Annotated in this window: 70 protein-coding genes, 1 tRNA gene and 3 pseudogenes; 42 read left to right on the top strand and 32 right to left on the bottom strand. The window is 67.2% G+C overall.

Translation table 11 applies throughout. The features are described 5' to 3' along the window. Positions 1-612: MerR family transcriptional regulator (locus GV792_RS23850; RefSeq protein ID WP_163826554.1), on the bottom strand; the 612-nt coding region annotated here is incomplete at its 3' end. 96 nt (positions 613-708) lie between these two features. Between GV792_RS23850 and GV792_RS23845 the strand changes: the two genes are divergently transcribed. From GV792_RS23845 to GV792_RS23835, 3 genes are all read left to right on the top strand, one after another. Next, positions 709-1,140, top strand: a complete 432-nt coding sequence (locus tag GV792_RS23845; RefSeq protein WP_175584720.1) for a hypothetical protein — start codon at positions 709-711, stop codon at positions 1,138-1,140. Positions 1,141-1,394: 254 nt separating this feature from the next. Beyond that, complete coding sequence (locus tag GV792_RS23840) at positions 1,395-2,567, top strand: aminoglycoside phosphotransferase family protein (RefSeq protein WP_163826552.1); 1,173 nt, start codon at positions 1,395-1,397, stop codon at positions 2,565-2,567. A gap of 30 nt (positions 2,568-2,597) precedes the next feature. After that, positions 2,598-3,854, top strand: coding sequence for a cytochrome P450 (locus tag GV792_RS23835; protein ID WP_163826550.1), 1,257 nt, complete (start codon positions 2,598-2,600; stop codon positions 3,852-3,854). Positions 3,855-4,009: 155 nt separating this feature from the next. On the opposite strand, the gene GV792_RS23830 is transcribed toward GV792_RS23835, so the two are convergent. After that, positions 4,010-4,636 carry a LysE/ArgO family amino acid transporter gene (locus GV792_RS23830; RefSeq protein WP_163826548.1) on the bottom strand — a complete coding sequence of 209 codons (627 nt, stop codon included), beginning with the start codon at positions 4,634-4,636 and terminating at the stop codon, positions 4,010-4,012. Positions 4,637-4,706: 70 nt separating this feature from the next. On the opposite strand from GV792_RS23830, the gene GV792_RS23825 reads away from it, so the two are divergent. Continuing rightward, on the top strand, positions 4,707-5,612 hold the full coding sequence (locus GV792_RS23825) for a LysR family transcriptional regulator ArgP (protein ID WP_163826546.1): 906 nt from the start codon (positions 4,707-4,709) through the stop codon (positions 5,610-5,612). A gap of 35 nt (positions 5,613-5,647) precedes the next feature. On the opposite strand, the pseudogene GV792_RS30410 reads toward GV792_RS23825, so the two are convergent. Beyond that, positions 5,648-6,067 (bottom strand): annotated as a pseudogene (locus GV792_RS30410) (nitroreductase/quinone reductase family protein); the annotation flags it as partial. A 10-nt stretch (positions 6,068-6,077) separates the two neighbouring features. Then, a complete protein-coding gene (locus GV792_RS23815; protein ID WP_163826544.1) occupies positions 6,078-6,842 on the bottom strand; it encodes an SDR family oxidoreductase in 765 nt (254 codons plus the stop codon). A 113-nt stretch (positions 6,843-6,955) separates the two neighbouring features. Here GV792_RS23815 and GV792_RS23810 point away from each other — a divergent pair, with 113 nt between their 5' ends. Next, positions 6,956-10,171 (top strand): BTAD domain-containing putative transcriptional regulator, encoded by a 3,216-nt coding sequence (locus tag GV792_RS23810; RefSeq protein WP_163826542.1) that lies wholly within the window; start codon positions 6,956-6,958, stop codon positions 10,169-10,171. Between the two features lie 87 nt (positions 10,172-10,258). On the opposite strand, the gene GV792_RS23805 is transcribed toward GV792_RS23810, so the two are convergent. Continuing rightward, positions 10,259-11,221: a sigma-70 family RNA polymerase sigma factor gene (locus GV792_RS23805; RefSeq protein WP_163826540.1), complete on the bottom strand. Its 963-nt coding sequence runs from the start codon at positions 11,219-11,221 to the stop codon at positions 10,259-10,261. A 119-nt stretch (positions 11,222-11,340) separates the two neighbouring features. After that, positions 11,341-11,631 (bottom strand): hypothetical protein, encoded by a 291-nt coding sequence (locus GV792_RS23800; protein ID WP_163826538.1) that lies wholly within the window; start codon positions 11,629-11,631, stop codon positions 11,341-11,343. A 114-nt stretch (positions 11,632-11,745) separates the two neighbouring features. Here GV792_RS23800 and GV792_RS23795 point away from each other — a divergent pair, with 114 nt between their 5' ends. The 5 genes from GV792_RS23795 (at position 11,746) to GV792_RS23775 (ending at position 18,346) form a co-directional block, all read left to right on the top strand. Continuing rightward, positions 11,746-12,390: a TetR/AcrR family transcriptional regulator gene (locus GV792_RS23795; protein WP_163826536.1), complete on the top strand. Its 645-nt coding sequence runs from the start codon at positions 11,746-11,748 to the stop codon at positions 12,388-12,390. A 273-nt stretch (positions 12,391-12,663) separates the two neighbouring features. Further along, a complete protein-coding gene (locus GV792_RS23790) occupies positions 12,664-13,737 on the top strand; it encodes an alpha/beta hydrolase family protein (protein WP_163826534.1) in 1,074 nt (357 codons plus the stop codon). Positions 13,738-14,177: 440 nt separating this feature from the next. Continuing rightward, entirely contained in the window at positions 14,178-16,214 is a 2,037-nt protein-coding gene (locus tag GV792_RS23785; protein WP_375154336.1) for an MDR family MFS transporter, read from the top strand. Positions 16,215-16,308: 94 nt separating this feature from the next. After that, positions 16,309-16,956, top strand: a complete 648-nt coding sequence (locus GV792_RS23780) for a PadR family transcriptional regulator (protein ID WP_163826532.1) — start codon at positions 16,309-16,311, stop codon at positions 16,954-16,956. Positions 16,957-17,131: 175 nt separating this feature from the next. Then, positions 17,132-18,346, top strand: a complete 1,215-nt coding sequence (locus GV792_RS23775) for an FAD-dependent monooxygenase (protein WP_163826530.1) — start codon at positions 17,132-17,134, stop codon at positions 18,344-18,346. Positions 18,347-18,391: 45 nt separating this feature from the next. On the opposite strand, the gene GV792_RS23770 is transcribed toward GV792_RS23775, so the two are convergent. The 3 genes from GV792_RS23770 to GV792_RS23760 form a co-directional block, all read right to left on the bottom strand. After that, the gene (locus GV792_RS23770; protein WP_163826528.1) at positions 18,392-18,616 is read right to left on the bottom strand and encodes a hypothetical protein; all 225 of its coding nucleotides are present in this window, start codon (positions 18,614-18,616) and stop codon (positions 18,392-18,394) included. A gap of 35 nt (positions 18,617-18,651) precedes the next feature. Continuing rightward, on the bottom strand, positions 18,652-19,428 hold the full coding sequence (locus GV792_RS30255; RefSeq protein WP_163826526.1) for an HNH endonuclease family protein: 777 nt from the start codon (positions 19,426-19,428) through the stop codon (positions 18,652-18,654). Between the two features lie 580 nt (positions 19,429-20,008). Further along, positions 20,009-21,145, bottom strand: coding sequence for a TDT family transporter (locus GV792_RS23760; protein ID WP_163826524.1), 1,137 nt, complete (start codon positions 21,143-21,145; stop codon positions 20,009-20,011). 70 nt (positions 21,146-21,215) lie between these two features. Here GV792_RS23760 and GV792_RS23755 point away from each other — a divergent pair, with 70 nt between their 5' ends. Then, positions 21,216-22,139 carry a LysR family transcriptional regulator gene (locus GV792_RS23755; RefSeq protein ID WP_163826522.1) on the top strand — a complete coding sequence of 308 codons (924 nt, stop codon included), beginning with the start codon at positions 21,216-21,218 and terminating at the stop codon, positions 22,137-22,139. 45 nt (positions 22,140-22,184) lie between these two features. Here GV792_RS23755 and GV792_RS23750 read toward each other — a convergent pair whose 3' ends face one another. Further along, entirely contained in the window at positions 22,185-22,856 is a 672-nt protein-coding gene (locus tag GV792_RS23750) for a phosphate signaling complex PhoU family protein (RefSeq protein ID WP_163826520.1), read from the bottom strand. A 549-nt stretch (positions 22,857-23,405) separates the two neighbouring features. Between GV792_RS23750 and GV792_RS23745 the strand changes: the two genes are divergently transcribed. The 10 genes from GV792_RS23745 to GV792_RS23705 all read left to right on the top strand — a co-directional run bounded on the left by GV792_RS23745 (position 23,406) and on the right by GV792_RS23705 (position 32,767). Continuing rightward, the gene (locus tag GV792_RS23745) at positions 23,406-24,212 is read left to right on the top strand and encodes a hypothetical protein (protein ID WP_163826518.1); all 807 of its coding nucleotides are present in this window, start codon (positions 23,406-23,408) and stop codon (positions 24,210-24,212) included. A 597-nt stretch (positions 24,213-24,809) separates the two neighbouring features. After that, complete coding sequence (locus GV792_RS23740; protein WP_163826516.1) at positions 24,810-25,655, top strand: MlaE family ABC transporter permease; 846 nt, start codon at positions 24,810-24,812, stop codon at positions 25,653-25,655. Further along, positions 25,655-26,521: an MlaE family ABC transporter permease gene (locus tag GV792_RS23735; RefSeq protein ID WP_163826514.1), complete on the top strand. Its 867-nt coding sequence runs from the start codon at positions 25,655-25,657 to the stop codon at positions 26,519-26,521. The genes GV792_RS23740 and GV792_RS23735 overlap by 1 nt, the downstream gene beginning before the upstream one ends. Positions 26,522-26,526: 5 nt before the next feature. After that, positions 26,527-27,567 carry an MlaD family protein gene (locus tag GV792_RS23730; protein WP_256668377.1) on the top strand — a complete coding sequence of 347 codons (1,041 nt, stop codon included), beginning with the start codon at positions 26,527-26,529 and terminating at the stop codon, positions 27,565-27,567. After that, on the top strand, positions 27,564-28,568 hold the full coding sequence (locus GV792_RS23725) for an MlaD family protein (protein WP_163826512.1): 1,005 nt from the start codon (positions 27,564-27,566) through the stop codon (positions 28,566-28,568). Before GV792_RS23730 ends, GV792_RS23725 begins: the two co-directional genes overlap by 4 nt. A gap of 53 nt (positions 28,569-28,621) precedes the next feature. After that, on the top strand, positions 28,622-29,635 hold the full coding sequence (locus GV792_RS23720; RefSeq protein WP_256668378.1) for an MlaD family protein: 1,014 nt from the start codon (positions 28,622-28,624) through the stop codon (positions 29,633-29,635). Then, positions 29,635-29,991: an MlaD family protein gene (locus GV792_RS29860; protein ID WP_256673875.1), complete on the top strand. Its 357-nt coding sequence runs from the start codon at positions 29,635-29,637 to the stop codon at positions 29,989-29,991. Before GV792_RS23720 ends, GV792_RS29860 begins: the two co-directional genes overlap by 1 nt. Positions 29,992-30,180: 189 nt before the next feature. Next, on the top strand, positions 30,181-30,738 hold the full coding sequence (locus tag GV792_RS29855; protein WP_256673874.1) for a hypothetical protein: 558 nt from the start codon (positions 30,181-30,183) through the stop codon (positions 30,736-30,738). Then, the gene (locus GV792_RS23710) at positions 30,735-31,814 is read left to right on the top strand and encodes an MlaD family protein (protein ID WP_163826510.1); all 1,080 of its coding nucleotides are present in this window, start codon (positions 30,735-30,737) and stop codon (positions 31,812-31,814) included. Before GV792_RS29855 ends, GV792_RS23710 begins: the two co-directional genes overlap by 4 nt. Then, a complete protein-coding gene (locus GV792_RS23705; protein ID WP_163826508.1) occupies positions 31,811-32,767 on the top strand; it encodes an MlaD family protein in 957 nt (318 codons plus the stop codon). Before GV792_RS23710 ends, GV792_RS23705 begins: the two co-directional genes overlap by 4 nt. Positions 32,768-32,834: 67 nt before the next feature. Here the strand turns inward: GV792_RS23705 and GV792_RS23700 are convergent, their stop codons facing one another. Continuing rightward, positions 32,835-33,215: a DUF5313 family protein gene (locus tag GV792_RS23700; protein ID WP_163826506.1), complete on the bottom strand. Its 381-nt coding sequence runs from the start codon at positions 33,213-33,215 to the stop codon at positions 32,835-32,837. Continuing rightward, on the bottom strand, positions 33,212-33,736 hold the full coding sequence (locus GV792_RS23695) for a MarR family winged helix-turn-helix transcriptional regulator (protein ID WP_163826574.1): 525 nt from the start codon (positions 33,734-33,736) through the stop codon (positions 33,212-33,214). The genes GV792_RS23700 and GV792_RS23695 overlap by 4 nt, the downstream gene beginning before the upstream one ends. Positions 33,737-33,845: 109 nt before the next feature. Here GV792_RS23695 and GV792_RS23690 point away from each other — a divergent pair, with 109 nt between their 5' ends. Further along, positions 33,846-34,475, top strand: a complete 630-nt coding sequence (locus tag GV792_RS23690) for a TetR/AcrR family transcriptional regulator (RefSeq protein WP_163826504.1) — start codon at positions 33,846-33,848, stop codon at positions 34,473-34,475. Positions 34,476-34,579: 104 nt separating this feature from the next. Further along, on the top strand, positions 34,580-35,692 hold the full coding sequence (locus GV792_RS23685; RefSeq protein ID WP_256670731.1) for a DUF6670 family protein: 1,113 nt from the start codon (positions 34,580-34,582) through the stop codon (positions 35,690-35,692). Between the two features lie 30 nt (positions 35,693-35,722). Here the strand turns inward: GV792_RS23685 and GV792_RS23680 are convergent, their stop codons facing one another. The 3 genes from GV792_RS23680 to GV792_RS23670 are packed head-to-tail and all read right to left on the bottom strand — an operon-like array spanning position 35,723 to position 38,374. Then, the gene (locus tag GV792_RS23680) at positions 35,723-36,517 is read right to left on the bottom strand and encodes a hypothetical protein (protein ID WP_163826502.1); all 795 of its coding nucleotides are present in this window, start codon (positions 36,515-36,517) and stop codon (positions 35,723-35,725) included. A gap of 57 nt (positions 36,518-36,574) precedes the next feature. Further along, positions 36,575-37,318 carry a VIT1/CCC1 transporter family protein gene (locus tag GV792_RS23675; RefSeq protein WP_163826500.1) on the bottom strand — a complete coding sequence of 248 codons (744 nt, stop codon included), beginning with the start codon at positions 37,316-37,318 and terminating at the stop codon, positions 36,575-36,577. Positions 37,319-37,327: 9 nt separating this feature from the next. Beyond that, complete coding sequence (locus tag GV792_RS23670) at positions 37,328-38,374, bottom strand: AraC family transcriptional regulator (protein ID WP_163826498.1); 1,047 nt, start codon at positions 38,372-38,374, stop codon at positions 37,328-37,330. Positions 38,375-38,443: 69 nt separating this feature from the next. Here GV792_RS23670 and GV792_RS23665 point away from each other — a divergent pair, with 69 nt between their 5' ends. From GV792_RS23665 to GV792_RS23655, 3 genes are all read left to right on the top strand, one after another. Beyond that, positions 38,444-39,955 carry a flavin-containing monooxygenase gene (locus tag GV792_RS23665; protein WP_163826496.1) on the top strand — a complete coding sequence of 504 codons (1,512 nt, stop codon included), beginning with the start codon at positions 38,444-38,446 and terminating at the stop codon, positions 39,953-39,955. A 214-nt stretch (positions 39,956-40,169) separates the two neighbouring features. Then, positions 40,170-40,979 carry an SAM-dependent methyltransferase gene (locus GV792_RS23660; protein ID WP_163826494.1) on the top strand — a complete coding sequence of 270 codons (810 nt, stop codon included), beginning with the start codon at positions 40,170-40,172 and terminating at the stop codon, positions 40,977-40,979. Between the two features lie 30 nt (positions 40,980-41,009). Continuing rightward, positions 41,010-42,287, top strand: coding sequence for a sensor domain-containing diguanylate cyclase (locus tag GV792_RS23655; RefSeq protein ID WP_309139151.1), 1,278 nt, complete (start codon positions 41,010-41,012; stop codon positions 42,285-42,287). A gap of 16 nt (positions 42,288-42,303) precedes the next feature. On the opposite strand, the gene GV792_RS23650 is transcribed toward GV792_RS23655, so the two are convergent. Further along, entirely contained in the window at positions 42,304-43,005 is a 702-nt protein-coding gene (locus GV792_RS23650) for a metal-dependent hydrolase (protein WP_163826492.1), read from the bottom strand. 278 nt (positions 43,006-43,283) lie between these two features. On the opposite strand from GV792_RS23650, the gene GV792_RS29850 reads away from it, so the two are divergent. Both GV792_RS29850 and GV792_RS23640 read left to right on the top strand, forming a co-directional pair. Next, entirely contained in the window at positions 43,284-43,898 is a 615-nt protein-coding gene (locus GV792_RS29850; RefSeq protein ID WP_256670732.1) for an Rv3235 family protein, read from the top strand. A gap of 121 nt (positions 43,899-44,019) precedes the next feature. Further along, positions 44,020-44,823 (top strand): SDR family oxidoreductase, encoded by an 804-nt coding sequence (locus tag GV792_RS23640; protein WP_163826488.1) that lies wholly within the window; start codon positions 44,020-44,022, stop codon positions 44,821-44,823. Here GV792_RS23640 and GV792_RS23635 read toward each other — a convergent pair. Both GV792_RS23635 and GV792_RS23630 read right to left on the bottom strand, forming a co-directional pair. Then, positions 44,803-46,050: an MFS transporter gene (locus GV792_RS23635; RefSeq protein WP_163826487.1), complete on the bottom strand. Its 1,248-nt coding sequence runs from the start codon at positions 46,048-46,050 to the stop codon at positions 44,803-44,805. The two genes, GV792_RS23640 and GV792_RS23635, sit on opposite strands and share 21 nt — an antisense overlap. A 44-nt stretch (positions 46,051-46,094) precedes the next feature. Next, positions 46,095-46,574: an RrF2 family transcriptional regulator gene (locus tag GV792_RS23630; protein ID WP_163826486.1), complete on the bottom strand. Its 480-nt coding sequence runs from the start codon at positions 46,572-46,574 to the stop codon at positions 46,095-46,097. Positions 46,575-46,633: 59 nt separating this feature from the next. Here GV792_RS23630 and GV792_RS23625 point away from each other — a divergent pair, with 59 nt between their 5' ends. Further along, positions 46,634-47,473, top strand: coding sequence for a DUF72 domain-containing protein (locus GV792_RS23625; protein ID WP_163826485.1), 840 nt, complete (start codon positions 46,634-46,636; stop codon positions 47,471-47,473). Positions 47,474-47,475: 2 nt separating this feature from the next. On the opposite strand, the gene GV792_RS23620 is transcribed toward GV792_RS23625, so the two are convergent. Next, on the bottom strand, positions 47,476-48,987 hold the full coding sequence (locus GV792_RS23620; protein ID WP_163826484.1) for a hypothetical protein: 1,512 nt from the start codon (positions 48,985-48,987) through the stop codon (positions 47,476-47,478). Between the two features lie 261 nt (positions 48,988-49,248). Between GV792_RS23620 and GV792_RS29135 the strand changes: the two genes are divergently transcribed. Then, complete coding sequence (locus GV792_RS29135; RefSeq protein WP_175583101.1) at positions 49,249-49,590, top strand: hypothetical protein; 342 nt, start codon at positions 49,249-49,251, stop codon at positions 49,588-49,590. Between the two features lie 101 nt (positions 49,591-49,691). Then, positions 49,692-51,371 (top strand): dihydroxy-acid dehydratase, encoded by a 1,680-nt coding sequence (ilvD, locus tag GV792_RS23610; RefSeq protein WP_256673876.1) that lies wholly within the window; start codon positions 49,692-49,694, stop codon positions 51,369-51,371. Positions 51,372-51,427: 56 nt separating this feature from the next. Here the strand turns inward: ilvD and GV792_RS23605 are convergent, their stop codons facing one another. From GV792_RS23605 to GV792_RS23585, 5 genes are all read right to left on the bottom strand, one after another. Beyond that, positions 51,428-52,240, bottom strand: a complete 813-nt coding sequence (locus tag GV792_RS23605) for a VOC family protein (RefSeq protein WP_163826483.1) — start codon at positions 52,238-52,240, stop codon at positions 51,428-51,430. 106 nt (positions 52,241-52,346) lie between these two features. After that, positions 52,347-53,459 carry a PDR/VanB family oxidoreductase gene (locus tag GV792_RS23600; protein WP_309139150.1) on the bottom strand — a complete coding sequence of 371 codons (1,113 nt, stop codon included), beginning with the start codon at positions 53,457-53,459 and terminating at the stop codon, positions 52,347-52,349. Next, positions 53,456-54,358 carry a metal-dependent hydrolase gene (locus GV792_RS23595; RefSeq protein ID WP_163826482.1) on the bottom strand — a complete coding sequence of 301 codons (903 nt, stop codon included), beginning with the start codon at positions 54,356-54,358 and terminating at the stop codon, positions 53,456-53,458. The genes GV792_RS23600 and GV792_RS23595 overlap by 4 nt, the downstream gene beginning before the upstream one ends. A 21-nt stretch (positions 54,359-54,379) precedes the next feature. Beyond that, positions 54,380-56,167: an N-acyl-D-amino-acid deacylase family protein gene (locus GV792_RS23590; RefSeq protein WP_163826563.1), complete on the bottom strand. Its 1,788-nt coding sequence runs from the start codon at positions 56,165-56,167 to the stop codon at positions 54,380-54,382. Between the two features lie 17 nt (positions 56,168-56,184). Then, on the bottom strand, positions 56,185-57,108 hold the full coding sequence (locus GV792_RS23585) for an alpha/beta fold hydrolase (RefSeq protein ID WP_163826481.1): 924 nt from the start codon (positions 57,106-57,108) through the stop codon (positions 56,185-56,187). A gap of 229 nt (positions 57,109-57,337) precedes the next feature. Between GV792_RS23585 and GV792_RS23580 the strand changes: the two genes are divergently transcribed. From GV792_RS23580 to GV792_RS23570, 3 genes are all read left to right on the top strand, one after another. Further along, positions 57,338-58,705: an ABC1 kinase family protein gene (locus tag GV792_RS23580; RefSeq protein WP_163826561.1), complete on the top strand. Its 1,368-nt coding sequence runs from the start codon at positions 57,338-57,340 to the stop codon at positions 58,703-58,705. A 43-nt stretch (positions 58,706-58,748) separates the two neighbouring features. Further along, positions 58,749-59,456: a TetR/AcrR family transcriptional regulator gene (locus tag GV792_RS23575; RefSeq protein WP_163826480.1), complete on the top strand. Its 708-nt coding sequence runs from the start codon at positions 58,749-58,751 to the stop codon at positions 59,454-59,456. Positions 59,457-59,631: 175 nt separating this feature from the next. Then, positions 59,632-60,885 carry a PucR family transcriptional regulator gene (locus tag GV792_RS23570; RefSeq protein ID WP_309139149.1) on the top strand — a complete coding sequence of 418 codons (1,254 nt, stop codon included), beginning with the start codon at positions 59,632-59,634 and terminating at the stop codon, positions 60,883-60,885. Positions 60,886-61,158: 273 nt separating this feature from the next. On the opposite strand, the gene GV792_RS23565 is transcribed toward GV792_RS23570, so the two are convergent. Next, a tRNA-Leu gene (locus tag GV792_RS23565) sits at positions 61,159-61,240 on the bottom strand. A 382-nt stretch (positions 61,241-61,622) separates the two neighbouring features. Between GV792_RS23565 and GV792_RS23560 the strand changes: the two genes are divergently transcribed. Both GV792_RS23560 and acpS read left to right on the top strand, forming a co-directional pair. After that, positions 61,623-70,982, top strand: coding sequence for a type I polyketide synthase (locus GV792_RS23560; RefSeq protein ID WP_163826479.1), 9,360 nt, complete (start codon positions 61,623-61,625; stop codon positions 70,980-70,982). A gap of 11 nt (positions 70,983-70,993) precedes the next feature. Further along, on the top strand, positions 70,994-71,431 hold the full coding sequence (gene acpS / locus GV792_RS23555; RefSeq protein ID WP_163826478.1) for a holo-ACP synthase AcpS: 438 nt from the start codon (positions 70,994-70,996) through the stop codon (positions 71,429-71,431). A gap of 175 nt (positions 71,432-71,606) precedes the next feature. Here the strand turns inward: acpS and GV792_RS23550 are convergent, their stop codons facing one another. Further along, entirely contained in the window at positions 71,607-72,227 is a 621-nt protein-coding gene (locus GV792_RS23550) for a TetR/AcrR family transcriptional regulator (RefSeq protein WP_256668475.1), read from the bottom strand. A gap of 359 nt (positions 72,228-72,586) precedes the next feature. On the opposite strand from GV792_RS23550, the gene GV792_RS23545 reads away from it, so the two are divergent. Then, the gene (locus tag GV792_RS23545) at positions 72,587-73,843 is read left to right on the top strand and encodes a hypothetical protein (RefSeq protein WP_163826477.1); all 1,257 of its coding nucleotides are present in this window, start codon (positions 72,587-72,589) and stop codon (positions 73,841-73,843) included. A 19-nt stretch (positions 73,844-73,862) separates the two neighbouring features. Here the strand turns inward: GV792_RS23545 and GV792_RS23540 are convergent, their stop codons facing one another. After that, the gene (locus tag GV792_RS23540; RefSeq protein WP_163826476.1) at positions 73,863-74,651 is read right to left on the bottom strand and encodes an ABC transporter permease; all 789 of its coding nucleotides are present in this window, start codon (positions 74,649-74,651) and stop codon (positions 73,863-73,865) included. Between the two features lie 27 nt (positions 74,652-74,678). Then, positions 74,679-75,656, bottom strand: a complete 978-nt coding sequence (locus GV792_RS23535) for an ATP-binding cassette domain-containing protein (RefSeq protein ID WP_163826475.1) — start codon at positions 75,654-75,656, stop codon at positions 74,679-74,681. A 123-nt stretch (positions 75,657-75,779) separates the two neighbouring features. Between GV792_RS23535 and GV792_RS23530 the strand changes: the two genes are divergently transcribed. Next, a complete protein-coding gene (locus tag GV792_RS23530; protein ID WP_163826474.1) occupies positions 75,780-76,508 on the top strand; it encodes a TetR/AcrR family transcriptional regulator in 729 nt (242 codons plus the stop codon). On the opposite strand, the gene bcp is transcribed toward GV792_RS23530, so the two are convergent. Beyond that, a complete protein-coding gene (bcp, locus tag GV792_RS23525; protein WP_163826473.1) occupies positions 76,509-76,979 on the bottom strand; it encodes a thioredoxin-dependent thiol peroxidase in 471 nt (156 codons plus the stop codon). 179 nt (positions 76,980-77,158) lie between these two features. Here bcp and GV792_RS23520 point away from each other — a divergent pair, with 179 nt between their 5' ends. After that, positions 77,159-77,380 (top strand): DUF3618 domain-containing protein, encoded by a 222-nt coding sequence (locus tag GV792_RS23520; RefSeq protein WP_163826472.1) that lies wholly within the window; start codon positions 77,159-77,161, stop codon positions 77,378-77,380. Between the two features lie 72 nt (positions 77,381-77,452). On the opposite strand, the gene GV792_RS23515 is transcribed toward GV792_RS23520, so the two are convergent. Beyond that, positions 77,453-77,752, bottom strand: coding sequence for an excalibur calcium-binding domain-containing protein (locus GV792_RS23515; RefSeq protein WP_163826471.1), 300 nt, complete (start codon positions 77,750-77,752; stop codon positions 77,453-77,455). Positions 77,753-78,068: 316 nt separating this feature from the next. Between GV792_RS23515 and GV792_RS23510 the strand changes: the two genes are divergently transcribed. After that, on the top strand, positions 78,069-80,138 hold the full coding sequence (locus GV792_RS23510; protein ID WP_175583102.1) for an acyltransferase family protein: 2,070 nt from the start codon (positions 78,069-78,071) through the stop codon (positions 80,136-80,138). A 62-nt stretch (positions 80,139-80,200) separates the two neighbouring features. Continuing rightward, positions 80,201-80,704 (top strand): MarR family winged helix-turn-helix transcriptional regulator, encoded by a 504-nt coding sequence (locus tag GV792_RS23505; RefSeq protein WP_163826469.1) that lies wholly within the window; start codon positions 80,201-80,203, stop codon positions 80,702-80,704. A 6-nt stretch (positions 80,705-80,710) separates the two neighbouring features. Here GV792_RS23505 and GV792_RS23500 read toward each other — a convergent pair whose 3' ends face one another. Together GV792_RS23500 and GV792_RS23495 are read right to left on the bottom strand one after the other, a co-directional pair. Then, positions 80,711-81,025 (bottom strand): hypothetical protein, encoded by a 315-nt coding sequence (locus tag GV792_RS23500; RefSeq protein ID WP_163826468.1) that lies wholly within the window; start codon positions 81,023-81,025, stop codon positions 80,711-80,713. 38 nt (positions 81,026-81,063) lie between these two features. Then, positions 81,064-81,402 (bottom strand): annotated as a pseudogene (locus tag GV792_RS23495) (transglycosylase SLT domain-containing protein); the annotation flags it as partial. Here GV792_RS23495 and GV792_RS30465 point away from each other — a divergent pair. Then, positions 81,398-81,463 (top strand): annotated as a pseudogene (locus GV792_RS30465) (transglycosylase SLT domain-containing protein); the annotation flags it as partial. The pseudogenes GV792_RS23495 and GV792_RS30465 sit on opposite strands and share 5 nt — an antisense overlap.

The raw sequence follows: 81,463 nt of genomic DNA, 5'->3' as shown, positions 1-81,463 counted from the left end.
GGCTAGGTTGGCGAGGCGGGTTGCGGTGAGTTCGGCGTGGGTGATGCGGCGGAGGGCGGCGAGGATGGGTTCGTAGAGGACTGTGCCCAGGACTGCGTATTCGATGGCGGCGGCGGGGGATTCGAGGGGCATGCGGTCGATTTCGAACTCGGCGATGGCGGTGATATGGGGGGCGTAGGCGCGGAGGCGGTCTTCGGTCATGGGCAGGCCCGCGGCTTCGGCGTCGGTGAGAGCCTGCTCGAGTTGCGCGACGGCGGGCAGGCCCTCGGGGAGTGGGCGGCCGAGGGTGGCGAATGCGGCACGGGCGCGGGGCAATTCGGTGTCGGTCGTGGATTCGGGGGTTGGGGGGAGGGTGTAGGTGGCCGCGCCAAGGGCGTCGAGCAGGGATTCGTCGGGTGAATCGATCAGGCCGACAATCGTTTTGATCTTCGCCAGCGACAGCCCGTGCCCGGACAGCGCTTTGATCAGTGCGATTCGTTTGACATGTGGCTCGCCGTATTCGGCGCGGGTGGCGCTGGTGGGGCGGCCGGGCATCAGGACGCCCTCGCGCAGGTAGTACTTGATGGTCGGCACCGGCACTCCGGTGCGCGTCGCCAGTTCCGACATCAGCATCGCATCTGCTCCTTCTCCGACTCGCCCTTGACATTAGATAGTACCGCTATCCATTATTGGACAGTAACGCTATCTAATGGACTCCAGGGAGCGACCATGAACACCACGCTGATCACCCCGTTCATGAGCATTGCGCTCGGAGCGACAATCCTGTCCGTCGTCACCATCGCCTTCGGTGGCACCTTCCTCCTGCGTGTCTTCACCGGCGTCCAAGAGGTCAATGACCTGCAGAAATCCTTCTTCCGCGCGGGTCATGCGCATGCGGGCGTGCTGGTGATGCTCGGCGTGCTGCTCGGTGTGCTCGGCAACGCGGCCGGTGCGAGTCCGGGCTGGGCAAATGGTGGCGCGATCGCCGTACTTGTCGCCGCCATCCTGATGCCGCTCGGGTTCTTCCTGTCGGTGCTCGGACGCGATCCGCAGCGGCCGAATCGGATGATCGCCAGTGTTTGGTTGGGTGCGACGCTGCTGGTCGGCGGGCTGCTGGTGTCGGGGATCGCGACGCTCGTCGCGGGAATCGATCGATTCTGAGAAAGCTGCGCTGGATGGCTGCTGCCGCGATGGGATTCCCGGTCCTGGCCCGCGAGCCGGGCTCCCCGTGGGATCCACATGTGAGCTGAGGATGGACAGGGCGGTCGTCAACTGGCCCCACAAACAGGCCGGTCAGTCTTAATACGTTGTCAGGCAGGTTTTTTCGCTTGCATAGCGTACTGTCGTCCGGGCCCGTGCACTGGAGGTCGACCGCTCGGACCAGTTCGACATGATTCGGGAATCGAGGCAAGCGTATGAACCACAAGCTCTGGCTGCTCGGGCGATCGATGGCAGTCGGCGGACATATTCTGGGGGAGAAGCTCTTCCGGCCGAAGGCGCGAACCATCGACGACGTTCCGGTGTCGGGGGAAACGATGACGCCGGCGTGGCTGACCTCGGTACTGTGCCGCGAGGTTCCCGGTGCCGAGGTGGTGTCGTTCGAGACCTCCAACGGCAGTCGCGGCACCTCCACTCGCGTCGCGATCCGGGTCGAGTACAACGATGCTGGTGCGCAGGCCGGATTGCCCATCGAACTGTTCGCGAAGACGACTACGGCTTTCAGTCAGCGCATTCTGCTCGGTGGCGGCAAGATGATCACCGGCGAAACACGTTTTTTCCGTGACTTCCGGCCCGAGGTCGACATGGAGGCACCGATCGGATACTGGGGCGCCGCTGACGACTCGTCGTGGCGCTCCATCGTCCTGATGGAGGACATCGCCGCCACCCGTGACGCGACGTTCATCGAGCCGAATACGCCTGTGAAACGAGATCAGATCGAAGATCTGGTACGCAATCTCGCGCGCCTGCACGGCACGTTCTGGGAGCATCCGGCGGTCGAATCGCTCAACACCCCGAGCTACATGCTCCAGGCCTACCTGGCCGCGATCGATATGAAGAAGCGCTGCGCAATCGGGTTGGTGCGAGCCGAGGAAGTCGTTCCCGAATCGCTTCGGGGGCAGAGCGAACGGTTGTGGGCCGGTGTCGAGCGGGCGATCGATTTGGCCACCAACGACCTACCGCCGACCCTGCTGCACGGCGATCCGCATATCGGACAGACCTATGTGACCGGCGCCGGTCGGATGGGTTTCGTCGACTGGCAAGTGGTCATGCGGGGTGGTTGGGCGCACGACTTCGCCTACACCGTCAACTCCGGATGCGAACCAGAAGACCGGCGCGCGTGGGATCGAGAACTGCTCGAGGCCTATCTGGACGAGCTGGCCAAGGTCCGAGGTTCGGCGCCGTCGTTCGACGAGGCCTGGCTGGCCTACCGGCAGCAGTCCATGTTCGCCTACGCGGCATGGGCTTTCACCATCGGCCGCGCGGCCTATCAGCCCCAGATGCAGTCGGTCGAGACCTGCTTGACGCTGCTGAAACGCATCACCACCGCACTGGATGATCACGAGTCGTTGGATGCCCTCGGTGTCTGACCCACATTGCGAAAGGCCTGGACTTCTCACGTGAGTACCGCCAACCCCTGGGCGCAGGCCAGCGCGTGTCCGGTCCTCCACGGAGCGCCGACCGCTGCCGACGACGACCCACGAGTGCCGCTGTACACACCTGAATTCGCCAACGATCCGCACCATCATTACCGGGAGATGCGCAGGCGCTACGGTTCCTTGGCGCCGGTGGAACTGGCACCGGATGTGCCTGCGACGCTGGTGCTCGGCTACAGCACCGCGGTGCGCATACTCAACGATCCGGGACACTTTCCCGCCGATCCGCGTGCCTGGCAGCAGAACATCCCGGCCGACTGTCCGATCCTGCCGTTGCTGGAGTGGCGGCCGATGGCGAGCCGGAGCACGGGCGCCGATTTCGTGCGCTACCGGCAAGCGATCACCTCGAGCATCGACATCGTCGATCTGTACACGCTCAACAGCGTCGTCGAGAACATCGCCGTTCCGCTGATCAACGGGTTCTGTGCCGACGGCCAAGCGGATCTGATCCGCCAGTATGTCTTTCCGCTGGTCTTCGATGTGGTCAATTTCCTGCTCGGTTGCCCGGGCGAGATCGGTGAGCAGGTTGCGGCGGGTACGGCGGCGCTGCTCGAGGGCGTCGACGCCGAGAAAGGCAGTCAGCTGCTCGGCGAGGCGCTGATGCAGCTGGTGGTGCTCAAACGTGCCGAGCCGGACAACGACATCACTTCCGTGCTGTTGCAGCACGAAGCTGCGCTGGACGATGTGGAGGCATCGCACCACGTCTCGCAGGTCTACGGCGCCGGGATCGAATTCCAGTTGAATCTGATCTCGAACACCTTGCTGTTGATCCTGCGCGATGAACGCTTCGGCGGCAGCGTCCTCGGCGGGAACCTGTCGTCCCGTGATGCATTGGACGAGGTGTTGTTCAACGACCCGCCGCTGGCGAACCTGCTGATCACCTATCCGCGGCAGCCGATCCTGATCGACGAGGTCTGGCTGCCCGCGCATCAACCGGTCGTCATCAGTATGGCCGCATGCAACAACGACCCCGAGGTCCGCAGCGGTGAACTGCTCGGCAATCGCTCGCATCTGGCCTGGGGTGTGGGTCAGCATGCCTGCCCGGCACAATCTTTGGCCTACCTGATCGCGCAGGACGCGATCGATCAACTCCTCGACGCCCTCCCCGACCTACGCCTCGACTTCCCCGACGGCGAACCGGCCTGGCGTCCCGGCCCCTTCCACCGCGCCCTGGCAGAACTACCCGTCACCTTCCCACCCGCCGCTCCACTGAACATCTGAGCCAAGGACGAACCGCCCCCCCCTTATCGCCGGCCGGAGAACTCCAGGCGGTTGCCGGCCCCGTCTGTGGTGTGAAGTCCGCGCCGACCGGACAACTCACCTGAACGTCATGGATCATGGCGCACGCCGATGCGGGCCCCAGATGCGCGGCGGCGTCAGAAAGTTCGAATGAGCAGCGCGGCACCCATCCCGAGCATGGTGATGGCGACGAGCGTGTCGATTGTCCGCCAGGCGGCGGGCCGGGACAGGAGAGGGCCGAGCAGTCGGGCGCCATAGCCGAGGCTGAAGAACCAGGTCAGGCTGGCCAGCATGGCGCCGAGGCCGAAAATCCAGCGCAGCGAACCGCGTTCGGCGGCGACGCTACCGAGCAGGAGCACCGTGTCCAGGTAGGCGTGCGGGTTGAGCCAGGTCATGGCCAGGCAGGTGAGGACTGCGGCGCGGACCGTCACCGCTGTGGTGCTGGTGCTGTGGAGGGCATTGTCGAGCGCTGGTCGCCAGGCGCGCCGTGCGGCCATGGCGCCGTAGCAGAGCAGGAATGCGCCGCCGGCGAGGCCGATCATGGTGAGTGCGGAAGGCCATGCGGTGATCACGGCGCCGAGCCCGGCCACTCCAAGCGCGATGAGGATGGCATCGGAGACAGCGGCAATGACGACTACCGACAAGACGGCATGCCCACGCGCGCAGTGGCGCAGCACGAAGGCGTTCTGTGCGCCGATCGCCACGATGAGGGACAGGCCTGTACCGAATCCGGCAAGCGCCGCTGGGAGGAAATCGCTGTTCACGATGTCCGACGGTAGGAAGATTTACGGAATCAGTACAGCTAAAGTTTCTTAACTATCATTAGCTGTTGTGATGTCAGATCTTCCTGCTGACCAGGTGCGCACGCTGCTCGCCGTCGTCGACGAGGGCACCTTCGACGCGGCCGCGGCTGCGCTGCACGTGACGCCCTCCGCGGTGAGTCAGCGCATCAAGGCGCTCGAACAACGCACCGGGCGGGTACTGCTCATGCGCACGAAACCGGCGCAACCGACCGAATCCGGTCAGGTGATCGTCAGGTTCGCGCGCCAGCTGGCGGCATTGCAGCGAGATACCCAGCGGGAGTTGGGGATCGCGGACGAGTCGGGGCCAACGCAGCTGTCGATCGCCGTGAACGGCGACTCGCTGGCCACCTGGTTCCTGCCCGCGCTGACCCGTGTACCGCAGGACCCTCCGATCTGCTTCGACCTCTATCGCGAGGACGAATCGCACACCGCGACGCTGCTGCGCGAGGGACAGGTGATGGCGGCGGTGACCTCCTCTGCCGAGCCGATCGCCGGCTGCACCGTACGGCTGCTGGGCTCGGCGAGGTATCTGCCGGTCGCGAATCCGGAGTTCGTGGCACGGCACCTGGCGTCGGGGCCGCTACGGCAGTGCTTACCGAGTGCGCCGGTCATCGTGTACGACCGCCGTGACGAATTGCAGGACCGCTTCGTCCGGACACTGACCGGCGGCCGCGCGGACGCGGGCAGGCTCCGCCACTACATCCCGACCTCACAAGGTTTCTACGATGCGGTCACCGCCGGTCTCGGCTGGGGCCTGATCCCCGAGCAGCAAGCCGCGCCATTGGTGCGCTCGGGCACGTTGATCGAGCTCGGCCGCCGCAAGTGGGTGGATGTGCCGCTGTACTGGCAGCAGTGGAAACTCGACGTGCCTGCACTCGCGCTTGTTGCCGAGACCGTTGCTCGAGCGGCTGCCGAGTTCCTGCACGCGGGTCGCTGACGGGTTCCGACGCCCCGCACCCGCTCCAGCACGACGACGGGGATCGTTCGCCGACTCCGGGCCGCGTAGGTGTGGTACACAGGGGCCTGAGCGGTCATGAGGTCCCAGAGTCGTTGCCGTTCAGCGCCTTCAGCGGTGCGGGCATGGGCGATGAAGCGTTCGGCGAGAACCTGAACCTGCACTTCTGAATTGGCCAGCAGGTTCAGATACCACTGGGGGTGGGTGTGGGTGATGGACGAGCCAGAGGCGATGAGGATATAGCGGTCGTTGTCCTCGCCGAAGAACAGGCCGGTCCGATACAGCTTGCCGGTGGTGCGGCCGCGGTAGGCCAGGATCAGATTGGGTGACCCTCCCTCCAGGTAGCCGCTGGAGCCGTTGGTCGCCAGGTAACGGCGCACGTGTTCGGCCACCGAGAGATCAGGGCTGTCTTGTGCGGAATCGATGTCGTGTGGCATGGCGGACGCCTCAGTGCGCAACGGGCAGGCCCTGGGCGAATCCGCCGTCCACCGCCAGTTCCACATTGGTCGTGAACGTCGCGTCGGCGGCCAGGAACAGCGCCGCGGCCGCGACCTCCTCGACAGTGCCCGTCCGGCGCAGCGGAGTGGAGTCATAACCCTGCTGCACGAATTCCGCGCGTTCCCGCGCACTCAACCCCGGCACACCCATGGTCGGTGTCTCGATGAACCCCGGCGCGACGGAATTGACTCGGATCTTGCGCGGCACCAGTTCGGCGGCGAGGACGTGAGCAAAGGCGCGCACGGCCTCCTTGGACGCGGAGTAGGCGCTCAACCCGGGGAAGATCACGTCGTTGCCGACGGTAGTGAAGACGATCGACCCACCGTCGGCGAGCAGCGGCGCGAGGGCCTGGACAGTGAAGAAGGCGCCCTTCGTGTTGATCGTGAAGTGCCGGTCCCAGTCCTCTTCGGTCACCTCGGCGAGTTCGGCGAACGCGGCGACGCCGTGGTTGACGAACACATGGTCGATCCGGCCGAGCTTATGCCCGACGAACTCTGCCAGCGCCGCGATGTCGGCCATGCTGGCCGCATCGGAACGCACGACATGCGCCGCCTGCCCGGCGAGTTCGGTGCGTGCGTCCTCGAGGGTCTTCTCGTTGCGCCCGGTAACGACGACCTCGGCGCCCGCGGTCAGCAACGCCTTCACGATCGCCAAACCCATGCCGTGGGTTCCGCCGGTGACGACGGCCTTGGCGCCTGCGAGGTTCTTACTCATGGAGTTCTCCCTGGTCGTTCTGTCATCTGACAGGGACGACTGTGCGCGCCTGCGCTCTCGGTTCGCTGTCGGCCGGCATTCGGTTGGCATTCGGTCGGCATTACCCTGGTCGGATGCGTTTCGGTGTTCTCGGTCCGCTCACGGTGTGGGCCGAGGACGGTGCGGTGGTGGCGGTGCCGGAGAAGAAAGTCCGTGCGCTGCTCGCGATGCTGCTGCTGGACCGGGGACGGGTCGTCTCGGCGGACCGGCTCATCGACGGTATCTGGGGTGAATCCGCTCCGGTTCGCCCCGCGGGGGCGTTGCAGACCCTGGTCTCTCGGCTGCGGCGTGCGTTGAGCGAGGCCGGTTCGAACGCCGTGGTATATCGCGCGATGGGATATGTGCTCGACGTCCCCGCGGAATCCGTCGATGAAGCAACGTTCGCTGCCCTGGTCGAGCAGGCCCGACAGACCGGCGACCCGCGCAAGCGCGCGGCCTGGTTCACCGAGGCGCTCGGCCACTGGCGCGGCGACCCTTTCGCCGATTTCGCCGACGAACTCTTCGCCCAGCCGGCCGTGGCACGCCTGACCGAACAGCGCTTGCTGGTCGTCGAGGAGCTCGCGGAAACCAGACTGCTCATGGGCGAATACGGGCCCGTCGCCGCCGAGCTGACCGATCTGGCCGAGCGGCATCCGCTACGAGAACGGTTGCGCGGTGCTCAGATGAGGGCCCTGTACGGAGCCGGGCGCCTCGACGAGGCGTTGGCGGTATTTCACGATGTGCGGCGCCTCCTCGACGCCGAACTCGGCCTCGAACCGGGGGCGACACTCACAGAACTGCACCAGCAGATCCTGCGCGCGGACCCCGCCGCCTTGCCCGCCGAACCAGCGGTCGGCTCGGACAGCTCAGCGCGTCCGCCGTCGAATCTGCCTGCCCCGCTGACCGATCTGATCGGCCGGGAATCGTCGCTGCGTCAGGTACTCGAGCTGCTGGACCAGGAACGGCTGGTGACATTGACCGGGCCCGGCGGCGTCGGCAAGACCCGGCTCGCGGTGGCGGCGGCGAGCGAATCCGCTCAGTCGTATCCCCACGGTGTCTGGCTGGTGGAACTGGGCGGGATCGTCCTGCCGAGCGTGACTTCGGCAGCCGTGGACAGCCTTGCCGACATCGTCGCGGCAGCTCTTGGAATCCGCGACAACGCGCAGCCGGCCCGTCGCGGGTCACGATCCGCGCAGTACCGCCTGGCAGATGCGTTGCAGGACTGCACGACGTTGATCGTTCTCGACAATTGCGAGCACGTGATCGGGGCAGCGGCGCTGCTGGTGCGGCAGATCGTTCGTCGGGCTCCGTCGGTGCGCGTTCTGGCGACCAGCCGGGAACCACTCGACATCGAAGGTGAACGGCTGTGGCAGGTGCCGCCCCTCGATCTGCCGGGGCCCGCGGCGACCTTCGACGAGATCGTTGCCTCGGGGGCTGTCCGGCTGTTCGCGGCGAGAGCCGCCGCGGCGGCACCGGGATTCACCCTCGGCGCCGATAACGCCGCCGCGGTGGCCACGGTGTGCCGACGGATGGACGGTCTTCCGCTTGCTCTCGAACTGGCGTCCACTCGTGTCCGGGCGCTCGGCCCGGCCCGGCTCGCCGAACGGCTCGACGACCGCTTCGGTTTGCTGACCGGCGGGCGACGTGACGCGCCGCCTCGTCAGCAGACCTTGCGCGCCATGATCGATTGGAGCTGGGAGCTGCTGACCGCCGCCGAGCAGGTGGTACTGCGGCGGCTGTCGATCCACGCGGACGGCTGCACACTCGACGCGGCCGAAACGCTCTGCGCCGCAGCAGGCGTCAAGTCCGAAGAGGTTCTCGATCTGCTCGCCCGATTGGTGGATCGCTCGTTGCTGGTGGTGGTCCATGACGACGACGAACCGCGCTACCGGCTCCTCGAGTCGATCAGCGCGTACTGCGCCGAACGTCTGCGCGCATCCACCGGCCAGGTCCCGGCTGAATTCGAACAGCTCCGCCTCGCCCATGCCGGCTATTACGCGGACCTCGCCGAACGAGCGTATGCGCACCTGCGCGGCCCGCGGCAGCGCTACTGGATGTCTCGCCTCGATGCCGAGTCCGCGAACCTGCGCCGCGCCCTCGACACTGCGACCACGACCGGCGACGCGCTGCTGGCTCAGCGGATCGCGCTGGCACTGACTTGGTATTGGTTCCTGCGCGGACGCCTCGGCGAAGCGCGGCGTTCGATTGCCGATGTGCTCGCCGTGGTGGACGACGAGCACCGGACCGTCTCCGCGCGTGCACGGCTGTCGTCCTGGCGGGCCGCGATGACGCTGCTCGCTGGTGACGGAGCCGAATCCCTCCGGGAAGACGGTGCTTTCCTTCGGCTTGTCGAAGAGATTCGCGGGCCAGGCGAGCGCGCTGTCGTCGGATGGTTCCTCGGCTACGCCGTCACTATGTTCGGCGCGATGGAGGCCGGGGTGCAGATCATCGACCGTGCCCTCGACGAGCTTCGGGAATTGGATGACGGTTGGGGCATCGCCGCCGCGCTCACGGTCCGCGCGATCCAACGCCTGTCCCGCGGGGATCTCGACACGGCCTGGACGGCCGCCGAGCAGAGCCTCGCCTTGTTCGGTGAGATCGGCGAACAATGGGGCAGACTCCAGGCCACCGGAGTACTTGCCACCTTGCTCGAGATCCGCGGCGATTACCCCGAGGCCGAAGCGCGCCATCGCGACGGATTGCGCATCGCCGAGGACCTCGGTCTGTGGTCCGAGGCCGCGTCCCGCTGGGCCCAACTGGGTCGGATCGCATTGCTCCGCCACGATTACCCGCTGGCCGACGAACTGCACGACCGCGCACGGCAACTGGCCGTCGCCCATGCCGACCGCCCCGCTATGGAGATCGCCGAGGTGGGCCTGGCGATGAGCGCTCGCCGTCAAGGCAAGTTCGAGACAGCGCAAACGCTGCTGCGGCGGTGGCTGGACTGGAACCTCGGTTTCGACGCCGCGAACGGCGCCGCGCTCATCCTCGCTGAGCTGGGATTCGCCGCCGAGCAATGCGGCGACGTCGAGGGCGCTCTCGAACTGCACCGACAGGGCATGGCCGCAGCCGAGCGCACCGGCGACCCACGAGCGATCGCACTGGCCAATGAAGGGCTGGCCGGCGCCCATTCCCTCGCCGGGGCTCCCGTGCTCGCTGCCCGCCTCCTCGGCAGCGCCGCCCGCACCCGCGCCGCCATCGGAGCCACCCTGCCGCCGGCCGAGCTCGGCGACGTCGAACGCGTTGCGGAACGGGTTCGCTCGATGCTGGGTGAGATGCGGTTCGCGGCGGAATTCGCCAAGGAACCGTAAGTCGGCCGACGCCGTGTTCCTGCACCCAGCACACTAGCGGTCGCCCCGCGCCGACAGGTTGACGCCGTCGCGGGGTCGGTGTTCGGCCTATCCGAGCATCCCGGCCAGCGTCTTCGACCGCCCCGGCGTGCGGAGCTTCGAGAGCCCCTTCGCCTCGATCTGGCGGGCGCGCTCACGGGAAACTCCCAGGACGGTGCCGATTTCGGCGAGCGAACGGGGTTCGCTGTGGTCGAGGCCGTAGCGGAGGGTGAGGACCTCGGCCTCGCGGTCGGACAGGGCACCGAGCATCGCGCGCAGTTGGACGCCGATGGTGGCGGCGGTGGCGAGGTCGTCGGGGCCGGGCGCCGTGTCGGGGATGAGGGCGCCGAATTCGGTGGCCTCATCCCCGATCGGGGTGTGCAGGGAGATCGGGTCCCTAGCGTGCTGAAGTACCTCCGTCACTTGGGATTCCGGCATGTCCAATTCGGCGGCGATCTCGGCGGCGGTCGCGTCATGGCCGAGCTGCTGGGACAGGGTGCGCTGGGTGCGGGTCACCCGGTTGATCACGTCGACGACATGGACCGGGATGCGGATCGTGCGGCCCTGGTCGGCGAGGGCGCGGCCGATGGCCTGACGGATCCACCAGGTGGCGTAGGTGGACAGCTTCAGGCCGCGCCGGTGATCGAACTTCTCGATCGCGCGGATCAGGCCGAAGGTGCCCTCCTGCACCAGATCCAGTAGCGACATACCGGTCGGCGTCGGGTAGCGCTTGGCGATCGAAACGACCAGGCGCAGGTTCGCTTCGATCATCTGCGATGTGGCTCGCGCGCCGTCGGTTGCTGTGCGGTGCAAGGCGCGACGGTCGGTGGGGGACAGCTGGTCACTGGATTCGTCGAGCTGCCGTTGAGCGTGGGTGCCCGCCTCGATCCGCTCGGCCAGCTCGACTTCCTGCGCCGCGGTCGGTAGCGGGGTGCGGCCGATACCGCGCAGGTAGTCGCGCACCGGGTCGTCGCTGACGGTGCCGAGGGCGGGCGAAGCGGTGCCGCGGGAGGGGAGGCATCGGGTAGTCACAGGGTTCCTCTCGAGTCGGGGAGTGCGCGGGTCGGCGTGCGGGGCGACGCGTCAGGCGTGTTCGCCACACGGCGGGCCGGAGATGTGCAGGGCGCAGGCCATCGCGGCGCCTTGTCCGATTACCGGCCCGGGATGCGCAATGGGCGCTGCGGAACTGCCCGGAACCGCTGGCTCCTGTGCACGCTGCGCTGCTCACGCGTGTGGCGCCGGCGCCCGGTGATCGGGACGGCGGGTTCGATGCGACCGGCGCGGGGTGCGGTCGTGGGGGCCGGGAGCTGTGTGCTTTCGGTGAGCATTCGCTGGATCGCGGTGTCGAACGCGGACCGCGGGGTGGACTTGTCGGCCAAGGTGACTGCTCCGGTTCGGTGGATGGTGGCGGGACGGGTGGTGCTGTCGGGGCCGTGAGTCATGCGCGTTCTCCTTCGACTGTCGGCGCCGCCGTGGCGACGCGAGAACAAACTTATGACAGGCATAAAAATATGTCAAGCATAAATTTATGACGAGATCAGGTAGTGTGGGTTCGCATGACGAACGAGACGGCAGAGCCGCAGGGGCTCCGCGCCAAGAAAAAGCAGCAGACCAGGGAAAACATCTCCCATCAGGCCACCCTGCTCTTCCTCGAGCGCGGGTTCGACAAGGTGACGATCGCCGACGTCGCCGCGGCCGCGCAGGTCGCCAAGATGACTGTGACGAACTACTTCCCCCGCAAGGAGGACCTGGCACTGGACCTGGGGGAGGTATTCGTCGACCAGCTGGCCCGCACCGTCCGTGAACGTGAGCCTCGTGAATCCGCGCTGGCCGCATTGCGGCGCACGTATCTGGCGGCGGCCGCCGAACAAGACCCGGTCGTCGGGTTCTCTGGACCGGTCTTCGCCGAGATGATCACCGCCAGTCCCGCCCTGGTCGCGCGCCTGCGAGAGTTCCACGAGGAGCGCGAGGCCGCGCTGGCCCGCACCCTCGCCGAGGAAACCGGCGCCCCACCGGACGACATCACGCCGCGGATCGCCGCCGCGCAGTTCGGTGGAGTGCACCGGGTGCTGTTCGACGAAACCATGCGCCGCACCCTTGATGGACAATCCAACGACGAGATCGCCGCAGCGCTCACCGGTGACATCGCTACCGCATTCGATGCGCTCGAACCATCGCTCGGCTCCTACGCGGTGCGCTGAGCTGCGACATCGGCTGCTGTCGTGTACCGGATTCGCACCTGCGCATGCTCGCGGTGTTGCGGCGGACCCCGATCGCGTGGATCAGCAGCGGCCGTGTCCCTCCTGATGCTCTGTGCGGCAACACCTTTGCTGCTACTGTCCAATCCGGCGGTCGGTGTCGGTCGCCGATCGAACCCAGGGGGAGTGTTGTTGCGTCGGATCGCCGTCGTCGTCATGTCCGCAGTCGCAGTACTGGCAGCGAACACAGCTGTTACCGCCGCGGAACCACCCGGAGTGACCGTACTCCCGCGACCCGGTGGTGAATCCCCTGTCGGCACTACAGTTCTGCATCTGGTCGACGACAAACGCCCGGACCCGTTCGAGCCGGACCGCCCGCGCGAGCTGATGGTGTCGGTGTTCTATCCGGCAGCGCAGGTCGACGGTCATCCGCGGGCGCATTACATCTCGACGGAGCTGATTCCGTCGCTCGAGCAGCAGTTCGGTGTCGAGCTACCGGGCCTGCACACCAATTCGTACACCGGGGCACCCGTCGCCGAGGGTGTTCATCCGGTGATCCTGTACAGCCCAGGTGCCGGTGTCACGCGTTTGCTCGGCACCGGATTGGCCGAAGATCTGGCCAGCCGCGGGTATGTGGTGGTGACCATGGATCACACCTACGAGGCGCCGGTCGTGGAGTTTCCCGGCGGCCGCACCGCCGCATGGGAGCCCGCCGGGTCATTCGACACCGTGATTCGGCAGAAGTACGTCGACGCCCGGCTGCCCGACGTCCGCTTCGTGCTCGACTCGCTGGAGCGGTTGGCGCGCGGCACGAATCCCGACGCCGAACAGCGGAAGCTGCCCGCCGGACTCGACAAAGCCCTCGACATGGACCGCATCGGCATGGTCGGCCATTCGTCCGGTGGCTACGTCGCGGTCGAGTCGATGCACCTGGACCGCCGCCTCGACGCGGCCGTGAATCTCGACGGGCAGATCGGCGTCGATGCGGCGTTCGGAAAGTCCGTCACCGAAGGCGTCGACCGGCCCGTCCTGGTGATGACGAGCGAGCAAGCCGAAGAGGTCGGCGACGCCCATCCTTCGCTGGACGAGTTCTGGCGCAACTCCACCGGCTGGAAACGCCAGCTGACCATGCGGGATTCGGCGCACTACGACTACACCGACTTCCCCCTCATCGTGCCAGGTCTCGCCCGCGACGCAGCCAAGACCTACATCGGCCCCATCGCCGCCGACCGTGCTTCCATCCTGACCCGCAACTACGTTGCCGCCATGTTCGACAAGTTCCTGCGCGATCGCAAGGACACCCTTCTCGACAAGAAACCGACCGAACCCGAGATCACCACCGTGCGCTGACGAGCGACGCGTTCACCGACCTGGTCCTGCGACGAATGGCAGGGCTGGGTGTGCGCGACCGCGACATCTCAACCGACCCAAGGCGCGGATGGCGTCCGCGGCATGGCAATCGGAAGGGGATTCGGCTCGTGAATGACGAGCCGAATCCGCGGGGTTCACCAGCCGGAGCCCGAACCACCCGATCCGGTGTTGGCAAGGATGGTGCCGATGATCATCTGCAAGATCCCGGCGACAGAGCCTACATATTCCACGGTGTTCCTCCGACTTCTCATCGCCGACTGTTCGGCGTAGCACGGAATCTAGCCAGCAAAGATGCGAAATGTCGTTGTTTCAACATAATCGCAGGTCACTGCCGACGGCGCATCAGGCATGCGCCGGGCCGGTATTCGCTGCCGTGTCGCTGCGATCCTTCCCAGGGGGCCGCGGCCCATACTGAGCCGATGAGCGGTGCGGTCGCAGTCGCTGAACGGGCCCCCGAGCCGATGAGCCGGGCCAAGACCAATGTCGTGTTCGGCACCATCATGCTCGGGATGCTGATGGCCGCATTGGATCAGACCATCGTGTCCACGGCATTGCCGACGATCGTCGCCGATCTCGGTGGGGCCGGGCATATGGCGTGGGTGGTCACCTCGTACCTGTTGGCCGAAGCGGTGGCGACGGCGCTGGCGGGCAAGCTCGGCGATCTGTTCGGGCGCAAGCTGATCTTCCAGCTCAGTGCGCTGATCTTCATTGTTGGCTCGATGGTTGCGGGCCTGGCCAACGGAATGCTGCTGCTGATCATCGCCCGCGCCGTCCAGGGGGTCGGCGCGGGTGGGCTGATGGTTACCTCGATGGCATTGATCGCCGACATCATCCCGCTGCGCGAGCGCGGTAAGTATCAGGGTGCACTCGGTGCGGTATTCGGCGTCACCACCGTCATCGGACCGACACTCGGTGGGTTGTTCACCGACAACGCGAGCTGGCGCTGGTGTTTCTACGTCAATGTGCCGCTCGCGATCATCATGATCGCGTTGGCCGCGCGCACCATCCCGCACGTCAAGGCGATCGCCAAACCGATCATCGACTATGCGGGCATCGGGTTGGTCGCGCTCGGTGTGTCGAGTCTGATCCTCGGCCTGGAATGGGGTGGCACCGAATACCCGTGGGGTTCGGTGCAGATCATCGGGCTGTTCGTGGCGGCGGCAGTGCTGTTGTCGGCGTTCGTCTTCGTGGAGTTGCGGGCCGAAGAACCGATGCTGCCGATGGACTTGTTCCGCAGCCAGGTCTACACCGTGTGCTCGATCCTCAGCTTCATCGTCGGGTTCGCGATGCTCGGCTCGATGACCTATCTGCCCGCGTATCTGCAATACGTCGACGGTGTGTCGGCCACTGCCTCCGGCGTGCGCACACTGCCACTGGTGGTCGGGCTGTTCGCCACCTCGATCCTGTCCGGCCAGGTCGTCGGAAAAACCGGGCGATATCGATGGTTCCCGATCTCGGGTACGGCGGTGATGGCGCTCGGCCTGTTCCTGATGTCGACGATGGGTCGCGACACCAGCATCTGGCAGGAATCGCTGTACATGCTGATCCTCGGTCTCGGTATCGGCTTGGCCATGCAGGTGCTGACGATCGTCGTGCAGAACACCGTGCCCTACGCCCAGCTCGGCACCGCTACCTCCGGGGTCACCTTCTTCCGCACCCTCGGCAGCGCCTTCGGTACCGCCGTATTCGGCACGCTCTACACCAACAAACTCGATCCCGAGCTGGCCGGCGCGCTCGCACAGACGCCGGGGGTGCCGCCAGAAGTGGCCGCAAATCCGGAGGCGTTGCGGATGCTGCCGCCCGAACTGGCCGCACCGATCATCGATGCGTACACGGCGGCTATCGATCACGTGTTCCTGTGGGTTGTTCCCGTTGCCTTGGCCGGTGTCGTTGTCGCATTGTTCCTGAAGGAAGTGCCGCTGCGAGACAGTGCCCGCGCCGACGCGGGAGATGTCGGCGAGGGATTCTCGGTGCCGGATTCGGCCGACCGAGTCGTTTTGCTGGAACGCGCCATTGCCACGACCATGCGCTCGGCGCGCCGAGAAGGCCCGATCGGCCCGGTGATCCTCGCCGACGCGGGTACCGACCTGACGCGCGGTCAGGCGTGGGCGCTCGGACAGGTCTACCTGCACAATCGGATTCGCGGACACGCCACGATCGATGCGATCTCGCGGGTGCACCGGCTGCCCGACGAGGTCATCGCACCGGTCTTCGACGAGGTGCGCGACGCCGGGTATATCGCGCAAGACGGGCCGATGCTCACCGTCACCGCCGCAGGCCAGGCGCAGATCGACCGGGTGAAGGCAGCCTGGCGGCGCTGGCTGGATGTCCGGCTCGACGACTGGGACCGCACTGACCCCGCCGATCGGATGCTGCTCGACCAGGCCCTGGAGAGCATTGCCACCAAGCTGCTCGACCAAGGCGTGCACGAATCCGAGTTCGCGCCGGTCCGCTGAGCGTCGCTCGAAACCGCTGAGGCATCGACCATGGCCGGCCCTTGCCAGCACGATACTCGTGCACGTATATTCGTAGACGAGTAAGGAGGTGTGCATGGCAGCCAAACGCAAAGTCGGCAATCTGCTGGCCCTAGCGGTGCTCTCGGTGATCGTCCAACGGCCCATGCACCGCTACGAGATCGCCTCCACGCTGCGCGACCGCGGTAAAGACCGCGATATGGCCATCAAATGGGGCTCGCTCTACACCGTCGTCCAGAACATGGCCACAGCCGGATTTCTGGAGATCGTCGGCAGTGAGCGTGCAGGCGCCCGGCCCGAGCGGGTGATCTACCAGATCACCGACGCCGGCCGCGCCGAACTGATCGACTGGACCCGCGAACTGATCGCCGAACCGCAGCCCGAACAGCGTCAATATCTTGCGGGATTGTCGATTCTCGCGGCGTTGCCGCCGGACGAGGTCATCGAACTCCTCGGCCGCAGGCTGGCCGCGCTCGACGAACAGATCGCCACCGTGCGCGGCGAATTCGAGGCGACCTCCGGGGCGCTGCCACGACTGTTCATGGTCGAGACCGAATATGGGATGGCCATGCTGGAAGCCGAACGAACCTGGACCCGATCGTTCCGCGACGAGCTGGCGGCCGGGGACTTCCCCGGCCTCGACGGCTGGCGCAACTGGCACGCCGAAGGCATGAACCAGGCGGACGTCGACGATCTCATGGAGGGGGGCTCGCAACACCCATAGATACCGAGACCGAGTCCGGCGGAGGTGCGGCAACACCACCGCCGAACTCGGGGAACCGTCTCGGACCGTGCCCGCGTACGCACACCCGGCCAGAGTTTGGCAACCACAGGATAACCGGGTGGGTGATTCGCAGGGTGGTCCGCCGTATACACACGCGACCCATCAGGAGTTACTCATGTCCACCATTCGTTCCGCGCTCGTCATCGGCGGGGGTATCGCAGGTCCCGTGGCCGCCACCGCACTGCGCAAGGCGGGTATCGAAGCCCGCGTCTACGAGGCCTATTCCGGCCCGTCATTCAATATCGGCAGCGGGCTGGCGCTGGCACCCAATGGCCTCGCGGCCCTCGACGTGGTCGGTGCCGGTGATCGTGTCCGCGCGGTCGCGGTGCCCGTCCCGAAGATGAATCTGTCGGTCGGCGGCAAGCGGCTGCCGGTGCCGACGCTGTCGGATGTGGAGCCGTTGCAGGTGGTCGACCGCAGTGCACTGCACCGGGAGCTGCATGATCACGCGATCGAAGCGGGCGTGCCGTTCGAATACGACAAGCGGCTGGTCGCCGTCGACGAGCACGCCGACGGTGTCACCGCCCACTTCACCGACGGCAGCACCGCCACCGCCGAGGTGCTGATCGGCGCCGACGGGATTCGCTCCACCGTGCGTGAACTGATCGATCCCGATGCACCGGGACCGGAGTACACCGGCATGCTCGGCTTCGGCGCGCTCACCGAAGCCGCCATCGACACCCCGTCCGAGACCATGGTTTTCGCGTTCGGCAAGCGCGCCTACTACCTGTACTGGCCCGAGGGCGAGGGGCGGATCGCGTGGGGTGCGAACCTGCCGCACAAGCAGTACCTGTCGCTGACCGACGCCCGCGCGATCCCGGCCGAGCACTGGCTGTCGGTACTGCGTGACACCTACGCCGAGGACACTCCCGGTGGTCAGCTGGCCCGCGCCACCACCGCGGATCAGCTCCAGATCACCGGCGCCCTGCACATCATGCCCCCGGTCCCGCACTGGTATCGCGGACGGATGGTGCTGGTGGGCGATTCCGTGCACGCGCCGTCCAACAGCTCTGGTCAGGGTGCGTCGCTGGCGATCGAGAGCGCCGTGCAGTTGGCGCGGTGCCTGCGGGATCTGCCCACTGCCACCGACGCTTTCGCCATCTACGAAAGGCTGCGGCGCAGTCGGGTGGAAGGCGTCGCCGCGCGTGCCGCCAAGATCAACCACTCCAAAACCCCCGGCCCGATCGTCCGCAAGATCATGCGGATGCTCATGCCGATCATGGTGAAAACCGTGATGAACCCGGAGAAGACATCGGGGGCGGAGCAGCGCTACCGCATTGATTGGGACGCACCGGTTCAGGACGACGTGGCGGTTGGCGTGGCCTGCTGATCGTCGCTCAGGTGGACCGGCACACTGTCGGTCCACCTTTCGGCGTCAGGCCTCGAACGGGATCGTGTTGCCCGCGGCGTCGCGAGCGCCGATCCCCGCTTCGATCGCGGTCACGAGTTGGGTGACCGAGGACCAGACGCGGGTGGGTTCGGCGTCGAGGTTGCCGATGGTGTACCAGGTTTCGGTGTCGCGGTAGCGGACCAGGCCCTTACCGGATGCGTCGACGGTGACATCGAGGTCGCCGGATACCGTTCCTTCCTCTTCGGTCATGACGGCAGCCGCGGTGGTGAGCTCGATGATGTCGCTTATAGGAATTCTCCTCGCTTGACACAGTCGTCCACGGCGGTGCGGAGGGCCTTCTGCTCGTCGGGGTCGGCGGTGAGGCCGTATTTTACCTTGATCTTGATGTAGTGATCGATATAGCCACACCGGAAATTGCCCGGTGGGAGGTAGTGTGCGGCGTCCTGGTCCCCCTTGGAGCGGTTGGCCGATGGGTCGGAGGCGATGAGGTTGCCCGCATCGTTGGCGATGCGGCGGCGGGTGGGTTCGTCGAGTTTGTCCGCGCCCGAACGCCAGGCCTCGGCAAGGGGGACGATGTGCTCGGCATCGACCGAGGCGGGGTCGGTCATCCACTTATACGGCTTTAGTTGCCCGGTCTTACGGTCGGTGAAGCCGTACTGGTCGCGCCAGCCGCCGTCTGCACCCACCGTCAGGTCGCAGGTCTTCGCATCGAGAGTGACCTTGCCGGTGGCGTCACGCAGCATCATCACCTCGCGGGTGGTGCATTTGCTGTACTGAGCGAACTCGGGGCCGAAGCCGTGTTCGGGTTTGTTGGAATCCCAGTGCGGGAAGTTCTCCCGGCTGTAGCCGTTCATCGAACCTTCGGCGGCAACGCTGAGGCGGCCGAGCAGTTCGCTGACATCACGCCCGGAAGTCGTTGCCGCGCCAGCGGAACCGGCGCCACGCTTGGCGAACATATCGTCGACATAGCCGTAGCCAACGATGGCGAGCGCGATGAGGCAGACGGCGGCGGCGATGATCGTGCGGGTCCGGCCGGATGTGCGGGAGAGTAGTTCGTTCACCGCGTGACCTCGGCGCGGACGGAGGAACCGATCTGGAGTGCGGTGAAACTCAACTGACTTCCTTGTCCTGCGCCGAAAATTACCGGGCGTCAAGCTACCCGGTGCCGCGTGCTGTCGAAGGCACTGACAGGTATGAGATTACGCACATCGCAACCGGTGGTCACGTGAACCATCCCCGGACCGGCGTGCCGGCGCCGATCCGGGGATGGTTTGCCACGGGCGAATTCGGTGACCGCCCGCGCGACTGAGGGGCCGCCGGTTGTCCAGACCGGCCGCGCCACGACACCTCGAGGCTGATGAGGGGGTAGTCCCGGGGTGTCGTGTCGCACGAGCGCGAACTCGTCGTGACGCTGGCGGTCTGGGCTTCCGTCCAGACCAAGCTTTCATCTACGTAACTGAATAGTAGATGTCCGATTTCGCGTCTGCAAACACCGTACCTACTTCCCATGATTGGGAGTTTTGCCCAGCTCCGCAGGGGTGGATCTACTGTTCGGGTACGGAAATGGTGGTCAGGCTGGGGGTTCGCCCGTTCACTCACCAAGGGCGCACCAGGTGAGCTGCGGTTATCCGGTGGCGATGATCACGCCGGCGTCGGGGCGGCGGGTCGTAGCAGGGAATGGTCGCGCACTCCGAGCACCGTCCGCGGTGCGACCGTCCACCAGGCAGCGACCAGTAGTGCGTACAACGCCACTGCCGCGACGGCGAACACGTCGGCGCCGGTGTGGTGGAACAGGGCGGTGCTGCCGGTGACACAGGTGCCGAGGGGGAAAGTGAATCCCCACCAGGTCAGTGAGAAACCGAGCGCACCCGCGCGGATCGTTCGCACGGTGACGGCGAGAGCCAGCGCCAACCACAGCATGGCGAAACCCCACGTCGCGATGCCGAAGACGGTCGCGGCGACAACTAACCCGCCCGCCTCCTGTGCTGGAACGACCGCGGGCGCGGCATCGGCCATCGCGCCGGCCGCGGTCACCGACTGACCGAGCGGTCCGAGCACGATCCACAGCGTGGGCACCAGACCTGCGGCCGGTGCGCCGAAATGCATCAGCCGGGACCAGATCATGGTCGTGGTGACCAGAGCGGCGATCAGGCTCAGGCCGAACATGGCGCCACAGCAGGCAAGCAACGTCAGGCGCGCTTGGCCGGGCGGGGTGTGCGGGAGCAGCAATACTCCGGTGGCCGCCGAGACCATCGGTGGAACGACCGGCATCAACCATCCGCCGAATGCCGCGTCCCCGGTGCCCGCCGGGGTGCGGGTGATCATCCGATACGGCACCGCGAACGCCGTCGCCAAGCCAAGGGCGGTGCCCAGCGGCCACAGGATCCAGTCCAGCGTCACGGCCGCTGTCTCGCCGATGACATCCTTGCCGAGCAGCATTGCCCCCGCGCCGACGGTGAGCAGCGCCATCGGCGGCGCACCGGAGAAGTGGGCGAGGATCGGATGATCGCGTTCGGCCCGGACGTGCCCGCGGTGACGAACTCCCCGCACCGCCCACGCCACGCCGAGTGTGACCAACAGCAGAGCGGCCAGTATCCACATCGCCGTGGCCGCTGCACGCAGCCCGGGCACGTGGATCGGCAAGGTGGCCGCGGCATTGGCGACGATCCCGGTGCCCATGACGATCGCGAACCAGTTCAGGCCGATATGGGCCAGCGCGTCGGTGCGCGCGGGTGCGCTGCGTCCGACGTCGGAGACGCGGGTCGCGGTGAGGGTCATGAAACCAGGCTCGCGCGACACCGCTGTGCCGGGTAGTCGCCGCAGTCCTATGGGTACATAGAATGGTTCTATGCCTTTGTCGCCGCGGGTGCCGGATCTCGCCGCGCTCGACCTGCTGCTGTCGGTGGTCGAGCTCGGCAGCCTCGGCCGTGCTGCGCAGGCGCACGGGATCAGCCAGCCGTCGGCGTCCTCACGCATCCGCACCCTGGAGAAGCTGGTCGGTGTACCGGTACTGGAACGCACCACGCTCGGCTCCCGCCCCACCCGCGCGGGCGCGCTCATCGTGGAATGGGCGCGTGCCGTCATCGACGCGGCCGGCCAGTTGGACGCCGGTATCGACACCTTGCGCGCCGAACGTGACTCCCGACTGCGCGTCGCCGCAAGCCAGACCATCGCCGAATACCTGTTCCCCGGCTGGCTGACGACGCTGCGTGCCTCGACGGCCGACCTCACCATCGCACTCGAATCCGGCAACTCGGCGGAGGTCGCGCAAGCGGTACTCGATGGCCGGGCGGCGATCGGGTTCATCGAGAGCAGGCAGAGCTTCGCCGGGTTGGACAGCCGGGTGGTGGGCAAGGATCGCTTGGTGGTGGTGGTCTCGCCCGGGCATCGATGGGCCCGGCGGGGTTCGGTGGGGATCGATGAGCTGGTCGAAACGCCACTACTGCAACGGGAAGCCGGGTCCGGCACGCTCAACTGGTTCGAATACGCGCTGGCTCGGGCGCGGCCGGGCGCGCGTCCAGCTGTGGCTTTGGAGGCGTCGTCGGTGACCGCGATCAAATCGGCCGTTGCCGCAGGTGTCGGGCCCGCTGTGCTCAGTTCACTCGCGGTCGCGGCCGAGGTGGCGGCGGGGACTTTGGTGGCACCCACCGTGACCGGGCTCGAACTCGACCGCGTGCTGCGTGCGGTATGGCCCGCGGGTACCCGGCCGACGGGGCCGGCACGCGACCTCCTGGCGATCGCCCGCCGGTCTACCGCCGAGACAGGTCGGTGATTGCGCGCATTCGCCGCCGCGTCGGCTCGCCGAGTACCGGGGCGCTCAGTCCACCTCTTCCTCGCTGGGCTGTGCGGTCGGCGGAACACCGGTGTCGAGGAAGCGGATCAGGCGTTCGATGCGTGCGGTGTGGTCGACGCAGCGTTCCAGATGATGGCCGAGGAGGGCGAGTTCGATCGCGGTGTCGGTGCTTCCGGTCCACGCGGGGGCGCTGAGAGCGGAATGCAGCTGGTGGTTCAGCTCTTCCATGGTGTCGGCCTGCGGCTCGGGCGCCTCTTCGGGTGGCTGCTGGCCTGCGGCGACCGAGCGCAGGGCATGTGCGGTCGCGCGGGCGGCGCGTCGGCCCATCTCGGCGAGCAACGCCACGACCGGCTCGGGCGCGACGGGGTCCGGATTGCTCTTGTAGACCTGATCGGCCACCCGGCTGGTGAGCCAGCCGATCCGGGACAGCTCACCCGCGATCTGAATGGCGGTCACCACATGCCGCAGATCGCGGGCGACCGGCGCCTGTAGCGCGAGCAGCACCACCGTCCGCTCCTCACATGCCGCGTACATGGCCTGTAGCCGCTCATCGAGGGCGAAGACCTCGTAGGCCGCGGTGAGGTCGGCATCGACGAGCGCATCGGTGACGCGCTCGGCGGCGTCTTGGGTGAGCCGGCACATCTGCGTCAACTCATCGGTCAACGCGACGAGCTCATTGGTGAACTGGGTCCGCACGCGCCAAATTGTCGCCTATGTGTACCCCGCCGGTCGATTGATCGCGTGATCTTCGTTGCCGGACCGTCCGAGATGCACTGCCGCACGGCGCAAATCCGGTGTGCACGGTCCGATGCTCGGCGTAAGGGCCCGACCGCTGCCGCGTAGGTATTCCCACTGGTGCGGGCACCTTAAACTGCGGTAATGGCGGGCTCAACCCCCTGGCAGGACAAGGCTGCCCGAGACACCGGAGCCGACGAGGCGAGTTCTGACGCACTCGCAGCGGCGCGTTCGGCTGAATCCGCAGCTGTAGGTCCGCATGAGCCCGCAACGAGCGCTTCTGCTGAATCGGCGGCTGCCACCGCGGCCGAATCGACGGCGGTCGGTCTTGGGGAGCTTGCAAGCGCGAGTGCAACTGGTGCCAGGGCGGCGGGTTCGGCTGGGAGCTCGGTCGCGAGGTCGACCGATTCAGCGGCTGCGGACCCACCCGAAAAGGACGCGGGGTCGGGTGGGTCCCGGGTCGCACGGCAGGTGGGCGCGGTTCGCGGGCAACTGGCGGCGGCGCGTGGCGTGGGAGCTCCGCTGCAGGGGCATTGGGGCTACCTGCTGGCGGCCGTCGGGGCGTTCATCACTTTGATCCTGATGACCCGGCCGTGGTTGATGGCCAAGGGGGCGAACGGATCCGTGGAATCCACCGCGTTCGGCCGCGTCGATGTGTCCACCAAATACATGACCGTCTGGTCGAAGTCACCGCCGAAGACCCCGCAGGTCAGCGGTCTGTGGGCATTCGTAACCGCGGCGGTGATCGTGCTGACCATCTGTTTCGTCGTGCTCTACTTCCGCATGCGTACGGAGTACTACGCCCGATTGGTGGCGGGATCATCGGTGGCCGTGGCGATTCTGGTGCTGTTCACCATGCTCTATCTCGACAGCAAAGGCGCGGAACTCAAGGCGATGACATCGCGGCGGTTCGACCTGGGAGGTCAGGTCGGCCAGTTCCTGAGCTGGGTGAACGGGCAGGGCAAGTTCGTTCTGCCCGGGGCGAGTCAGGGACAGTACGTCGCCAGTTCGCAGTTCACGCCCTCGGCTGTGGCCGGCGCCGTGATCGCGGTCGCCTCCGCGCTCGCAGCCGTGAGCCAATGGCTGGTCGGCCGTGCGGCCGAACCACGCAGCCTGGTGGCACGCATGTCGGCCATGCGTGAAAGGTGGGACGCCGCTGGCCGCGTGGTCGCCGCGGCGAAGAGCGCCGGCCGTGACACATCCGCCGGTTCGGCTGGTCCGGGCGTGGCCGCCGGTTCCGCTGAGGCTGCCGCCGGTTCCGTTGGCGACGCCGCTGGTTCCGCGAGCCAGGCTCGTACCGATGGCGGCGACCGCTAGATCGCCGATCGCGGGCATCCCTGTCGGGGTGACCGACCCGCCGGTCGCGACCGTCGGCCATTGTGCCCGTTGGGTGCCCTCGTTTCCTGATGGGCAGTCGCCGGATCGATGCGCATTCCAGGTTCGCTGGGCGGTCGCCGGGTTCATCAGATATGACCGATGGCTTCACGGGAGATGATCGCTCCGTCGGTGTCGCTCGTGGTTCGCTCGCTCACGCGGACATACCCACATCTCGAGCAGTAATCGGGCAGGCGTGCTTGTTGTGGGCCACGACCGGCGGTGGTTTCGCCCGAAAAGCCCGTGTGAACTGTGCAAACAGATGTTGAGCCGAGGGTGCGCGGGCCCTTGCTCGCAGGGCCCGGAGAACATCCCCAGGGGATCGTGATCTCTAACACGAACCTTCTCGCGCGATGTCGAATCGAGCCTCTTTGTGTTGATGGTCACCCCGTGGTCAATTTGTATGTCACCTCTCGTAACGATTAGCTTCCTGAGGGTTGGCATCGACGCCGAGAGCAGAGAGTGCGCCATGAAACCCGAAACACGCTGCCGCCCGCGCTGGTGCGCAAGCGCCGCGATCGCGGCGCGAGGACTTCGCTGATGACGCTGGATACCCGGACGCCGCGGAGCGATTCGGCGGTCGCGATCGTCCGCAAGAATTTCTCCGGCACGATCGTGTCGTCGCTGCGGACCTTCGGCCGGGCGGTCGGTGTCGCGCAGGAGTCGGTGACGGGCGCGGCGAGCGATATCGCCCGCGGCAAATTCCAGTGGCAGGAAACGCTGATCCAGGCGTGGCGGCTGATCACCGTCACCGCGATTCCGGCGATCCTGATGGCCATCCCCTTCGGCGTCATCGTGTCGGTGCAGGTGGGCAACCTGATCCATACTCTCGGCGCGGATTCGCTGCTCGGTGCCACCGGTGGTCTCGGGGTGATCAAGCAGGGCGCGCCCATGGCGACCGGGTTCCTCTTGGGCGGTGCCGGCGCCGCGGCGATCGCGGCCGATCTGGGCGCGCGCACGATCCGGGAAGAGATCGACGCGCTCAACACCATGGGCATCAGCCCGATCCACCGACTGGTCATTCCGCGCATGGTCGCGATGCTGATCGTCGCACCGCTGCTGAACGTGCTGATCATCTTCGTCGGCGTGCTGGCCGGATACCTGGTGGCCATCGGTGGCCAGGGCGTTACGCCCGGTTCGTATTGGGCGACCTTCGGTTCGTTCACGACGGTCGCCGATGTCTGGGTGTCGTTGCTGAAGGCGTTGATCTTCGGGTTCCTCGTGGTCGTGATCGCCTGCCAGCGAGGGCTCGAAGCCAAGGGCGGTCCGCGCGGTGTGGCCGATGCGGTGAACGCGGCGGTGGTGCTGTCCGTGGTCTCGATCGTGATCGTGAACCTCGCGATGTCGCAGATCAGCGCGATGTTCATGCCGACAAGGCTGGTCTGATGTCGACCTCGTCCTACGCCCCGAAAGGGCTCGGCTGGGCCGTGCGCTATGTCCGTCGCGGCAGCAGGCTGCTGCGCGGTGTCGAATCATTTGGATTCGTCGCGGTCTTCGTGTGGCAGGTCCTGTCGTCGGTCCCGCTGACGGTGCGCCGGTACCGGCAGGAGACGATGCGCGCGATCACCGATATGACCTGGGGCCGTGGCTCGGTCATCGTCGGTGGCGGCACCGTGCCGATGATGATCGTGCTCGGTCTGGTGATGGGTGCCTCGGTCGGTGTCGAATCGTTCGCGATTCTGGACATGCTCGGTATGGGTCCGGTGACCGGCATCGTGTCGGCGTTCGCCACCACCCGTGAGCTGGCGCCGATCGCGGCCGCGATCGGGTTCGCCGCGCAGGCCGGATGCCGGATGACCGCCGAAATCGGGTCGATGCGTATCTCCGAGGAGATCGACGCCATCGAGGCGCTCGGTCTGCGGTCGGTGCCGTTCGTCGTCACCACCCGCGTCATCGCGGGCGCCATCGCCATCGTGCCGACCTTCCTGATCGCGCTGATCCTGAGCTACCTGGCCTGCCGTGGCCTGCTCACGCTGGTGCACAGCCAGTCCGCGGGCGTCTACGACCACTACTTCTTCCAGTTCGTGTCCGGGTTCGATGTGATCGCCGCGGTGATCAAGGTGGCGATCTTCGGCACGGTGGTGATCTTGGTGCACAGCTATTACGGGTTCTTCGCCACCGGCGGCCCGGAGGGCGTGGGAATCGCGTCCGGCCGTGCGGTGCGGGCCAGCTTCGTGGCGATCATCGCGATCGACATGGTGCTGTCCATCGCGCTGTGGGGCTTCAACTCGGCGATCAGTTTCACGGGGTAGGACAGATGCCGAAATACGGAATGCCAGGGGTCGCGGCCGACCGGGCCCGCGCGATGACGGTCGGCGCGGTGATCGTGGCTGTGATCGTCGCGGTGCTGCTGGCCACGGTCTGCTACCGCGCGCTGCGTTCGGAGGACGGACTTCGCATCGCGTTGCACACCGAACAGATCGGTGACGGCGTGGTCGCGGGCACCCAGGTGCGCGTCGACGGTGTTCTGGTCGGTGAGGTCGCCGAGATCGTGCCCGATGTGCTCGGAACCCAGCGCATCACACTGGAACTCGACGACTCCAAGCTGTCCGGGCTGGACGACAGCTTGAAGGTCGATTACGCACCGGCCAACCTGTTCGGCGTCAGCGAACTCGAATTGCTGCCCGGTGCCGGCGGTGCGCCGCTGCGTGCCGACATGGTGATCGACCTGACCGGCGATCGGGCCGCCGACGTCTACGACGCCACCATGGGCAGCCTGCTGCGCGGTATGTCGCAGGTCGGTGCGACGGTGTTCACGCCGCAGATGGCGACCGTCATCGCGCAGGCCGCCGCGGACGTCAAGGCGTTCACGCCGCTGGCGGAGGCATTGATCGCGGCCGCGCGCACCATCGCCGACAACCAGTCCATGCCGTCCTCGGAACTGTTCGGCCGCCTTGGCGGAGCCTTCGACGGCGGCGGTAAGTTCGCCGGCGCCACCATCGAGGTCATCGATCAGTTCGTCGAGATCGACGTGCTGAGTACCGACCGCGCACATCTCGATGCCGGTGTGAGCGCGCTGACCGGGCAGATCCTGCCCGCGCTTGCCACCACGCTGTCCGAGGCCGGTCAGCTGTCGGGCTACACCGACATGCTTGCGCCGCTGCTCACGGTGCTGGCGCGCACGGTGCCACGCCCGCAGCAGTCCGCCGCCGAACTGCGCGACCTGCTGGCCCGGCTCGGTGCTGCCATGAAGGACACCCCGGACGGTCCGGTCCTCGATCTCGAACTCGAACTGCGTGGTGTCCCCGGTATCGCGGTGCCGCTGCTCGGGCTGCCCGCACAGGGAGGTGCGCGATGACGGTACGTGGCGCGGCCTGGCGGCTGGTGCTGTTCGCGGCGGTGATGGTGGCGATCCTGCTGGTGGTCGTTACGGCCATCAAGCGACCGGTCGGCGGTGACACCGAGGCGCACAGCGCGCTGTTCACCGACGCCACCGGTCTCAAAGTCGGCGACGACGTGCGCATGTACGGCGTACAGGTCGGCAAGGTCGAGGGTATCGAGCTCAGCGGATACCAGGCCGAGGTGCGGTTGACGGTCACGACCTCGACCCCGATCTACGACAACAGCGTGCTGGCCATCCGCTACCAGAACCTCACCGGCCAGCGCTATATCGACCTACAGCAGCAGCCGAACCCGGGCACCCGGCTGCCGGCGGACGCGGCCATCGGCACCGAGATGACGTTGCCGTCCTTCGATGTGACCAGCCTGTTCAACGGTCTGAAGCCGGTGCTGGCCACCATGTCTCCGGAGGCGATCAACCAGTTCACCGAGAGCATGCTCGCGGTGATCGAGGGTGACGGCGCCGGTCTCGGCCCGGCCCTTGATGCCATCGGCAAGCTCAGCGAACACGTCGGCAACCGGCAGGAAGTGATCGCCACGCTGGTCGGCAACATGTCCGATCTCGCCGACCGGGTCGGTGGCCGGGTGCATCATCTGGTCCCGCTGCTCGCGCGACTGTCCGACATCTTCGAGGCGCTGCGCGTCAATGTCGGTGGCCTGGCCGAATTTGCCATGACCGCGCCCTCGGTGCTCGCGCCCATCGACCGTCTGCTCGACGCGCTCGGCCTGACCGCCGACGGCAGCACCGACGTGGACGCGATGATCCGCGGACTGTTCCCCGACCCGCAGCAGGCGGTCGAAGTGTTCGGCAGGCTGCCCGGTCTGCTCGCCGCGGTCGACAACGCCTTGCCGCGCACCATCGCGGGTTGGAAGCCCGAGTGCAGTAAAGGACAAGCCGAACTGCCCGAGCCGGTGCAGGTGCTGATCGGCGGACAGAAGGTCGCGATATGCAACGCGTGAAACTCCCCGGTGCTGCCCGGATTCGCCGCGTGTTCAGCGGTGATATACCGATCATGGATGAATCGACCCGGCTGCGTAAGGAGCTGCGCCTCGGCATCATCGGCGCCGCTGCGCTGCTGATCGCCGCCGTCGCCGCCGCGGTCGTGTACGTGGTGCCGTTCGGCAAGACCACCTATACCGCCGAACTCACCGAAGCGCAGTCGGTGAAGGTGGGCGACGATGTGCGACTGGCCGGTATTTCGGTCGGCACGGTGGAATCGCTCGAGTTGAAACCGGACCGGGTCGTCATGGAGTTCACCGTCGACTCGGAGGTGTTCGTCGGTGATCAGACCTCGCTCGACATCCGCATGCTCACCATCGTCGGTGGCCATTACGTCGCACTGTTCCCGGCCGGTGACGAGCCGCTGGGGGAGAAGACCATCCCGGCCGACCGGGTTCGCCTGCCCTACAGCCTGATCGAAACCTTCCAGGACGCCACGACGCCGCTCCAGGCCACCGACGGTGACACCCTGCGCCGCAATCTGGCCTCGATCCAGACCTCGATCGACGGCGCCCCCGACACCCTGCGCACCACGCTGGATACGCTCGGCCAGTACCTCGATGCCATCGAACGTCAGCGCACCCAGGTGTCGAACGCGATCGCCGTCGCCGACGAGTACGTCACCATGTACGACGGCGCCAAGTCCGACCTCGGCCGTTTGATGGACAACGTCAACCTGATGGAAACCCTGCTGCAGGACAAGCGCGCCGAGCTGAAAGAAGCGGTCGGGCTGCTGTCGTCGGTGGTGCAGCGGCTGGCCACCCTTGTCCCCGCCTGGGATGACACGCTGAAGCCGAAGGCGCAACAGCTCGCCGATGCGCTGCCGCGGCTCCAGGAATTCGACACCCAGCTCGAGCCGCTCATCACCGCGGTCAAGGGGCTCGGCGACCGGCTGAGCGGACTGGTGATCCCGGACGGTCCCGTGACGATAGACCGCTCCGGTGAAACGGTCACCGCGCCACCGGGTCTGGATCCGGGGGCCGCGCTCGGCCCGGTGTGTGTTCCGGTGCCGGGGAAGGTGTGCTGATGCTGAAGCGGATTCTCGGCTCGCAGGCATTCATGTCGATCGCGGGTGCGGTCGTCATCGCGCTGCTCGCGGTCGCGGGGTACGTGATCGTATTCGACCCGATCAAAGAGACGCGGTCCTACTGCGCGATCATGCCAGACAGCGTGGGCCTGTACGAGGGCAACCAGGTCTCGATGCGCGGCATCAATGTCGGCACGGTGACCGGTATCCGGCCCGAAGGTGCGGCCGTGCGCGTCGATTTCGACGTCGATGCGCAGTATCCGGTCTACGTCGACGCCTCGGCCACAACGCTGTCCGACAGTGTCGTCGCCGATCGCGAACTGGCCGTGCTGGCCAGCGGTAGGACCGCCGACTAGTGGGATGCCGGACAGTGCATCACCAAAACCCTGACACCCAAGAGCCTCACCGAAACCATCACCGCGCTGGCCGCTCTGTCCGACCAGATCGGCGGCACACCGCAGACCCAGCCGGATGCGCTGGCCGGTGGCCTCGCCGCGCTGGACTCGGCGACCGCTGGCACCGGTGCGCAGATCAACGAGCTGGTCATGAAGCTCGGCTCGACGTTGAAATCCCCGGACGCCGATATTGGCCATCTCGCGGGCATCTTCGACGCGTTCTCCTCGGTATCGCAGAAGGTCAGCGCGCACTGGGGCGACCTGAAGTCCATGCTCACCCGGCTGGCGCCGGTGCTGAACCAGGCCAGCAATGATCTGCTGGTGCCGGGAGCGGCGTTGTTCGACGGGCTGCGCGAGGTGCTGCCGATGCTCAACGATCTGACCACCATCCTGGCCGACCCGCTGATGGGCACCCTGGATGGCTTGGTTCCGCTGGTGAAGATGTTGCGCGCCAACGTCGGTTCGCTGCGTGACATCGTCCTCATGGCACCGGCGTTGACCTCTGCGTTCCGCTCGGTCACCGATCCGGCGACCGGCTCGCCCGGCGTGGTCTACGCCCCGCCGCGGGTGGCGATCGCGCACCGCGATGCCGAACAGGTCTGCGCCGCCATCAATGCCGTGGCGCCCGGTCGCTGCGCCGGCGCCGACAACGGCATGGTCGATGTCCAACTCGTTCAGCTGGTGCTGGGATTGGCAGGTGCGCGATGACCGCGCTGCTCGGCAAGCGGATGCGCTACGCCGCGATCGCGCTGGTATCGGCGGCCGCGCTGACCGTCGGGGGTTGTGGGTTCGATCCCTCCCAGGTCCCGGTGCCCGGTACCTCGGTGTCGGGGTCGACCTACAAGGTTCGCATCGAGTTCGCGAACGTGCTGAATCTGCCTGCGCGGGCCAAGGTCATCGCCAACGGCGCGCAGGTCGGGTCGGTGGAATCGGTGCGCGTCGTGCCTGCCGCCGAGGCGCCGCAGGGCCGTGGCGGGTACGTCGTGGTCGACATCGAGGTCTCCGATGACGTGCGCCTGCCCGACACCACGATCGCCGAACTGCGCCAGAACACCGTGCTCGGCGATATCCACATCGCCCTGACGACCCCGCCCGACGGGTTCGATTCGTTGCTGCCGCGTGGTGGCACCATCACCCTCGAACACACCAAACCGCCGGTGCAGCTGGAGGACACGATGGCCGCCATGGCGGTGTTCGTGCAGGGCGGCGCGGTCGGCCAGTTGCAGGACATCATCAATCGGTTCAACTCGGTGCTGCCACAGGACCCGATGGAAACCCAGCGCATCACCCAGGTGATGGCCGGTGATGCCGTCGACCTGGCCGCCGATCTCGATCAGGTGGACCGGTTGCTGTACGGCCTCGAGATGAATTCGAGTGTGCTGCACGAGATCCAGCCCCAGCTGGACAATATTCTGCACCCGGAATCGGTGGAGCAGATGACTGCCGCTACCACCTCCATCTCCGGCGTCACCGAAATCTTCGGTGCGCTGGGGCCGGTCGGTCATTCGATGGCATGGCTGGCGCCGCTGGTCCGGTCCGGTGACGCGGCCGCGATGGCCTTCGCCCCGATGATCACGGGTGCGCCGCTGAATACCGCCTCGCCATCGAATCTCGCGCTGCTGACCGCGCTGTTGCGGGACAAGATCATTCCGTTCGTCGAGCGGGGCGCGAAGGTGAACGTTTCCGGAGTCAGCGTGACACCGGCCGGCGGGGCACCGATCTCCGCCGACGACCAGATCGACCGGATCCTGCAGACCCTGCGCATGATCGGAGCCATCCGATGAAAATCGGCCCGCTGGCATCCCTCGGCGGTATCGCAGCCATCACCGTGCTCGGCGCGAGTTACCTGACCTTCGGTGTGGTGCAGGTCGATCCGTTCGCCGACTACACCGAGGCCTCGATGGTGCTGACGAATTCCGGTGGGCTCGGCGTGGGTTCGCCGATCCTGCTGGCGGGGATCGAGGTCGGCCGGGTGACCTCGGTGGACCGCACCGCCTCCGGCGTTGAGGTCGGGCTGCGGGTGGACAGCGACCACAAGGTGCCCACCGACAGCATCGTCACCATCGAGCATCTGTCCGCACTGGGCGAGCCGTATGTGCAGTTCCGGCCGAAAACCGGTGCTGGACCGTACCTGGAGGACGGGCAGCAGCTGCACTCGCAGGATGTGCGCACCCCGCTGTCGATCCCCGAGGCTGCCCGGATGGTCACCAATACGATGAACCAGCTCGATCCCGCGGTGGTCGGATCGCTGGCCGAAACCATGAGCGTCGCATTGCACGGCACCGATGCCGTCATGCCGGAACTCACCCGCGCCGCCGATCTGCTCGCCTCGACCATCGTCTCGCGCGAACCGCAGATCGCCCAGCTGCTCAACGATTTCGAGACCGTCTCCCAGGATATCGATTGGGCCGGGCCTGCCACCGCGGCCGCCGCACCCGCCTTCACCCAGTTCGCCCAGCGGCTCGATGAGCTGGTCGAATCGGTGGGCCGGTTGATCCAGACGGGCAATGCCCCCGAGATGTACCTCGAGGGCAACGGCCTGGTGCCGTTCCTGCAGCGACTCACCGAATGGGTGCATCAGGTCGGCCCCGAACTCGCCTCCCTGCTCCCCGGCCTGCAACCACTGGCAGACGCCGTCACCACCGCGGGGCCACGCCTGGACATCTCGGCCCTCATCTCCCAGGCGCTCGCGGCCACCGACGACGACGCCGTCAAGGTCCGCGTCACCGTCAACTAGTTCACCGAGTGGTACCGGGCTGCGGGGTCTACTCGCAGCAACGACGCGGCCAGGTACCGCTCGTGCCTCAGTGCGGGTGCTTGGCGGCGTAGCGGGCGCGTTCGCGGGCGCGGCGGTCGGCTCGCTCGGGGTTCTCGAGGTCTTGGGGGAAACCGTGCTTGGCCAGGCGGTGCCCGCGGTTCATCGGCATGAAGGCAACGGTGTAGAAGAGGGCAAGTAGCAGGGCCAGCAGCACCATCGAGCCGCGCAACCACAGCTCGCCCGGGAACAGCAGGAACACCACGAACAGCGGGACGAACGGCACCAGGCCGCGCACGACGTGGCGAGGGAAGGCGTACTTGCCGGTGAGGTCGTTGCGGACCCAATCGCGCATGGAATCCGGAAGCCGACGCCCGCAGGCGTAGCCGAGCCACTGGATCGGATTCGGGCGTCGTCGTTCGCCGCTCATGAGCGCGCTCCTTCAGTATGGGCCAGGTCCGTTTCGGTGGGGGCTCGGTCCGCTTCAGACGGGGTCGACTCCGCGAGCACGGATCGGCGCGCGGCGTCGTTCACGCGGGTCAGCACGGTATGCAATTCCTCGAGGTCGGCCAGGCTGACGCCGAGCCGCTGCACCACGGCAGGTGGGATGGCCTCGGCCTGCCGGCGCAGGGCGCGGCCCTGTTCGGTCAGATCGATCACCAGGTTGCGTTCGTCGCGCGGGTCTCGCTCGCGGGTGATCAGTCCGGCGCTGTGCAGCCGCTTGAGCAGGGGCGACAACGTGGGGGAGTCGAGCTGGATGGCTTCGGCGATCTCCTTGACCGACATCGGCGCCGAACCCCACAGCGCCAGCATCACCAGATACTGCGGATGGGTCAGCCCCATCGGCTCCAGTAGCGGCCGGTAGACCGCGAGCACCGCGCGGTTGGCCACAGCGAGCGCGAAACACACCTGGCGGTCCAGGCGCAGCGGATCGTCGATCTCGGTGTCCATCACCTCTCCGTTCACCTCCACCACGTTAGCGCATTAATAGTTAGTGCATGAAGTAATTGTGACCGGCGTCCTGTTCGCTCTGCGGTCTACCGGGTGGTCTGATAGATGGATGGGTACGGCAGGTACGAAGGGTGTTCCGCGGGCGGAGCGGGAGCGGCAGATCCTGGACGCCGCGACCGAGGAGTTCGGCCGGTTCGGTTATGCGGGAACCTCCCTGGCTGCCGTGGCGGCCCGGTCCGGGGTTTCCAAGCCGATGGTGCTGGCCTACTTCTCGTCCAAGGACGGGCTGTACACGGCGTGCGTGCGGCGTGCCGGTGACAACCTGTCCGCCCATATCGAGGGCGCGATGACCGACGGCGTCACCGGACTACGCCTGCCCGCCATGGTGCTCACCGCCATCTTCGCCGCCCTGGAGCCCCGGCCCAACGACTGGAACGTCCTGTGGGATCGCAGCCTGCCCGACGAGGGGAATGCGCCGGCCGAGGCCGCCAGGGTGCGCGCCCGGCTGATCGAGCAGGCCTCGCGCGGTGTGGCGGTGGTTGGGATGGCCGACGGGCGTGCGGTCGATGCCGATGACCTCGCGGTACTGACCGAGGTGTGGACCGGGATGGTGAGCTCGGTGGTGCGGTGGTGGCTGCGTCATCCGGAACATTCGGCGGCCGATATGGCGGCGAGGTCGATGCGCATTCTCGATCTGGTGGCCGAGGCCGGCGCGCGGGATCGGAGCGCATGGTCTTGACCCCTTTATGACCGATCGGTAAATTAACCGATCGTCGCGCAACGTGGCGCGGACCGGAGGCCCGTGATCGGGCGTACCGGAGCTGGTCGAGAGGGTGTTTTCCTATGTCGGCAACCAGTATCACCGACCGAAACGAACAGCGCAGTCTGCCGGTGCGAATGGCCGCCCGGGCACTGTTGTCCGGGCTCGCGCCCCGAGTGGATCGGCGGGTCATCGAATCCAGCAGGCCGTTCGATCGTCCGGATATGATGCGTCCCCATCAGGATTCGTCACTCTGGGCATGGACGCACTACGGCATCTTCATCCCGCGGCTGCCGGGCAGGCACCGCTACCTGAACACGATGACGCTGATCGGCGCCACCGGCTCGGTGTGCTTCGACAACGACTATCTCGCGGTCGCCGACGCCAGGCACACCAGCACGGTGTTCTCCTCGACCGCCCATGCCGCACAACGCCACTACCGCGCCTACGACACCCGCACCGAATGCGAATTCGCCGCGGATGGGTCGGTGCTGCGCTGGGGCGAAGACCTCGAAATCGCCGGAACCTACCCGAATTTCACCTTGGCCGGGCGCTATTCGGGCTTCCGCGTGGATGCCGAGATCACCGCCACCGCCCAGGCCTCCTGGTTCGTCCGCACCCCGGTCTATGACCACGTCAGCCTGCTGGCGACCTGCCGCGGCACCCTCACCGACGCCGACGGCAGCGTCGAGTTCGAGACGCTGTGCACGGTCGAATACGCCCGCTGCGTGTCACCCCAGGCCTTGACCGCCCGGCCCGTGCCCGAATGCCTGAAACTGCCCGTCGACTTCTTCACCTACCAGATCATCAACCTCGACCACCGAACCCAGCTGCTGCTCACCGACGTCCGGGCGGCTGGCACCACTGCCTGCCGCATGGCCCACCTGCGCTCGCTGGACGGTGACGCCCGCGCCTACACCGACGTCCACATGGAAGTGCTGGACGACCGCCCCGCCATCGACGAACTCGGCCGGGTCATGCGGGTACCTCGCGAACTGCGCTGGTCGGTCCGCGATGGCAGCCGCGAGATCTTCACCCTGCACGCGTCCGTCGACTCACCTCTGCGTTACGGGCACGGACGCGGATACGCGGGCGCCTTCACGTATACGGGCAGCTGGCGTGGGCGGGCGATCGATGGGAGCGGGTATCTGGAATGGGTGGATTGCGAGCCCAGCGCGGCGCACCAGTTCTGCTGAGCCGGAAGGTCATTCGCGCCCGTGCCTCGGCTATTCGAGATCGGGGATATCGATATCGAGGACCGATTGGGTGAGGGCATCCAGTTCGGCCATGGCTGCGCCGACGTCGAGGGTCTCGAGCTCGGCCGCCTCGGCGCGCAGCTCATGGAGTTCGGCTCGTAGCGCCGCGACCTCGTCGACGGCAGGTGCGTGATCGGCTGCGGTCGGCGGTTCGCAGGGCTGCCACGCGATCGCCTGACGCCACCAGGGATCCCTCCGTGCCCAGGACCAGACCGCCTTTCGGGCCAAGGGGGCGTCGTCGGTGAGGAGGCGGACATGGTCGCTGCCGGTATGGCAGGTCAGCTCGTAGATCCCGTCGGGCAATTGTCTGGTACGGATTGAGCTCGCGCTGCTGTGAGCGACTGTGAGTGCAGGGTTATCGAGATCCCCGTCCTCGGGGATAAGGATCTCCACCAGCGATTCGGTTAGTGCGGGAAAAGTGTGCGCCCCCGCTGTCACGGACAGTCGTACGCCGGTGCGTGGATCGTGCAACCGGCCGTCGGCGACATCGAACACCGCGAGGTCGCGGGTGGCGGTCAGTCGCAACACGGCGCACAGGCACGCGAGGTGATCATCGGACTCGCCGCGTAATAGGACCCCGCGTGCATCGGCCGGTCGCGCAACCGACAGGGGCGTCCCCTGCCGTCCGAGCTGGGCTGCCACGATCCCGACCACCGGTAGCGGCACGGTGGATTCCCTGCCTGCCAGGATCGCCTCGTACTGCTCGAAAGCCCGTTCCGGCGAACCCGTTGCGGCGGCAGGTAATACGGCGAACACTGAACTCACCCGCCAAGTAGAGCACTAACGAGCCGAGCGGCACCCGCCACTCGGGGCAAATCGGCCTCAGACTCCGGAGACATCCGCGATCTGGCCGATACCGTAGGTGATCGCCATGGCCAGTGCGCCACCGATCACGACCCGCACCACCGCCCGGCCCCGTCGGCTGCCGCCGAGGCGGGCACTGATCGATCCGGTCAGGGCGAGCGCGATGAGCACCGCCGCGAAGGTCACCGGAATCCGGAGCTGGGTGGGCGGCAACAGAATCGCCAACAGCGGTAGCGACGCGCCGATGGTGAAGGCAACCGCGGAGGACAGGGCCGCATGCCATGGATTGGTGAGCTCATCCGGGTTGAGGCCCAATTCGGCCTCAGCGTGCGCGGTGAAGGCATCGTGGGCAGTGAGTTCCTCGGCCACCTTGCGCGCGGTCTCCGGCGACAGGCCCTTGGCCCGATAGATGCCGGTCAGCTCCGCGAGTTCGGACTCCGGTTCATCGCGCAGTTCCCGGCGCTCCTTGGCCAGCAGCGCTCGCTCGGAATCGCGCTGGGTGCTCACCGAGACGTATTCGCCGACCGCCATCGAGATCGCGCCCGCACTCAATCCTGCGATGCCCGCGGTGAAGATGGTGCTGGTGGCAGTGTTGGCTGCCGCGACACCGACCACGAGACCCGCGGTCGACACGATGCCATCGTTCGCGCCGAGGACGCCCGCGCGCAGCCAGTTCAGCCGCGTCGCCAGCTGCTCGGTATGCGGCTCGTGCGGATGCGGCCGCGTGGTCTCGATCTCGCTCGACCCGCTCGATGAGTCCATAGCCGCAGCCTATGCCAGTGCGGCTGTCTGTGCCGATGACTGTTCGCGAGCCAGGGCCGGATCTTTGCGGATCGCGGTGGGCGGGCTACCCCACCAACGGCGGCAGCAGCGGGTCAGCGTGGCCTGTTCGGTGAGCCCGACGAGGGAGGCGATCTGGCTCATCGAGATATCGGTGGTGGTGAGGTAGCGGCGGGTTTCGGCGCGGCGCACGTCATCGAGAACGGTGGCGAAGGTGGTGCCCTCGGCGCTGAGCCTGCGCTGCAATGTGCGTGGATGCAGTGTCAAAAGTCTGGCCACCACGCCGATTTCGGGCGGGGTCGTACCGAGTAGCTGCTGGACCGCCGCGCACACGGTCGGCACCATGGAGCTGCCGTAATCGGCGGTCTGTTGCGCAAGGAACTCCATGGCCAGCCGGTGCAGATTCTCGTCACCGCCACTGAGCTGGCGTGCCGCGAGGGCGCCGGGTACCCGCAGTAGAGCATCGCGCCGGCCGGCCCGTACCGGCGCACCGAAGAACTCCTCGTACACCGACAGCGGGGCGGGTGGCCGATACGGCAGCTCTACCGAACGCAGGCCGTACCGGTCGCCGGTCAACCGCTGGATCGCACGGTGTACGAAGGCCAAGCCGAGGTCGGTGCCCTGGATCGGTACCGCCGTCGCGGCCCGCACGCCGTAGCGCAACGCCACCACACCGCGGTCGCCGTACGGATCGGGTTCGAGCACCAGGCTCAGCGATCGGGCGTGCACGAACAGATACCGGGAACTGCATTCGAGCACGTCGGCCAGCGTGGGTGAGCTACGAATGGCCAGCGCCAGCGGACCGAGCATGGCCAGGTCCTGGCGCACGGAGATGCGCAGGCCCAGGTCGGGGCAGTCGAGCCGGTGCGCGGCCAGTTCGAGGACAGCGGCCACCGCCTGATCGGAAACCAGCATGTCGTCGGTGTCGAGGGCCGCGACCGGCAGCCCGCAGGCGGTAGCGAACTCCTCGGCATCACCGCCCAGCTCGGCGACCGTCGCCCGGAATCCGCGCAGTCCAGCGGAACGAATCACCGACATGTCGCCTAGAATCAAATACTTGTCGTGCGAAGTCAAGTAGCTGGGGCTGCCACCTCGCACACTGGAGGTATGACCGAGATCGTTGTTGCTCCGGAACACCTCGATGTGGTGATCGTCGGCGCCGGCCTATCCGGCATCGGCGCCGCCTACCGGTTGCAGACCGAATGCCCCGGCAAGTCCTACGCCGTGCTCGAGGCGCGGGAGGCCATGGGCGGCACCTGGGATCTGTTCCGGTATCCGGGCATCCGTTCCGATTCGGACATGTTCACTCTCGGCTACCCGTTCAAGCCGTGGCGTGACGCCAAGTCGATCGCCGACGGGCCGTCCATCCTGCGCTACATCACCGAAACCGCCGCCGAGAACGGGATCGATCGCAAGATCCGGTACCGGACCAAGGTCATCGGCGCCGAATGGTCCACCGCGACCGCGCGCTGGAGACTCACCCTCGATCAGCGCGATGAGCACGGCAGCATCGAACCGCGCACCCTCACCTGCGATTTCCTCTACGCCTGTGCCGGCTATTACAACTACGACCACGGGCACGCGCCCGAGTTCCCCGGGATCGACTCCTTCGCGGGCACCGTGGTGCATCCGCAGTTCTGGCCGAAGGAACTGGACTACGCGGGCAAGCGTGTCGTCATCGTCGGCAGTGGCGCCACCGCCGTCACGTTGGTGCCGAATCTGGCCGACGACGCCGAGATGGTCACCATGCTGCAGCGGTCGCCGACCTGGATCAGCCCGGTGCCGGGCAGAGACAAGATCGCCGACCGGATCAGGGCGACACTTCCGCCGAATCTCGCCCATCGGCTGATCCGCACCAAGAACATTCTGTTCAGCGTCGGTTTCTATCAGTACTGCCGACGACGTCCCGAGGCTGCGCGCAAGCTGCTGACCGGATTGGCTGCCCGGATCCTGAAGGACGAGCAGGCGGTGGCAGAGCATTTCACGCCCACTTACGACCCCTGGGATCAGCGACTGTGCGCGGCGCCGGACGCCGACTTCTTCAAGGCCATCCGCAAGGGCAAGGCCGAGGTCGTCACCGATCGCATCGACACCTTCGTGCCCGAGGGTATTCGGCTGGCCTCGGGCCGGGTGCTACCCGCGGATATGGTGATCACGGCGACCGGCCTGCAGCTGCTTGCCTTCGGCGGCATCAACCCGGTCGTCGACGGGCAGCAGGTGGAGCTGTCCGACCAGTTCGTCTGGCAGGGCGCGATGCTCACCGGCGTGCCGAACTTCGCCGTCTGCATCGGTTACACGAATGCGTCCTGGACGCTGCGCGCCGACCTGACTTCGCGACTGGTCTGCAAGGTCATCAACCATATGGACCGCAACGGGTACGCGGCCGTCGTACCGCGGCCCGACGGCAAGCTCGACGAGCGTCCGCTGCTGGATCTGGCGTCGGGCTACATCCAGCGCTCCATCGGTGACTTCCCGCGCCAGGGCGATAGGCATCCCTGGAAGGTGCGCCAGAACTATCTGCTCGACTCCGCCACCACGATGCGCACCGATCTCGGCAAAACCCTTGCCCCGACGCCACGGTCGGCGGTACGCACGCCGGCCGAGCCGGCGGTGCGCTGACAGCGGTGGTCGGCGTGTGCGAATGAAAACCGAACCAGCGCAAAGTAATTGAATGCGCAACGGTTCGCCGGTGTGTCGGACCGTTGATGCGTTGTTGTCGGTGGGCCGGGCTATCATGCGCTGAGTCCGTTCGGGTGAACGAGGACACAGGCCGCGACCTGTGCGATCGTCGGCAGGCGGGCCGATCGCGATCGTCGAGCGCAGAGGGGTATCGATGGACAGGCCGGCGTGGGCGCCCGAGGGCGTAAATATGCAGCAAGCGAGCCCGGCACGGATGTACGACGCACTACTCGGCGGATCGCACAACTTCGAGGTCGACCGGCGGGCCGCCGAGATGGGTGCCGAGCTGGTGCCCGACCTACCGCGACTCGCGCTGAGTAACAGGGCCTTCCTCCGGCGGGCGATCCGGTATCTGGCCGGCGCCGGTATCACCCAGTTCCTCGACATCGGCTCCGGGATTCCGACCGCGGGCAACGTGCACGAGATCGCGCGGGAGCTGAACCCGAGCAGCCGGGTGGTCTACGTCGATATCGATCCGGTCGCGGTGGCGCACTCGCGGGCCATCCTCGGAGATGAGGAGCGGGCCACGGCCATCGAAGGAGATCTTCGCAAGCCCGATGAGCTGCTGGCCCGGGTTCGAGAGACCGGTCTCATCGACTTCGATCGCCCGGTCGGCGTTCTGCTGGTGGCGGTGCTGCACCTGGTCGCCGATACCGACGATCCGGCAGGCAAGGTTGCCGCATTCCGTGCCGCGGTGCCGGCGGGCAGCTACGTCGCGATCTCTCATCTGACCTCGGCGCTGCGGCCCGAGGACGCCGCGCAGCTCGGCGCGTCGGCGGCCAATGACAGCCGCGTCGGCATCCACTTCCGCTCCCGCGAAGCCATCGAGGCTATGTTCGATGGATGGGACCTGGTCGAGCCGGGTGTGGTGGAGCTGCCTGCCTGGCGGCCCGAATCCGAGCGCGATCACCACGAGGCTCCTGGTCGCTCGCTCGGCCTGGCCGGGCTCGCGCGGAAGGTCTGACTCGGGGCGGCAGGGGATACGGCAGGGGGTGTGACCGTGTGCGCGGGTGAGCTTGCGGTGGTGTGGGCCGACGCGCTCGACGGTGCGGTGGCGCCGCCACTGAACCGTGACCGTATCGAAGAACTGTTGGCCGGGCTGGCCGGCCAACTCGTCGCGGCGCTGCGGGGAAGCGCGGAACTGCAGTCGGTCCGGGCGACGGCAGCCGCCCTGGTCACCGCGAACTATCGCGATCCGCAGACGGTCGGCCGCACCATCCCGCTGATCTTCGGCGCCATGGCCGACCATGCCGGACGCGCCGAGGGGACCGATCCCGCGACGGTCCGAGAACGGGCGATCCTGGTCGCGGCGGAATTCGCCACCGGGTTCACCGCCGCCCTGCGGTTGGCGGCATTGACCGAACAGGAAACCACGCTAGCCGCGGCGCTTGGCGCCGCGCGTTCGGCCGAATCCCGGCGCGAGCTGTCGGAAGCCCGTTTCGCCGCGGTCTTCGCCGGCGCGTCGGTCGGCATCGGCACCGTCGACGTCAACGGGCGGGTGCTGGACGTGAACGCCGCACTCGCCGAGATGCTCGGCCTGTCGGCGGAGACCATGCCGGGGCGTCCGGTCGCCGAGGTGGTGGGCGAGGCCAATATCGGGCTGGCCTACGCTCAGATGAAGGAACTCCTCGCGGGTACCGTCGACCGGTTCCGGTTGGAAACCGATCATCTGCGCGCCGACGGCACCGTGGCCTGCATCGACCTGTCCATGTCCGCGGTCCGCGACCACACCGGGCGGGTACGTTTCCTGATCGGCGTCGCCGTTGACGTCACCGACAGGAAGATGCTGGCCGACCAGCTGTGGCACGACGCCAATCACGACGGCCTCACCGGCCTACCCAACCGCGGCCTGTTCTTCGACCGGCTCGCGTGCGCCACGCCACCCGTCGGGGTCTGCTATCTGGACCTCGACGGTTTCAAGGAGGTCAACGACGAATGGGGGCACACAGTCGGCGACCAGGTGCTGCGAGTGGTGGGTGAACGTTTGCAGGAGGGGGTCGCCGCGGTCGGCGGGCTCGCCGCGCGCATCGGTGGCGACGAATTCATCGTCATGGTGGAGGAATGCACGGGCGAGGACCAGCTCACCGCATTGCGGGTGGATCTGCTGACCGAGCTGACCCGCCCGATGGTGATCGGTGAACGACCCATCACCATTGGCGCCAGCATCGGCACCGTATATCTGGAGGAGCCGCCCGCGGCCGTCGACGAGACCATGCACGCAGCCGATACCGCCATGTACCGCAACAAGCCGTCGCGTTCGCGCGCCCCGTGACCGCCACGGCGTTCGGCTACGGGACGGTGTGCACGTAGAGCAGGCCGATGGTGGCCACCGTCATCGCGGGCGTGAGCAGCCAGGTCTCGATCTTGTTGCCGGTACGCGAGATCAGCGGAATACCGATGCGCTTGTTCAGTGGCCACAGCAGTGGGCAACCCTTGTCGGTGAGGCAGTCACCGATCAGATGGATCAGCGCGCCCAAGCCGATCGCGAACGGTAGCCACGGTGGCACGTCCGGTAGCCAGCGTGCCATCAGCAACGTCCCACCACCGGCCAACATGATGCACGGACCATAGGCTTTGAGCGAATCACCCGAGGGGCACAGGTGCAGCGCCCGCGCGCCGAGCGCCAACATGAAGAAGATCAGCCCGAACGTGAAGTACTTGCCCCACACATGCTGTCCCGCCCAGGTGGCCCAGCCCGCGAGCAGCACGAACGCGAAACTGTGGGTGGCGTGCCGGTGCCCGCCGGACACCGCGGAAACGCCCTTGGACAGTAGATGACTCACCGGCCCGAGCGAATGCGAGATGGTGCCCTTCGGATGATCGATATCGGGAACCAGTGCCGCGCCCGCGGTGATGATCGTGCCGAGTACCAACTCCATAGCACTCACCCGCACCGGGCCATGGACCAACTCCAAGGCCGCGACCGGCGCCATGGTCGCCGTGGCCGCGAAGGCCAGCGCCCCGCTGGTGGCATGCGAGTGCCCGAGCATTCTTCTCTGTTCCCCCCAACCGGTGGACCGTCATGTGCCCGAACAACTTAGCAACACTCACAGACAGGTTCGGTTCGCCGCGTCGACCTGCTGATTCGTTGCCGCGGCGCGAGTGAACGGCCGGTTGCCGCATCGAAACGCCCGGCGGGAACGGACTCGCCGCTGCGACGGCGGAGCGGAATCCGATACCGCCCGAAGCTGATACCGGGCCGAGCACCTCTGTCACGCTGGTGTCGTTCGATCGCGCCACCGCGAGTCGAGTGCAAGGGGGTTGGGGGATGAAGGAACAGCGTCCGTGGCTCACGCCGATTCCACGGTATGAGCCGCCGGCATCGGCCTATGTGCCCGAGAGGGAACGCCGCAGGGTGCGGGCGGGCGTTCGAACACATACCGCGGCACCGATCGACGGCCCCGCGTCGGCCGAAGCGACAGTCGCGCCCGCGGCATACAGTGCGAGCAAGTGGTGTCACGCGCGTCCGGTACCGCGACAATCCGATACGGCCCGCGCGGCGCCCGCCGGCGTGCGCCGTGCCATGCGTGGCGCGTGCGCAGCCGGTGCGACACCGGCCTGCGCGGTGGAAGCGCGCGAATTCACCATGCGGACAATGCGAATAGTGCTCGAAGTCGTCGACGGCAGACGGCCGTTCGCGCAGCTGACCACCCTCGCAGATCCCCTCGTCGCCGCGGCCATGCGCACCGTAATCGCCGGCGAATCCGCACCAGGCCTCGGCCTCGGCATCGCGGTGCCCGCCCGGGTGCGGGTCATGATGGTCGATGAACGGACCGCCGAAATATGCGGTACCTACACCCGCGGCGAGCGGACCTTCGCGATGGCGGGCCGGATCGCCCGCAGGCGCGGCGATTGGCAGGTGACGACGCTGCGGCTGCTCTGAGCCGGCACGAGCCGCTTTCCCGCCGCGAACGCATCCGATACATTTCTGTATCGAACAGCGCGTAGTGACGCGACGGCGCCGAGTCCGCCGCGACTTCCGGCGAGCGAGGATCGAGGCAGCAATGACGAAAACCGCAGTGGTGACCGGGGCATCGTCGGGTATCGGCCGGGCGACCGCACACCTGCTGGCCGAACGCGGGTATCGGGTGATCGGTACCAGCCGCAACCCCGGCACCATCGCGGAGCAGGAGCGGATCCCCGGCGTGGAGTACCGCGCGCTCGACCTCGCCGATCCCGCATCGATCGAAGCGTTCGGTGTGGATCTCGGCCCGGTCGACGTGCTGGTGAACAATGCGGGGGAGAGCCAATCCGGGCCGATCGAGGAGCTGCCGCAGGAAGCGATCCAGCGGCTGTTCCAGGTCAACGTGTTCGGCCAGGTCCGGCTGGCGCAGTTGGTGCTGCCCGGTATGCGGGCCCGTGGTCACGGTCGCATCGTGATGGTCGGGTCGATGCTGGCGAGTTTCCCGCTGGCCTACCGCTCCTCGTATGTGGCGGCGAAGGCCGCGCTCAAGGGCTTCGCCGATGCTTCCCGCTTGGAGACCTCACCGTTCGGGGTGTGGATCACCACTGTCGAGCCGGGCTCGATCAGCACCGGCATCGGCGAACGACGCACCAAATACATCGCCGACGATTCGCCCTACCTGGCCGATTTCCACACCATGATCGACCGGCTCGACCGCAATGAGCAGGCAGGCATCCCGCCGGAGCAGGTGGCGGCGCTCATCCTGCGCGCCGTGGAAGCCGATAAGCCGAAGCCATTGTACGCGACCGGAAGTCGCGCACCGCTGGTCTTCACCCTGCGGCGTCTGCTGCCCGCGACGGTGATCGAGAAGGTCGTGGCCCGCTCACACGGCCTGCGTCGCTGACTCGGCGTCGAGCGTGCGTCGGGGCGCATACACGCTGCTGACCACGACAAAAATCAACGCCACCACGGCGATCGAGGCGCCGAGGCCGAAGATCGTGCCCTCGTGGGCGCCCACCGCAGCGCCACCGACGACGGTGCCGAACCCGATTCCGGCGTAGATGGCAGAGGCGTTCAACGACACCACCAGCGGAGCTTCGCCGGGTGCCGCGGCGATGAGCCGATGCTGCTGTGCTGGTGTCTGGCACCAGGTGCCCGCACCCCACAGCAGCACCAACAGTCCGACGAGCAGGGGCAATCGCACGTCTGTCGCGGCGATCCGGGCGAGCGATGCCAGCGCGACGGCCATCGTGGTGTAGCCGATCGCGAGCACCCGGGTCGGGCCCCAACGATCGGTGGCATAGCCGGACAGCAGGTTGCCCATGACCGCACCGGCGCCGTACAGGAACAGCATCACCGTCACCGAATGCTCCGCCACCCCGACGCTCGCCAGCGCGGGAACCGTGTACGCGTAGGCCACATAGCCTGCTGCCATACCGATCGCGGTCAGCGGCAAGATCGCTGTGACCGCCGGTTTCGTCAGCACCGCCAGCCGCGTTCGCAACGGCACCCGCGGATTCCCCGGCAGCGCCGGAATCAGCCGGAACAGCCAGGCCGCCACCACAAGACACAGCATCGCGACGATCCCCAGCGCGGCACGCCAGTTCAGCCAGTGCACCGCAACATTGCCCAGTGGCACGCCGAGCGCGGTCGCCACCGTCAACCCGCCGACGACGATCGCCAAGGCCCGCGCCCGCATGTCCGGCCGCACCAGCGCCGCACTCACCGCACCCGCGTTCGGCGTGTAGACGGCCGCGCCGATGGCCGCGAGCACCCGGGTGGCCAGCAGGAATCCGAAGCCCGGAGCGAGTGCGGAGCCGAGGTTCGCCACACCGAGCACGATCAGCGCCGCCACCAGCAAGGCGCGCCGTGGAATCCGTGCCGTCAGTGTCGCAAGGACCGGCGCGGTCAGCGCGTAGGCAACGGCGAAGACCGTGATGGATTGCCCTGCCTTCGCCGTCGACACCGAGAGGGACTCGGCCATATCTGGCAGGAATCCCGCGACGACGAATGCGTCGGTACCGACGGCGAATGTGCCGAGCCCGAGCATCCACACCGCGCCGAGCCCACCTGTACCCGTTCGGGTCGGGTCGGTGTCGGGAGCGGCGGCCGTAATCGGGATATTGGACATCCCTATTCTCCTCATGTGTGCACCACCGGGCGGTGGTGGATAAGTCAGACGGTCAGCTGCGCATAGGTCCGCCGGGTCCATTCGACGGTCGAGTCGGGCGTCTGCGCCATCAGGTCGGCGATGGTCTGCGCGGCGAGTTCACGCCGCCAGGCCAGGTCAGCCTTGCGCATCGCGGTGGAGACGCCGCACGGTTTGGCGAAACGGGTGGACGGTGCGGTGGTGCCGACGCCGTCGCGGCGGATCTCGGTGCAGCGAAATGCCTCGTCGGGCCCTTCGATCGCGGTCACCACATCCATCAGGGTGATTCGCGCCGGCCGTCGCGCCAGTTCGAATCCTCCGCGCGCACCGGGTATCGAGGTCAGGATCTCGGCGCGCACAAGGGCTTGAAGCCGCTTCTTCAGATACTGCTGTGGCAGATCGAACCACTGCGCCAGCCTGGCTGTGGAGATCGGTCCTCGATCCTCGAGCCAAGCGATGGTGAGGCAACAGTGGATGCCCCATTCGACGCCTTCGCCCATGCGCATGAAAGGGATATTACATGTACCGATTACACCCTGTCGGGCGGGTGCGCTAGCGTCGGAGCATGCGGCTTCATGTGGGATGTGCGATGTGGACGCATCCGCAGTGGCAGCAGCGTCATCTGCCTGCGACGGAGCGGTTGCGGTCATATGCCACCTGGTGCAATGCGGTCGAGGGCAACACCACCTTCTACGCGACCCCGTCCAGGTCCACCGTCACGGCCTGGGCCGCGCAGACCGACCCCGATTTCCGGTTCGTGGTCAAACTGCCGCGCACCATCACCCATGACCGCCGTCTGCACGGCGCCGACGCCGAGTTGGGTGCCTTCCTCGACGCGATCGAACCGCTCGGCCCGCGCAACCATGCACTGTGGATCCAACTACCCGGATCGTTCGGACCCAACGATCTGGGTATGCTCGCCGGCTTCCTGCGCGGTGTGCCGCAGGGGTATCGGGTGGCGGTCGAGGTGCGCCACGGCGGGTTCTTCACTGACGGAACTCCTGCGCGCCAGCTGGAGCGGGTGCTCGCGCGCGTCGACGCCGAATGGGTACCGTTCGACACCACAACGCTTTTCGATGCCGCCCCGACCAGCGACGGTGAGCGTGAGGCGTGGGGAAAGAAGCCGCGGCTCCCGCGCCGCATGCTGGCCCTCACCGAATACCCGATCATGCGCTATCACGGCCGCGATGCCACCGAGCTGACAGTGGCTGGCTGGCAGCCGTGGGTCCATACCGTCGCCGAGTGGCTGCGGGAGGGCAGGTCGCCCACGGTGTTCCTGCACACCCCCGACAATGCTGCCGCGCCCGAATTGGCGCGCCGATTCCACGACGACGTGCGCGCGCTGATCCCGGAGCTCGACCGGTTGCCGGAACCGATCTCGGCCGAGCCGATGACCCTGTTCTGACGCTACGACTTCCGTCCCGCTCCACCACGGAACGAGAGCGCGTGATCGCCGTAATCGGTGAGCGGACGCGACTCGACGGCCTGACGGATGCCGCTGGCAGGCAGCTGGGTCAGCTTCGCGAACATGGGTGTATTGCCGAACGCCGCGCGGACCTGCGTCTCCGAAGCGTAATCGGCGCCGTAATCGGCCAGCACGCCGAAGTTCAACGGCGCCAGTGGAGTATCCAGCGGAGTCGGTTCGGCGGGGCGGCCGAGCGCGGCGTACTGGGTCGGCGCACCCTGGTCGTACCAGCACAATTCATACGACAGCCGCTCGACCGTCGTCACGCTGACCACCGGCCAGCGTGCGGACAGCCGTAGCGCCAGCGGATGCCTGCCGACCGGCGCGATCTCCCAGTTCAGGCTCTGTACCGCGACCCAGCTGCCCGACAGTCGTTCGATCAGCACCAGATCGTCGCCGAGCTCGGCCGCGGTGTTCAGTTCGGGATCCGGTGTGCTCCAGTGGGTGCGGTCCACGCCGTGGAAGGCGGAGATATCGACGGGGTGCGCATCATCGGTCGCGTAGGCGGCGATGACCGCGGCGCGGATCTGCGCGAGGGCATCCGCCGACGAACAGCGCACCGCCAGCGCGCCGAACGACGTCGCGATATCCACCGGTTTGGACGGCGGATCGGGCAGTGCGCCGGCCGCGAGTGGCTTCAGGCCGACCAATGCCAGATTCCAGTTGATCTCCTCGATCGTGGAGAGATCGCCCGCGCTCTGATAGAGGATCTGCTGCTGGGTGAGCCGACCGGCGCGCTCCAGGGTCGGGCAATCCAGCTTGGTCAGCGCGCCGAGTGTTTTGCTGGTGAAACCGATCTCGCCGATCTTGGTCTCGCGCATGGTCGCGGTCATCGCGGGGGAGGTGAGCGCGGCGTACCGTTCGCGATACATCGCGACGGCCTGTTTGCGCTGCCTGCCGACCATCAGCGTGCGCAGCAGGGTGTTCAAGCTGGCCAGGTACTTGCTGGCTTGATCGGGATCGGCCGCGAAGAGTCCGGCTCGGATCCGCACCGCCTCTTCGGTGGCCGCGACTGCCGCGCCAGGGTCGAGACGGCACAGCCACACACCGCATTTGGACAGTCCGTCGGCGCAAACGCCCGCAGCGTTGGGGTGGGTGGACGCCACCTGGCGGTAGGCGTTGCACGCATCGCGAATGGTGGCGGTGGCCAGTTCCCGGTGCCCGATGCCGCGTGCGGCCTGTTCCAGGATGCGCAGCGCGTCTTGAACCTTGGCGGCGAACTGCGCGGAGACATGGCCATTGGTGAGCCAGCGCAGGCGGATCAGTACCGCCTCTTGCGCGGGCTCGAGGGCTGCGGCGGAACGGTCGCGTGCGGAGGGCTCGCCTTTGGTCGCGGCGAGGGCCGTGGCCAGCTCGCACAGCGATGTCGCCAACTGCAATTCGGATTCGGCCGAACGATCCATGGCCGCACGACGATCCGTGGCCACCCGGCGCTCGACGGCGCTCAGATCCATCGCGATCCCAACTCCCGCATCACCTTCCGTCTCCGGTCGCCGATCGGCCGGTCCGGGTGATCGGGCCGAGTCTGCCACAGATACGAGGTGCGCAGCACCCGGATGCGAGGGCTGCTGGGAGTAGTGTGAAACCTATTGAACGTGCCGTTGTTTAACGGTACATTAAACGTCGATCAGCAACGCGAGTCCGAGACTCCAGACGGACCGCGGCCAGGGCATCGTCGAACGAATGCGGCGGTGCAATCTGAACAAGGAGTTCCGATGAACCGAACCACCGTCCTCGCACGCACCCGCCGTGGCGTCGCCCGCGCGGCCGCCATCGCCGCGATCGCCCTTGCCCCCGCCGCGGCTGTCGTCGCCCCCGCCGTCGCCGAGCCGCTCGTGCTCGAGCCCATCGAAATCGTCGAGCAGGCGGCGCCGGATGCCTCGGCCGACGCCGTGTACGGCTATGGCTACGGGTACGGCGGCTACGGCTATGGCGGTTACGGCGGTTACGGCTACGGATACCCGAGCTACGGTTACGGCGGTTACGGCTACCCGAGCTACGGCGGGTACTACATGTGGCCCGTCATCATGTTCCCGTCGACCGGAAGCGCCTCCTGAGTCGCCGGAGCCGACATCGTGACATCGGCGTGGATGGCTGCGGGAACCGGCGCGAGGCGAGCATGATGAGGATCGTGGCCGACCTTCCTGAGAACCCGGATATGAAACCCCGCAGCCGTGATGTCACCGATGGCCTGGAGAAGACCGCCGCGCGCGGGATGCTGCGCGCGGTCGGTATGGGCGACGACGATTTCGAGAAGGCGCAGATCGGAGTGGCCTCGTCGTGGAACGAGATCACCCCGTGCAATCTCTCGCTGGATCGGCTCGCCCAGGGATGTAAGGACGGCGTCTTCGCCGCCGGCGGGTACCCGATGCAGTTCGGCACCATCTCGGTTTCGGACGGCATCTCCATGGGACACGAAGGGATGCATTTCTCCCTGGTCTCGCGGGAGGTGATCGCCGACAGCGTCGAGACGGTCATGCAGGCAGAGCGTCTCGACGGCTCGGTCCTGCTCGCGGGCTGCGATAAATCGCTGCCCGGCATGATGATGGCGGCGGCCAGACTGAACCTGGCGAGCGTCTTCCTCTACGCGGGCTCGATCCTGCCCGGAATCGCGAAGTTGTCGGACGGCAGCGAACGCGAAGTGACGATCATCGATGCGTTCGAGGCGGTCGGCGCCTGTTCGCGCGGGTTGATGAGCCGGGAAGATGTCGACGCCATCGAGCGGGCGATCTGCCCCGGTGAGGGTGCATGCGGCGGCATGTACACCGCGAACACCATGGCCAGCGCCGCCGAAGCGCTCGGGATGTCGCTGCCGGGCAGTGCGGCACCACCCGCGGCCGACCGCCGCCGGGACGGTTATGCCCGCCGTAGCGGCCAGGCTGTCGTCGAGTTGATCCGGCGCGGAATCACCACCTCCGACATCCTCACCAAAGAAGCCTTCGAGAACGCGATCGCTGTCGTGATGGCGTTCGGCGGCTCGACCAATGCGGTACTGCACCTGCTGGCGATCGCGCACGAGGCGAATGTCGATCTCACCCTCGACGACTTCGCCCGGGTCGGCCGCCGAGTTCCGCATCTGGCCGACGTCAAACCATTCGGCAAGCACGTGATGACCGATGTGGACCGCATCGGTGGAGTGCCGGTGATGATGAAAGCGCTGCTCGACGCCGGTCTGCTGCACGGTGAGTGCCTGACCGTGACCGGCCGCACGGTCGCCGAGAATCTGGCCGAGATCGCACCGCCCGACCCGGACGGCAAGGTGGTCCGCGCGATGTCGGAGCCGATTCATCCGACCGGTGGGATCACGATCCTCGCCGGATCGCTGGCCCCCGGCGGTGCCGTGGTCAAGTCGGCGGGCTTCGATTCGGATGTCTTCCTCGGTACCGCGCGAGTTTTCGATCGGGAGCGGGCGGCGATGGATGCGCTCGAAGACGGCACGATCACCGCGGGCGATGTCGTCGTCATCCGCTACGAGGGTCCGAAGGGCGGGCCGGGCATGCGGGAAATGCTGGCGATCACCGCGGCGATCAAAGGCGCCGGCCTTGGCAAGGACGTGCTGCTGCTGACCGATGGCCGATTCTCCGGTGGCACCACCGGGCTGTGTGTCGGTCACGTCGCGCCCGAGGCGGTGGACGGCGGCCCGATCGCGTTCGTCCGCGACGGGGACAGGATTCAGCTCGATGTCGCGGCCGGCACGCTCGACCTGCTCATCGAGCCCGAAGAACTGGAACGCCGGGCCGCGGGATGGGCTCCGTTGCCGCCCCGCTATACCCGTGGCGTGCTGGCGAAGTATTCGAAGCTGGTCGGTTCGGCCTCGTTCGGTGCGGTCTGCGACTGACCGGCGACCACCGGGGGGCGCTCGAATCGATGCGCCTCGAGCGCCTGCCGCTGTGGTCAGCCCGACTGCCCGGTCGGTGGTTCGCCGACGGTGCTGGTCGGATCGATGATGGCGAACGTCTCGCCCTGCGGCCCGCGCACCACACCCTGACGGCCGAACGGACTGTCGCCCGGACCGCTGATCACGGTCGCGCCGAGCTCGGTCGCTCGGGTGAGTGCGGTATCGGCGTTGTCCACCTGGAACCACGCCAACCAGTACGAGCTGTTATCGCCGGGCATCTTCGTCACGTCGTTGATGCCGCCGAGCGGGCGGTCGTTTCCGTCGGAGGCGAAGGTCGAGTAGACGAAGTTCTCGCCGTCACCGATTTCGGTGTAGTTCCAGTCGAAGACCGAGGCGTAGAACTCCTGTGCGCGACGGTAGTCGCCGGTGTGCAGTTCGTTCCAGCAGTAGGCGCCGTGCTCGTTGTACACGCCCGCACCGCGGTGGGCCTTGGCCTGCCACACCCCGAAGACGCCGCCGGTCGGGTCGGAGGCAATGAACATGCGGCCCACGTCGAGCACATCGAACGGCGGCATCACGACCGTACCCCCGGCAGCGCCGACGCGCGCGGCCACGGCATCCGCGTCGTCGGCGGCGATATAGGTGGTCCACACCGATGGCATCGGCATCCCGGCGGGTTTGGGGCCGATACCCGCCGCCGGACGGCCATTGCGCAGCGCGATGAGATACCCGCCCGCCTCCTGCGGCATATCGGTGATCTCCCAGCCGAACAGATCGGCATAGAACCGGCGAGCACGAGCCATATCGTCGACCTGGCTGTCCACCCAGCACGGCGTTCCTTCCGGCCAGGCATCGTCACGAGTAGGCATCAGCAGATCCTCCCTGGCAGTCGAGTCGGAAAACCGACCGTCCGAACCTGGTCGGCGTCTACCAAGTGAACCACTCGGGCGCACGCCTGGACAGGGTTCGCTCGATTCAGAGGTCGAGAACCAGGCGGCCACCGTCGCAGCGGGAGATGCACAGCAGCATGGCGCCCGCGGCACGTTCGGCCTCGGTGAGAGCGGTGTCGCGGTGGTCGGGGGCGCCGCCGAGTACCCGGACCACGCAGGTGCGGCAGAAGCCCTGACGACAGGAGTACGGGGTGGCGGGCCGGGTGTCGAGGACGGTCTCGAGGGCGGTGCGGTCGGCGGGGACGTCGATGATCGTGCCGGTGCGGGCCAGCTCGATCTGGAAGGGCTTGCCGTCGACGATCGGGGGAGTGGAGAACCGTTCGGAGTGCAGCGCGACATCGGGCAGCTCACGGACCGCGGCCGCGACGGTGTCGGTCATGGCGACCGGGCCGCAGCAGAAGATCGCGGTACCGGGACCCACGCCGGGAAGCAGATCCGCACCGGTGGGCAGGCCGTGCTCATCGTCGGTGCGCACGGTGACGCGGTCGCCGAATTCCGTGAGCTCGGCGAGGAACGGGAGGGTGTCACGATTACGCCCGGCGTACACCATCGTCCATTCCACGCCCAGTCGCTGCGCCATCCGCACCATCGGAAGGATCGGCGTGATCCCGATGCCTCCGGCCACGAAATGCGCTCGTACCGATCGTGATCCGCTGTGGCCCGGCACGACGAACGGAAACGCGTTGCGCGGTCCACGTATCCACACCGTGTCACCGACGCACAAATCCTGGTGAACCTCGACCGAACCACCACCGCCGCCGGGAATCCGGCGCACCGCGATGCGGTAGCTGGAGGTATCACCGGGGTCGCCGCACAGCGAGTACTGCCGGACCCGACCGGAGGGCAGTTCGAGGTCGAGGTGCGCACCGGGGAACCACCGTGGTAGATCGCCGCCCTCCGCTGCTCGCAGCGACAGGCTGACCACGTCGGTGTCGTGGGCGACCGAGTGCCGTTCGGTGATCGTCAGTGGGGTGCGCAGATCGTCGGCGGCGAGCGCTCGTTCGCGGCGATGTACCAGGCCGGCCCAGCCCAATCGGAGTGTCGCCAGTCGCGCCATCGTCCGCATCAGGATGTCGCGATCACGTGTGCCGTAGAGCGCGGGCGGTACCTCGGTCGGTGCGGGGTACAGCGCGTTCACGACGCGATTGCCCTGGCCGCGGGTGAAGTGGCCAGATAGGCCACCGCCTGACTGGTCGAACCCACAGATTCCGGCGAATAGCGCGGGTTGAACGTCGACAGGGCGCTCCACAGCAACGACGGCACACCCGGTAGCGCACCGCGCCACATCGCACCGAACAGCTTCATCGTCAGCCGCCAGTAGCCCATGTTCGGCAGGCTCGGATCGGCCGTGACGAGAAACTTGGTGCCGCGCGCTACCAGCACGATGAACAGCGGAAACACCAGCAGCATCGGAATCGCTCGCCGCAGATATCCGGCGCCGAAATACACCGCGACATCGTGGGCGACATGGCGGTGTTCGACCTCTTCGGCCCCATGCCACCGGTACAGGTCCGCCATCCGGGGATCGGCGTCCTTACCTTCCAGATCGGCATTGAGTACCCAGTCGCCGAGGAAGGCGAAGAAATGCTCGAGACACGCAATAATCGCCAGGCGCTCTATCAGATGCTGGCGCCGCGCGTGTTCGGTCCGTGCAGGTCGCGGACCGGCTGCCTTGCGGAACAGGAATTCCGCCTGCCGCACATAGGGTTCGACATCGATACCCTGGCCCGCAAGTACCGTGTTGAGCACCTCGTTGTGGGTTTCGGCGTGCATCGACTCCTGGCCGATGAACCCGATCATGTCCTCGCGCACTTTCTCGTCGCGCACCATCGATAGCGCCTCGTTGAATGTCTGGCAGAACATCCGCTCACCCTCGGGCAGCAGCAGATTCAGCGAGTTCATCACGTGTGAGGCGATCGGCTCGTCCGGCATCCAGTTCAGCGGGGTATCGATCCAGTCGAAACGAACATTGCGTGCCTGCAAGGACACGGCGCCGGGATCGACGCTCGACTGCTCGGTCTTCCTGCGAAGTTTCATTCCCTGTCGTCCCATCCGGTCTCAGGCGCGCGCGGCGGCGGATTCTGGTGTGCGTCGGGACTGTTGCCCGGCGCGCAGGAACTGCCCGGTGCCCCAGTTCTTTCCGAGCCCTTCGGCGAAGACACCGTCCCGGAAGACGGGTACGCCGTTGACGACGGTGGCCAGCACGGCCCGGTCATTGCGGTTGACCATCCGATCGAGCCCGAACTCCGGCATCGGGTGTTCATGGAGCTCGTGCACCGACTCGTCGAGCCCGGCGGGATCGACGATCACCAGGTCGGCCCGGTCGCCGCGACGCAGGAAGCCCGCATCGATGCCGTACCACTGCGCGAGTTCGCCGGTCAGCCTGTGCACCGCGTGCTCGATCGAAAGGAACGGCCGCTCGGTCGTCTGGGCTCGTGCGACCCGTTCCAGCAACCGCAGGTGGTAGTTGTAGAAGGCCATATTGCGCAGGTGCGCACCTGCGTCGCCGAAGCCCATCTGCACGCCCGGATTGGCGGCCAGTTTGTCGGCGTACTTCGGGCGGTGATTGGCCACCGTCGTGCGCCAGCGCAGCTCGGTTCCGTATTCGACGACCAGGTCCAGATAGGCGTCCACGGGATGGATTCCGCGATCCACACCGACCTGCCCGATGGACTTGCCGACCACCCTTTCGTCCGGGCAGGCCAGGATTTCGGCGTCGAAGAAGTTGCGATGCCAGATCCGCGGCGAGAATTTGTCGTCGTAGTTCTTGCGGAACCAGCGCCGGTAATCCTCGTCGCGCAGCAGTTCGTTGCGCTCGACCTCGTCCTCGAGATGCAGTGCCGCAGCACCAGCGCCGAATTCCTCGAACACCACCAGATCGATGCCGTCGGCGTAGACGGTGAACGGTACCGGCAGATGCTGCCAGCGGAATTCGGTGCGCGCGAACCGGTTCAACAGCGGTGCGGTGTACATCATGAAGTAGACCAGTGGCGGATAGGCCTTCGAATCGGCCGCCGACAACAGCGAGGTCTTGAGCTTCTTGCGCCCGGCCAACCCCGAGCTGGCGAGGAAGAACTTCCAGATATTGGGCCGGAAGTTCACTGTCGGCGCGCTCTGCAGAATGCGCTCACGTCTGCGCAATACCTTGTTCAATGCCCGGATCTCTGCACGGCGCGCATAGGTCGACGGCAGCGAACGTGAACGGTAGATATCGCCGTCGATCTTGTCGAGTGTGTTCGACATCGACGACATCCCGAGGAATCCCGCGTCCACGGCCTGGTCGAGATAGGCCTGCATCCGGTCGAGTTCGGCGCGCGAGGGCTTGGTGTCCCTGGTAACGGCGCGGTCCAGCCCGAGCACATGCGTGCGCAGGTCCGAATGACCCAGGAAAGCAGCGACATTCGGTCCGAGCGGCAAGGCGTCGAGCGCCTTCGCGTACTCGGCCGGATCACTCCAGGTGCGTTCGCGCTCGAGCACACCGTGCACGGCATCCCGCGGCACCGCCTCGACCCGGCTGAAGATATCTGCGCAGTCGGAGTTGGAGGCCAGGATCGTCGACAGCGAGCAATTACCGACGACGACGGTGGTGACGCCGTGCCGCACCGACTCCGAGAGCTCGGGTTTGATCAGCACTTCGGCGTCGTAGTGGGTGTGCACGTCGATGAATCCGGGCATCACCCACTTGCCGCCGGCGTCGATCACTTCGGTATTCGCGCCGACCGGTAGTGGGTCGGCCGACACCTGCTCGACGATGCCGTCGCGAATGCCAAGATCGCGGCGCAGCGGCGCGGCGCCGGTGCCATCGAACCAGGTGCCGTCGGTGATGACGAGGTCGAAGTCGGACAGCGGATGCTCCTTGCTGGTCATCGGGTGCGGTGGTCGTCGATGAACGCCGCGCCGAGCTCGACCACGAGTTCGGGATTCTTGAACGGCAGCCAATGCCCGAACGGCACATCGTGGCGCACGACATCCGCAGCCCAGCGACCGGTGTCGTCGTAGCCCACCGGCCGTACCGCGACATCGCGGGTATTGACCACCAGCTGAACCGGCACCTTCGTGTAGCGCTCGCGCGGCCGGGTCATCCGCGCGATGATGTTGGCGCGGTAGAACTTCAAGCCCGAGACCATATCGCGGTTCAGCGAATCGGCCACGTGCACCCGCTCGCCGGGGATGCCCTCGACCACCCGGAGGAACAGCCGCCACGACCGGGCCCGGCCGAAGGCGCGCCACACCAGATCCGACAGCACCGGCACCATGAAGAACCCGGTGTAGGCCGAGGAGACCAGCTGGGTGAGCGGGCCCCACATGTTGCGCGGCGTCGGGTTCGACAGCCGGGTACGCACCCAGTGCGCGAGATGATCCAGGTTGGGTCCGGAGATCGAGGTGAACGACGCGATCCGTCGATCGGCGTCCGGCTCGCACACCGCTTCCCAGACCTGCACCGATCCCCAGTCGTGGGCGATCACGTGCACCGGCCGATCCGGGCTGACGGCATCGACGACGGCGAAGAAATCGGTGGCGAGCTCCTCTAGCCGGTACCGCGCCACCTGCTTCGGCGCACTGGATTCCCCGTAGCCCCTGGTGTCGTAGGCGATGACGTGGAACCGCTGCGCCAGCAGCGGGATCACCCCGTCCCACAGGTGGTGGGTATCCGGCCAACCGTGCACCAGCACCACCGGCTCCGCCTCCGGGTTTCCGTACTCGAAGACGGCGATGTCGATATCACCGTTTCCGACGACGCGGCGCCGCTGCGGTGCCCGGTCGTCGGTCTTCAGTTCGCCCGTCATCAGGCCCCTTCCCTCGGGCTTCGTTGCCCGTCGCCACCCGGTACATATGCAGTACCGCCAGTACTGGGTAACGAGTGTTGCTACATGAGTGAAGGATGTCAACCTCGGGCGTGATGCGGCGCAGTGATCGAGCACAGATTCGCGCCGGATGGTCGACAAGGATCGGGGCGACGCGCGAGAGTGGCGTGACGCGCGTCATACGGCGCGCGGCCGAGGGAGGTGGGAGAAGGTGGCCGGTCGCGTGCCGAAGGGGCGTTTCGCGCGGGGGAGCAGGCTCGGCCGGTTGGCGGCGGGACAAGCGGTGCGCGGTGTCGGTACTCGCTTGTCGATGGTCGGCCGAACCGAGCAGGCGCGGCAGGTGCTCGCCGAACGGTCGGCCCTGCAAACCGCACAGCAGATCGTCACCGTTCTCGGCAGTATGAAGGGCGCGGCGATGAAGCTTGGCCAGATGCTGTCGGTGCTCGATATCGAGATGGTGCCGGAATCGCACCGCGAGCTGTTCCGGCTCAAACTCGCCGAACTCCGCGATCACGCACCCGCGGTTTCCTTCGCGCAGATGCGCAAGGTCATCGAAGACGACCTCGGCCCGTTGGCCAGAGCCTTCGCCGACTTCGACGAGACGCCGGTGGCTGCGGCGTCCATCGGTCAGGTCTATCGGGCGAGATTGCACGACGGCCGCGCGGTCGCGGTCAAAGCGCAGTACCCCGGCGTGGACGAGGCCATTGCCGCTGACATGCGCAACCTCGAGTTCTTCAGCACAATGTGGAAGTCCATCCTGCCGAGCGCGGCCGATGCTGCCGTCCTCGACGAGATCACCCGCAATCTCGAACGTGAACTGGACTATCCGCGCGAGGCGCGGACCCAGCATCGGGTGGCCGCGCGCTACCGTGATCATCCGTTCATCACGGTCCCCGACAGCGTCGAAGAACTCTGTACGCGCCACGTTCTGGTGACCGAACTGGTGGAAGGCAGGCAGTTCCAGCAGATCCGGGAGCTGCCGGAGGCCGAACGGGATCGGATCGGCGAGCTCATCTACCGCTTCTACGTCAGTTCGCTGTTCGCCGACCACGAATTCTGTGGTGATCCGCATCCGGGCAATATCCTGCTCGCCGACGACGGGCGCGTGGGTTTCGTGGACTTCGGTCTCTACAACCGGATGGATCCGGTCCACGTCGACTTCGAGCGCATGTGTATGCGCTTCGCCGGTGAGCAGCGGGCCGAGGACCTGTACGACGCCTGGGTCGGGCGCGGCATCATCGCCCCGGACGCAGGCGTCAGCCCGCGGGAATGCCTCGAATACGTCTGGGCTGCCGCGGGTTGGCATCTGCTCGACGAACCGATCACCATCACCCCCGAACTCGCCACCGGGGCGGTGGTGCTCGCTGTCGACCCGCGGGCATCCGAGTTCAAGGGGATGCGTCATCAGCTCCTTCCGCCGGAGCATGTGTTCTCCCGCCGCGCCGACCTGTTCACCTATGCCGCACTCGGCCAGCTCGGGTCGACCAACAATTGGCATCGCATCGCTCGCGAATGGCTCTACGACGAACCGCCCGTCACCGAGATCGGACTCGCCACGGCGCAGTGGTTGAGCCGCTAAGGTGAGCGGTGCTCATTTTCGGCGAGAACGGCAGGGGAGTGCGATGCCCGCGAAGATAGTTGGTCAGCGTCGACGTCCTAGCCAGGAGCGTGCCAAGGCGACGCGGGAACACATCCTGGACACCGCTGCGCGCTTGTTCGGCGAACGCGGCATCGCCAACACCTCGACCAATAGGATCGCCACCGAAGCCGGCCTGAGCATCGGCACGGTCTACCGTTATTTCTCCGACCGAACCGTCATCGTGGAGGAACTGCTCGGGAGGCTGCTCGAAGACATCGAAAGACGCTTCACCCAGCGGGTATTCGATCTGTCGGAGAATTCGATCGAGAATGTGACCGTCGGCGTGCTCGAGGTGATCACCGAGGAACTCGTCGCCAATGCGGAACTGGTGCGCGCCCTCGTTGCCGGAGTTCAGTTCTACAACAGCGGAATTCCCGAATTCGAGCCGCGGCTGCGACTACTGGTCAAGGTGTTGTTGATCCAAGTCCTCGGCCCTGGCGATGATCACGAATACGACCTGATGACCTTCGTCGTGCTCAACACCGGTTTCGCTGCCGTGCTGCGGGCATCGGCCCTCGAAGTGACCATCGAGGAGCGCCAGGAGGCGATCGCGATGACCGCGCGCATGATCGGCGCCTGGTTCGAGGTCGAAGCGGCAGCCCGCGGACTCGGCGAGACGCGGTTCAACGGGCTGGCCGGTGTCGGTATCCGGCAGGTTGGTCCGGCGGCTCGGGTGGATAGCAAAAAGTGAGCGGTCGCCTAGGTATCTCTGTTCAGGCTTGTCGTTTTCTCTGGCCATACCGCTTGTATTGCAAGGTAGAGGCCATGTTCAGGGGCAATCAGTAGGAGATGTAAAGAGGAGTGGAAGGTGAGCGCGTGCTCGCATTAGTGTTCGTTGCGTAGTACAGGTGACAGGGAGGTCACTCGTGACGATCGAGAATGCGATTCGCCCCGGCCGCCGGACTCCTGGTGGGCCGATCTCGCCGCCCGTGCGTGATGCCCGCCGGTTGTCCCGCAGGCTGGTCGATCACCTGGCCAGCTCGGTTCCGCCGTTCACCACGTTCAGGGCGGAGGTGATGGCAGGGGAGGTGGCGGCATTGGTCCGGGCCTGTGTTGAGTGGTCGATTCAGCGCATGAACGGCGACAACGAGCCGGCCCCCGCCGACCGGCTCAATGACGCGGCGGCCACATGGGCCAGGGACGGCATCCCCATCGACGCGGTATTGCACGCCGTCCATGCGGGTTTCAAGGCGGGCCTCGACCTGTTGTTCGCGCGGACCGATGCGAACGGGAGCGACGACATCGTCGAGGGCACCACCGCCGCACTGGAATTGCTGAATCTGATCACTTCGACGGTCAGCAAGGCCTACGTCCGCGAGCACCGCGCCGGCGCCGCCGAACATCACACCGCCGTGCACACGCTCACCTCCGCACTGCTCGGCGGCCATGCGACCTCGAAGATGGCGCGCGAGTGCGGTATTCAGATCGCCGCCGAATATTTCGTGCTCGCGGTCTCGCTGCCGTCGCATCCCGACGAGGGCCATCCACGACTGGATCCGCACGTCGTCGCGCGCCGCAAGCTGCGCCGGGTCCAGGCCGCGCTGGCCGACCAGTTCGGTGATACCGCGTTATCGCTGCTGTCGGTCGACGGCGGCACCATCTTGGTCCCCTCCACTACCTGCGCCGAATCCGAGCTCGACGATATGGTGCGCACGCTGGCGGAGGCGGCGCTCGTGCCGATTCGCGCCACCATCCTCGCCGCGGCCGCGGATGACGTGGCCGCCGCCGCGGACCGTGCCCACGACCTGCTCGACACCGTGCACCAACTCGGCCGCGGCCCCGGTCTGTACCGCTTCGCCGAGCTGGCATTGCACTACCAGCTCACCCGCCCCGGCATCGGCCGCGACATCCTGCACGCCCGCCTGGCGCCGCTCGATGATCACCCCGAGCTGATGGAAACCCTGCGCGTGTTCTTCAGCATGGACCTCAACCGCCAGCGCACGGCCCGCATCCTGCACGTGCACCCCAACACCGTCGACTATCGCCTGCGCCGTATCGGCCGGCTCACCGGCCTGGACCTGTCACCGACCGAAGGCCTGTGGTACCTGCGCTCGGCCTTGGTCGCCCGGGTCAGCGGCGATCGCCAGAACACCGCGCTGGGCGATCGCCAACCCGCCTGAGCCCTCGGATCGGTGCCCCCGTGCCGGACGTCGTCGTAGCGATCGAGTTCCTCGGTGGCCTGGACCGAGTGCGGTCTACACCGAATTCGATAGCTGCGCCGCCGATATCGCAAGGCTTGTGGCGGGAATCTGCGCGATAGCCACGCGTGTACCGGCAGTCGGATGAAGGCCTGGTTCCCAGCGCTGAGAATGCGTAACCGCTGGTCGGTGTGATGGGCTGCGTAGCCTCGGAAACCTGCGGACCGCCCTGCGGGACGGTCCGGTCTCGGGTTGTGCGCGAGGGGGGACTTGAACCCCCACGTCCGTGGACACCAGAACCTAAATCTGGCGCGTCTGCCAATTTCGCCACTCGCGCTGATGGTACGACCGTGCAAACTCTACCGGTCTCGGAGCGGATCGCGAAGCTATGGGCTGGCGTGGCGTACTCACGAGTAACCCCACCAGCAATTATAACGATTGCATAACGGCCAATATGAGGGGGACTCATGTTTCACTCGGGCAAACAGCGGGGGGACCTGCGGGTTCAAACATGAGGACGAGTCATGTTTCTCGTCCTTCTGGTACGTCCGTGCAGAAATACTGGACGGTAGCGGGAGGGTGGCGAGGCAAACGTGAGGATTCCCTCATGATTTTGTGCGATCCTCGCCATATCAGGGCCAGTTGGGTGAGGAGTGCCCGCACGAGGACGTGCGGCATCCCCGGACGGCATGTCGCCACGAGAAGGAAGTCGAAGCGTCTTGACGATCAACGAGAGCACCACGGCCGGGACCGGATTTCGCGCACATGCGGGTAGGGGCGCATCCGACGGAACGCGATCGCCCTTGCTGGATCGTCTGCTGAACGGAGCGCCCTATGCGCTGGCGTTCGGCGGTCAGGGTGCCCAGTGGCTGGGTGAGCTCGAGGAGATCGGCCGCGACGCCGCGCTGGAGCCGGAGCTCACCGCGCTGGTGAACGAGTCCGCCGCGCTGCTCGAGCCCGTTGCCGCGCAGTTGCTGGTGGTGCGTCCGGTGGGATTCGATCCGATCGGCTGGATGCTGGAAGACGAGCTGGTCGACGCCGATCAAGGGGAGACCTCGGCGGCGCCCTCGGATCAGGTGCTGCGTTCGGCGACGGTGTCGATGCCCGGTGTCATGCTGACCCAGCTGGCGGCGCTGCGCGCGCTGCGGTTGCAGGGCCTCGACCCGGCCGAGCATGCCCCCGCCGCGATCATCGGGCATTCGCAGGGCCGGCTGGCCGCCTCGGCGGTGGAGGCCGGCGGCACCCGTGATGCCGAACTGCTCGCCATCGCCCAGTTGATCGGTGCCGCAGCGGGATTGGTGGCCCGGCGACGCGGGCTGATGCCGGTGGGTGACCGCTCGCCTATGGTCGCCGTGTCCAATGTCGATCCCGACGAGCTGCGCGCGGTGGTCGCCGAGGTGTCCGAGGGCGTCGATCCCGCGGTTGCCGCGGTGGTCTCGATTCGCAACGGTCGCAGGCGTGCGGTGCTGTCGGGCACCCCGGCCCAGCTGGAGCGGGTGCGCCTGCGGTGCGAGCAGATCCACGCCGAACAGACCAGGGAACGTGACGCGAAGACGCGCGGCGGTTCGGTGTTCGCGCCGATCTTCGAGGACATCGATGTCGATGTCGCCTTCCACCACCCGGCGCTGGCCGACACCGTCGACCTCGTCTCGGGCTGGGCGGGCCAGTGCGGGCTGGACACCGAGCTGGCGGGCTCGCTGGCCGAGCAGATCCTGGTCGATCCGATCGACTGGGTCGCCACGGTGGATGCGGTGGTGTCCGAAGGCGCGGAATGGATTCTCGATCTCGGTCCCGGCGATCTGCTGTCCCGCGTCACGGGCGGCTCGCTGAAGGGCACCGGTGTCGGCATCGTCGCCGCGGCCACCCGTGCGGGTCAGCGCAGCTTGCTGACCCCGGGTGCGGCACCCGAGGTGGCTCAGCCGTGGTCGGCGTTCGCGCCGCGTCCGGTGCGGCTGCCCAACGGCCGGATCGTGGTCGAGACCGCGTTCACCCGGCTGACCGGTCGCTCGCCGGTCCTGCTCGCGGGCATGACACCGACGACGGTGGACGCGAAGATCGTCGCCGCCGCCGCCAATGCGGGCCACTGGGCCGAGCTGGCCGGTGGTGGCCAGGTCACCGAGCAGATCTTCGCCGACCGCGTCGCCGAACTGAAGACGCTGCTGCATCCGGGTCGCTCGGTGCAGTTCAACTCGCTGTTCCTTGATCCGTACCTGTGGAAGCTGCAGCTCGGCGGTAAGCGGTTGGTGCAGAAGGCTCGCGCGGCGGGCGCTCCGTTCGACGGTGTCGTGGTCACCGCCGGTATCCCGGAGCTCGAGGAAGCCGTCGCGCTGGTCGAGGAACTGACCGAGGCCGGGATCACCCACGTGGCGTTCAAGCCGGGCACCGTCGCCCAGATCCGCGCGGTGCTGCGGATCGCCGACGAGGTCCCCGGCTACCCGGTGATCATGCATATCGAAGGCGGCCGGGCCGGCGGGCACCACTCCTGGGAAGACTTGGACGACCTGCTGCTCGAGACCTACGCCGAGCTGCGCTCTCGCGACAACGTGGTGGTCTGCGTCGGCGGCGGCATCGGTACCCCGGAACGGGCCACCGAATACCTCACCGGCGCATGGTCGGCACAGCACGGCTACCCGGTGATGCCGCTGGACGGCGTGCTGATCGGCACCGCCGCCATGGCGACCCTCGAGGCCACCACGGCCCCCGAGGTCAAGCAGATGCTGGTCGACACCCCCGGTACCCCGGACTGGGTCGGTGCGGGCACGGCCACCGGCGGTATGGCCTCGGGCCGTAGCCAGCTCGGTGCCGATATCCATGAGATCGACAACGCCGCCTCGCGGACCGGCCGTCTGCTCGACGAGGTCGCCGGTGACGCGGATGCGGTGGCCGACCGTCGTGCGGAGATCATTGCCGCCCTCGACGCCACCGCCAAGCCGTACTTCGGCGACCTCGGCACCATGACCTACGTCGAATGGCTCGAGCGCTACGTCGAACTCGCGGTCGGCCTTGACCGCCGCAAGGATTTCGACTGCGGCAGCGACCTCGGCGAGGCCATCCTCGACGCCACCCGCTCGGTGTGGCTGGACATCACCTGGCGTGACCGTTTCGCGGAAATGCTGCGCCGCACCGAATCCCGGCTCAACCCCGCCGACCGCGGCGAGATCCCGACACTGTTCTCCGACGACGATCTCGAACACCCGGTCGCGGCACTGTGCACGCTGCGCAAGCAGTACCCGGCGGCCGTCGACACCCTGCTGCATCCGGCGGACGTGCCGTTCTTCGTCGCGCTCTGCAAGACCCCAGGCAAGCCGGTGAACTTCGTGCCGGTCGTCGACGCCGATGTACGTCGCTGGTGGCGTTCGGATTCGCTGTGGCAGGCCCACGATCCGCGTTACTCGGCCGATCAGGTGTGCATCATCCCCGGCACGGTGGCCGTCGCCGGTATCACCCGGGTCGACGAGCCGGTCGGCGAGCTGCTCGACCGGTTCGAACAGGACACCGCCTACTCGCTGGTCCGCGCGGGCGTCGTGCCTGCCGCGGTGGACGCGCGCCGCACCGCCTCGGTGACGGCGGGCGCGATCGACGTGGTGCTGGCAGCACCCGACGTCGAATGGTCGGGTCGTACCACCATCAACCCGGTGCACCGTCTGGGCGATCTTGCCGACTGGACCGTCGACGGTCAGGGTGCCGTGCATCCGCCCACCGGCGCCACGCTGGTCGAAACCTCCGGACCGGTGGCCGAGAACAGCTACCTCGAACTCACCGTTCCGCTGTACGCGGGCAACGTGGTTCGCATCCGGATCTCTGTCCCGGTCTCGGTGTACAACGGCGGTGCGCCGGTCGTCACCGCCGAGGACGCCGACGCCGCCATGTCCGCGCTGCTCGCGGTGGCCGCCGGTCAATCGCTGCCCGAGGTGAAGGGCCGTGTCGCGCACGTCAACCTGGCCTGGACCCCCGACCTCATCGCCGACCACGCCGGCGTCACCGGCTCCGGTCTGCCGCGCAACCTCAGCACGATCGGGCGCACCGTCCCCGACGTCCTGGTCGGCGCCTGCTGGCCCGCCGTGTTCGCGGTGCTCGGAGCCACCCGCACCGAGGCCGCCGAGTCGGTCATCGAGGGCATGCTCGATCTGGTGCATCTCGATCACCGGATCGAGCTGGTGCGCGAATTGCCTACCACCACAAGTATTCTGGTGGTACGCGCCGAATCGACGTCGGTGCTCGACACCGATATGGGCCGGGTCGTCGAGGTCGAGGTCGTTGTCGGTGAGATGCGTGACAAGGGACTCGATGTGGTCCCGCTGGCCCGGCTGAACGAGCGTTTCGCCATCCGCGGCCGCAACGGCTCCGGTGAACTGGCCGATCCGCCGCGCGCGGGTGGTTCGCTGTCGGAGGGCGCCGCCGACACCCCGCGACGTCGTCGTCGCGACGTCACCATCGTCGCGCCGCGCACCATGGCCGCCTTCGCTGCGGTCTCCGGCGATCACAACCCGATCCACACCAGCGATGCCGCGGCCAAGCTGGCCGGCCTCGGCAGCCCGATCGTGCACGGCATGTGGCTGTCGGCCGCGGCCCAGCACGCAGTGTCGGCGCTGGATCCGCAGAGTTCGGTGCCCGCGCGCACGCTGACCGCGTGGACCACACGGTTCCTCGGCATGGTGCGTCCCGGCGCCGAGATCGATGTGCGGGTCGAGCGCGTCGCGGTCGATCATGGCAGCGAGATCGTCGAGGTGTCCTGCCGTACCGGTGGCGATCTGGTGATGACCGCGACCGGACGGACCGCGGCCCCCAAGACCGTCTACGCCTTCCCGGGCCAGGGCATCCAGCGCAAGGGCATGGGTCTGGACGCGCGATCGCGGTCCAAGGCCGCCAAGGAGATCTGGGACCGCGCCGACAAGCACACCCGCGCGGCACTCGGCTTCTCCATCCTCGCCGTTGTTCGCGACAATCCCACCTATCTCAAGGCACGTGGCGTCGAGCACCGGCACCCGGATGGCGTGCTGCACCTGACCCAGTTCACCCAGGTCGCGATGGCTACCCTCGGCGTGGCGCAGGTGGCAGAACTGCGTGAGGCGGGCGCCTTCGTCGAAGGTGCGCTGCTGGCGGGACATTCGGTCGGTGAGTACAACGCGCTCGCCGCGGTCGCCGGGGTGTTGCCGCTGGAGGCGGTGCTCGAGGTGGTGTTCCAGCGTGGTTCGGCCATGCACGAGCTGGTGCCGCGTGATGCCAAGGGCCGCAGCGACTACCGGATGGCCGCGATCCGGCCCTCGCAGTTCGGGCTGCCCGACGACGAGGTGGTCGGCTTCGTCTCCGGCCTGTCCGAGCAGATCGGCGAATTCCTCGAGGTCGTCAACCTCAACCTGCGCGGCTCGCAGTACGCGATCGCGGGCACGGTGGCGGGTCTCGAGCATCTGGAAGCCGAGATCGATCGCCGCCGCACCGAATTCGGCGGTAAGCGCGCGTTCATCCTGGTGCCGGGCATCGATGTGCCCTTCCACTCGACGGTGCTGCGCGAGGGCGTGCCCGAGTTCCGGCACAAGCTCGAACAGCTGTTGCCGCAGGATCTGCACCCGGAGGTCCTGGTCGGGCGCTACATCCCGAACCTGGTGCCGCGGCCGTTCTCGCTGGAGCGCGAGTTCGTCACCGAGATCGCCGAGCTGGTGCCGTCCGAGCCGCTGGCCGCGGTGCTCGCCGACTTCGACTCCTGGGCGCAGCGGCCCGCCGAGCTGTGCCGTGTTGTGCTGATCGAGCTGCTTGCCTGGCAGTTCGCCAGCCCGGTGCGCTGGATCGAGACTCAGGATCTGCTGTTCACCGATACCGCCAACGGCGGGCTCGGCGTGGAGCGCTTCGTCGAGATCGGTCTCGGTGCGACACCGACGGTGGCGAACCTGGCGAGCCAGACCCTGAAGCTGCCCACCTTCGGCACCACCACGGTCGAGGTGCTCAACATCGAGCGCGAGTCCGGCGTCGTGTACTCCACCGACACCGATCCGGCACCGGTCGACGAGCCCGAAGAGGCGCCCGTCGAGACTGCCGCCGCCGCACCGGCCGCCGCCGCGCCTGCGCCGGTCGCCGCACCGGCCGCCTCGGGCGGTCCGCGTCCGGACGACATCGTCTTCACCGCCGCCGACGCCACCCGCGTGCTCATCGCGCTGTGGACCAAACTGCGCATCGACCAGATCGGTCCGGTCGACACTATCGAAGGCCTGTGTGACGGCGTCTCCTCCCGCCGTAACCAGCTGCTGGTCGACCTCGGCGCGGAGCTGTCGCTCGGCGCCATCGACGGTGCCGCGGATGCCGACATGGGCGCTCTCGCGGCGACCGTCGAGCGCCTCGCCCGCACCTACAAGCCGTTCGGTTCGGTGCTCTCGGACTCCATCGGCGATCACCTGCGCAAGGTGTTCGGCCCGTCCGGTAAGCGGCCCGCCGCGATTGCCGAGCGGGTCAAGAAGGTGTGGGAACTCGGTGACGGCTGGGCCAGCCATGTCACTGCCGAGGTGTCGCTCGGCACCCGCGAGGGCGCCAGTGTGCGCGGTGGTGATCTGGGCGGCCTCGTCTCCGGTGCCCTTGGTGACGCCGCTTCGGTCGACGCAGCCATCGACGCCGCCGTGCAGTCGGTGGCCGCTCGTCGCGGCATCTCCGTCGCACTGCCCGCCGCCGGCGGTGGCGGTGGCGCGACGGTGGACGCCGCCGCGCTCGGCGAGTTCACCGAGCAGATCACCGGCCGCGACGGCGTGCTCGCCTCGGCCGCGCGCCTGGTCCTCGAGCAGCTCGGCCTCAGCGAGGAGGTCTCCGCCCCGGAGGCCACCGACGACGGCCTGGTCGATCTGGTGTCGGCCGAATTGGGTTCGGATTGGCCGCGACTGGTCGCCCCCGCGTTCGATGCCCGCAAGGCGGTGCTGATCGACGACCGCTGGGCCACCGCACGAGAGGACCTGGCCCGGCTGTGGCTGGCCGACGACGCCGACACCGCTCAGCAGTCCGTCACGGGCTTCACCGGCGCAGGCGAAGCCGTTGCCGCGCAGGCAGGCTGGTGGCGGCAGCGTGCCATGCACGAAGCGCGTTCGGTGCTGGCGGGCCACTACGGCCGGATTGCCGAGGCCGCCCTGAGCACCGAGGAGCCCGGCGTATGGTCCGCGGATGTCGCCGTGGTCACCGGCGCCAGCAAGGGATCCATCGCCGCGGCTGTCACCGGACGGCTGCTCGGCGGCGGCGCCACGGTCGTGGTCACGACCTCGTCCCTCGACGACAGGCGCCTGGCCTTCTACCGCGAGCTCTACCGCGATAACGCCCGCAACGGCGCCGCGCTCTGGGTCGTTCCGGCGAATATGGCCTCCTACACCGATCTCGACGCGCTGATCGAGTGGGTCGGCACCGAACAGGTCGACAATGCCGGTGGCGCCAAGATCAAGATCAAGGACGCGCTGACCCCGACCCTGCTGTTCCCGTTCGCGGCGCCGCGGGTGGCGGGCGATCTGTCCGACGCCGGTGCCCGCTCCGAAATGGAGATGCGGGTACTGCTGTGGTCGGTTGAGCGACTGATCGGCGGACTGTCGAAGCTCGGCGTCGATCACGATGTCGACGCCACGCTGCACGTGGTTCTGCCGGGGTCGCCCAACCGCGGCCTGTTCGGTGGCGACGGCGCTTACGGCGAGGCGAAAGCCGCGCTCGACGCCGTGGTCGCCAAGTGGCGGGCCGAGAAGTCGTGGTCGACTCGGGTCACATTGGTGCACGCGCTGATCGGCTGGGTGCGTGGCACCGGGCTGATGGGTCATAACGACCCGATGGTCGACGCCGTCGAACAGGCGGGTGTGCAGACCTGGTCTACCGATGAGATGGCCGATGAGCTGCTCAAGTGGGCCACCGGACGGGCCCGCGCAGTCACCGCGGACGGCCCGCAGCAGATCGACCTGACCGGCGGACTGGCCGGCGCCAAGCTCGATCTGCCCGCGCTGGCCAAGCAGGCGCAGGAGGCCGAGGAAGCCGCCGCTGCCGCGTCCGATGCCACCGCGGACGAGGCTCGGCTCATCCCCGCGCTGCCCGCCCCGCCGACGCTTACCTCGGCGCTTCCGGTGCCCGAATGGGGCCGGGTCACCGCCGATCTCGCCGATATGGTCGTGATCGTCGGCGCCGGTGAGCTCGGACCGTACGGTTCCTCGCGCACTCGCTTCGAGATGGAGGTCTCCGACGAGCTGTCGGCCGCAGGCGTGCTGGAACTCGCGTGGACGACCGGCATGGTGGCCTGGGAGAACGACCCCAAGCCCGGGTGGTACGACGCCGAATCCGGTGACTACGTCCCCGAATCGGAGCTGGCCGAGCGGTACCACGACGCCGTGGTAGCGCGCTGCGGTATCCGCCGCTACGAAGACGACGGCGCCATGGTCGACAACGCGGGCCCGCTGATGACCTCGGTGTTCCTCGATCAGGACCTGTCGTTCACCGTCGGCAGCGAGGCCGAGGCCCGTGCCTTCCACGCCGCCGATCCCGAGCACACCGTGGTCACCCCGGTCGCCGAATCGGGCGACTGGACCGTGACCCGCAAGGCGGGCACCGAGATCCGGGTGCCGCGCAAGGCGAAGCTGTCGCGCACCGTCGGCGGCCAGATCCCCACCGGCTGGGATCCCACCGTCTGGGGCATCTCGGCGGATATGGCGTCCTCGGTGGACCGGGTGGCGCTGTGGAATATCGCCTGCACGGTCGACGCGTTCGTCGGCTCCGGGTTCAGCCCGGCCGAGCTGATGAGCTGGGTGCATCCGAGCCTGGTGGCCAACACCCAGGGCACCGGTATGGGCGGCATGTCCTCCATGCGCTCGCTCTACGTCGACAACCTGCTCGGCGAGCCGCGCCCGAATGACATCCTGCAGGAAGCGCTGCCGAACGTGGCGCTGGCGCATGTGGTGCAGTCCTACGTCGGTAGCTACGGCGCGATGGTGCATCCGGTGGCGGCGTGCGCGACCGCCGCGGTGTCGGTGGAGGAAGGCGTCGACAAGATCAAGCTCGGTAAGGCCGAAGTGGTCGTTGCCGGCGGATTCGACGATCTCGGTATCGAGGGCATCGTCGGCTTCGGTGACATGTCGGCCACCGCCGACTCGGCGGCCATGAGCGCCAAGGGCATCAGCGACCGGTACTTCTCCCGTGCCAACGATCGCCGCCGCGGCGGGTTCGTCGAATCGCAGGGTGGTGGCACGGTACTGCTGGCCCGCGGTGATGTCGCCGTGGAGCTCGGCCTGCCGGTGCTCGGTGTGGTGGCCTACGCACAGTCGTTCGCCGACGGTGTGCACACCTCCATCCCGGCACCCGGACTCGGCGCGCTTGGTGCGGGACGTGGCGGTCGGGAATCCCGGTTCGCCGCCGAACTGCGCAAGCTCGGCGTCGGCGCCGACGACATCGCGGTGATCTCCAAGCACGACACCTCTACAGCGGCCAACGATCCGAACGAGTCCGAACTGCACGAACGCCTCGCTGCGGCCATCGGACGCTCCGAAGGCGCTCCGCTGTTCGTCGTCTCGCAGAAGAGCCTGACCGGGCATGCCAAGGGCGGTGCCGCCGCATTCCAGCTGATCGGCCTGTGCCAGGTGCTGGAAAACGGTGTGGTGCCGCCGAACCGGAGCCTGGACTGCGTCGACGAGAAGATGCGCGAGTACCCGCACCTGGTGTGGGCGCGTGAGGCGTTGCGCTTCGGCGACCGGTTCCCGCTCAAGGCGGGCCTGGTGACCTCGCTCGGCTTCGGGCATGTGTCCGGGCTGCTCGCGGTCGTGCATCCGGAGGCGTTCGTTCAGGCGATCGACCCGGACAAGCGCGAGGACTACCAGCGCCGGGCCGAGCAGCGTCAGCTGGCAGGCCGTCAGCGGATCGTCGAGGCCATGTGCGGTGGTGCCCCGCTCTACGAGCGGCCCGCCGACCGGCGCCTCGGCGGCGACGGCACACCCGCGGCGCAGGTGCGCGGACTCGAGGCGGGGATGTTGCTCTCGGGTGAGGCCAGGCTGGGTGCCGACGGTGTGTACCGGATCGGTGGACGTGGTTGCGAGACCGGGCAACTCGTTACCGACGGTTCCGACACCGCCGGGCAGGCCACACCGTAGGCTGCGCGACTGTGACAATCCTCGGAATCGGCTTGGACCTGGTAACCATCTCCGAGTTCGCCGAACAGCTGCAAAAGTCCGGGACGACCATGCTCAGGGAGAGCTTCACCGCGGGTGAGCGTCGATACTGCCAGAGCAAGGGCACCGACCCGGCGCGCAGCTACGCGGCGCGATGGGCGGCGAAGGAGGCGGTGCTCAAGGCATGGGCATCGTCTCGCTTCGCGCGTCGCCCGCAGATCGGGGACAACCCGTATCCGCTGATCGAGGTCGTCAACGACGCCTGGGGCAGGCCGAGCATCAAGTTGCACGGCCTGGCCGCGGAGTTCCTGCCGCGTGCGCGGGTGCATCTGTCGCTGACCCACGACGGCGATACCGCCGCGGCGATGGTGGTGTTGGAAGATCCGGGTGAAATTGCCGATCTGATCGCGGGCCGGGTGCCCGAAAGCTGATCTCTACGCATGGCGCGCATTCGGGTGTCGGTCCGCACGGGCTGTCACCGAATGCGCGCCTTTCGCATTTTCGGAAGTGGTGCGAGATCTCGCGCTGCCGACCCAGGGCGAGGGTGTTCGGCATCGGCTGGTTTCGGCGCCGCGGCCGATCTCCTGCGGCGGCTTCGACGCCGGTTCAGGTCTTGCTGGCCGTGCGCGATTCCTTCTCGGCGACGAGCAGATAGGCGACCATCAGGCGCTTGAGTTCGGCGACGGCGTCGGCATGGCTCTGCTCGTCCTGGACCGAGAAGTTGAGCATCGAATAGACGACATGCACCAGAACCTCGGCCATCATCGTGCGCCGTGCCCGCGGCGTGCGCGGGGTCAACGGACGCAGCATCTGCGAGACGACCTCGGCGAACTCCTTCTCGTGGATCGCTCCGGTGGCTCGCGTGGACGGGGTGGACTGCATCGCCAGCCACACCTCGCGGCGCGACGGGTCGGTCATCCACAGGCCGGCCATATGGTCCACGAACTGGTTCATATGGCGCAGCCAATCCAGCGAGGGGACCTCGCCGTGGAAGTCGGCCAGTTCTCGAGAAACCGCGACCAGGTCTTGTCGATTCAGCTCGCAGACGATGACGTACTTGTTGGCGAAGAACTGATACAGGGTGCCGATCGGCACCTCGGCTCGCGCCGCCACCTCTTCACAGGTGAACGATTCGAACCCGACCTCGACGAGCAGTTCGCGCGAGGCCTGCAACAGGGCGTCGAACTTGCGTTTGCTGCGCTCCTGGGTCGGGCGCTTGCGCGGCATGAGCTCCTGCGGGTCGTCCTGCAGATCCAACGCAGGGTCCAGGCGTCGTTTCGACCTGGTCTCCGTGCGCACGTCCACGTATCCAGGCTAGCGGTACCCGCTCCTCCTCGGCACACGACCGCTGTTCCTGGTGATTGAAACTGGTATTCGTCACCTCCCATCCGTACCTCCTGTGGTATCGAACACATACCAAGGGCACGTGCCTTCGGCGGGTGTTCAGGGCAGGGATCCAGGGGAAATGCAGGGAAATCTCTCCAGGCTCACGGGTTTCGGCGAGTCCGTGAGCCGGTGGCGGCACAGGGAAGGCGTGAACTGTGGTAGCTCGATCCGAATCAGCTCGATCTGTCATTACTCTCGGCGTGTCCACAGAGCGTGGTGCAGTACACGCGGTTGCCCTCGGCGAGGAAGGCGCGAAGTTATCCGACCGGGTGCTGCTGCACCGGGTCGCCGCGGCAGAGGGCGACGGGAAGGCCGAGTTGGCCGAGACCGTGTCACGGGCATTGGATCGGATCGCTGCCGAAATCGGCTCGTCCGGTGAGATCGCGGGCATCGCGGTGGCCTACCGCGACGCCGCCGAACGCCGCGCGATCGTCACGCGGCTCGCGTCGGGGCCGTGGCGCAGCGCCTCGATGGTGTCAACCAAGTCCGCGCATCTGAGTGTGGCCGGGGCGATGACCTGGCTCAACGAGTTCGACAATCTGCTGATCTGTGAGGTCGTGCCCGGGTATCAAGCCTTCACCCTTGTGGATCCCGGCCGCAGGCGAGTGCTCGCGGCGACGGGCCATTCCGGCGCCGCGGTCACGATGGACACCATGCGCGCGGCGGTCACGGTGGCGCGCGATCAGCTCGACGCCGCCGAAGTCCGCCCCGATGCCGTGGTGCTGATCGGCTCGGGTGCCGACCAGCCCGCGGTCACCGGGGCGGTCGCCGGGTTCGGTGCGCCGGTGATTCCGTGCATGATCGCCGGATCCGCACCAGCCATCGGTGCCGCGCTGTTCGCCATGGAGGATCTGGTCGATGTCGTGGTCCCGATCGAGCAGGCCCGTCGCCAGCGTGGTGGCGGCGTCGCACTGGTCGCCGTCGCGGGTGTGCTGGCCAGTGGCCTGGCCGGGGGAGGGGTCTATCTGCTGAGCCAGCAGAATCGGCACTCCGGCCCAGCTGCCACCGACGCGATGTCGGCCGCGAACTCACATACCGTCGACGCCGAGGGCACCGATGTCGCCCGCCCGAGTGTCCCGGCCCATCCACCGCATGCCCCGGTACGTGCGCCCGAACCCATCGCCTTCCAGCCGAGTTCGGCGACGATGGTCCCGGAGACCGGGAGCCTGCACACCACCCCCCGCCCCCAGTTCGCGGCCCCGCAGTGGAATTCGTGGCCGGAGGAAGGCCGTGTGCCCCTGGTTCCGGCGGAACCAGAAACCGCACCCGCCGCGTGGGATCCGAGCCGCAATTCGATCGTCCCGGAACCGCAGGTGAAGGTCGGCGAACCGCACGGATTCCTGTTCCCCGGCGAGTCTCCACCGCCGCCGCCCTTCACCGCCGAGTCCTACGCCTGGTGGAGCGAGCATGTGCGCATGCTCGCCCAATGGGCCGCCGAGCAGGTGCTGCCGAGCTGACCGGCGGCCGTCGAGCGGCTCAGTTCATCGTGCGCCGACGGAACAGCACGCGCGCCGAGAGGTAGCCGGCCAGGGCGATCACCGCACACCAGACGATCGCGAGTACCGCACTGTTGCCGATCGGCGTGCCCATGAGTAGTCCGCGCATCGTCTCGATCACCGGTGTCACCGGCTGATGCTCGGCGAAGGCATGCAGCCAGGTGGGCATCGATTCGGTTGGGACGAACGCGCTGCTCACGTACGGCAAGAACATGAACGCGAAGGTGAATCCGTTCGCGGCCTCCGGGTTGCGGGCCAGCAGGCCCAGCGCCGCCGCGACCCAGGACAAGGCCAGGACGAACATCGCGATCACCGCGATGGCAGCCGACCAGCGCAGCGGATCCCCGGTGGGCCGGAAGCCCAACGCCACCGCGACACCGATGACGATGCCGGTCGTGATCAAATTGCGGATCACGCTCTCGGCAACATGTCCGGTGAGTACTGCGGATCGGGCGATATCCATCGTCCGGAAGCGGTCGATGATGCCGTTCTGCAAGTCTGTGGCGAGGGCCGGTGCGGTCATCGCCGCTCCGAATCCCGCGCACAGCAGAATGATTCCCGGCACGACGTAGTCGATATAGGCGCCGGGACCCACCTCCATCGCGCCACCGAACACGTAGACGAACATCAGCAGGATCACCACCGGCAGCGCGATCGTCATGATCATGGTGTCCGGACTGCGCAGGGTGTGGCGGATATTGCGATCCAGCATGGTGCCGGAATCGACGGCGGCGCGCACGGTGCGCGCGGCGGGGGACAGGGTTGTCATCGTCATCTCGTTTCGGTGCGGGCGCTGTCAGGCAGCGGATTCGGCATGGGTGGGGTGGCCGGTCAGCGCGAAGAAGACATCGTCGAGATCCGGCAGGTGCACGGTCAGCTGATCGACGGCGATATCGAGATCGTCGAACCGGTTCAGCAGGCGCTTCACATCGCCCGCATTGCCGTCCGAGGGCACCTGCAAGGTCAACTGGTCGATATCGACGAGGGCGTGATCACCCGCGGCCACGACACGGTCGTCGATGGCGCGGGCGGCGGCGGCCAGTAGGTCGCGGTCGGCGAAACGAAGCCGGATATGGCCGCCGGGGGCCAGCTGTTTGAGTTCGTCTGGCGTGCCGTCGGCGACGAGCTTGCCGCCGTCGAGTACCGCGACCCGATCCGCGAGCTGATTGGCCTCTTCCAGGTACTGCGTGGTCAGGAAGATGGTGGTGCCGTCGGCGGCCAGCCGTTGGATCACCTGCCACAGATCGCGTCGGCTGCGCGGATCGAGGCCGGTGGTCGGTTCGTCGAGGAACACGATGCGCGGGTCGCCCATCAGGCTCATAGCCAGATCGAGACGGCGGCGCATGCCGCCGGAATAGGTGCCTGCGCGGCGGCCCCCCGCATCGGTCAGGTCGAATCGCTCCAGCAGTTCGGCGGTGCGGCGCCGGATTTCGGCGCGGTCCAGGTGCAGCAGCTTGCCGGTGAGGTGGAGGTTTTCGACGCCCGTCAGAACGTCATCGACCGCCGAATACTGGCCGGTGACGCCGATGAGCCGGCGCACGACCTCCGGTTCGACGGCCACATCGTGTCCGAAGACGTGAGCCGCGCCCTGATCCGGAACGCTGAGGGTGGCCAGGATGCGCACGAGCGTGGTCTTGCCGGCGCCGTTGGGGCCGAGCAGCGAAAAGACTGTTCCCGCGGCGATGTTCAGGTCGATGCCGTCGAGCACCACATGATCGCCGAACGACTTGCCGAGGTGCTGGAGCGAGAGCGCGGGTGGGAGGTGGGGAGTCATCGAATCTCCGATCGAAACTGTTTATGATCTAAACTTAGTTTATAGAATAAACAGTTGCTCAGCGCAAGGGAAGGGCTGGCGACCGCACGGATAGAGTCGACGCGAGCAAAGGAGGGTGAACGGATGACGTCCGGGGAACGCGCGCTGCCGAGGTCGGTGGAACTGATGTGGGGGCTCGAGCAGCCGGGTGGCCGCGGCCCGAAACGCGGGCTGAGCCTGGATCAAATCCTGGAGGCGGCGATCACCGTCGGCGATGCCGAGGGATATGCGGCCCTGTCGATGAACCGGGTCGCCCGCGAGCTCGGCTTCACGGCCATGTCGCTGTACCGCTACGTCGACAGCAAGGCCACGCTGGTGGAGATGGTGCTCGACCGCGTCGTCGGGTTGCCGCCGGAGATCGAGCCCGGTGGGTCCTGGCGCGCCGGCCTCACGGTGTGGGCACGCACCGAATACGAGGTCCTCGGCCGCCACCCATGGACGTTGGATATCCCGCTCGGGTCACCGCCCTTGGGACCGAACAATATGGCGTGGCTGGAGGCCGGCCTCGGCACCATGCGGGATCTGCCGGTACCGGAGGGAGTCAAGCTTCAGCTGGTGATGAATATGTCGCTCTATGTGATGGGTCGGCGCCGGATGGCTCGCGACATCGCCGCCGATGTCGATTCCGATGCCGATTTCACCGAGCCGCTGCGGCAGTTGCTCGACCCGCAGCGGTTCCCGGCATTGCTGTCAGCGCTCGCCAACCGCGCCTTCGATGAAGAGGACATCGACTGGGATGCGGCGGATTTCGAGTTCGGGCTGGAGCGGCTGCTCGACGGCTTCGAGAGCTTCCTGCGCGGTTTCGAACGCTGACTAGACCGACAGATCCCGCCGCAACTTCGCGACATGGCCGGTGGCGCGGACGTTGTACTGGGCCACCTCGATCTTGCCCGCCTCATCGACCACGAAGGTCGAGCGGATGACGCCGGTCACCTTCTTGCCGTACATCATCTTCTCGCCGAACGCGCCCCACGCCGTCAGCACGCTGCGTTCGGGGTCCGACAGCAGGGGGAAGTTCAGGCCCTCGTTATCGCGGAACTTGGCCAGCTTGGCCGCCTTGTCCGGGGAGATGCCGATGACGTCGAGGCCCGCACCGGACAGCTCGCCCAGGTTGTCGCGGAAATCGCAGGCCTGCTTGGTGCAGCCGGGGGTGCTCGCGGCCGGGTAGAAGTACACGATCACCTTGCGGCCGCGGTAGTCGGCGAGCGAGACGTCGTTGCCGTCGGCATCGGGCAGGGTGAAATCGGGAGCGGTATCGCCGGGGGAGAGACGGTTGTCGGTCACCACCGAACCGTAACCGAAGGCCATGCCCGCGACCGCGGATACACTCGTCGGCGAGCCCTGGACCGGCCCGCGTACGACGGCCGGGCGGGGGTCCGCGAACTTGCCGCGCACCGCGCGGCGACGCACGACACAGCACCGGACCGCGCGCAGGCGCGGCGATCGTCTACAGGAGGCGCCAAGTGGCAAGGGATACCGAGCGGATCGAGCAGGAGATCGAGGCCGCGCGGACGCGACTGGCCAGCACGCTGGACGAGATCGCGGTGCGGGCCGATCCGCAGCGGATCGCCGACGACACCAAGCAACTGGTTGTAGCCAAGGTCAACGAGCCCAAGGTGAAGTACACCCTGATCGGTGCCGGTGTGCTGCTGGCCGGGCTGGTGCTGATCAAGATCTTCCGCTGATCGCGGCCGGACCCGAAAAGACGAACACCCGGTCGGCCGAAGCCGCACCGGGTGTTCGTCTTTTCGAGCGTGTCAGACCGTCGGGCACGCGAATCCGTCGCCGTCGGGATCCAGATGCGGGCCGAAACCGGGTTCGCCACGGAAGATCGGCGCCCGGCCCGCTGCCTTGACGTCCTCGCAGTTGGCGAAGGCGCCACCGGCCGAGCCGGTCTGCGCGGTCCCGGCGGAGCCGGTGGCGGCCGAGCCGGTGTCGGCGGCGGACGAACCTGTGCCTGCGGAACCGGAAGGGGCGGGGACGGCCAGCGCGGCGGGCGCCGCGAGGAGGGTCAGTCCCGCGACGGCGACGCTGACGGTGAGCCGGCGAACGTTCATGTATTCCTCTATGTCTGCTGCAGTGGAGTTGGCGCTCTCGAGTCCGAACGCCGCATCCACTGTTGTGACGACCCACGCACTTGTCAACCGGGTGGCACCGAAATGCCAGCCGCGACCGGCGGTTCTGCGTCGACGACCAGGGGCGACACGGTGCTGGGACGAAGTTCGGTGAATTCCGGTGAAACGGCCGGTTGTGGTAGGGATCTTGCAACGAGCGTCGCGCGCCCGGTACACGGGCGAGCGAGCTGGAATCGGGAGAGGGCAGTTGGTACGGATCAGCGAGGGCACGGCGGTCGCCACGGCGGCCGCCGCTTCGATGCCACGGGACGCGAAAACTGCCGACTACCGTGTGGATCTGGATGGTCTGCGCGGTGTAGCGATCGCGTTGGTGGTGGCGTTCCACGTTTGGTTCGGCAAGGTGTCCGGCGGTGTGGACGTGTTCCTGGTGCTGTCCGGGTTCTTCTTCACCGGTATGTTGCTGCGCCGCGCCGAGGGGGACGGCGGGATCGGCCTGTGGCAGACCTTCCGCCGCACCGCCCGGCGGCTGCTGCCCGCGTTGTTCGTGGTGCTCGCGCTGGTCGTGGTGATGACCGTCGCCGAACATCCCTACACCCAGTGGGCGGATATGTCGGGCCAGACCGTGGCCTCGGCGCTGTACTACCAGAACTGGTATCTGGCCAACGCCGCCGCCGACTATCTCGCGGCCGATCCCTCGGTGAGCCCGTTGCAGCATCTGTGGTCGATGGCGGTGCAGGGGCAGTTCTACGTGGCGATCACACTGCTGCTGGCCGCGGTGGCCTGGATCTGTCGCCGCTCCGGGCGCCGGTGGGCGGTGCGTCCGGTGGTGGGGGCGCTGGCGGTGGTGCTCGGTATCGCTTCCTTCGTCTATGCGGCGCTGGGCTCCGGCTCGTATCAGGAGTGGATCTACTACGACAGCGGTGCGCGGGCGTGGGAGCTGCTGGTCGGCGCCTTGCTCGCGGTGGTCGTACCCTTCCTGCGGGTTCCTGACCGGCTGTGGGCGAAGGTGACCATGTCGCTGCTCGCGGCCGCAGGCCTACTGGCCGTGCTGACCTGCGGAATCCTGTTCGACGGCGCCCGTCAGTTCCCGGGGCCCGCGGCGCTGTTCCCGGTGGGTGCGGCCGTCGCGTTGATCCTCGCGGGTCGCAGCACCGAATCGGGCTGGAAGCCCGCGGTCTCCAAGCTGCTGGCCACCAGGCCGATGGTCGAGCTGGGCGCCGTCGCCTACGCGCTGTATCTGTGGCATTGGCCGCTGCTCATCTACTACCTGATCCAGACCGACACCACCGAGGTCACACTGCGGGGCGGGCTGCTGATCATCGGACTGTCGCTGGTGCTGGCGGTGGTGACCAACCGGCTGATCGAGGAACCGCTACGGCTGCGGTCGGGCGGATCGGTCACCTCACCGGTCTGGTTGCGTCGCGGTGCCGCGGTCGCGGTGACTGTCGTCGGTGTGCTGGTGCTCGGTGTGTCCGGGTTCTGGCAGGGAGTACTGATCAACAACCCCGCCCGTCCCATCGGGGCGCTCGATCCGGTGGTGTATCCCGGTGCCGAAGCGCTGCTGGCCGGCGCAACGGTCCCGCCCGCCCGGGTGCGTCCCTCGGTGCTCGAGGCGCCGGGCGACCTGCCCCCGTCCACTATCGACGGTTGCATCTCCGACTGGTTCACCACCGAGATCACGACCTGCGTCTACGGTGATCCCGGCGGCGCGCGGACCATGGCCGTGGTCGGCAATTCGCACGCCGAGCACTGGCTGCCCGCGCTGGACGCGCTCGGTCGCGCGCATGGGGTGAAGGTCGTCGTCCTGCTGAAGATGGGCTGTCCGCTCAATCTCCGTGAGGACGCCAAGTATCGCGGACTCGATATTCCGGACTGCCGCGATTGGTCGCGGGCGGTGGTCGATCGGCTCGGCGTCGAACAGCCGGACTGGGTGTTCACCACGGCGACGGAACCGGAGTGGCCGATCGGCGGCGACAAGACGCCCGACGAGTTCGTCGAGGTGTGGTCGGCAATGGCCGAGCGCAATCTCGAGGTCATGGCCATCCGTGACACGCCGTGGCTGCGCAACGACAAAGGCACCAGGTACCGCGCGGTCGACTGCCTTGCCGCCGGCGGCGACGCCGAGAACTGCGGCATCGCCCGCCGTGAGGCGCTGTCTGCGGTCAACCCGGCCATCGAGCCTGCCGCGTCCTTCCCCAATGTGCACCTGCTCGACCTCAGTGATGCGGTGTGCGGCCCGGAGGTCTGCCGGGTCGTGGTGGGCAATGTGCTCGTCTATCACGACGAGCATCACCTCACCGCCAGCTACGTCCGCACCATCACCCCGGAGCTGGAACGCCAGATCGGCGCGACAACCGGCTGGTGGTGAGCGAGGCCGCACCAGCCGCGCAATTGGTGTCTATGTCAACCAATTGTCGATAGCATCGGGTGGTGGTCCGATGGCTGAACGACGAGGAACAAACCACGTGGCAGGCCTACATCCTGTTGCGGCAGCGCATGGATGCGGCGATCACGGCGGGATTGGCGGCCGACGGGCTGTCGATGGCCGATTATGAGCTGCTGGTCCCGCTCTCGGACGCTCCGGACGGTTGTCTGCGGGCCAAAGAGCTCGGGGCGAAGGTGTGCTGGGAGAAGAGCAGGCTGTCCAAGCACCTCGCGCGCATGACCACGCGCGGACTCGTCGAGCGGCGGCCGGTGGCCGATGACGCCCGCGGCGTCCTGGTGCGGTTGACACCGCAGGGGCGTGCGCTGCTCGCTCGTGCGGCGCCGCATCATGTGGCGCTCGTCCGGGAGATGTTCGTCGATCACATCACCGACGAGGAGTCACGGGCGCTGCGGGCGCTGTCGGCCCGCGTCGCCGAGCGCTCGCAGCGCGAGGGGGTGGGACCTGGCGCGGAGTTCGCATCGCCTTCGAGCGACGCCGAAGCGGTGTGACCGGCGTCAGGACCATGGCGTGATCGGTGGCTTCACCCACAACAATTTCTCGTCACGGTGCGCACGCAGGGCCGCGGGATGATCGGGATGCCGATCGGCCCAGGCGTCCTTCTCATCGAGTAACGCCGCCACCGACTGCCAGGTCTCATCGGTGCTCGGCGGATTGGTCTGTGCGGCTCGGGCCAGTTTGCGCCGCAGTGCCGTGGACATCGCCAGCAGCTCTGCGCCGGAGATACCGCGCTCCCAGATGAAACCGGCCAGGCGCCGCGCCTTCTCGGCGCGGCTCCTGGCCGCAGCGTCGGAGTGGGCGTAATCGGCCATGGCGCAGTGTACGTCGGGCCGGTGACGCCGGGTCCGGGTCAGTACGCGCTGTTGACGTTGTCCATCGAGCCGTAGCGGTGCGCCGCGTAGTTGCAGGCGGCCACGATGTTGGACACCGGGTTCCAGATGTCGAACGGGGTGCCGTCCACGTGGTAGGCGGCGAAGGTGGGGTCGATCACCTGCAGCAGGCCCTTGGACGGGATGCCCGCGGCGGCGTTGGAGTCCCACAGGTTGATCGCCTGCGGGTTACCGGTGGACTCACGCATGATGTTGCGCATGATGCCGTCGTAGGAGCCGGGGATGCCTCTGGCGGCCATGATGTCGAGCGACTGGCGGATCCAGCCGTCGAGGTTGTCCGGGTAGACCGGCGGCGCGGGCATCCCGTCCAAGGGCCTGCTGCAGGTGATCGACCCCACCTTCGCCGCCTACCACGTGGAC

Origin of the sequence: Nocardia cyriacigeorgica, assembly GCF_010868145.1 — a bacterium.
Classification (GTDB): domain Bacteria; phylum Actinomycetota; class Actinomycetes; order Mycobacteriales; family Mycobacteriaceae; genus Nocardia; species Nocardia cyriacigeorgica_D.
This window is presented reverse-complemented; position numbering and strand designations above follow the sequence as displayed.

Excerpts from the sequence above, each read along its gene's own strand:
- GV792_RS23845 (WP_175584720.1), top strand. The coding sequence starts at position 709 with ATGAACACCACGCTGATCACCCCGTTCATGAGCATTGCGCTCGGAGCG.
- GV792_RS23840 (WP_163826552.1), top strand. The coding sequence starts at position 1,395 with ATGAACCACAAGCTCTGGCTGCTCGGGCGATCGATGGCAGTCGGCGGA.
- GV792_RS23825 (WP_163826546.1), top strand. The coding sequence starts at position 4,707 with ATGTCAGATCTTCCTGCTGACCAGGTGCGCACGCTGCTCGCCGTCGTC.
- GV792_RS23815 (WP_163826544.1), bottom strand. The coding sequence starts at position 6,842 with ATGAGTAAGAACCTCGCAGGCGCCAAGGCCGTCGTCACCGGCGGAACC.
- GV792_RS23810 (WP_163826542.1), top strand. The coding sequence starts at position 6,956 with ATGCGTTTCGGTGTTCTCGGTCCGCTCACGGTGTGGGCCGAGGACGGT.
- GV792_RS23800 (WP_163826538.1), bottom strand. The coding sequence starts at position 11,631 with ATGACTCACGGCCCCGACAGCACCACCCGTCCCGCCACCATCCACCGA.
- GV792_RS23795 (WP_163826536.1), top strand. The coding sequence starts at position 11,746 with ATGACGAACGAGACGGCAGAGCCGCAGGGGCTCCGCGCCAAGAAAAAG.
- GV792_RS23785 (WP_375154336.1), top strand. The coding sequence starts at position 14,178 with ATGAGCGGTGCGGTCGCAGTCGCTGAACGGGCCCCCGAGCCGATGAGC.
- GV792_RS23780 (WP_163826532.1), top strand. The coding sequence starts at position 16,309 with ATGGCAGCCAAACGCAAAGTCGGCAATCTGCTGGCCCTAGCGGTGCTC.
- GV792_RS23775 (WP_163826530.1), top strand. The coding sequence starts at position 17,132 with ATGTCCACCATTCGTTCCGCGCTCGTCATCGGCGGGGGTATCGCAGGT.
- GV792_RS23770 (WP_163826528.1), bottom strand. The coding sequence starts at position 18,616 with ATGACCGAAGAGGAAGGAACGGTATCCGGCGACCTCGATGTCACCGTC.
- GV792_RS23760 (WP_163826524.1), bottom strand. The coding sequence starts at position 21,145 with ATGACCCTCACCGCGACCCGCGTCTCCGACGTCGGACGCAGCGCACCC.
- GV792_RS23755 (WP_163826522.1), top strand. The coding sequence starts at position 21,216 with ATGCCTTTGTCGCCGCGGGTGCCGGATCTCGCCGCGCTCGACCTGCTG.
- GV792_RS23740 (WP_163826516.1), top strand. The coding sequence starts at position 24,810 with ATGACGCTGGATACCCGGACGCCGCGGAGCGATTCGGCGGTCGCGATC.
- GV792_RS23735 (WP_163826514.1), top strand. The coding sequence starts at position 25,655 with ATGTCGACCTCGTCCTACGCCCCGAAAGGGCTCGGCTGGGCCGTGCGC.
- GV792_RS23730 (WP_256668377.1), top strand. The coding sequence starts at position 26,527 with ATGCCGAAATACGGAATGCCAGGGGTCGCGGCCGACCGGGCCCGCGCG.
- GV792_RS23725 (WP_163826512.1), top strand. The coding sequence starts at position 27,564 with ATGACGGTACGTGGCGCGGCCTGGCGGCTGGTGCTGTTCGCGGCGGTG.
- GV792_RS23720 (WP_256668378.1), top strand. The coding sequence starts at position 28,622 with ATGGATGAATCGACCCGGCTGCGTAAGGAGCTGCGCCTCGGCATCATC.
- GV792_RS29860 (WP_256673875.1), top strand. The coding sequence starts at position 29,635 with ATGCTGAAGCGGATTCTCGGCTCGCAGGCATTCATGTCGATCGCGGGT.
- GV792_RS29855 (WP_256673874.1), top strand. The coding sequence starts at position 30,181 with ATGAAGCTCGGCTCGACGTTGAAATCCCCGGACGCCGATATTGGCCAT.
- GV792_RS23710 (WP_163826510.1), top strand. The coding sequence starts at position 30,735 with ATGACCGCGCTGCTCGGCAAGCGGATGCGCTACGCCGCGATCGCGCTG.
- GV792_RS23705 (WP_163826508.1), top strand. The coding sequence starts at position 31,811 with ATGAAAATCGGCCCGCTGGCATCCCTCGGCGGTATCGCAGCCATCACC.
- GV792_RS23700 (WP_163826506.1), bottom strand. The coding sequence starts at position 33,215 with ATGAGCGGCGAACGACGACGCCCGAATCCGATCCAGTGGCTCGGCTAC.
- GV792_RS23695 (WP_163826574.1), bottom strand. The coding sequence starts at position 33,736 with ATGGACACCGAGATCGACGATCCGCTGCGCCTGGACCGCCAGGTGTGT.
- GV792_RS23690 (WP_163826504.1), top strand. The coding sequence starts at position 33,846 with ATGGGTACGGCAGGTACGAAGGGTGTTCCGCGGGCGGAGCGGGAGCGG.
- GV792_RS23685 (WP_256670731.1), top strand. The coding sequence starts at position 34,580 with ATGTCGGCAACCAGTATCACCGACCGAAACGAACAGCGCAGTCTGCCG.
- GV792_RS23675 (WP_163826500.1), bottom strand. The coding sequence starts at position 37,318 with ATGGACTCATCGAGCGGGTCGAGCGAGATCGAGACCACGCGGCCGCAT.
- GV792_RS23670 (WP_163826498.1), bottom strand. The coding sequence starts at position 38,374 with ATGTCGGTGATTCGTTCCGCTGGACTGCGCGGATTCCGGGCGACGGTC.
- GV792_RS23665 (WP_163826496.1), top strand. The coding sequence starts at position 38,444 with ATGACCGAGATCGTTGTTGCTCCGGAACACCTCGATGTGGTGATCGTC.
- GV792_RS23660 (WP_163826494.1), top strand. The coding sequence starts at position 40,170 with ATGGACAGGCCGGCGTGGGCGCCCGAGGGCGTAAATATGCAGCAAGCG.
- GV792_RS23650 (WP_163826492.1), bottom strand. The coding sequence starts at position 43,005 with ATGCTCGGGCACTCGCATGCCACCAGCGGGGCGCTGGCCTTCGCGGCC.
- GV792_RS29850 (WP_256670732.1), top strand. The coding sequence starts at position 43,284 with ATGAAGGAACAGCGTCCGTGGCTCACGCCGATTCCACGGTATGAGCCG.
- GV792_RS23640 (WP_163826488.1), top strand. The coding sequence starts at position 44,020 with ATGACGAAAACCGCAGTGGTGACCGGGGCATCGTCGGGTATCGGCCGG.
- GV792_RS23635 (WP_163826487.1), bottom strand. The coding sequence starts at position 46,050 with ATGTCCAATATCCCGATTACGGCCGCCGCTCCCGACACCGACCCGACC.
- GV792_RS23630 (WP_163826486.1), bottom strand. The coding sequence starts at position 46,574 with ATGCGCATGGGCGAAGGCGTCGAATGGGGCATCCACTGTTGCCTCACC.
- GV792_RS23625 (WP_163826485.1), top strand. The coding sequence starts at position 46,634 with ATGCGGCTTCATGTGGGATGTGCGATGTGGACGCATCCGCAGTGGCAG.
- GV792_RS23620 (WP_163826484.1), bottom strand. The coding sequence starts at position 48,987 with ATGGATCTGAGCGCCGTCGAGCGCCGGGTGGCCACGGATCGTCGTGCG.
- GV792_RS29135 (WP_175583101.1), top strand. The coding sequence starts at position 49,249 with ATGAACCGAACCACCGTCCTCGCACGCACCCGCCGTGGCGTCGCCCGC.
- ilvD (WP_256673876.1), top strand. The coding sequence starts at position 49,692 with ATGAAACCCCGCAGCCGTGATGTCACCGATGGCCTGGAGAAGACCGCC.
- GV792_RS23605 (WP_163826483.1), bottom strand. The coding sequence starts at position 52,240 with ATGCCTACTCGTGACGATGCCTGGCCGGAAGGAACGCCGTGCTGGGTG.
- GV792_RS23595 (WP_163826482.1), bottom strand. The coding sequence starts at position 54,358 with ATGAAACTTCGCAGGAAGACCGAGCAGTCGAGCGTCGATCCCGGCGCC.
- GV792_RS23585 (WP_163826481.1), bottom strand. The coding sequence starts at position 57,108 with ATGACGGGCGAACTGAAGACCGACGACCGGGCACCGCAGCGGCGCCGC.
- GV792_RS23575 (WP_163826480.1), top strand. The coding sequence starts at position 58,749 with ATGCCCGCGAAGATAGTTGGTCAGCGTCGACGTCCTAGCCAGGAGCGT.
- GV792_RS23550 (WP_256668475.1), bottom strand. The coding sequence starts at position 72,227 with ATGCCGCGCAAGCGCCCGACCCAGGAGCGCAGCAAACGCAAGTTCGAC.
- GV792_RS23540 (WP_163826476.1), bottom strand. The coding sequence starts at position 74,651 with ATGACAACCCTGTCCCCCGCCGCGCGCACCGTGCGCGCCGCCGTCGAT.
- GV792_RS23535 (WP_163826475.1), bottom strand. The coding sequence starts at position 75,656 with ATGACTCCCCACCTCCCACCCGCGCTCTCGCTCCAGCACCTCGGCAAG.
- GV792_RS23530 (WP_163826474.1), top strand. The coding sequence starts at position 75,780 with ATGACGTCCGGGGAACGCGCGCTGCCGAGGTCGGTGGAACTGATGTGG.
- GV792_RS23515 (WP_163826471.1), bottom strand. The coding sequence starts at position 77,752 with ATGAACGTTCGCCGGCTCACCGTCAGCGTCGCCGTCGCGGGACTGACC.
- GV792_RS23510 (WP_175583102.1), top strand. The coding sequence starts at position 78,069 with ATGCCACGGGACGCGAAAACTGCCGACTACCGTGTGGATCTGGATGGT.
- GV792_RS23500 (WP_163826468.1), bottom strand. The coding sequence starts at position 81,025 with ATGGCCGATTACGCCCACTCCGACGCTGCGGCCAGGAGCCGCGCCGAG.